Source organism: Jidongwangia harbinensis, assembly GCF_020216025.1.
GTDB lineage: Bacteria > Actinomycetota > Actinomycetes > Mycobacteriales > Micromonosporaceae > Actinoplanes > Actinoplanes harbinensis.
Map to the genome: position 1 here is coordinate 1 of NZ_JAIWNC010000002.1, position 115,343 is coordinate 115,343.

97 protein-coding genes and 1 pseudogene (1 of these 98 running past the window's edge) are annotated in these 115,343 nt (G+C 73.3%); 58 read left to right on the forward strand and 40 right to left on the reverse strand.

Annotation, left to right across the window (positions count from 1 at the left end):
• The first annotated feature begins 328 nt into the window (after nucleotides 1–328).
• A complete protein-coding gene (locus LDL48_RS02585) occupies nucleotides 329–1,267 on the forward strand; it encodes a phosphotransferase (protein WP_225253323.1) in 939 nt (312 codons plus the stop codon).
• Here LDL48_RS02585 and LDL48_RS02590 read toward each other — a convergent pair.
• The 3 genes from LDL48_RS02590 to LDL48_RS02600 all read right to left on the reverse strand — a co-directional run bounded on the left by LDL48_RS02590 (nucleotide 1,264) and on the right by LDL48_RS02600 (nucleotide 3,445).
• Nucleotides 1,264–1,701, reverse strand: a complete 438-nt coding sequence (locus tag LDL48_RS02590) for a hypothetical protein (RefSeq protein WP_225253324.1) — start codon at nucleotides 1,699–1,701, stop codon at nucleotides 1,264–1,266. The two genes, LDL48_RS02585 and LDL48_RS02590, sit on opposite strands and share 4 nt — an antisense overlap.
• A 121-nt stretch (nucleotides 1,702–1,822) precedes the next feature.
• The gene (locus LDL48_RS02595; RefSeq protein WP_225253325.1) at nucleotides 1,823–2,218 is read right to left on the reverse strand and encodes a nuclear transport factor 2 family protein; all 396 of its coding nucleotides are present in this window, start codon (nucleotides 2,216–2,218) and stop codon (nucleotides 1,823–1,825) included.
• A 9-nt stretch (nucleotides 2,219–2,227) separates the two neighbouring features.
• Nucleotides 2,228–3,445, reverse strand: coding sequence for an MFS transporter (locus tag LDL48_RS02600; protein WP_225253326.1), 1,218 nt, complete (start codon nucleotides 3,443–3,445; stop codon nucleotides 2,228–2,230).
• A 109-nt stretch (nucleotides 3,446–3,554) separates the two neighbouring features.
• Between LDL48_RS02600 and LDL48_RS02605 the strand changes: the two genes are divergently transcribed.
• The gene (locus tag LDL48_RS02605) at nucleotides 3,555–4,175 is read left to right on the forward strand and encodes a CGNR zinc finger domain-containing protein (protein ID WP_225253327.1); all 621 of its coding nucleotides are present in this window, start codon (nucleotides 3,555–3,557) and stop codon (nucleotides 4,173–4,175) included.
• Between the two features lie 19 nt (nucleotides 4,176–4,194).
• Here LDL48_RS02605 and LDL48_RS02610 read toward each other — a convergent pair whose 3' ends face one another.
• Both LDL48_RS02610 and LDL48_RS02615 read right to left on the reverse strand, forming a co-directional pair.
• A complete protein-coding gene (locus LDL48_RS02610) occupies nucleotides 4,195–4,716 on the reverse strand; it encodes a GNAT family N-acetyltransferase (RefSeq protein ID WP_225253328.1) in 522 nt (173 codons plus the stop codon).
• Between the two features lie 164 nt (nucleotides 4,717–4,880).
• Complete coding sequence (locus LDL48_RS02615) at nucleotides 4,881–5,933, reverse strand: NAD(P)H-dependent flavin oxidoreductase (protein ID WP_225253329.1); 1,053 nt, start codon at nucleotides 5,931–5,933, stop codon at nucleotides 4,881–4,883.
• Between the two features lie 89 nt (nucleotides 5,934–6,022).
• Here LDL48_RS02615 and LDL48_RS02620 point away from each other — a divergent pair, with 89 nt between their 5' ends.
• Nucleotides 6,023–6,376 carry a winged helix-turn-helix transcriptional regulator gene (locus tag LDL48_RS02620; protein WP_225253330.1) on the forward strand — a complete coding sequence of 118 codons (354 nt, stop codon included), beginning with the start codon at nucleotides 6,023–6,025 and terminating at the stop codon, nucleotides 6,374–6,376.
• A gap of 96 nt (nucleotides 6,377–6,472) precedes the next feature.
• Here LDL48_RS02620 and LDL48_RS02625 read toward each other — a convergent pair whose 3' ends face one another.
• The 4 genes from LDL48_RS02625 to LDL48_RS02640 form a co-directional block, all read right to left on the reverse strand.
• On the reverse strand, nucleotides 6,473–7,114 hold the full coding sequence (locus LDL48_RS02625) for an alpha/beta fold hydrolase (RefSeq protein ID WP_225253331.1): 642 nt from the start codon (nucleotides 7,112–7,114) through the stop codon (nucleotides 6,473–6,475).
• A 206-nt stretch (nucleotides 7,115–7,320) separates the two neighbouring features.
• Nucleotides 7,321–9,912 (reverse strand): ATP-binding protein, encoded by a 2,592-nt coding sequence (locus tag LDL48_RS02630; RefSeq protein WP_225253332.1) that lies wholly within the window; start codon nucleotides 9,910–9,912, stop codon nucleotides 7,321–7,323.
• A 92-nt stretch (nucleotides 9,913–10,004) separates the two neighbouring features.
• On the reverse strand, nucleotides 10,005–10,877 hold the full coding sequence (locus tag LDL48_RS02635; RefSeq protein ID WP_225253333.1) for a hypothetical protein: 873 nt from the start codon (nucleotides 10,875–10,877) through the stop codon (nucleotides 10,005–10,007).
• Nucleotides 10,874–11,686, reverse strand: coding sequence for a hypothetical protein (locus LDL48_RS02640; RefSeq protein WP_225253334.1), 813 nt, complete (start codon nucleotides 11,684–11,686; stop codon nucleotides 10,874–10,876). Before LDL48_RS02640 ends, LDL48_RS02635 begins: the two co-directional genes overlap by 4 nt.
• A gap of 157 nt (nucleotides 11,687–11,843) precedes the next feature.
• Between LDL48_RS02640 and mltG the strand changes: the two genes are divergently transcribed.
• The 4 genes from mltG to LDL48_RS44175 all read left to right on the forward strand — a co-directional run bounded on the left by mltG (nucleotide 11,844) and on the right by LDL48_RS44175 (nucleotide 16,971).
• Nucleotides 11,844–12,974: an endolytic transglycosylase MltG gene (gene mltG, locus LDL48_RS02645; protein WP_225253335.1), complete on the forward strand. Its 1,131-nt coding sequence runs from the start codon at nucleotides 11,844–11,846 to the stop codon at nucleotides 12,972–12,974.
• A 56-nt stretch (nucleotides 12,975–13,030) separates the two neighbouring features.
• Nucleotides 13,031–13,786 (forward strand): ZIP family metal transporter, encoded by a 756-nt coding sequence (locus LDL48_RS02650; protein WP_225253336.1) that lies wholly within the window; start codon nucleotides 13,031–13,033, stop codon nucleotides 13,784–13,786.
• A gap of 177 nt (nucleotides 13,787–13,963) precedes the next feature.
• A complete protein-coding gene (locus LDL48_RS02655) occupies nucleotides 13,964–15,583 on the forward strand; it encodes a serine/threonine protein kinase (RefSeq protein WP_225253337.1) in 1,620 nt (539 codons plus the stop codon).
• A 119-nt stretch (nucleotides 15,584–15,702) separates the two neighbouring features.
• A complete protein-coding gene (locus tag LDL48_RS44175) occupies nucleotides 15,703–16,971 on the forward strand; it encodes a prolyl oligopeptidase family serine peptidase (protein ID WP_272492993.1) in 1,269 nt (422 codons plus the stop codon).
• A gap of 24 nt (nucleotides 16,972–16,995) precedes the next feature.
• On the opposite strand, the gene LDL48_RS02665 is transcribed toward LDL48_RS44175, so the two are convergent.
• From LDL48_RS02665 to LDL48_RS02690, 6 genes are all read right to left on the reverse strand, one after another.
• Nucleotides 16,996–17,421, reverse strand: a complete 426-nt coding sequence (locus LDL48_RS02665; protein WP_225253338.1) for a response regulator — start codon at nucleotides 17,419–17,421, stop codon at nucleotides 16,996–16,998.
• Between the two features lie 47 nt (nucleotides 17,422–17,468).
• A complete protein-coding gene (locus tag LDL48_RS02670; protein WP_225253339.1) occupies nucleotides 17,469–20,459 on the reverse strand; it encodes a PAS domain S-box protein in 2,991 nt (996 codons plus the stop codon).
• A gap of 56 nt (nucleotides 20,460–20,515) precedes the next feature.
• Nucleotides 20,516–21,892, reverse strand: a complete 1,377-nt coding sequence (locus LDL48_RS02675) for a glycoside hydrolase family protein (RefSeq protein ID WP_225253340.1) — start codon at nucleotides 21,890–21,892, stop codon at nucleotides 20,516–20,518.
• 160 nt (nucleotides 21,893–22,052) lie between these two features.
• Nucleotides 22,053–22,829: an SDR family NAD(P)-dependent oxidoreductase gene (locus tag LDL48_RS02680; RefSeq protein WP_225253341.1), complete on the reverse strand. Its 777-nt coding sequence runs from the start codon at nucleotides 22,827–22,829 to the stop codon at nucleotides 22,053–22,055.
• Nucleotides 22,830–22,905: 76 nt separating this feature from the next.
• On the reverse strand, nucleotides 22,906–23,565 hold the full coding sequence (locus LDL48_RS02685) for a trimeric intracellular cation channel family protein (protein ID WP_225253342.1): 660 nt from the start codon (nucleotides 23,563–23,565) through the stop codon (nucleotides 22,906–22,908).
• A gap of 61 nt (nucleotides 23,566–23,626) precedes the next feature.
• Nucleotides 23,627–23,980, reverse strand: a complete 354-nt coding sequence (locus tag LDL48_RS02690) for a DUF1304 domain-containing protein (protein WP_225253343.1) — start codon at nucleotides 23,978–23,980, stop codon at nucleotides 23,627–23,629.
• A 221-nt stretch (nucleotides 23,981–24,201) separates the two neighbouring features.
• Between LDL48_RS02690 and LDL48_RS02695 the strand changes: the two genes are divergently transcribed.
• Nucleotides 24,202–25,983: a CotH kinase family protein gene (locus LDL48_RS02695; RefSeq protein WP_225253344.1), complete on the forward strand. Its 1,782-nt coding sequence runs from the start codon at nucleotides 24,202–24,204 to the stop codon at nucleotides 25,981–25,983.
• 12 nt (nucleotides 25,984–25,995) lie between these two features.
• On the opposite strand, the gene LDL48_RS02700 is transcribed toward LDL48_RS02695, so the two are convergent.
• The gene (locus LDL48_RS02700) at nucleotides 25,996–27,426 is read right to left on the reverse strand and encodes a COG1470 family protein (RefSeq protein WP_225253345.1); all 1,431 of its coding nucleotides are present in this window, start codon (nucleotides 27,424–27,426) and stop codon (nucleotides 25,996–25,998) included.
• Nucleotides 27,427–27,488: 62 nt separating this feature from the next.
• Between LDL48_RS02700 and LDL48_RS02705 the strand changes: the two genes are divergently transcribed.
• From LDL48_RS02705 to LDL48_RS02730, 6 genes are all read left to right on the forward strand, one after another.
• The gene (locus LDL48_RS02705; RefSeq protein ID WP_225253346.1) at nucleotides 27,489–28,703 is read left to right on the forward strand and encodes an MFS transporter; all 1,215 of its coding nucleotides are present in this window, start codon (nucleotides 27,489–27,491) and stop codon (nucleotides 28,701–28,703) included.
• 51 nt (nucleotides 28,704–28,754) lie between these two features.
• On the forward strand, nucleotides 28,755–31,736 hold the full coding sequence (locus LDL48_RS02710; RefSeq protein WP_225253347.1) for a glycoside hydrolase family 2 TIM barrel-domain containing protein: 2,982 nt from the start codon (nucleotides 28,755–28,757) through the stop codon (nucleotides 31,734–31,736).
• An 87-nt stretch (nucleotides 31,737–31,823) separates the two neighbouring features.
• On the forward strand, nucleotides 31,824–32,948 hold the full coding sequence (locus LDL48_RS02715) for a glycoside hydrolase family 53 protein (RefSeq protein ID WP_225253348.1): 1,125 nt from the start codon (nucleotides 31,824–31,826) through the stop codon (nucleotides 32,946–32,948).
• A 166-nt stretch (nucleotides 32,949–33,114) separates the two neighbouring features.
• Nucleotides 33,115–34,704, forward strand: coding sequence for a methyl-accepting chemotaxis protein (locus tag LDL48_RS02720; protein ID WP_225253349.1), 1,590 nt, complete (start codon nucleotides 33,115–33,117; stop codon nucleotides 34,702–34,704).
• 64 nt (nucleotides 34,705–34,768) lie between these two features.
• Nucleotides 34,769–35,167: a YkvA family protein gene (locus LDL48_RS02725; protein WP_225253350.1), complete on the forward strand. Its 399-nt coding sequence runs from the start codon at nucleotides 34,769–34,771 to the stop codon at nucleotides 35,165–35,167.
• Between the two features lie 64 nt (nucleotides 35,168–35,231).
• The gene (locus tag LDL48_RS02730; protein ID WP_225253351.1) at nucleotides 35,232–35,573 is read left to right on the forward strand and encodes a VOC family protein; all 342 of its coding nucleotides are present in this window, start codon (nucleotides 35,232–35,234) and stop codon (nucleotides 35,571–35,573) included.
• Nucleotides 35,574–35,576: 3 nt separating this feature from the next.
• Here the strand turns inward: LDL48_RS02730 and LDL48_RS02735 are convergent, their stop codons facing one another.
• The gene (locus LDL48_RS02735; RefSeq protein WP_225253352.1) at nucleotides 35,577–36,938 is read right to left on the reverse strand and encodes an MFS transporter; all 1,362 of its coding nucleotides are present in this window, start codon (nucleotides 36,936–36,938) and stop codon (nucleotides 35,577–35,579) included.
• A 108-nt stretch (nucleotides 36,939–37,046) separates the two neighbouring features.
• Between LDL48_RS02735 and LDL48_RS02740 the strand changes: the two genes are divergently transcribed.
• The 3 genes from LDL48_RS02740 to LDL48_RS02750 all read left to right on the forward strand — a co-directional run bounded on the left by LDL48_RS02740 (nucleotide 37,047) and on the right by LDL48_RS02750 (nucleotide 40,479).
• Nucleotides 37,047–37,733, forward strand: a complete 687-nt coding sequence (locus tag LDL48_RS02740; protein WP_225253353.1) for a TetR/AcrR family transcriptional regulator — start codon at nucleotides 37,047–37,049, stop codon at nucleotides 37,731–37,733.
• A gap of 76 nt (nucleotides 37,734–37,809) precedes the next feature.
• A complete protein-coding gene (locus LDL48_RS02745; RefSeq protein ID WP_225253354.1) occupies nucleotides 37,810–38,793 on the forward strand; it encodes an NAD(P)-dependent alcohol dehydrogenase in 984 nt (327 codons plus the stop codon).
• 66 nt (nucleotides 38,794–38,859) lie between these two features.
• Nucleotides 38,860–40,479 carry a methyl-accepting chemotaxis protein gene (locus LDL48_RS02750; RefSeq protein ID WP_225253355.1) on the forward strand — a complete coding sequence of 540 codons (1,620 nt, stop codon included), beginning with the start codon at nucleotides 38,860–38,862 and terminating at the stop codon, nucleotides 40,477–40,479.
• A gap of 35 nt (nucleotides 40,480–40,514) precedes the next feature.
• Here LDL48_RS02750 and thrS read toward each other — a convergent pair whose 3' ends face one another.
• The gene (gene thrS / locus LDL48_RS02755; RefSeq protein ID WP_225253356.1) at nucleotides 40,515–41,750 is read right to left on the reverse strand and encodes a threonine--tRNA ligase; all 1,236 of its coding nucleotides are present in this window, start codon (nucleotides 41,748–41,750) and stop codon (nucleotides 40,515–40,517) included.
• Between the two features lie 518 nt (nucleotides 41,751–42,268).
• Here thrS and LDL48_RS02760 point away from each other — a divergent pair.
• Complete coding sequence (locus LDL48_RS02760) at nucleotides 42,269–43,189, forward strand: sensor histidine kinase (protein ID WP_225253357.1); 921 nt, start codon at nucleotides 42,269–42,271, stop codon at nucleotides 43,187–43,189.
• Between the two features lie 3 nt (nucleotides 43,190–43,192).
• Here LDL48_RS02760 and LDL48_RS02765 read toward each other — a convergent pair whose 3' ends face one another.
• From LDL48_RS02765 to LDL48_RS45355, 5 genes are all read right to left on the reverse strand, one after another.
• Nucleotides 43,193–45,385, reverse strand: coding sequence for a xanthine dehydrogenase family protein molybdopterin-binding subunit (locus tag LDL48_RS02765; RefSeq protein ID WP_225253358.1), 2,193 nt, complete (start codon nucleotides 45,383–45,385; stop codon nucleotides 43,193–43,195).
• Nucleotides 45,378–46,358 (reverse strand): FAD binding domain-containing protein, encoded by a 981-nt coding sequence (locus LDL48_RS02770; protein ID WP_225253359.1) that lies wholly within the window; start codon nucleotides 46,356–46,358, stop codon nucleotides 45,378–45,380. Before LDL48_RS02770 ends, LDL48_RS02765 begins: the two co-directional genes overlap by 8 nt.
• On the reverse strand, nucleotides 46,358–46,813 hold the full coding sequence (locus LDL48_RS02775) for a (2Fe-2S)-binding protein (RefSeq protein ID WP_225253757.1): 456 nt from the start codon (nucleotides 46,811–46,813) through the stop codon (nucleotides 46,358–46,360). The genes LDL48_RS02770 and LDL48_RS02775 overlap by 1 nt, the downstream gene beginning before the upstream one ends.
• 449 nt (nucleotides 46,814–47,262) lie before the next feature.
• On the reverse strand, nucleotides 47,263–47,790 hold the full coding sequence (gene def / locus LDL48_RS02780; RefSeq protein WP_225253360.1) for a peptide deformylase: 528 nt from the start codon (nucleotides 47,788–47,790) through the stop codon (nucleotides 47,263–47,265).
• A gap of 9 nt (nucleotides 47,791–47,799) precedes the next feature.
• Nucleotides 47,800–48,231, reverse strand: coding sequence for a hypothetical protein (locus LDL48_RS45355; protein ID WP_255627209.1), 432 nt, complete (start codon nucleotides 48,229–48,231; stop codon nucleotides 47,800–47,802).
• A gap of 223 nt (nucleotides 48,232–48,454) precedes the next feature.
• Here LDL48_RS45355 and LDL48_RS02790 point away from each other — a divergent pair, with 223 nt between their 5' ends.
• Nucleotides 48,455–49,210, forward strand: coding sequence for an NADPH-dependent F420 reductase (locus LDL48_RS02790; protein WP_225253361.1), 756 nt, complete (start codon nucleotides 48,455–48,457; stop codon nucleotides 49,208–49,210).
• A 49-nt stretch (nucleotides 49,211–49,259) separates the two neighbouring features.
• On the opposite strand, the gene LDL48_RS02795 is transcribed toward LDL48_RS02790, so the two are convergent.
• Both LDL48_RS02795 and LDL48_RS02800 read right to left on the reverse strand, forming a co-directional pair.
• On the reverse strand, nucleotides 49,260–49,886 hold the full coding sequence (locus tag LDL48_RS02795; RefSeq protein WP_225253362.1) for a histidine phosphatase family protein: 627 nt from the start codon (nucleotides 49,884–49,886) through the stop codon (nucleotides 49,260–49,262).
• A gap of 22 nt (nucleotides 49,887–49,908) precedes the next feature.
• Nucleotides 49,909–51,786, reverse strand: a complete 1,878-nt coding sequence (locus LDL48_RS02800) for a Xaa-Pro dipeptidyl-peptidase (protein WP_225253363.1) — start codon at nucleotides 51,784–51,786, stop codon at nucleotides 49,909–49,911.
• Between the two features lie 213 nt (nucleotides 51,787–51,999).
• Here LDL48_RS02800 and LDL48_RS44380 point away from each other — a divergent pair, with 213 nt between their 5' ends.
• Entirely contained in the window at nucleotides 52,000–53,427 is a 1,428-nt protein-coding gene (locus LDL48_RS44380) for a sensor domain-containing diguanylate cyclase (protein WP_225253364.1), read from the forward strand.
• 31 nt (nucleotides 53,428–53,458) lie between these two features.
• Nucleotides 53,459–53,659: pseudogene (locus LDL48_RS44990) on the forward strand (hypothetical protein); the annotation flags it as partial.
• 362 nt (nucleotides 53,660–54,021) lie between these two features.
• Here LDL48_RS44990 and LDL48_RS02815 read toward each other — a convergent pair.
• Both LDL48_RS02815 and LDL48_RS02820 read right to left on the reverse strand, forming a co-directional pair.
• Nucleotides 54,022–55,659, reverse strand: coding sequence for a hypothetical protein (locus tag LDL48_RS02815; protein ID WP_225253365.1), 1,638 nt, complete (start codon nucleotides 55,657–55,659; stop codon nucleotides 54,022–54,024).
• A 260-nt stretch (nucleotides 55,660–55,919) separates the two neighbouring features.
• Entirely contained in the window at nucleotides 55,920–56,291 is a 372-nt protein-coding gene (locus tag LDL48_RS02820) for a hypothetical protein (RefSeq protein WP_225253366.1), read from the reverse strand.
• A 154-nt stretch (nucleotides 56,292–56,445) separates the two neighbouring features.
• On the opposite strand from LDL48_RS02820, the gene LDL48_RS02825 reads away from it, so the two are divergent.
• From LDL48_RS02825 to LDL48_RS02840, 4 genes are all read left to right on the forward strand, one after another.
• Entirely contained in the window at nucleotides 56,446–57,630 is a 1,185-nt protein-coding gene (locus tag LDL48_RS02825; protein ID WP_225253367.1) for a sensor histidine kinase, read from the forward strand.
• Entirely contained in the window at nucleotides 57,627–58,292 is a 666-nt protein-coding gene (locus tag LDL48_RS02830) for a response regulator (RefSeq protein ID WP_225253368.1), read from the forward strand. Before LDL48_RS02825 ends, LDL48_RS02830 begins: the two co-directional genes overlap by 4 nt.
• A 126-nt stretch (nucleotides 58,293–58,418) precedes the next feature.
• Nucleotides 58,419–59,189 carry an ABC transporter ATP-binding protein gene (locus LDL48_RS02835; protein ID WP_225253369.1) on the forward strand — a complete coding sequence of 257 codons (771 nt, stop codon included), beginning with the start codon at nucleotides 58,419–58,421 and terminating at the stop codon, nucleotides 59,187–59,189.
• Entirely contained in the window at nucleotides 59,186–61,672 is a 2,487-nt protein-coding gene (locus tag LDL48_RS02840; protein WP_225253370.1) for an FtsX-like permease family protein, read from the forward strand. Before LDL48_RS02835 ends, LDL48_RS02840 begins: the two co-directional genes overlap by 4 nt.
• Nucleotides 61,673–61,734: 62 nt before the next feature.
• Here LDL48_RS02840 and LDL48_RS02845 read toward each other — a convergent pair whose 3' ends face one another.
• The 3 genes from LDL48_RS02845 to LDL48_RS02855 form a co-directional block, all read right to left on the reverse strand.
• A complete protein-coding gene (locus LDL48_RS02845; RefSeq protein WP_225253371.1) occupies nucleotides 61,735–62,214 on the reverse strand; it encodes a hypothetical protein in 480 nt (159 codons plus the stop codon).
• Nucleotides 62,215–62,289: 75 nt separating this feature from the next.
• Nucleotides 62,290–62,934 (reverse strand): GNAT family N-acetyltransferase, encoded by a 645-nt coding sequence (locus tag LDL48_RS02850; RefSeq protein WP_225253372.1) that lies wholly within the window; start codon nucleotides 62,932–62,934, stop codon nucleotides 62,290–62,292.
• Between the two features lie 72 nt (nucleotides 62,935–63,006).
• Entirely contained in the window at nucleotides 63,007–64,053 is a 1,047-nt protein-coding gene (locus tag LDL48_RS02855) for a LacI family DNA-binding transcriptional regulator (RefSeq protein ID WP_225253373.1), read from the reverse strand.
• Nucleotides 64,054–64,334: 281 nt separating this feature from the next.
• Between LDL48_RS02855 and LDL48_RS02860 the strand changes: the two genes are divergently transcribed.
• Nucleotides 64,335–65,759 carry a cellulose binding domain-containing protein gene (locus LDL48_RS02860; protein WP_225253374.1) on the forward strand — a complete coding sequence of 475 codons (1,425 nt, stop codon included), beginning with the start codon at nucleotides 64,335–64,337 and terminating at the stop codon, nucleotides 65,757–65,759.
• 18 nt (nucleotides 65,760–65,777) lie between these two features.
• On the opposite strand, the gene LDL48_RS02865 is transcribed toward LDL48_RS02860, so the two are convergent.
• Nucleotides 65,778–68,696 carry a helix-turn-helix transcriptional regulator gene (locus tag LDL48_RS02865; RefSeq protein WP_225253375.1) on the reverse strand — a complete coding sequence of 973 codons (2,919 nt, stop codon included), beginning with the start codon at nucleotides 68,694–68,696 and terminating at the stop codon, nucleotides 65,778–65,780.
• A 159-nt stretch (nucleotides 68,697–68,855) separates the two neighbouring features.
• Between LDL48_RS02865 and LDL48_RS02870 the strand changes: the two genes are divergently transcribed.
• A complete protein-coding gene (locus LDL48_RS02870) occupies nucleotides 68,856–70,094 on the forward strand; it encodes an FAD-dependent oxidoreductase (protein WP_225253376.1) in 1,239 nt (412 codons plus the stop codon).
• Nucleotides 70,095–70,119: 25 nt separating this feature from the next.
• On the forward strand, nucleotides 70,120–70,380 hold the full coding sequence (locus tag LDL48_RS02875) for a hypothetical protein (RefSeq protein ID WP_225253377.1): 261 nt from the start codon (nucleotides 70,120–70,122) through the stop codon (nucleotides 70,378–70,380).
• Here LDL48_RS02875 and LDL48_RS02880 read toward each other — a convergent pair.
• From LDL48_RS02880 to fucP, 3 genes are all read right to left on the reverse strand, one after another.
• Nucleotides 70,352–71,416: a hypothetical protein gene (locus tag LDL48_RS02880; protein WP_225253378.1), complete on the reverse strand. Its 1,065-nt coding sequence runs from the start codon at nucleotides 71,414–71,416 to the stop codon at nucleotides 70,352–70,354. The genes LDL48_RS02875 and LDL48_RS02880 overlap by 29 nt on opposite strands.
• Before the next feature lie 197 nt (nucleotides 71,417–71,613).
• The gene (locus LDL48_RS02885; protein ID WP_225253379.1) at nucleotides 71,614–72,900 is read right to left on the reverse strand and encodes an ABC transporter substrate-binding protein; all 1,287 of its coding nucleotides are present in this window, start codon (nucleotides 72,898–72,900) and stop codon (nucleotides 71,614–71,616) included.
• Nucleotides 72,897–74,231 carry an L-fucose:H+ symporter permease gene (gene fucP, locus LDL48_RS02890; protein ID WP_225253380.1) on the reverse strand — a complete coding sequence of 445 codons (1,335 nt, stop codon included), beginning with the start codon at nucleotides 74,229–74,231 and terminating at the stop codon, nucleotides 72,897–72,899. Before fucP ends, LDL48_RS02885 begins: the two co-directional genes overlap by 4 nt.
• A gap of 231 nt (nucleotides 74,232–74,462) precedes the next feature.
• Between fucP and LDL48_RS02895 the strand changes: the two genes are divergently transcribed.
• Entirely contained in the window at nucleotides 74,463–75,365 is a 903-nt protein-coding gene (locus LDL48_RS02895; protein WP_225253381.1) for a sulfotransferase domain-containing protein, read from the forward strand.
• A gap of 3 nt (nucleotides 75,366–75,368) precedes the next feature.
• Here LDL48_RS02895 and LDL48_RS02900 read toward each other — a convergent pair whose 3' ends face one another.
• A complete protein-coding gene (locus LDL48_RS02900) occupies nucleotides 75,369–76,622 on the reverse strand; it encodes a chymotrypsin family serine protease (RefSeq protein ID WP_225253382.1) in 1,254 nt (417 codons plus the stop codon).
• 176 nt (nucleotides 76,623–76,798) lie between these two features.
• Here LDL48_RS02900 and LDL48_RS02905 point away from each other — a divergent pair, with 176 nt between their 5' ends.
• From LDL48_RS02905 to LDL48_RS02915, 3 genes are all read left to right on the forward strand, one after another.
• Nucleotides 76,799–77,623, forward strand: coding sequence for a polysaccharide deacetylase family protein (locus tag LDL48_RS02905; RefSeq protein ID WP_225253383.1), 825 nt, complete (start codon nucleotides 76,799–76,801; stop codon nucleotides 77,621–77,623).
• 61 nt (nucleotides 77,624–77,684) lie between these two features.
• Nucleotides 77,685–78,830, forward strand: a complete 1,146-nt coding sequence (locus tag LDL48_RS02910; RefSeq protein WP_225253384.1) for an AI-2E family transporter — start codon at nucleotides 77,685–77,687, stop codon at nucleotides 78,828–78,830.
• A 745-nt stretch (nucleotides 78,831–79,575) separates the two neighbouring features.
• Complete coding sequence (locus LDL48_RS02915; protein ID WP_225253386.1) at nucleotides 79,576–79,923, forward strand: hypothetical protein; 348 nt, start codon at nucleotides 79,576–79,578, stop codon at nucleotides 79,921–79,923.
• 170 nt (nucleotides 79,924–80,093) lie between these two features.
• Here the strand turns inward: LDL48_RS02915 and LDL48_RS02920 are convergent, their stop codons facing one another.
• The gene (locus LDL48_RS02920) at nucleotides 80,094–80,471 is read right to left on the reverse strand and encodes a site-specific integrase (protein WP_225253387.1); all 378 of its coding nucleotides are present in this window, start codon (nucleotides 80,469–80,471) and stop codon (nucleotides 80,094–80,096) included.
• A gap of 115 nt (nucleotides 80,472–80,586) precedes the next feature.
• Here LDL48_RS02920 and LDL48_RS02925 point away from each other — a divergent pair, with 115 nt between their 5' ends.
• The 11 genes from LDL48_RS02925 (at nucleotide 80,587) to LDL48_RS02975 (ending at nucleotide 93,461) form a co-directional block, all read left to right on the forward strand.
• Nucleotides 80,587–81,153, forward strand: coding sequence for a GNAT family N-acetyltransferase (locus LDL48_RS02925; protein ID WP_225253388.1), 567 nt, complete (start codon nucleotides 80,587–80,589; stop codon nucleotides 81,151–81,153).
• An 896-nt stretch (nucleotides 81,154–82,049) separates the two neighbouring features.
• Nucleotides 82,050–83,312, forward strand: a complete 1,263-nt coding sequence (locus LDL48_RS02930; RefSeq protein ID WP_225253389.1) for an aspartate aminotransferase family protein — start codon at nucleotides 82,050–82,052, stop codon at nucleotides 83,310–83,312.
• A complete protein-coding gene (locus LDL48_RS02935; RefSeq protein WP_225253390.1) occupies nucleotides 83,309–84,262 on the forward strand; it encodes an inositol monophosphatase family protein in 954 nt (317 codons plus the stop codon). Before LDL48_RS02930 ends, LDL48_RS02935 begins: the two co-directional genes overlap by 4 nt.
• Nucleotides 84,259–85,281 (forward strand): zinc-dependent alcohol dehydrogenase, encoded by a 1,023-nt coding sequence (locus LDL48_RS02940; RefSeq protein WP_225253391.1) that lies wholly within the window; start codon nucleotides 84,259–84,261, stop codon nucleotides 85,279–85,281. Before LDL48_RS02935 ends, LDL48_RS02940 begins: the two co-directional genes overlap by 4 nt.
• The gene (locus LDL48_RS02945) at nucleotides 85,278–87,230 is read left to right on the forward strand and encodes a beta-galactosidase (protein WP_225253392.1); all 1,953 of its coding nucleotides are present in this window, start codon (nucleotides 85,278–85,280) and stop codon (nucleotides 87,228–87,230) included. Before LDL48_RS02940 ends, LDL48_RS02945 begins: the two co-directional genes overlap by 4 nt.
• Nucleotides 87,221–88,120, forward strand: a complete 900-nt coding sequence (locus LDL48_RS02950) for a ScbA/BarX family gamma-butyrolactone biosynthesis protein (RefSeq protein ID WP_225253393.1) — start codon at nucleotides 87,221–87,223, stop codon at nucleotides 88,118–88,120. Before LDL48_RS02945 ends, LDL48_RS02950 begins: the two co-directional genes overlap by 10 nt.
• Nucleotides 88,117–89,487: an amidase gene (locus LDL48_RS02955; RefSeq protein WP_225253394.1), complete on the forward strand. Its 1,371-nt coding sequence runs from the start codon at nucleotides 88,117–88,119 to the stop codon at nucleotides 89,485–89,487. The genes LDL48_RS02950 and LDL48_RS02955 overlap by 4 nt, the downstream gene beginning before the upstream one ends.
• On the forward strand, nucleotides 89,481–90,668 hold the full coding sequence (locus LDL48_RS02960; RefSeq protein WP_225253395.1) for a cytochrome P450: 1,188 nt from the start codon (nucleotides 89,481–89,483) through the stop codon (nucleotides 90,666–90,668). Before LDL48_RS02955 ends, LDL48_RS02960 begins: the two co-directional genes overlap by 7 nt.
• Nucleotides 90,669–90,685: 17 nt before the next feature.
• Nucleotides 90,686–91,084, forward strand: coding sequence for a nuclear transport factor 2 family protein (locus LDL48_RS02965; protein ID WP_225253396.1), 399 nt, complete (start codon nucleotides 90,686–90,688; stop codon nucleotides 91,082–91,084).
• A gap of 190 nt (nucleotides 91,085–91,274) precedes the next feature.
• Nucleotides 91,275–92,036 (forward strand): helix-turn-helix domain-containing protein, encoded by a 762-nt coding sequence (locus tag LDL48_RS02970; RefSeq protein WP_225253397.1) that lies wholly within the window; start codon nucleotides 91,275–91,277, stop codon nucleotides 92,034–92,036.
• A gap of 24 nt (nucleotides 92,037–92,060) precedes the next feature.
• Complete coding sequence (locus LDL48_RS02975) at nucleotides 92,061–93,461, forward strand: NAD(P)/FAD-dependent oxidoreductase (RefSeq protein ID WP_225253398.1); 1,401 nt, start codon at nucleotides 92,061–92,063, stop codon at nucleotides 93,459–93,461.
• Nucleotides 93,462–93,574: 113 nt separating this feature from the next.
• Here LDL48_RS02975 and LDL48_RS02980 read toward each other — a convergent pair whose 3' ends face one another.
• The 3 genes from LDL48_RS02980 to LDL48_RS02990 form a co-directional block, all read right to left on the reverse strand.
• The gene (locus LDL48_RS02980; protein ID WP_225253399.1) at nucleotides 93,575–95,983 is read right to left on the reverse strand and encodes a glycoside hydrolase family 32 protein; all 2,409 of its coding nucleotides are present in this window, start codon (nucleotides 95,981–95,983) and stop codon (nucleotides 93,575–93,577) included.
• A 71-nt stretch (nucleotides 95,984–96,054) separates the two neighbouring features.
• Nucleotides 96,055–97,440 (reverse strand): metallopeptidase TldD-related protein, encoded by a 1,386-nt coding sequence (locus LDL48_RS02985; RefSeq protein WP_225253400.1) that lies wholly within the window; start codon nucleotides 97,438–97,440, stop codon nucleotides 96,055–96,057.
• Nucleotides 97,437–98,873 (reverse strand): TldD/PmbA family protein, encoded by a 1,437-nt coding sequence (locus LDL48_RS02990; protein WP_225253401.1) that lies wholly within the window; start codon nucleotides 98,871–98,873, stop codon nucleotides 97,437–97,439. The genes LDL48_RS02985 and LDL48_RS02990 overlap by 4 nt, the downstream gene beginning before the upstream one ends.
• Before the next feature lie 143 nt (nucleotides 98,874–99,016).
• Between LDL48_RS02990 and LDL48_RS02995 the strand changes: the two genes are divergently transcribed.
• Genes LDL48_RS02995 through LDL48_RS03010 form a run of 4 tightly spaced genes read left to right on the forward strand, consistent with a single transcriptional unit; the run spans nucleotide 99,017 to nucleotide 101,313 of the window.
• Nucleotides 99,017–99,400: a YbaB/EbfC family nucleoid-associated protein gene (locus LDL48_RS02995; protein WP_225253402.1), complete on the forward strand. Its 384-nt coding sequence runs from the start codon at nucleotides 99,017–99,019 to the stop codon at nucleotides 99,398–99,400.
• Nucleotides 99,397–99,711: a type VII secretion target gene (locus tag LDL48_RS03000; RefSeq protein ID WP_225253403.1), complete on the forward strand. Its 315-nt coding sequence runs from the start codon at nucleotides 99,397–99,399 to the stop codon at nucleotides 99,709–99,711. The genes LDL48_RS02995 and LDL48_RS03000 overlap by 4 nt, the downstream gene beginning before the upstream one ends.
• The gene (locus tag LDL48_RS03005) at nucleotides 99,708–100,709 is read left to right on the forward strand and encodes a hypothetical protein (protein ID WP_225253405.1); all 1,002 of its coding nucleotides are present in this window, start codon (nucleotides 99,708–99,710) and stop codon (nucleotides 100,707–100,709) included. Before LDL48_RS03000 ends, LDL48_RS03005 begins: the two co-directional genes overlap by 4 nt.
• A 13-nt stretch (nucleotides 100,710–100,722) precedes the next feature.
• The gene (locus LDL48_RS03010; protein WP_225253406.1) at nucleotides 100,723–101,313 is read left to right on the forward strand and encodes a DUF6346 domain-containing protein; all 591 of its coding nucleotides are present in this window, start codon (nucleotides 100,723–100,725) and stop codon (nucleotides 101,311–101,313) included.
• Between the two features lie 37 nt (nucleotides 101,314–101,350).
• Here the strand turns inward: LDL48_RS03010 and LDL48_RS03015 are convergent, their stop codons facing one another.
• Nucleotides 101,351–101,956, reverse strand: a complete 606-nt coding sequence (locus LDL48_RS03015; protein WP_225253407.1) for an SAM-dependent methyltransferase — start codon at nucleotides 101,954–101,956, stop codon at nucleotides 101,351–101,353.
• Nucleotides 101,957–102,440: 484 nt separating this feature from the next.
• Here LDL48_RS03015 and LDL48_RS03020 point away from each other — a divergent pair, with 484 nt between their 5' ends.
• From LDL48_RS03020 to LDL48_RS03070, 11 genes are all read left to right on the forward strand, one after another.
• Entirely contained in the window at nucleotides 102,441–103,127 is a 687-nt protein-coding gene (locus tag LDL48_RS03020; protein WP_225253408.1) for a sigma-70 family RNA polymerase sigma factor, read from the forward strand.
• Between the two features lie 89 nt (nucleotides 103,128–103,216).
• Nucleotides 103,217–105,007: a S8 family serine peptidase gene (locus LDL48_RS03025; protein ID WP_225253409.1), complete on the forward strand. Its 1,791-nt coding sequence runs from the start codon at nucleotides 103,217–103,219 to the stop codon at nucleotides 105,005–105,007.
• Between the two features lie 109 nt (nucleotides 105,008–105,116).
• Complete coding sequence (locus tag LDL48_RS03030; protein ID WP_225253410.1) at nucleotides 105,117–105,770, forward strand: DUF6668 family protein; 654 nt, start codon at nucleotides 105,117–105,119, stop codon at nucleotides 105,768–105,770.
• Between the two features lie 49 nt (nucleotides 105,771–105,819).
• Nucleotides 105,820–107,244 carry a glycoside hydrolase family 19 protein gene (locus LDL48_RS03035; RefSeq protein WP_225253411.1) on the forward strand — a complete coding sequence of 475 codons (1,425 nt, stop codon included), beginning with the start codon at nucleotides 105,820–105,822 and terminating at the stop codon, nucleotides 107,242–107,244.
• A 140-nt stretch (nucleotides 107,245–107,384) separates the two neighbouring features.
• Entirely contained in the window at nucleotides 107,385–108,173 is a 789-nt protein-coding gene (locus LDL48_RS03040; RefSeq protein ID WP_225253412.1) for a hypothetical protein, read from the forward strand.
• A 24-nt stretch (nucleotides 108,174–108,197) separates the two neighbouring features.
• Nucleotides 108,198–108,500 carry a hypothetical protein gene (locus LDL48_RS03045; RefSeq protein ID WP_225253413.1) on the forward strand — a complete coding sequence of 101 codons (303 nt, stop codon included), beginning with the start codon at nucleotides 108,198–108,200 and terminating at the stop codon, nucleotides 108,498–108,500.
• A 52-nt stretch (nucleotides 108,501–108,552) separates the two neighbouring features.
• Nucleotides 108,553–109,284: a DUF8175 domain-containg protein gene (locus LDL48_RS03050; protein ID WP_225253414.1), complete on the forward strand. Its 732-nt coding sequence runs from the start codon at nucleotides 108,553–108,555 to the stop codon at nucleotides 109,282–109,284.
• A 1-nt stretch (nucleotide 109,285) separates the two neighbouring features.
• Nucleotides 109,286–110,521 (forward strand): hypothetical protein, encoded by a 1,236-nt coding sequence (locus LDL48_RS03055; RefSeq protein ID WP_225253415.1) that lies wholly within the window; start codon nucleotides 109,286–109,288, stop codon nucleotides 110,519–110,521.
• A 27-nt stretch (nucleotides 110,522–110,548) separates the two neighbouring features.
• Complete coding sequence (locus LDL48_RS03060) at nucleotides 110,549–112,042, forward strand: SCO6880 family protein (protein ID WP_225253416.1); 1,494 nt, start codon at nucleotides 110,549–110,551, stop codon at nucleotides 112,040–112,042.
• On the forward strand, nucleotides 112,039–113,808 hold the full coding sequence (locus tag LDL48_RS03065) for a putative type IV secretion/conjugal transfer ATPase (RefSeq protein WP_225253417.1): 1,770 nt from the start codon (nucleotides 112,039–112,041) through the stop codon (nucleotides 113,806–113,808). The genes LDL48_RS03060 and LDL48_RS03065 overlap by 4 nt, the downstream gene beginning before the upstream one ends.
• Nucleotides 113,805–115,343: the 5' portion of a type IV secretory system conjugative DNA transfer family protein gene (locus LDL48_RS03070; RefSeq protein WP_225253418.1), read on the forward strand. 282 nt of this gene lie beyond the right edge of the window; 1,539 of the gene's 1,821 nt are visible here — the first part of the coding sequence; the start codon lies at nucleotides 113,805–113,807; its stop codon lies beyond the right edge, outside the window. The genes LDL48_RS03065 and LDL48_RS03070 overlap by 4 nt, the downstream gene beginning before the upstream one ends.

The following is a 115,343-nucleotide window of genomic DNA, read 5'->3' on the forward strand; positions in this document are numbered from 1 at the left end:
GGTCCCAGCGCCAGACTCAGAGACGGACTTCACTTCCAAGCACGCGTCGACGTCACGGGCACCCATCGAGGGTGGACACCCCCGACAAGCCCGATGGTGACGAGGCCGGCACGCCCGCACCAGCCCCGTCACCCGACCCAGCGACAACCGTGACCGGGCCGCCGGTTTCACGCCCAGCGTGATCAACCCGGGGGTTGTGAAGACTCAGTGGAACGCCATCGCGGCAGCACCAGCGCCGTGATGGGCGACGAGTGCGCTGGTGTACCACTGGAGCGCTCCACTGGACCTAACCGACGGGCCGGCCGCGTGGCACGGCATAGCATGCGGCGTGACGTTCACCGTGCGGGCACCGTGGGCCGACACGCCCGAACCGGTGCGTACGGCCGTCGCCGAGGCGCTCGGTGCCAGCATCGTCGGTCATGTGGACCTGCACGGTGGCATGTCGCCCGGCCCGGCCGCGGGACTGTGGCTGGGCGACGGACGGCAGGTCTTCGTCAAGGCGGTGTCCGCCGACGTGCGAGCACACAATCACGCCATGATCCGGCAGGAGTCCGCAATCCTGGACGTCCTGCCGGCCTCGGTGCCGGCGCCTCGGCGGCTCGCCACGGTGGTCCACGGTCCGTGGATCGCCATGGCGACCACCTGGGCCGACGGCGCCACCGCGGGGTCGTGGACCGACGCCTCGATCGCGGCCGTGGCCGGGGCGTGCCGGGCGGCGAGCGGCCACCGGGCGCCGGGCCTGCTGCCGCCGGTCGCCCAGCGCGTCTTCGACTTCGACGGTTGGGTGCGGGTGCAAGCGATCGGTGCGGGCGACGACTGGGAGGCGGCCCACGCGGGTCCCGCGGCCGAGGTGGTGGCCGGGTGGGAACGCTGGACGGCCGGCGACGCGCTGGTCCACCGCGACGTTCGCCTGGACAACACGGCGGTCGGCGCGGAGGGGCGCTCGGCGGTGCTGCTCGACTGGGCGTACGCGGCGGCCGGCGCCCGGTGGATCGACCTCGCCCAGTTGGCCGCGGACGTGGTGGCCACCGGGCATGTCCTCGGTCCACGGGTGGCGGCGGACCGCGCGTACCGGCTGTTACGGACGTTGCCGCCCGCGGCGTCGCGTTTCGTCGTCGGGCTGGCCGGGATGTGGTGCATCCGGGCCGCGACGGTCCGGCACGCCGTCATGCCGGAGATCGCCACCTGGCGCCGCGCCCGGACGGTCGCGTTGCGCCCGTTGGTGACCCGGCTGATCGCCGACCTCCGCGACCCGCCCGCCGGCTAGAAGGTGGTGTGGACGTTGGTGATCGCGGCGGTGCGCCGGCCGTCGGTCTCCGTCACCCGGACCAGGCTGTACGCCTCCGCGCGGGCGGCGGACCAGTCGTTTCTGGAGGTGACCCACGGGGAGGTGCAGACGAACTGCGCCCCCGGCCCGAGCCGAGCGGGCCCGCACACGGTCATGCCGTACTGCGGGAAGGAGATGAGTGCCTTCAGTTCGGTCACGTCGATGGCCTGGTCCGTGCCGTTCTGCACGGTCGACAGGCCCCGGCGCTGGTCGCCCTCCGCCTCGGCGCAGGTCACGATCAGGATGTCGGGTGTGCCCGCGCGCAGCGGCTCCTGCGCGCAGCGCAGCGTGCCGGCTCGGGCCGGGGCGGCGACGCCCAGGGCCGCGGCGCCGATTGCCGCCGCGACGACCATCAACCTGGCAAGGATCCGCATGTGGTACCTCCGAGCGAGACGGCGAGGGGGAGCCGGTGACCCGATGGTGGCTGAGCGCCTTCATCGATTCGGCATCGGCCCGTTCATCGCCCGCAGCCACGGTCCGCCGGGGGCCGGGACGTCATTCCGGACCGGGCGGGATCTCGGTGGCCTGGGACCGGACCACCCACCACTGCGCCCGGCCGGCGGTGGCCCGGTAGCAGTCGGTGTGCCAGCACGCCAGCCGGCCGGCTTCCTGTCCTCGGACGTGGATGTCGATCGCCGACCGGTACCGTAGAACCGCGAGCCCGCCATCGACGAGAACCTCGATCTCGGAGACCGCGTCGAACCGGCGGTAGTCGATCGTGCCGGTCACGACGCCGCCCAGGTACCGCGCCCTGGACCATTCGCCTCCGCCCGGATGGATCAGCACGAAGTCCGGCGCGTGCAGGGCATCCAGGGTGGCCTCGTCCGCGTCGACCAGCGCCCGGAGTCGCCTGCGCTCCAGATCTCTGAGGGCGGCGGCGACGGCGGGCATGCGGCGACCCTACCCGGCCTGCGCGGGGGTCCGACGGGTGCCCGGCAGGCACTCGGCGCGGTCCGGCCGGACCGGTGCGCCGGCGGGCGGTGCCGCGGCGACGGGACGGATCAGTCGTTCGCCGAGCGCGGCGGTGAGGGCGACGACGCTGAGCAGCGCGCCGATCAGGACCGTGCTGCGTACGCCGTGGTCGGTCAGCGCGAGGCTGCCGACGAAGGCGCCGCCGGTGATGCCGACGTTGACGGCGGCGGAGACGGCGGCGGCGGCGAGGTCGGAGCGCCCCGGCGCCACCTGCAGGACGAGCCCGCCGAGCGCCGCGGTGAACGCGGCGAACGCCAGCCCGGCCAGGGCGATCAGCCCAACGGCCGGCACGGCGTGGTGACCGAATGCGGACAACCCGAGCAGCGCCACCGTCTGCAGCGCGACGGTACCGATCAGGGCGAGCCACGGGTTGCGGTCCACCACCGCTCCCACGGCGAGGATGCCGAGCACGCTGGCCACGCCGCGGGCCAGCAGGATGGCGCCGACCGACGAGGCGGCGAACCCGCTGATCTCGGTGACGAAGAGGGCCACGTACGTGTAGGCGGCGATGGCACCGGCGGTCGCCAGCACGGCGGCCGCCACGAGCAGGCCGAAGCGCCGGGCATCGGGGGTGGCGCCCCGGGCGGCGTGCCCCTCTTCGGGCCGGGTGGACGGCAGCAGCGCGGCCACCACGACGAGGACGATCGCGCCGAAACCGGCCACCGCCAGGAATGACGCCCGCCAGCCGGCGCGCTCGCCGAGCCAGGTGCCGGCCGGCACGCCCAGCGCCAGGGCGGCGTTGCCGCCGGCGAACACCACCGCGACCACCCGCCCGCGAAGCCCGGGCCGGAACAGTTCGGCCGCGGCCGGGACCACGACCGCCCAGAACAACGCGTGGGTGAGCGCGGTCGCCATTCTGGCCGCCAGCACCAGCGCGAACGAGGTGGCGAGCACGGTGACCGCGGTGCTGACGACGAAGCCGGCCAGCAGTGCCGACAGCAGACGCCGGCGGGGGACGCGCCGGACCAGCGCGGTCAGCGGGACCGAGGCGAGCATCACCACGGCGCCGTACGCGGTGACGAGCATGCCCACCCGCGACGGTGGGACGGCCAGGTCCCCGGCCATCGGGAGCAGCAGCCCGATCGGCAGCGCCTCGGCCGCGGTGTAGAGGAAGGTCCCGCCGGCCAGGCCGATCAGCGCTCCCACCGCCCGTCGGTGACCCGTCCGACCAGCCATTGTTACCTCCTAAATTGTCTTTGGAGGTAACATGCTAGTGGTGGTTCTCGAGACGGGTCAACTGGTAAAGTGGGTTTTGGTGGAAACATTGGGAGATGTCACGCGACTGCGCCGGGTGGGTGGCAACCTCGCCCTGGACTTCGTCAACACCCGCACCGGGCCACCCGTGGGCGCGCCGGACGGCGACGTGCTCACGGCGTACCCCGGTCTGGTCGCCTGGGCCCGCTATGCGGACGTCCTCACCGAGGCGGAGGCGGCGGCGTTGCGCCGGCTGGCCCGCGACGATCCGAGCGGCACCCGGGTCGCCTTCGAGCGGTCCCTGCATGTCCGCGACTACCTGGACGAGATCTTCCGCCGGCTGGCCGCGGGCCGGGACCCCGACCCGACCGTCCTGGCCCGGCTGCGAGACGACGAGGCGGACGCGCTCGGCCATGCACAGCTGGATCGAGCCGGCGTGTACGCGTGGAGCTGGCGGGACGATCGCACGCCGGCCCGGCCGCTGCGGCCGGTGGTGCACGCCGCGGTGCAGCTCCTCACCAGCGGTGCGCTGGACCGGATCAAGGGATGCGAGGGCTGTCGCTTCCTGTTCCACGACGAGAGCAAGAACCGCAGTCGCCGCTGGTGCAGCATGGACGACTGTGGAACGGCCGAGAAGATGCGGCGCTACGTCGCGGCGCGGCGTACCCGCGCGGCGCGGTGACCGGGCGCCTACTCGCGGATCACCGGTCCAGGGTGATCCAGTAGCGCCGCACCGGACCGTGCTCCGTGTCGCGGATGCCCTCCAGGGCGCCGCCGTTGCGTTCGATCGTGCGGGCCGAGGCGACGTTGTCCGCGAGACACGGGATGAGGACGCGATTCAGGCCCAGGGCGGCTCGCGCCTCGCCGAGCATCTCGCCGAGCGCCCAGCCGGCCAGCCCGCGACGCCGCGCCGACGGGCGGATGCCGTAACCGATGTGACCGATGTCGTCGTCGAAGTAGTGCCGCAGCGCGATGCCCCCCAGCACCCGGCCGTCTTCGACGATCCAGCGCGGTGAGCCGTGCCGCTCCGGCGGGCACGGCCGGCCGGCCGGGTGGGTCAGCCGGACCCGCTGGTGCACCCAGGCGGCGAAGCCCTCCGGTGAGTCCACGTCGTCATCGGTGTCCAGGCCGAAGCCGTCCTCGTGGAGACCGGGACCCCAGTCGTCGCGGCAATCCAGAAAGGCGGCGTGCAGGCGGGTGGTCGGCAGGACCAGTTCGGGCATACGGCAACGGTAGTCCGCGCCGCCCGGGGGTGCGGCGGCTCGACGGCGTCGGCTCGCACAGCGCCGGCTCGACGGCGTCGGCTCGACGGCGTCGGCTCGCACAGCGCCGGCTCGACGGCGTCGGCTCGCACAGCGCCGGCCCTCCCGCCGTCGTCGGGAGGGCGTCAGCGGCCGGGGGTCGCCGCCGGCCCCGGCGATGTGGTGCCGGCCGGGCCCAGGATGCGGCGGGTGCGCTCGATGACGTCGGCGGCCTGGGCGGCGAGATCGCGGACGAGGGCGCCGGCCGGGCGGATGTCGTGGACGAGGTGGACGGACTGGCCGGCGTACAGGGCCATGGCGGCCAGGTCGCCGGTCATGCCGGGCAACGGAATCAGGTCCTCGTACCGTCGATGGGGTCGGCCCTGGCCGTCCACGGCCACGATGTCGTCTTCGCCGGGGCGGTCCGGCGCGGACGGGGATCCGGCCGATTCCCAGCGGCGCACCGTGGTGTTGCGCAGGGCACGGTGCGGCGCGTCGGGCCAGCCGCCGTCGAAGCAGCGGGTGTGTACGGTGTCGTCGGCCCCGGCCGCGACGAGGCGGTCCTGGTACGCCGGGTGTGCGCCGGCCTGCGTGGCGGCGAGGAAGCGGGTGCCCAGCCACGCGCCCTGCGCGCCCAGGACCAGCGCGGCGGCGACGCCCCGGCCGTCGCTGATGCCGCCGGCCGCCATGACCGGTACCGGGCCGACCGCGTCGACGACGGACGGCACCAGAACCATGGTCGTGGTGGTCCCGCGTACGTGGCCTCCGGCCTCCCAGCCCTGCGCCACGATCACGTCGACACCGCAGTCGGCGGCGTGCCGCGCTTCCGGCACGCTGCCGACGGTGTGCATGTGCAGCGCTCCGGCGTCGCGGATGCGGCGGCTGACGGGCGCGGGATCGCCCCAGAAGGTGGAGATGACCGGCACCGCCTCGCGCAGGCACACCGCCAGGATCTCGTCCACGTCGAAGTCCAGCACCAGGTTGGCCCCGAACGGCCGCTGGGTTCGCCGCCGCACCTGGTGGATGTGTTCGCGTGCCCGGTCGGGCCGGTGCCAGGTCAGGGCCAGCATGCCCAGCCCGCCGGCCGCGGACACCGCCGCGGCCAGCTCGGGTGCCGCGGCGGAACCGATCGGTGCCTGCACCACCGGCACGTCGATGCCGAGCCGTTCGCCGAGCGGGTGGTGCCAGCCGGCCGTCATGGACGCCTCCGTGCTTCGGAAAACGAATCACCTGACAGGGCGGTACTGTATCGGAAACCGAAGCGCAGGTGAAGGGTGGAGGAGAGCCGATGGCAGTGCCCAGGCCCGGAACGCCGGTACGCGGATCGCATACCGGACGCCCGCTGATGGCCGCGCTCGACCTGTTCGGCAGGCGGTGGAGTCTGCGCATCCTCTGGGAGCTGCAGCCCGGCCCGCTCGGTTTCCGTGCCCTGCAACAGCGGTGCGACAACATGTCGTCCAGCGTTCTGCGGCAGCGCCTCACCGAACTGCTCGACGCCCGCATCGTCGAACAGCGGCCTGACCTCGGGTACGCGCTCAGCCCGCTCGGACACGGCGCCTACCGCGCGCTGCGCCCACTCGTCCGCTGGTCCGACGGCTGGGCCGGTGCCCTCGCCGCGTCCGACGAGGAGGCGCCGGGGTGACCCGGCTGTCCGGTCCGCGCCGCCGCCACGACGGCCGGCCGCATCCGCGCCCGGACCGGCGGAACCGCCACGGTCCGCGCCGCGCCGTGACGCCCCTCAGGGCAGGTAGGCGACCAGCCGGTCGGCGAGCTGCCGGGGGTGGCTGAGCGCCACCGCGTGGCCGCCGTCGATCTCGTCGGGAACCACGCCGAGCCGCTCGGCGGCCACCCGGCGCTGGAAGTCCGCCGGGAAGAACCGGTCCTCCCGGGCGATGAGCACCCGGGTCGACACGGCCGGCCGGGCGGCGAGCGGCCACGGCTCGTTCCACTCCGCACTGACCTGGTCCCGGCCGTGCGCCTTGGCCTCGGCGACCACCTCGGCCGGCACGCCGTTGTAGAACTGCTCCTCCTCGCTCAGCCCCTCGGTGCCGCGGTAACCGGTGTTGTCCCACCAGTCCCCGGGCTTCTCGCCGGGCTCCGGGATCATCGGGGTGAGCAGGACGATCAGCCGCACCGGCAGCCGCTCGGCGACCAGCGGCGCGGTGAACGCGCCGTAGGAATGCCCGACCACCACCAGGTCGCTCCGGTCGCCGATCGCGGTGACCACCGTGTCGCGGAACTCGGTGAACCCGGCCGAGCTGTCTCCGATCGGCAGCTCCGGCACCACCACGTCGTGGCCGCGCCCGGCCAGCTCCGGGACCAGCAGATGCCAGTCCCACGCGCTGCCTCCGCCGCCGTGGATCAGAACGAACGTCGCCATGCCCGGAAGCATCACACAGGGGTACGACAATCCGCCGGCAGCGGGCGGCGGAGGCGGGCGTCCGGGATCGTCCGGAATTTTCTCCGCGCGCCCGGCGATGCCGGAGGATGACTGGTCATGGGGGGTGGACGGGGGCGCGGCCAGGCAACGGGGGAGGTTCCCGCCCGGGGTGGGATGGGACCTGCCCGGTCGTGCTCACGTCCTGGTCACCGATCTGGCCGGCCGATGTCCAGGCCGGCCAGATCGGTGCGGATCTGTTCGGCCTCCGGCATGCCGAGGTCGGTGTAGTGGGTCAGCGCCTGCTGGAGGTGGTCCCGGGCGAGCGGGAGGTCGCCGAGGGCGCGGTGGACGTGCCCGAGGCCGGCGTGGGCGCGGGCCTGCTCGGCGGGGACGCCGGTGTCGGCGGCGATGGTCCGGGCGGTGGCGTGGTGCCGGGCGGCGGCGGTGTGGTCTCCGGCGATGCGGGCGGCTTCACCGAGACCGTTGATCGCGGCCGCCTCGCCCGCCCGATAACCAGACCGGCGGCAGATCGCCAGGGCCTGCTGGAAGTACTCCTCCGCCTCGGCGGGACGGCCGAGCAGCGTGTGCAGCCGGCCGAGGCTCTCCAGAGTGTCCGCCTCGCCGAGGTGCTGGCCGAGTTCCCGGAACAGGTCCAGGCTCTCCCGCAGATGCTCGGCGGCCGGCCCGTACCGGCCCGACCGCATCTCGACCTCGCCGAGGCCGTTCAGCGTTCCGGCCTCGCCGTTGCGGTGGCCGATCTCGCGGACCAGGGGCAGCACCTGGGTGAAGGCCTCGGTGGCCGCCTCGTAATGGCCCAGCTGACCCTCGATCATGCCGAGGTTCCGGAGGGCGCCGGCCTCGCCGGTCCGGTTGCCCATCTGCCGGTGCAGGACCATGGCCTGGCGGTAGTGGGCGCCGGCGTCCGGGAAACTGCCGGACTGCTCCGCGGCCATGCCGAGATTGTTGTGCACCCGGGCCAGCCCGGTGACGTCCCCGGTCTGCCGGAACAGCTCGACGGCCTGTTCGAGATGCTCGATGGCGGCGTCGGTCCGGCCCAGTTGGATGTAGGCCACGCCGAGGTCGGTGAGGGCGTGCGCCGCCCCGTTCGGATCGTCGTTCTGGCGGGCGGCCTGATGGGCGTAGCCGTGCACGGTCACGGCGTCCGTGTGGTGGCCGCCGTCGAGGTAGCGGAACAGGACCCGGGACAGCTGGGTGGCCAGGGTGGCCCACCCGCTGGTGGCGGTGTGGGCGACGACGGCGATCAGGGTGATGCGCTCGGCGTCCAGCCACTCCCGGGCGTCCTTCGGGTCGGTGAGGTCCGGCATGGGCAGGCGGTGCTGGGAGATCTTGGGCCGGAGGTAGGCGTCGGCGGGATAGAGGGTGTCCATGGCGGCCGAGGCCGTCGCCAGGTAGTGGTCGAACAGCCGGGCCAGGGCGCTGCGGCGTTCCGCCGGCCGGTCCTCGTCGCCGGCCAGGTTGCCGGCGTACGCGCGCACCAGGTCGTGGAAGGTGAACCGCCCCGGAGTGGCCGGCTGCAGCAGATGGTCCTGGTGCAGGTGCCGCAGGACGTCGCGGGCGGCGTCCACCCCGGTGTCGGCCAGAGCCGCGGCGGCGTACCCGTCGAAATCCGGTCCCGGATGCAACGCCAGCAGCCGGAGCAGCCGCCCGTGCTCGGGCGGCAGCCGCTGGTAGGACAGGTCCAGGGCGAGTTCGACGCCGGTGTACAGGCGGCGGTCGCGGTGGCGTTCGTCCAGCCGGTCGGCGTGGTCGGTGAGATTCCACCCCGGCGCGCTGTGCATGCGCCCGGCGACCAGGCTCAGCGCCAGGGGCAGATAGCCGCAGCGCCGGGCGATCTGGTCCGCGGCGCCCGGATCCGGGCCGACCGGGACCTCGGGCACGGCCCGGGCCAGGAAGGCCGAGGCCTCGTCCGGAGTGAACACGTCCACCGCGAGGTGGGTGGCGCCGGGCAGGTCGAGGCTGCGGCGGCTGGTGACCAGCGTCAGACAGCCGGGTGTCGCGGGCAGCAGCGGGCGGACCTGCTCGGCGCTCGCGGCGTTGTCCAGCACTATCAGGGCGCGGGTGCCGGCCAGCCGCTGGTGGTACAGCGCGACGCGATCCGCCAGGTCGTGCGGCACCTGCGGGCCGGAGACCCCGAGCAGCCGCAGGAACCCGTCCAGGACGGCGGCCGGATCGGCCGGCGGCTGAGCCGGGTCGGGGTGGAAGCCACGCAGGTTGACGAACAGCACCCGCTCGAACGGCTGCTCCCGGTGCAGCAGGTGTCCGGTGTGGACGGCGAGCTGGGTCTTGCCGACCCCGGCCATGCCCTCGATCGCCGAGATCACCACCGCGTCGCCCCTCCGCCCGGCGCTCCGGAGCCGGTCGATCTCGCCGGCCCGGCCGGTGAATCCGGCCAGGTCCGGCGGCAGCCGGTCCTGCACGCGGACGTGCGCCGCCGCCTCGGCCTGCCCGCCGACGACCCGCAGGGCCTGCCGCCACCGGCCCACGTATCCGGTGTCGTCGTGCAGTGCCTGGACCACCGCGATCACCAGGTCGGTGTTGATCCGCCGGCGCCCGGGACGGAAGCAGTCGGCGATCGTCGTCCGGCGGGTGAGTTCGCCGGCCGGCCGGCCCTGGGCGGTCCAGGCGGTGTTGACCCGTTCCTTGATCGTTTCGTACGACGGGTCGCCGGCCCAGACCTTCAGCAGCCGGAGGCGCTCGACGAGGTCGTCGAGGCCCCCGGCCGGCGCGGGATCCGGTGGCACCGAGAACGTGCTCTCCGGTTCTCCAGACGTTGGCATCGACCACTCCGCAACGGGCTCGACATCGACGGGCGTCCGAGGTTAGCGCCGAAGTGCCCCGTCGCGTGGCCCGCCGGCCCGGCAACGTCCGATCAGGAGCGGAGTTCGGCGACGGCCGCCGTGAGGATGCCGTTCAGCGATCCCCGCACGACCGCGGCACGAAGTTCCGGATAGTGCGGGTAGTGGTCCAGCATCCGGCCGGGGCTGGCCGGATCGGGGAAGCCGGCGAAGGCTCCCCAGCGCCACAGCGCGTACTCGTGCCGCTGGAGAAGCGTTCCACCGTGGTGTTCGTTGCACACGAAGTAGCCCGGGATGTACAGCTCGGGGTAGACCTGCCAGACCGTCTCCTCGTCCGGGATCGGCAGGTAGAACCGGTCGAAGTACTCGTAGCAGCCCACCTGGAAGGTGGTCAGGATCTTGGTGAAGACCGGGATCAGGTACTGCTCGAGTTGCGCCGTCTGCAGGCGGGCCTGCGCCCGGGCGGCCAGCGCGACCGGTCCCAGCGTGGCGATGAGGACGCCGAGGTCACGCATCGCCGCGTAGTTGTGGTTCAGCGCGACCGCGTCGTAGCGGGCGTTGATGGCCGTGACGCAGGCGGTGGCGTCCTGCGCGAACCGTTGCTTGAGGCTCAGCGAGAACTCCGGGCTCTCCACGAACTCCAGCATGGCGTGCTCGGCGCAGCCCCGGACCTCGGCGACGGTCAGGGCGTCCATGTGGTTCTTGATCGCCTGCTCGGACCGGCGTACCTCGCTGATCATCATGGTGACCGCCAGGTCGAGCGTCAGCTCGCCGCTCCTCGAGTCGTTGTAGAGCGAGTACGCGGCGTACGCGTACTGCGCCACCTGGATGATGGTGGCCGGATCGACCGCCTGCGCGGGCCGGGGCGCGGCCGGTACCGCCGCCCCGGTGGCGGCCACCGTGGCGATCAGCCCGCGGATCGCGTACCTCTTCAGTCTGGCCTTCATGGTCGGATCCCTTCGTTCTCCATCCGCCGCAGGACGTCGCGGGCGATCGCCCAGCTGGTCCGGGCGCCGGCCGTGGTCCTGAGCGTCTCCGGGGTGTACGGCCCCTCCCGCCACACGCCGTCGACCTGGTAGTCCTGCAGGGTCACGGTCCCGTTGGGCGTGGTGCACTCGTACACCATGTGGTAGATCGACGGGTGGTAGTCCAGTTCGCCCTCCCGCGGCCCGGTGCACCGGGGCTCCAGCCGCCGGACGATCGCCTCCATCGCGGTCCGGTAGCTCGGCATGAACGTGGTGGACGTGTTCAGGTTGCCCCAGACCCGCGCCTCGAGCGCCACCGCGTAGAGCGCGTACACCGCGAAGCCGAGGTGGTCGGCCACCGCATCGGAGGAGACCGCGTCGAAGGTCGCCTTGGCCTGGCGGGCGTACAGCGTGACGTCCAGCGCGAACTCCTCCAGCGTGTCCTCGGTGAGGTCCGGCAGGGACGGCACCTCGAGGATCGCGTGCTCGGCCGCGCCGACCCAGGGTGCCGCGCCGACCTCGTCCAGATGCCTCAGCACGGCGTCCTCGGCCGCGCCGACCACGTCGACGAACCGCCGCACCGCCGCGTAGAGCTGTTCGTCGGTCAGCTCGCCCCGGCCGGCCGAGACGAACAGGCTGAGGGCCTCGTCGCCCATCTGCTTCACCTGGTCGAAGCCGGCTGCCCGGGCGGGTGCCGCGGCCGGCAACGCCACCGCGACCGCCAGCGCCGCCACCGCGGCGCCGCGCGACAGGCCGGCTCCCACCTTGCGTGCCCAGGATGTCCCGTCCACTTCACGCTCCTCGGTCCTCGGGCGTGCTCCTGCCGGTGAGTCTCGCCGACCGGATGCCACCCGGACATCGGTGAAATTACGCAACCCGTCGGGTACGCCTGAGCGCCGTTGGGACCGCCCGCGTACCCTGCGTCCCTGATCTCTAGGGAGGCGGCCTGTGGGTGGCGAGAAGTATCGATCCGTTCACCGGAAAAGCGGTGAACGCGTACGCATCGCCCTGACGAGCACGGTCCTGGTCGTGGTGCTGGTGGCGCTGGCGGGCGCCGGCGGGTATGTCGGGTGGGACCGGTGGAGCGTGCCCGACTATTCGGGTGCCGGCACGGGCAGCGTCCGGGTGGACGTCCGGGCCGACTCCACGCTGACCGACATCGGCGTCGCGCTCGTCGGCGCGGGCGTGGTCAAGAGCACCGAGGCGTTCCTCCGGGCCGCCCGGGACGACCCGCGGGCACAGCGCATCCAGGCCGGCTCGTTCAAGCTGCGCAAGGAGATGTCCGGCGAGGCGGCGGTCGCCCTCCTGCTGGACCCGGCGGCCCGGGTCCGGAGCGGCGTCACGATCAAGGAGGGCCGGACCGCCAAGGAGGTGTACGCGATCCTCGCCAAGGCCACCGGCGTCCCGGTCGGTGACTTCGCGAAGGCCGGCCGCGATCCGGTGGCGCTGGGCGTACCGAAGTCGTGGTTCAAGCGTGACGACGGGCAGAAGGCGGCCCGGTCGATCGAGGGGTTCCTGTTCCCGGACACCTACGAGTTCCGGCCGGGCGCCACCGCCCAGCAGATGCTCCGGGAGATGGTCAAGCGCTTCTTCGCGGTGGAGAAGAAACTGACATTCGCCACGCGGGTACGGGATCAGCTCGACATCAGCCCGTACGAGGCGCTGATCGTCGCGTCGCTCGCCGAGGCGGAGGCCGGTGTGCCCCAGGACATCGGCAAGATCGCCCGGGTCGCCTACAACCGGCTGTACGGCGATTTCCCGTGCCAGTGTCTCGAGTTCGACGTCGGGATCAACTACTACTACCAGCTCACCGGGCGGCCGACGAAGCCGTCCAAGAAGATGACCCGCGCGGAGCAGCGGGACCCGGAGAACCCGTACCGCCTGCACGGCAAGGCCGGCCTGACCCCGACGCCGATCAACAACCCGGGTGAGGGGGCGCTGCGCGGTGCGATGGACCCGCCGAAGGGGGACTGGGTGTTCTTCGTGGCGATCGACGCGGACGGGAACTCGGCCTTCGCCGTGACCGACGCGGAGCACGAGAAGAACAAGGAGATTGCCCGCAAAGCCGGGAAGATTTAGGGCAAATACCCCGCTGGCCTGCGTTTCGGCCGTGATCTCCCGGGCACCTGCAGCCCATGCCGGGATGGTTGCAGGCAGGCGGATGGGGACTGCTGGCGGGTTCGGCGTTGCTCCTGGGCGCCGCCGTGGGATACCTGGTCCGGATCCCGCGGAAGGCGGTCGCGTCGATCATGGCGTTCGGTGCCGGCGTGCTGCTGTCGGCGGTATCGTTCGAGCTGATCGCCGAGGCGTACGACCGGGCGGGGCTGCTGCCCACCGTGATCGGCGCGGTCGCCGGTGCGGCGGTGTACACCGGCTGCAACGTGCTGCTGGCCCGTCGCGGCGCCCGGCACCGGAAGCGGTCCGGTGATCAGCAGCCGTCCGAGGCGCAGGCGGGCGGTTCCGGCGCCGCGCTCGCGCTCGGCGCGCTGCTCGACGGCGTACCCGAATCCGTGGTCATCGGCACCGGCCTCCTCGGCGGCGGAGCGGTCAGCGCGGTGACCGTCGCCGCGGTGTTCATCAGCAACGTTCCGGAGGGCCTGTCCAGCGCGACCGGCATGCGCCGGGCCGGTCGCTCCGGTACCTACGTCTTCGGGCTGTGGGCCGGCATCGCGCTGGTCAGCGGCCTCGCCGCGGTGGCGGGCTACACCCTGCTCGGCGGAGTCGCCCCCGCCGTGCTGGCCGCGATCACCGCGGTGGCCGGCGGCGCGATCCTCACCATGGTGGCCGACACCATGATCCCCGAGGCGTTCGAGCAGACCCACCTCGCCATCGGCATCATCACGCTGCTCGGCTTCCTCACCGCGTTCGCGCTCTCCACCACCGACGGGTGACGTCTGTTCGGGCAGCGACCGCGCCTCGATCGGGCACATCGGCGGGCGCGCGCCCCGCCCCGCGTGACGGCAGAACCGGGTTGTCTACCCTGAGAGCCTCCATGGAGGACTGCCACTACCCGTGCGCGGGTCCGGCAGTCGCACGGAATTGGGGAGACGTTGGAATCGGCTTACCGGGTGAGTCCGCTGTCGGCCTCCGATCCCAGGAAGCTGGGGGAGTACCAGCTCGTCGGGCGCCTGGGCACCGGAGGCATGGGCGTGGTGTACCTCGCCGAGAGCGAGGACGGCCCGCACGCGGCGATCAAGCTGATCCATCCCGCGCTCGCGGCCGATCCGGAGTTCAGCGGGCGGTTCCGCAGCGAGGTGGAGCGGGCCCGCCAGGTGCCCTCGTTCTGCACCGCCGGATTCCTCGGCGCCGACCTGGAGCACGACCCGCCCTACCTGGTGGTGGAGTACGTCGACGGGCCGAGCCTGCTGGACGTGGTGCGGGAGCGCGGACCGCTGCTGGGCGGCGCGCTGTACTCGCTGGCAGTGGGGGTCGCCACGGCGCTGACCGGCATCCACGGCGCCGGGGTGATCCACCGCGACCTGAAGCCCGAGAACGTGCTGCTGCCGCCGGGCAGCCCAAAGGTGATCGACTTCGGGATCGCCCAGCCGTTCGTGGCCACCAGCCAGCACACCCGGGCGGACATGCTGGTCGGCACGGTGGCCTACATGGCGCCGGAGCGGTTCTCCGACGACGGGGACACGCCGCTCACGGCCGCGACCGACGTCTTCGCCTGGGGCTGCGTGGTCACCTACGCGGCGACCGGCCGGACGCCGTTCCAGGGCGACTCGTCGTCGGCGACCGCGGGCCGGATCCTCACGCAGCCGCCGCGCATCGACGGGCTGCCCGGAAAGCTGCGCGACATCGTGGCCCTGACGCTGTCCAAGGACCCGGCCGACCGGCCCACCGCGCCGGAACTGCTGGCCATGCTGGTGGGCGAGAAGGCGGTGCCCGCCGGGGCCGGCCCGGAGCCGGGCGTCCCGGGTCCGGTGCGGACGCCCGGGGGGACCGCGGACGGGGGGACCGCCGCCGGGCCGGCGCCGCGACCGGCCCGCTCGCGGCGGCGACTGCTGGTCGTGCCGGCCGTCCTGGCGCTGACCGGGCTGACGGCCGCCGGGCTGGCGGTCCGGGCGTCCGGTGACCCCAAGCCGGCTCCGCTGGCCGCGCCGTCGGTCCCGGCGGAGACCACGACGGCGACCGGCGGGCCGTCGCGCCGCGCCCCGGCGCCCGGGTCCAGCCGGCCGACGGCGGCGGAGGAGTCGCGCCGGCCCGCGACGGAGTCGACCGGTGTCCGGGAACGATTGTCCGCGACCGCGACTGCCACCTCCCGGAAACCGGTCAAGGACACGGTTCCGGCCAACCCGTCCGGCCGCAACCTGGCCCTCGGCCGGCCCGTCACCGCGTCCAGCACGGAGGGTTCGGCCTGGTCCGCCGCGCGGGCGGTGGACGGCGATCCGCAGAGCCGGTGGGGCAGCGCGTGGAGCGACGTCCAGTGGCTGCGGATCGATCTCGGCACCCGCCGGCAGATCACGGAGATCGTGCTGCGCTGGGAGCACGCCCACGCGGTGGCCTACCGGGTGGAGGTCTCCGCCGACGGTACGGATTGGACGTCGGTCTACCGGACGTCCACGGGCGAGGGCGGAGACGTGACCGTGCGTACCGACGGGGTGCCCGGCCGCTACGTGCGGATGTCCGCCACCGAGCGGTCCGGCAAGTACGGCTACTCGCTGTACGAGGTCGAGGTCCGCTGAGCCGTGGCCGTTGACCGGCCGCGCGGTGGTGTCCGGTGCGGACCCTGGCCAGGACGTCGGGCCTGTGATAGACCGAGGTCACTGCTCTGCCGGTAACCGGACCGAAACAGGGAGGCCGCATGGCCACGCCGATCAGCCGCCGTTCCGTTCTGGCCGCCGGGGCGGGCGCCGCCGCCGGGCTGACCCTGCCGGGCGCCGCGGCCCGGGCCGGCGGTTCCGCGGCCACCCGGGTCCGGTTCACCCTCAACGCCGAGACCCTGGACGGCGGCGAACAGGTCACCTCGATCACGCTCGCCACCGGCCGGCTCGGCCGGATCGACCGGGACAGCCTCACCACCGGCACGTTCTCCGTGCACGCCACGGCCACGAGTCCGATTCCGATCGTGCCCGGCGACCAGATCTTCAGCGAGTACGACCTGGACCGCGCGGTGACCGCGGTCCGGCTCGACCGCCACGGCGACATCGTGCTCGACCTCGCGCACGGCGAGGGCCGGCTCGGCGGCGGCACGCTCGGCTACATCGTGAGCCGGAGCCGTAATGTCCGGCTCGACCTGACCTACACGATCACCCAGAACACGCCCCTCGAGGTATGGGGCCGGCGCCCGGTCGTCATCACCGACTTCGTCCAGGGCCGGCTGGCCAATCCCGAGGTGGACGCGTTCGGCTACCGGATCTCCCGCTCGGGGATGAAGTACCGGCTCTACCAGCCGTCCCGGCGCGGCGCCGGGCGGGACCGCCGCCCCCTGGTCGTCTGGCTGCACGGCGGCGGGGAGGGCGCCTCGCTGCCGGACGGCTACTACGACAACGAGACCACGCTGCGGGCCAACCGGGGTGCGCTGGGCTTCGCCACCCCGGAGGCCCAGCGCGTCTTCTCCGGCGCCTACGTCGTGGCCCCGCAGAGCACGTCCTACTGGCTGGAGGACGGGGACCGCTTCGCACCGCTGATCCGGGAGATCGTCGGCGACCTCGCGCAGCGGTACCCGATCGACCGCGAGCGGATATACCTGGCCGGCGCCAGCAACGGCGGCTACATGACCCTGAAGATGACCACCGTCTACCCGGATCTGTTCGCGGCGTCGGTCCCGGTCTGCGCCGTGGTCCAGGCCCTGGAGCCGGGCGGGCCCACGATGATCACCGACGCCGAGCTGCGGAGCATCCGGACACCGACCTGGCTGGTCACCTCGCGCGACGACGACACGGTGCCGCCGGAGCCCAACACCGTCCACGCGCACGACCTGATCCCCGGCGCGCTGTTGTCGCTCTACGACCGGGTCGTCTGGGACGGCTACCAGTTCCCCGGTCACTGGTCGTGGATCTATCTGGCCCGCAACGACCCGAGCATCGCCGGCACCCGCATCTGGCAGTGGATGGCCCGGCAGCGGACCTGACCACCCGCGCCGGCCGGGCCCGGCTCAGCCGGGCAGGGCCCCGGTGCGCAGCGGGCACTCCGCGGACCCGGCCGTGTGGCTGTGCGGGCCGGCGTCGGCGAGGTGCTGCACCGCGCCCACCAGGACGTCTCGGGCGAACGGCTTCGGCACGACCGCGCAGAGGCCGGCCTCGGCCGCGCGGGGGTCGCCCGGGATCAGGGAACCGCTGACGATCGCCACCGGGGTCCGGTGCAGGTCGGCATGGCCACGGATCTCGCGGCACAGCTCCAGGCCGGTCATCCGCGGCATGTCCAGGTCGGTGAGGATCACGCCGGGTCGGTGCTGGACGGCGATCTCCAGCGCCGCCACCCCGTCGGACGCCGTCAGCACCGTGCATCCGGCCCTGAGGAAGATGCGTTCCAGGGTGAAGCTGACATCTGGATCGTCTTCCGCGATGAGGAGCAGAGTCACCGGAGGGAGATCCCTTCTGCGGACGGCTGGACGGCGGCCGGCAACGGTCAACTGGTGGTGTCGGCGGGCAGCGTGACGGTGAACGTGGTGCCGCCGCCCGGGGCGGGCTGGGCGGTGACGGTGCCGCCGTGGGCCTCGACGATGGCCTTGCTGATGGCGAGCCCGAGGCCGGTGCCCTTGATCCCCCGGGTGGTGGCGGTGCTGGCCCGGAAGAACCGGGTGAACAGCTGCGGGTACTGCTCGGCGGGGATGCCGATGCCGGTGTCGGCGACCGTGATGGTGATGCCGTCGGGGCTGTCCGCCGCACCGAGCGTGACCGTGCCGCCGGGCGGGGTGTACTTGATGGCGTTGGAGAGCAGGTTGTCCACGACCTGGCGCAGCCGCCGGGCGTCACCGAGCAGGATCCGGGTGCAGGTGATCCGGGCGGTGAGGGTGACCCGGTGGGCGTCGGCCGCCGGTTGCTGGGCGGCCGCCGCCTCGCGCAGCAACCGGCCGGGCGGCACCGGGCGCGGGTCGATGCTGGTGTGCCCGGCGTCCAGGCGGGCCAGTTCGAGCAGGTCGTCGACCAGGGTCTGCAGGTGTTTGCTGGTGCGGTCGAGGACGGCCAGTTCGCGGCGGCCGGCCAGCTCCGGGTCGTCCCGCAGCATCTCGGTGTACCCGGCGATCACGCCGATCGGGTTGCGCAGTTCGTGCACGACCACGGCGACGAACTCGTCCTTGAGCCGGTCGAGTTCCTGCAGCCGGCGTACCTGCTGCTTCTCCTGGGTGAGCAGTTGCTCGCGCTGCTCCGCCAGCTCGCGCCGGTCGGTGACGTTGGTGCAGATGCCGTCGACGAGCAGCCGGCCGTTCTCCCGGCGGGCGACGGCGCGGGTCCACACCCAGCGGGTGACGCCGTCGTCGCCGACGATCCGCACCTCGACGTCGGCCGGCTCGCCCGCGGAGACGGTGGCGTGGAAGTGCTGGAAGATCTCCCGGTCGCCGGGGTGGACCCGCTCGGCGAGCGCGGCACCCATGTCGGCGTCGGTGGGCAGTTCGGCGCCGAACACACCGGTGCCGTTGGGGCTGGCGTAGACCGAGTGCACCGTGCCGTCCGGCCGGATCTCGACGGTCCACAGGTAGTCGTTGACCTGCTCCACAACGCGGTCGAAGTCACGGCGGGCGGCGGCCAGGGCGAGGGTGAGGTCCTCGGCGCGGCGACGTTCCACGTACCGGCTGACGTGGGTGGCGATGCTGTCCAGCAGGCCGAGCACGTCGACGTCGGTGGGCAGGTCGGTGTCGGCGAAGAACGCCAGTACCCCGACCACCTGCTCGCCGCTGCGTACCGGCAGGCCGATCGCGGTGCGCAGCCCGGCGTCGACGGCGGCCTGATGGCGGCCGGCGACGGTGGTGTCGGCGGAGATGTCGCCGGTCCACACGTGGCTGCCGCGCTGCCACACCGTGCCGGCCAGGCCGACCCCGGCCGGGAACGACAGCGGCAGGTCGCCGGTGAAGTCGTGCAGCCGCCGGCCCGGCGCGGTCCAGGAACTGGCCCGGGTGACGTGCTGCCCGTCCTCGTCGACCTGCCAGTACTCCGCGCACGCCCAGCCCAGTTCGGCGGCCGCGGCGGCTGCGGCGGCCGCGGCCGCGTCGCGGCCGCTGGTCGCCTCCGAGAGGGCCTGGGCGACCGCGTAGCGGGTCCGGCGGTGCTGTTCGGCGCGGTGGGCGTCGGTGATGTCGTGCATCGCCACGACCGCGCCGAGCCGGCGGCCGTCGGTGGCGTCGATCGGGCGGCCGTTGGCCAGGAACCGGCGGATCTCCCCGCCCGGCCGGCGCACCACCAGGTGCTGGCCCCGCACCGTGTCACCGGCGTAGGCGCGGGCCAGCGGCACCTGGTCCGGCCGCAGCGGGGTACGCCCGTCCTCGGCGAGCAGCGCATAGGTGCCGGCCCAGTCCGTCGCGTCGAGGGGCTGCTCGTCGAGGCCGTGCAGCTCGCGCACGGCCTGGTTGAACAGGGCGAGCCGGCCGTCGCTGCCGCACGCCACCACGCCGGTGTCCAGGCTGTCCAGCAGCGTCTGCAGGAAGGTGCGCTCGTCGGCGAGGCGCCGCCGTTCGGCCTCCAGCAGCTGCTGGGCCTGCCGCCGCGGGGTGATGTCGTGCAGGAACGCGTGGAACGCCGGATCGCCGTGCTCCGCGCTGACCTGCAACGTCATCTCGACCGGGAACTCCCGGCCGGCCCGGTCGACCGCGGCCAGTTCCAGGCGCTGCCCGGCCAGCGTCGAGGGCTCGCCCCGCCGGACGCGAGCCAGGCCGGCCTCGTGGGCGTCGTGGAAGCGGGCCGGGATGAACAGCTCGGTCGCGGGGCGGCCCACCGCCTCGGCCGCGCTCCAGCCGAACAGCCGCTCGGCGGCGTCGTTCCACGCGCTCACCCGTCCCTCGGCGGTCATCGACACGAACGCGTCCTGCGCGCTGGCCAGCACCGCCTGCAGCCGCGCCGCGGCCTCGTCCGCGGCCTGCTCGCGGCGCTCGGCCTCGGCGGCCAGTTCGGCGTTGCGGCGGGCCTGCCGGCGCCGCTCGAACAGCGCCAGGATCATCGCGGCCAGATCCTTGAGCCGTTCGATCCGCTCACCGGTCAGTTCCCGCACCTCGGTGTCGAACACGCACAGCGTGCCGAGCGCGTGGCCCTGCGGGGTGACCAGCGGCGCCGAGGCGTAGAACCGGACGTTCGCCAGGATCCCGGTCACCCACGGATTCGCGCCGTAGGTGGGGTCCGCCGAGGCGTCCGGTACGTGCACGAACTCGCCGGTCTCGAACCGGATCGCACACATCGAGTCGGTGCGGGCCGAATCCGCGCCGTCGAACCCGACCGTGGTCAGCTGGCACTGCCGGTGCTCGTCGATCAGGTTCAGCGTCGCGGTCGGTACCCCGGCGACCAGCGCCGCGACCCGTACCGCGGCCTCCAGCTCGTCGTCGGCCGGGGCGTCGAGCAGCCGGTATTCGTGCAGGGCGGCCAGTCTCTGCTGCTCATGCTCGCTGGTGCGCGGTGGCAGGACAGACGTCACGTTCTTCCTGTCGGCAGGCCGCGCGGTTTGCTGACCTCCGCCCGGGTGGGCCGGATCTACGGCAGCGGATCGGGTCCCAGTGGGTTGGTGCGGGTCAGCGCGAGGACGAGCCAGGCCGTGGCGGCCACGTGTTTGGCGGGGTAGTAGCCGGACGGCAGGTATCCCACGTGCACCGGGCTGCTCGCGGCGGGGAGTCCGTGCCCGGCCGGGACCGGCGTGTCCGCGACGTGCGCGGCCGTACTCAGCTGGCTCTGGGCCCGGGCGAGGGCGCGCTGGGCGGTGTCGACCGCCAGGGCGCCGGCCGGGGAGTGCGCCAGGGCGGCGGCGTGCTGGGCGGTGCCCTCCAGCCAGACGGCGCGCGGGTCGGGTGCCGGAACGCCCGGCTCGATCGGCGTGTCCGGGTCCGCGGTGAGGCTTTCGGTGGAGACGGTGAGCCCGGTGACGCTGCCGGACCGCAGGCTGCTGTTCGGCGCGGTGGGCGTGTCGGTGACGGTGAGGCGCCGGCCGGCGGTGTCCAGGCAGCCGGAGTGGTCGCCGTCCCGCAGGGCCAGCCAGGAGTGCGTCTGGGCCTCCAGTACGAGCGGGCCGCGGTCGATCACCCGGCCGTCCGCGGAGCCGTGCCAGAACGCCTGGCGGGGGGCGTTCCACATCCGGCGGACCAGGGCGGTGGCGTGGTCCCGGTGGGCCAGCCACCGCTGGTCGCCGGTGACCAGGGCCAGGTGGGCGAAGAACGCCGCGAGGTCGGCGTTGCGGGTGGTGGAGACCCGGCGCAGCCGGACGCCGTCGCGGTCGAAGCCGTCGGCGAACCCGCCCAGCGACCGGGTGGAGCGGCAGGTGCCGGCCAGCCAGCGGCCGGCCGCCACGGCGGAGGCGAGGAACCGGCTGTCGCCGGTGCGCTGGTGCAGGGCGCACCAGGCGATGCCGGCCCACGCGTGTTCGCCGGCGCCCGAACCGACGAAGCCGAACGCACCGCCGATGTTGACCGTGCCGTCGTCGCGGACGAACCCGTCCGGTTGGACGGCGCCGTTCCGGGTGTACGGGCCGGCGTGGTACGCCTGGCGCAGGCGGCCGTCGTCGTACCGCGGGTCGTGCTGCTGGGCGTAGTGCAGCGACTCGCCGATCAGCGCCGCCCGGTCCAGCGACTCCGGCCGGTCGTCCACCAGGTAGGCGAGGGCGGCGAGCGCGGCGTCGTAGGTGAACGCCGTGGTGTACAGGCCCAGTTCGTCGGCGTACGACTGGGGCAGCCGCAGCGCTCCCGAGGCGGCATGCGCGTCGAGCGTCAGGTCCAGGAACCGCATCGCCCGCCGCCGCGCCCGCAGCAGTGCCGGGTCCGGTGCCACGGCCGCCGGCGCCGCCGGGGCGGTGCCGGCCAGCGTCGTCGCGGCCGCCACCCCCAGGCCCGCGGCGAGCACACTCCTCCGGGAAACCGCCACGTCAGCGCTCCTTTGCGTCGAATGGGCGGTTCGAATCTAGGACGTCCGAACGCACCCGCGCAGGCGTTTCGCCGGATTCCGCGGCACGGCCGTTCCCGTAGCGCGGCCGCGGTGGGGTGGCCGAGTTGGTGAAGACGGCCAGGGCCTCGCGCCGGGGCGGTCAGGCCGCGGTCGCCCCGCCGTCGACCGGTAGCACGGCGCCGTGCACATAGGCGGCCTCGTCCGCGGCCAGGAACGCGACCGCCGCCGCCACCTCCGCGGGTTCGCCGAGGCGGCGGGCCGGCAGCGCCGCGGCGACGGCGTCGAGACCGGCGCCGTAGCCGGTGCCCTCGGTGCGGACCGGTCCGGGGCTGACCGCGTTGACGCGTACCCCGGAGGGTCCGAACTCGGCCGCCCAGCTCTGCGTCAGCAGCAACAGCGCCGCCTTGCTGGAGCCGTAGAGCCCGGCCGCGACCGAACCGCGGTGCGCGGCCCCGGTCAGGATGTTGACCACCGCGCCGGAGCCGCGTTCGGCCATCGCCGGGACCAGCGCCTGGACCAGGAAGTACGGCGCCTTGACGTTGAGGTCGTAGACGGCGTCGAACCCGGCCGCGGTGGTGTCGGCCGTCGGCCCGAACGTGAAGACACCCGCGTTGTTGACGAGGACGTCGATCCGCCCGGTCACGCCGAGCGCGCGCTCCGCCAGGTCCGCGGTGCCGGTATCCGTGGTGAGGTCCGCGGCCAGGAAGTCGGCGTGGCCGCCGCGGGCCTGGATTCCGGTCACCGCGGCGTGTCCGCGGCCCGGGTCCCGGCCGGAGACGATGACGTGGGCGCCGCGCTCGGCGAGCAGGTCGGCCACGGCGTGGCCGATGCCGCTGGTCGAGCCGGTGACGAGCGCCGTGCGGCCGTCGAGGCGGGTGCGGACGGCGGACACCGGAGGGGTTGCTGGTTCGATCATGCGCCCCACCCTTCGCCACCCTCGGGTCGAGGCCCGAGGCGCTTTGCCAACTCGGCAAAGCGCGCCGGTCGCCGCCTCAGTCCTCCGATCCGGCGGGCCCGACGCGCTGCCGCCGCGGCACCCGGGCGTGCGGCGCGGTCCAGTGGCGCAGCATGGCGGCGATGCGGAACCCGAACACCAGCACCGCCGCGCCGGTGGCGACCACCGGCATGGGCAGGCCGGTGTGGTGCGCGCCGGCGACGATGACGGCGCCGACGGCCGCCGGGATCGCGTACAGTTCCGTGTCGGCCCGCAGCAGCGCGGGCGCCTCCCGCGCGGTGATGTCGCGCAGCACGCCGCCGCCGACCGCGGTGGTGATGCCGAGCAGCACGGCCTGCAGCGAACCGAGCCCGAAGTCGAGCGCCTTGAGCGTGCCGGTGACGCAGAACAGCGCCAGCCCGGCGGCGTCGAACACGAGCACCGTGCGGGTGAGCCGCCGCAGCACCGGGTGGGCGAAGAACGTCACCGCCGTGGCGACCAGCGGGACCACCAGATAGCTGAGTTCGGTGAACGCGGCCGGCGGGGTGTCCCCGATGACCAGGTCACGGAGGATGCCGCCGCCGAGCGCGGTGAGCATGGCGAGCACCAGAATTCCGACGACGTCGAAGCTCTTCTGGATGGCCATCAGCGCGCCGGACGTGGCGAACGCGTAGAGACCGACCAGCTCGAGAACCTTGATGACCGCACCTGCCGACATCCGCACAGTGTCGCCGGTCGGCCCCGGCTCCCCGGCGGACGTCGTCCGGTGCGTCGCCCGCTCAGCCGGCCAGCAGCACCGCGGCCAGGGCGAGCCCGCCCGGGATCACCTGGACGAACAGGATGCGGCGGTTGACCGTGACGGCACCGTAGATCCCGGCCACGACGACGCAGCCCAGGAAGAAGGTCTGGAACGTCCGGTCGTCGGTGAGCAGGCCGTAGAGCAGGCCGACGGCCAGGAAACCGTTGTACAGGCCCTGGTTGGCCGCCAGCGGGGCGCTCTCCCGGGCGAACTCCTCGCTGGTGCCGAACGTCGCCCGGCCGCGCGCCGTCTCCCACAGGAACATCTCCAGGACCAGGATGTACACGTGGATGGCGGCGACCAGCCCGACCAGGATCTGTGCGGCCAACTCCATGGATTACCTCCGACGTGGCCGGCCACCACGGCCGGGCCGAACATGATCATCGACACCCTAGCCCCGGCGCACCACGCCGCCGCGCCCGCTCCCGCACGCCGATGTCGCCCGGTGTTGACGTACCGTTCACCAAGAAATAGATTTGCATCAATATCTAACGGTGGACCGGGCTCTCCATCGGCGACGTCTGGTGTCGCGGCCAACAAAGAGGGGTGCCTCCTGTGCGCAGAACCACACTGATCGGCGTGTTCGCCGCCGTCACCCTGGTCATGACCGGCTGTGCGGTGCCCGTGGGCGAGACCCGCGCCGCGACCCGGGCCGCCACGGCGCTGGTCCGCGACGCCGCCGCCCAGCAGCGCGCGCTCGACGCGCTCGGCGCCTCCGGCACGGCCGGCGTCGACCCGGTCACGGCCGCCGTCCAGACCGCCCGGCAGCGCGCCGACCTCGCCGGGGACATTCAGTTCTCGGCACCGAGCGGCACCTTCCAGGGCCAGCAGCCGGTGCAGCTGAGCACGACGATCGCCAACGCGCAGATCCACTACACGGTGGACGGTTCCGCGCCGACCAGCGCCTCGCCGCTCTACTCGGCCGCGCTGACGCTGACCCGTACCACCCAGGTCCGGGCGCAGGCCTTCGTCAACGGTACGGCCTCCGGCGAGCCGGGCAGCTCGGTCTACATCGCCCGCGCCGTGGACGCCCAGCACGACCTCCCGCTGGTGGTGCTGGACGCCTACGGCGGCGGCAAGCCCGCCCGCGAGTACCGTGACGTGGCCGCTCTGATCGTGGACAAGCAGAACAACGTGGCCTCGCTCAGCACGGCGCCGGCGGTGGCCACCCGGGCCGGGTTCCACCTGCGCGGACAGTCGTCGAGCAACTTCCAGAAGGCGCCCTACCGGCTGGAGTTCCGCGACAACGAGGACAAGGGCGCGGAGTTCCCGGTGCTCGGCATGCCGGCCGACGAGGACTGGGTGCTGCGCGGCCCGTTCCCGGACAAGACCCTGATCCGCGACGCGTTCGCCTACACCATCGGCCGGGACATGGGCCTGCGGGCGCCCCGCTTCGCGTTCGTCGAGGTCTACCTCAACCTGGACGCCGACCCGATGGGCGCGGACGACTACCAGGGCGTGTACCTGCTGCAGGAGAACCTGAAGAACTCGCCGGAGCGGATGAACCTGGCGAAGCTCAAGGAGACCGACGTCACCGAACCCGCGGTCTCGGGCGGGTACATCATGCAGTTCAACGCGCTGGCCGCCGAGCCGCCGCTGCTGACCTGCACCCGCAAGCCGCCGTCGAACGCCTGCTGGAGTGACCTGGAGGTCAACGAGCCGAAGGAACTCGCGCCCCAGCAGCAGGCCTGGATCACCGACTACGTGCAGAAGTTCCACGACTCGCTGCGCAGCGCCAACCCCGCCGATCCGGTCACCGGCTACCCGGCGTACGCCGACGTGAACTCGTGGGTGGACCGGGTCGTGCACAACGAGCTGGCCCGCGAGCCGGACGCCTACATCCGCAGCACCTACTTCTTCAAGGACCGGGGCGGCAAGCTGGTCGCCGGGCCGCTGTGGGACTACGACATCGGTTACGGCGCCTACACCGGCTTCGGCGGTACCGGCGCGACCTACACGGGGTGGCAGTTCTCGGCCGGCTTCTTCGGCACCACGGACTGGTTCCAGCGGCTGATGGCCGATCCGAGCTTCCAGACCCTGGCGCAGAACCGGTGGACGGCCCTGCGGTCATCGATCATGTCCGACGCGCAGTTGCGGGCCCGGGTCGACACGCTGACCGCGCCGCTGGCCAACGCCGCCCAGCGCAACTTCACCAAGTGGCCGATCCTCAACCAGGCCAACGTCGGCGGGTTCCAGACACAGGTCAGCCAGACGTACGCCCAGCAGCTCGAGATCATGAAGACCTGGCTGGTCAACCGCGCGAAGTGGCTGGACACCTCGGGCTGGCGGCCGACCACCGGCACGCCGCCCGCGGCGCCGCCGCCGCATCTCAGGTGACCCCGGGGCCGGTCAGGCCAGCGGCGCGATGCTGAGCGAGGTCAGGGCGACCGGCGGGGTCGCGGCGCCGTCCTGGGACCGGGGCCGGACCTGCACCCAGTCCACGCCGCCGCGTTCCTTCGCCACCTCCGCGCTGACCTTCAGGGTGGGTTCGATGGAGCGTGACAGGTTGCCGTACGCCACCTCCATGGTCAGCACGTCCTTGGTCACCGGGCTGAGCGTCACCGCGCCCGCCGGGGTGCCCTGCAGGAAGTCGATCAGCACGCTGACGTTGTGGCAGTCCGCCGCGTTGTCCGGGGTGGACGAGGTGAGGAACCTGCGGTCCGCCTCGGTCACCACGGACACCGCGGTGGCGCCCTCGCAGCCGGGCACGGCCACCGCACGCGGGTCCGCGCTGACCAGGAAACCCTGGTCGCGGAAGGCGTCGCTGGCCAGCACGCCGTCGCCCGGCGCGGTCAGATCGATCACCCGGGCCTCGACGTCGCCTCCGCCCTCGGGCGGCGGTTGCTGCGTGGCGGCGGCGGAGGAGGCACCCCCGGCCTCCGGGGGCGGTGGCTGGTTCGCCGAGGCGCCCGGCTGGGCGGCGGGCGACGACGCCTCCGCGGTCGGCGCCGCCGCGCTGGGCGCGCCGCCCACCGCCGGTCCGGACACCGCGGGCGCGGCCACCGGGGCCGGATCCGGTTCGTCGTCGCCCCGGGCGGCCAGCAACGCGGGTACGGCCACCGCGGCGGCCAGCACCACGACCGCGGCGGCGATCCCGGCGACCTTGGCGAACTTCGACGCGAACCGGGGCCGCTGCACGAACGTCGCGGTGCCGGTCCCGGCCGCCGCACCGGGCAGGTCGGGCGTGGCGGTCAGGGTGAGCTGACGCTGCTGTTCCCGGTTCCACGGCAGCGGCGCCTGCACGGTCAGCAGCGACTGCGCCGACGTGCCCGGCGGCAGGTCCACACTGGGCGGTTCGAACGTGGTGGTGACCCGGCGTTCCGGGTCGGTGGCGGCCAGGTAGAGCCGCACCGGCGAGTTGCCGCCGTTGGCCACCTCGACGGTGTACCGGCCGGCCCGGCCGCCGGTGACCACCTCGGGCGTGGCCCGGACCGTGATCTCCTGCACCGAGGCCAGTTCGACCGGCACCTCGACGCACCGGGACACGTCCTGCCGGTACGGCGAGCGCACCAGCGCACCCACCACGTACGTCCCGGCCGGGGCCGGCGGCTGCACCGGCAGCTGCACCCGGACGGTCAACGTCGCGGACTCGGACGGGCGCAGCTTGGCCACCTCGGGCTCGGCGCGCACGGTGGCGCCGTTCGGCAGGCCGAGGAACTCCACACCGTAGTGCTCCACGATGTCACTGGCGTTCTTCACCGTGACGTCGAACGTGAGGGCGTCGCCGGGTGCCGCGTCCGCCCGCTCGGGGGCCACCGTCACCCGCAGGGGAAGGGTCATCGCGCGCCTCCCGGGCTGCACATCGCGTTCAGGGGTTCGGTGAGGAGGGTACGGCCTGGACCATGCTCGCAGACCGCGACACCGGTGAACAATCGCCTCGCCGTCGGAAAGAGGACAGCCACCCGGGGGTGCTGGCCCGGTACACCGCGGCCGCCGCGCTGGCCCGGCTCGCCGACGAGGGCAGCCGGGTGGCGTTGCTGTTGCTGGCGCTGGAGTCCGGGCACGGCCCGGCGTTCGGTGGCCTGCTCATCGCCGCGCTGATGGTGCCGCACGTGGTGGCCGCCCCGGTGGCCGGCGCGCTGGCCGACCGGGTGCGCCGGCGCCGCCCGCTGTACGTCGCCGGGCTGCTCGGCTTCGGGCTGGCGCTGACCGGGTCGGCGCTGACCGTGGCGGTGGCACCGGCCGCCGCGTTCGGCTGTGCGGTGCTGGCGGGCTGTTGCGCGCCACTGCTGATCGGCGGCCTGACCAGCCTGCTCGGCGAACTGGCCCCGGCGAACCTGCCCCGGGCGTACGGCCTGGACGCCAGCTCGTACAGCGTCGCCGGGATCGCCGGACCGGCGCTCGCCGCCGTCGTCGCCGGTACCGCGGGTGGCGTGGTGGCCGCCGCGGCGCTGGCCGGCGCCTGCGTGCTCAGCGCGGTCCTGGTGACCACGCTGCCGGTGCCGGACCGCGGGCCGGACCGGACCACCCGGCGCCGCGGCACCGGCCGCGCGGTGTCCGCGCTCTGGCGCCGCCCGGTGCTCGGCGCGGTGACCGCCGGGACGACGCTGAGCCACTGCGGCGTCGGCGCGCTGCCGCTGCTCACCGCGGCGCTCGCCACCCGATTCGGGGACACCGCGTTCACCGGCGTCGCGCTGTCCGTGGCGGCGGTCGGTGCGCTGATCAGCTCGCTGGCGTACGCCCGCTTCCCGATCCGCCGGTGGCGGCCGGAGCACGTGGTGCTGGCCGGGCTGACCGCGCTCGGCGTGCCGTTCGCCCTGCTGGTGTTCCTGCCCGGCCGGTGGCCGGCGCTGGTGCTGTTCGCCGTCGCCGGCCTGATCGAGGGACCGCTGTTCGCGTCGCTGCTGACCGTCCGGGACCGGGAGGCACCGCCGGAGGTACGCACCCAGGTGTTCACCATCGCCGCGGGCCTGAAGGTGACCGCCGCGGCGGCCGGTGCGGCGCTGGCCGGGCTGGCCACCGGTTTCGGTGCCACCGCGCTGCTGCTCGGGGTCGCGGCCAGCCAGTTCGTGGCCGGCGGCGTCACCGCGGGGCTGCTCCGCCTGCGGCCGCGCTAGGCCCTGTCTCGCACTTGGGCGGATGACCGAACAGGGCCTAGGCTCCGATCGGTGACCACGAGCTATCACCAGGATGTGACACCCGGCGCGGGGCTGCGGCCGCCGCGGGCCGCGTTCGCCACCGACGCGGCGGACCTGAGCCTGGACGGCGCCTGGCGGTTCCGGCTGCGGCCGGTCGCCGAGGCCGGCACCGACGGGTTCGAACAGCCCGGGTACGACGACACCGGCTGGGACCGGCTGCCGGTACCGTCGCACTGGCAGTTGCACGGCTACGGCAGTCCCGCGTACACCAATGTGCAGTTTCCGTTCCCGATCGATCCGCCGTTCGTCCCGGACGAGAACCCGACCGGCGACTACCGCCGGGAGTTCGACCTGCCGGACGGCTGGCCGGCCGGCCCGGCGGTGGTCCGCTTCGACGGCGTCGACTCGTGCTACCGGGTGTGGCTCAACGGCACCGAGCTGGGGCACGCCAAGGGCAGCCGGCTGCCCGCCGAGTTCGCGGTGGAGGCGGCGCTACGGCCGGGCCGCAACGTGCTGGCGGTGCGCGTGCACCAGTGGTCGGCCGGCAGCTACCTCGAGGATCAGGACATGTGGTGGCTGTCCGGCATCTTCCGCGGGGTACGGCTGCTGGCCCGCCCCGCGCAGGGGCTGGACGACGTGTTCGTGCACGCCGGCTACGACCACGTCACCGGCCGCGGCACGCTCCGCGTCGAGGTGCCCGGACCGGCCCGCCTGACCGTGGCCGAGCTGGGTCTGGTCGATGTGGACGCGGCCGGCCCGCACGTCCTGGACTCGGTCGAGCCGTGGTCGGCGGAGCACCCCCGTCTCTACGACGCCGAGGTGCGCACCGGGTCGGAGCGGGCGGTGCTGCGGATCGGGTTCCGCACGGTGGCGCTGACCGACGGCCGGTGGACGGTGAACGGCACCCCGATCCGGCTGCGCGGCGTCAACCGGCACGAGTGGGACCCGGACACCGGGCGGGCCGTCTCGCTCGACGTGATGCGGCGCGACCTGCTGCTGATGAAGCAGCACAACATCAACGCGGTACGCACCAGCCACTATCCGCCCGCGCCCGCCTTCCTGGACCTCTGCGACGAGCTGGGCCTGTGGGTGATCGACGAGTGTGACCTGGAGACGCACGGGTTCGTCCTGGTCAACTGGCGCGGCAACCCCAGCGACGACCCGCAGTGGGAACCGGCGTTCCTGGACCGCGCCCGCCGGATGGTGGAACGCGACAAGAACCACCCCAGCGTCATCGCCTGGTCGCTGGGGAACGAGGCGGGCGTGGGGCGCAACCTCGCGGCCATGGCCCGCTGGATCCGCGACCGCGACCCGGACCGGATGATCCACTACGAGGGCGACCGGAGTTCGGTGTACACCGACTGCTACAGCCGGATGTACGCGCCGGTGGACGAGGTCGCGGCGATCGGGGCCGGCACCGAACCGCCGCTTGGCGACCCGGACGCGGACGCGCACCGGCGGGCGCTGCCGTTCATCCTCTGCGAGTACGCGCACGCCATGGGCAACGGCCCCGGCGGCCTGACCGAGTACCAGGAACTGTTCGAGACCCACCCGCGGTGCCAGGGCGGATTCGTCTGGGAGTGGATCGACCAGTGCGTCCGGACCCCGCTGCCGGACGGCACCGGACACTATTTCGGGTACGGCGGTGACTTCGGCGAACCGGTCCACGACGCCAACTTCATCGCCGACGGCCTGGTGTTCCCGGACCGCCGGCCGTCTCCGGGCCTGATCGAGCTGGGCAAGGTCTTCGAGCCGGTCGGGATCACGGTGGACCCGGCGGCCGGCACGGTCACCGTGCACAGCCGGTACGACGTCCGGGACACCGCCCACCTGACGTTCGCGTGGTCGGTGGACGGCACCGGCGGGACGCTGGACGTACCGGTTGTGGCGGCCGGTGGCCGGGTCACCGTGGACCTGCCCGACCTGCCCGACGGCGGGCCGGACAGCTGGCTGACGGTCCGTGCGGTGCTGGCCCGGGACGAGCCGTGGGCGCCGGCCGGGCACGAGGTGGCGTGGGCGCAGGCGTCGCTCGGCGATCAGCCGCCCCCGCCGGTCTCCGCGGATGCTCCGGTCTCGGCGGATGCGCCGGCCACCGCGGAGGCTCCGGTCCCGGCGGCCTCCGTGGCGGCGCCGGGGGCCGGTCCCGCCTCGGCCGGGACACTGGTCGCGGCGCGGCCGGTCGAGGTCGGCGCCGGGCGGTTCGACCCGGTGACCGGCCTGCTGGTGCGGCTCGGCGACCTCGCGCTGGACGGCCCGCGGCTGGACCTGTGGCGGGCTCCCACCGACAACGACGCCCCGCCGCGCGACGTCCGGCACGCGGTCGGGCCGGGATGGCGCCGCGCCGGCCTGCACCGGCTGCAGCACCGGGTGGTCGAGTCCGGCTGGGACGGCGACACCTACGTGCTGCGGACCCGGGTCGCGCCGGCCACCACCGACATCGGCGTGCTGACCACCTACCGGTGGACACCCGACGGCGACGGGCTCCGGCTGGCGGTCGCCACCGAGCCGGTCGGGCCGTGGGGTGGCGTGCTGCCACGGGTCGGGCTGCGGATGGCCGGCCCGGCGGCATGGCAGTCGGTGGAGTGGTTCGGCGGCGGGCCGGGGGAGGCGTACCCGGACAGCCGGCGGGCCGCCCGCATCGGCCGGTGGACCCGGCGGATCGACGAGATGCAGACGCCGTACGTGTTCCCGCAGGAGAACGGCAACCGGACCGCGGTGCGGTGGGCCCGGATCACCGGCCCGGACGGCACCGGCCTGCGGGTGGACGGCGCACCCACGTTCGAACTCACCGTACGGCGGTGGACCAGCGAGGACCTGGACGCGGCGCGGCATTGGCACGACCTGCGGCCGCGGGACCGGGTGTACGTCAACCTGGACCTCGCCCAGAACGGCCTCGGCACGGCGTCCTGCGGCCCCGGCGTGCTGCCCGGGTACGAACTGCGCGCCGACCGGCCGTACACCTTCGCGTTGCGGCTCGCCGCTGTGAGCGCTCCCAGTGCGGAAGGGACCTGATAAACCGGCCTGCCCCGACTCCTTCCGGCAAGCATCGACGCTCATCTATTGTGAGCGCTCCCAGTGTTTGTCCGAAGGAGTTCGTCGATGTCTTTCTCCGGCCCCGGCCGGCGTGCGACCGCGTCCGGCGCGGTCCTCGCCGCCGTCCTCGGCGTCACCACGCTCACCGTGCCGGCCGCGCCCGCCGGCGCGGCCAGCACGCTGACCATGCGCGGCGCCGACGTCTCGACGCTGCAGCGCGCGGTGGAACTGGGTGCGAAGTACTACACCGCCGACGGTACGCAGGCCGACCCGCTGGACATCCTCCGGTCGGCCGGGGTCGACTACCTCCGCCTGCGGGTCTGGAACAACCCGCGCAGCGGCTACAACAACGCGGCCAAGGTGCTGGCGTACGCCCGGACCGTGAAGGCGAAGGGCTTCCGGCTGCTCGTCGACTTCCACTACTCCGACACCTGGGCCGACCCCGGCGTGCAGACCAAGCCGGCGGCCTGGGCGAGCCACGGCATCGCCGCGCTGACCACCGACGTCTACGACTACACGTACGCGCTGTGCCGGGATCTGAAGGCGCAGGGCACCACCCCGGACAGCGTGCAGATCGGCAACGAGATCAACGTCGGCATGCTGTGGAACGACGGCAAGGTCGTCAACAACGACTTCCGCAACCTCGCCGCGCTGCTGAAGGCCGGCTACCAGGCCACCAAGGCGTGCCACAGCGATACCCAGGTCATGATCCACACCGCGAACGCGGACAGCCAGGCGCACGCCCGCTGGTTCTACGACGGCATCCGCGCGGCCGGAGTGACCTGGGACGCGACCGCGCTGTCGTACTACTGCAACTGGCACGGCACGCTGGCCAACCTGACCTCGGTGATCGCCGACGTGCGGACCCGGTACGGCCGTCCGGTCGTCCTGGCCGAGACCGCCGCCCCGTTCACCACCGCGAACGCCGACCACACCGGGAACAGCATCAGCACCGCCTGCCCCGGATATCCGGCGACCTGGGACGGCCAGGGCGCCGCGTTCACCGCCGTCCAGCAGGCCGCCAAGGCGGGCGGCGCGATCGGCGTCTTCTACTGGGAGCCGACCTGGTACGCGGTGCCCGGCAACGGCTGGGACCCGAACGACATCGCCAACTCCGGTGACGGCTGGGACAACATGGCCGTCTTCAACTGGACCGGCGTGCTGAACCCGGCGGTGCGCTGGATCAGCTGAGCCGCCGGGCACCCCGAGGGGCGGCGCCGCCGGCCACGCGGCCGGGAATTGTCGCACGGAACACCCCCGGACAGGCGGATTTCACGTTTTCGCTGTGCGCGCCGGTGCGGCCGTAGACAGTGGGGGCGGTGAGCCTGCTGCGCAGTCGGGGGAAGGCATGAATCGGATGAGATTGACGGTCGGGCGTCGGCTCGGGCTGGGCTTCCTGGCGGTGGTGCTGAGCATGGTGGCGCTGGTCGTCGCCGGGGTGACCCAGGTGGCCTCGATCGATCAGAAGCTGACCGTCATCAATGACATCAATGCGGTCAAACAGCGGTACGCGATCAACTTCCGCGGGAGCGTGCACGACCGGGCCATCGCGGTCCGGGACATCGTCCTGGCGAAGACGGACAGTGAGGTGCAGACCGAGGTCGACCTCATCGAGCAGCTGACGGTGAAGTACGACGACTCGGCCACCAAGATGGACGAGATCTTCGCCGACGGGTCCAAGGCCGACGACAAGGAGCGGGCGGCGCTGGCGGACATCAAGAGTGTCCAGGCCACCACGCTACCGATGATCGACCAGATCGTCAGCCGCCGGCAGGCCGGGGACAACGCCGGTGCGCTCACCGTGCTGACCTCGCAGGCGCGTGCGTCGTTCGTGGAGTGGCTGCGGGTCATCAACGTCTTCATCGACCTCGAGGAGTCGATGAACCAGGCCGAGACCGGCTTCGCCCGCTCCACCGCCCAGCGGTTCCTGACGCTGATGCTGGTGCTGTGCGCGATCGCGGTGGCGCTGGCGGTGGGCATCGCCTGGTGGACCACGCGCAGCATCACCCGGCCGCTGGACCAGGCCGGCACGGTCCTGCGCGCGGTCGCCGACGGTGATCTGACCCGGCGGCTGGCGTTCCGGCGGGACGACGAGGTGGGCCGGATGGGCCGATCGCTGAACAGCGCGCTGGAGTCGATCGGCCAGGCGATGGCGAAGATCTCCGCCGGCGCGGAGCGGCTGGCCTCGGCGAGCACCCGGATCAACGGGCTGTCCGGCACCATCGCGGCCGGCGCGGAGGAGTCGTCCGCCCAGGCCGGGGTGGTGTCCGCGGCCGCCGCGGAGGTGTCCCGCAGCGTGCAGACCGTCGCCGCCGGTTCGGAGGAGATGGGCGCGTCGATCCGGGAGATCTCGCACAGCGCCACGGAGGCCGCGACGGTCGGCGCCAACGCGGTGACCGCGGTGGAGACGACCGCGGACACGATCTCGCGGCTCGGTCAGTCCAGTGAGCAGATCGGCGACGTGGTGCGGTCGATCACCGCGATCGCCGAGCAGACCAACCTGCTGGCCCTCAACGCCACCATCGAGGCGGCCCGGGCGGGCGAGTCCGGCAAGGGCTTCGCCGTGGTCGCCGGGGAGGTCAAGGAGCTGTCCCAGGAGACCGCCCGGGCGACCGAGGACATCTCCCGCCGGGTCGCGGCCATCCAGTCCGACACGGCCAGCGCGATCACCGCGATCCAGGACGTGGCCCGGGTGATCGCCCGGATCAACGAGTACCAGACCACCATCGCGTCCGCGGTCGAGGAACAGACCGCCACCAGCAACGAGATGAACCGCAGCGTGGGCGAGGCGGCGTCCGGTTCCGGCCAGATCGCGGCGAACATCGACAGCGTCGCCTCCGTGGCGCGCTCCACGAGTACGTCGGTCGCCGAGTCGCGTCAGGCGGCCGGGGAACTCGCGCAGGTGTCCGACGAACTCCAGTCCCTAGTGTCCGGCTTCCGGTTCTAGACGGTGGCGGGGGCCGCGCGGCGGGCCGCTGCCGCCGTACCCTCGTCGGGGTGATGGCGGTGTGATGCGTGAGTGGGCGATCGGCCTGGGTGCCGCGCTCGCCGGCCTGGTCGCCGGCTGGCTGCTGTTGATCGTGCTGGCCCGCCGCCTGCCGCCGGGCCTGTTGCGCGACCTCGCCGCGTTCATCCCGGACTGCGTGACCACGGTCCGCCGCCTGCGCGCGGATCCGCGGGTGCCGCGCCGCGCGAAGGTGGTGGTGCTGCTGGCCGGGCTCTGGGTGGCCAGCCCGATCGACCTGATCCCGGAGTTCATCCCGGTGATCGGCCCGCTGGACGACATCGTGGTGGTGGCGCTCGCGTTGCGCTACGCCGGCCGGCACGTGCCGCGGGACGTGCTGCTCGCCGCCTGGCCGGGCGAACCCCGTCTGGTGGAACGCCTGCTCGGCCCGGCACGCCGCGGTTAGCCGGGCACACCTGGACCTCGCCTCGCTCCGGCCCCCACTCCGAAACACGCCCTAGGATGGCGCCATGGCTGTCGATCTTTTCGCGGGCATCTCCGTCTCCGACTACCCGACCGCGCTGACCTGGTACGAGACGCTGTTCGGTGGCCCGCCGACGTTCTGCCCCAACGACATCGAGGCGGTCTGGGAGGTCGCCGAGCACCGCTATGTCTACATCGAGCAGCGGCCCGCCCACGCCGGCCACGGCCTGACCACGGTGTTCGTCGACGACCTCGAGGCGCGGGTGGGCGCGATCGCCGACCGGGGGCTGGAACCGGCCGAGCGGGAGACGTACACGAACGGGGTCCGGAAGGTCACCTACCGCGATCCGGACGGCAACGAGATCGGCCTGGGCGGCGCACCGCTCTGACGGTCACACCGCCGTCGAGGTCGCCTCGGCCGGCCCGGGCACGGCGGGCCCGTCGGCGTAGCGCCTGCTCAACCGCCGGTACGGCCGGCTGCGCAGCGCCACCGTCGTGGCCACCAGGCCGACCACGCCGGTCAGCACGAACACCAGGGCCAGCCCGCGGTCGGCTCCGGTGCCGAACCAGGTGCCGATGGTGCGCGCCCCGGCGCCGTCGGTCATGAACGGGATGAACACGAACTGCGCGACCGGCGAGATCAGGAACGCGGTGAGCGGCGACGCGGCCTGCTCGACGCTCTGCGCGAACCCGAACACCCGGCCCTGCCGCTCGTACGGCACCACCTTCTGCAGGATGGTCTGCTCGGCGGCCTCCGCGTACGGCACCAGCAGCATGTAGACGTACAGGCCGGCGGCGAGCAGCAGCACCGACGAGCGCATCGGGAACAGCAGCGTCACCGCCCACAGCACCAGGTTGACGGCGAGCAGCGACCGGACCGGGTTACCGCCCAGGCCGGTCCGGGCGATCAGCAGCCCGCCGATGATGAAGCCGGTGCTCAGCACGCCCCACAGCAGGCCCCACGCCTGCACCGACACCAGCGACAGCCCGTAGGCGTCCAGCAGCGCCATGAACACGCCACCCAGCAGATTGTTGAACGCGGAGAAGAGGATCAGCGCGGACAGCCCGGGTACCTCGCCGATCACCCGTACCGTGCCGCGGAGGTCCACCCGCCGGGAGCCCGCTTCGGATGTCTCCGCGGCGGCCGGCCGCTCCGGCACGGGCACGAGCGCCAGGTGCAGCACCGCGACGGTGAGCACGCCGAGCGCCAGGATCAGCACCCAGAACATGCCGTCGAGACCTACCAGGACGCCGCTGATCACGGACGTCACCAGGAACGACGTGCCGGACGTGGTGCCGACCAGCCCGTTGGCCCGATCCCGGCTGTCCTCGGCGATCAACGCGGTGACCAGCGTCGGCAGGGCGATGGTGCGGATGTTACCGGCGATCACGCCGAGCATCAGCAGCACGATCAGCGCCCACAGCGCGAGGCTGCCGGGGTCGGTGAAGGACCCGTCCGGGACCAGCTGGTAGACCGCGAAGGCGGCCGCGTACAGCACCGTCGACACGATCGCCGACACCTGCATCATGGTCTTCTTCGACCGGTGGTCGACCAGGCTGCCGAACCAGATGCCGGTGAGCGCGGTGAACACCAGGAACACCGCGGAGACCACGCCGGTGGCGAAGACCGACCGGGTCTGCAGGTACACGTAGAAGGTCAGCGCGAACCAGACCGTGTAGTTGATCACGGAGACCAGCAGCGTGTTCACGAGCAGATGGAAGAACGCGCGGCGATTCCCCTGGATGGCGACCATGACCATGACGGTAGGACCTCGAGCCGGGTTCATGTCCACCCGGGGCGCCGCCGCACACGGTCGCCGGGGCGGACCCGTAAAATCGGCTGCTCAGGAGGCTGACACCGAGTGACCACCGAGACCGGCCCCGTGCCGCGCACGCCGCTGACCCGCGACCGGGTGCTCCGGGCCGCCATCGCGATCGCCGACGGCGGCGGCCTCGGCGCGCTGACCATGCGCCGGCTCGCCGAGCACCTCGGCGCCGAGGCGATGTCGCTGTACTACCACGTGGCCGGCAAGGAAGAGCTGCTGGACGGCGTGGTCGACGTGCTGGTCGGGGAGATCAACGAGGTGACCGGCCGGATCGGCCGGCCGGCCGGCGGCTGGCAGCCCGCGGTCCGCGCGACCGTGCTGGCCGCCCGCGAGGTGCTGCTCCGCCATCCCTGGGCGCCACGGGTGCTGGAGTCGCGGACCCGGACCAGTCCGGAGGTCCTCCGCTACTACGACGCCCTGCTGGGCATGATGCGGGCCGGCGGGTTCTCCTACGATCTGGCCCATCACGCACTGCACGCCCTGGGCAGCCGCGCGCTCGGCTTCTCGCAGGAGCTGTTCGACCCGGCCGCCGGTGCCGATCAGCCGCCGGACGCGGCGCTGGCCGACCTGGCCGCGGAGTTGCCGCACCTGACCGGCATGGTGCGGGAGATCGCGCACGACGACCCCGGCTCGACCCTCGGCTGGTGCGACGACCAGGCCGAGTTCGCGTTCGCGCTGGACCTGATCCTGGACGGCCTGGACCGCCTCCGCGCGGCCGCCTGACGCCTTTCCGGCACAGCCTGGCGCTTCCTTGCGCCGCTACCTTACGCTGTAAGTCTTACAACGTAAGGGAGGCTCCATGAGGGCATACGTCCAGACCGGGTACGGCTCGGCGGACCGGCTGCGGGTCCACGAGCTGGACCGTCCGGAACCCACCGGCGACGAGGTGCTGGTGCGGGTGCGGGCCACGTCGGTCAACCCGTACGACTGGCACCACCTGCGGGGCGAGCCGGTCGTCGCGCGCCTGCTGCCGGACGGCCCCGGGCTGCGCGGCCCGCGGTTCCCCGTGCTCGGCTGTGACGTCGCCGGGCAGGTCGAGGCGGTGGGCCCGGCGGTGACCGGGTTCCGCCCCGGCGACGACGTCTTCGGGCTGCTCGACGGCGGCGGGTTCGGCGAGTACGTCAGCGCCCGGGCCGGCCGGTTCGCCCGGATGCCGCGGAACCTGTCCTACCCGCGGGCCGCCGCGGTCCCGATGGCGGCGGTCACCGCCCTGCTCGCGCTGCGCGCCGCCGGGACATCCGGGCCGGGCCGGGTGCTGATCAACGGTGCGTCCGGCGGCGTCGGCACGTTCGCGGTGCAGATCGCCCGGGCGTACGGCGCCACGGTCACCGCGGTCGTCGGCGCCCACAACGCCGCCCTGGCGACGTCGCTGGGCGCCGCCGACGTGATCGACTACCGGACCACCGACTTCACCCGCAGCGGGCGGCGCTGGGACGTGGTGCTGGACGTGGCCGGCAACCACCCGGGGCGGGCGTACCGGCGGGTGCTCGCCCCGGGCGGCGTCGTGGTCCTGGTGGGCGGGCCGGCCGGCCGGTGGGTGCAGCCCGCCGGTCACGTCTTCGCGACGCTCGCGGCCGGCGCGTTCGCGCCGGGCCGCCTGCGGCTGGCGGACGCGGTCCGGTGCCCGGACAAGCGGGCCTGCCTCGACGAGATCACCGCTCTGATCGAGGACGGGCGGGTGTCCCCGGTGATCGACCGGGAGTTCCCGTTCGACCAGCTCGCGGCCGCGGTCGACTACCAGGAACAGGGCCACGCCGCCGGCAAGGTCGTGGTCAGCCGGTGACCTCGGTACGGCGGCTTTCCCGATCCCGGCGGATGCGGCGGCATCGTTCCGCTAGCGTTACTCGGTGTGATCGAAGCGATGCGACGGTGGCGCATCTCGGCCCGGATCGTGGTGATCGCCGGTCTCGGTGTCCTGGTGGCCGGCGCTCTGGTGGGCATCGCGGTGTCCGGCTTTCAGGCGCAACTGGACGCCAGTGGCCGGACCCGCGAGGCCACCCGGCTCGTCGGGCAGGTGATGGAGGCCAAGTTCCGCACCGCGGACGTGGCCGGCTGGCAGACCGGGTACGCGTTCGACTTCACCCGCGGAGTGCCGAACGCGCTGTCCGACACCGTCGGCCAGCGCCAGCAGTTCCTCGCGTCCGCCGCGGCCCTGCGGGCCGAGTACGACGCGGTCGGCCGCGCCGAACTGGACGACGGCGAGCGGGCGCTGCTGACCCGGGCCCGTGAGTCGTTCGAGACGTTCCTGGAGATCGACGGGCGGATCGTGGAGAACTACCGGGCCGGTACCCCGGAATCCATCCGGATCGCCAACGATCTGGCGTCCGGGGAGTCCCTGGACGCCTTCGGTCAGGCGTCGGCCGCCACCAGCGAGCTGGCCACGCAGATCACGGCGGCGGGTCTGCGGGCCGCCGACGAGGCCGCCGCGACGGCCCGGCGCGGACGGCAGACGCTGATCGCCACCGGCGTGGCCGGGCTGCTGTTGTCGGTCTTCGTCGCACTGATCGTGGCGCGCAGCATCGCCGCGCCGCTGACCGCGCTCCGCCTGCGGATGGCGGACATCGCCGAGGGCGAGGGCGACCTCCGGGCCCGGCTCACCGAGTCCGGCCGCGACGAGCTGACCAGCGTCGCCCGGTCCTTCAACACCTTCGTGGCAGACATCGCCGAGGCCATGCGGGCGGTGGACGAGCGGTCGCACCGCCTGGCCGACAAGTCCCGCGACCTCACCACGGTGTCCGGTGAGCTGGCCATGTCCGCGGACCAGACCAGCAGCCGGGCCGTCGCCGCCAGCGGCGCCGCCGAGCAGATCTCGGCGAACGTGCAGGCGGTCGCGGCCGGGGCCGAGGAGATGGGTGCCTCGATCGGCGAGATCTCCCGCAGCGCCGGCGAAGCCGCCGGCGTGGCGTCGGCCGCGGCCGGGGTGTCCACCGTGGTGACTGCCACGGTCGGCAAGCTCGGCGACTCCAGCCGGCAGATCGGCGAGATCGCCAAGGTGATCACCGCCATCGCCGAGCAGACCAACCTGCTCGCGCTCAACGCCACCATCGAGGCCGCCCGCGCCGGTGAACAGGGCAAGGGGTTCGCCGTCGTGGCCGGCGAGGTCAAGGACCTGGCGTCCGAGACCGGCCGGGCGACCGCCGACATCGACGCCCGGATCACCGCCATCCAGACCGACACCGCCGAGGCGGTGGAGGCCATCGGGCGGATCACCGAGGTGATCGACCGGATCAACACGCTGCAGACCACCATCGCCTCGGCGATCGAGGAGCAGACCGCGACCACCGAGGAGATGAGCCGCAGCATCGGCGATGTCGCGGCCGGTTCGACCGAGATCAGCGCGGACGTCACCGCGGTCGCCACGACGGCCGGGACGACCACCGCGGGGGTGGCCGCCATCCGGGCCGCCGCGGACGACCTCGCCGAGGTGTCCGCCGACCTGCAATCGGTGGTCGGCCGCTTCCAGATCTGAGGGCGGACGCCGGTCCGTCCGGTTCCCGCCGTGCGCTAAACCACGTCCGGCACAAGCCCGGGAATGCGCGCCGCGGCCACCGCGCGGACCAGCGCGACCGCCTCGGCACCCGGCATCGCCGGGAGTTGCCGGCCGTCCCGCAGCCGCAGCACCACCCGCCCGTCCGGTGCCTCCCGGGGCCCGATGACCGCCACGTACGGGATCTTCCGCCCGGCCGCCGCCCGGATTCGCGCCCCGACCGACCCGTCGTGGTCCACCTCCGCGCGCAGCCCGGCGGCGACCGCTTCCCGGACGAACGCCTCGGCGGCGGCCTGCTGCCCGGCGGCCACCGGCACGGCGACGATCTGCACGGGGGAGTACCACACCGGGAAGGCGCCGGCGTGCACCTCGATCAGGTGCGCGAACAACCGTTCCAGCGAGCCCACCAGGCTGCGGTGCACCAGCACCGGCCGGGCCGGGCGGCCGGAGGAGTCGGCATAGGACAGTCCGAACCGCTCCGGCTGGTGGAAATCCACCTGGATGGTCGACAGGGACGACTCGCGGCCGGCCGGGTCGGCGATCTGCACGTCGATCTTCGGGCCGTAGAACGCGGCCTCGCCGGGCGCCGCCTCGTACGGCACGCCGGCCGCGTCCAGTGCCTCCCGCAGCAGTCGTTCCGCCTCGGCCCAGCCGGCGTCGTCGCCGGCGTACTTGCCGCCGCCGCCGCGCAGCGACAGCCGGAACGACGCGGCCCGCAGGCCGAGCGCGGCGTGTGCCTGCCGGACCAGCGCCAGGGCGCCGGCGACCTCCGCGCCGATCTGCGCCGGGGCGCAGAAGACGTGCGCGTCGTTGAGCCAGATGGACCGCACCCGGTGCAGGCCGCCCAGCACGCCGGAGCGCTCGGCACGGTACATCGCGCCCAGCTCGGCGATGCGCAACGGCAGGTCCCGGTACGACCGCGGGCGGGACCGGAACACCAGCGCGTGGTGCGGGCACAGGCTGGGCCTCAGCACCAGCGCGTCGCCGTCCGCGCCGTCGTCGCCCAGGGGCGGAAACATGTCGTCGGCGAAGTTCGCCCAGTGGCCGGAGAGTTCGTACATCTGGCGTTTGCCCAGGGCGGGCGAGTACACGTGCTGGTAGCCGGCGCGGCGTTCCAGCTCGCGCACGTACGACTCCACCTCGTGCCGCGCCGCGGCGCCGGCCGGCAACCAGAACGGCAGGCCGGCGCCGATCAGCGGATCGGAGTCGAACAGGTCGAGCGCGCGGCCGAGCCGGCGGTGGTCCACGGACATCGGTGTCTCCTCGGGTCATGGCCGGCGGGACCCCGGAGGCACACACGAGAGCGGCCCCGGGCATCTCGCCCGGGGCCGTGTCGTCGCTGGGTTCGGATCAGCGCGAACGTACGCCGGGACGTCCCGGCGTCGTCGTCATCGCTGCGCTGATCACACCGGCGACGGTACGGCGTGCCGCCGCGACGGGCCAGCGGATTACCGCCCGGTCCGGACCGGGCGGTCCCGGAGACGTCCCCGAGGCGTTTTGTCTGTTATAGGGTTTCCGTATCAGTCCTCGAGCCCTCCCCAGCCTGGGCCTGCTCGGCTCCGGACCGCGCGTCGCCGCCCGGCAGGCGGCGGCGCTGTTCGTCCTTGCCGGTGTCCTCGCGATCGTCGGCCTGCCCACGGCCCCCGGCCGCGGCGCCGACCTGCTCACCATCGCCGCCGCCGACCTGCTGATCGCCGCGGTCGCCGGACAGCTGCCCTGGGACCGGTGGCACCCGCACGCTCCGGCCCTTCTCGCCCTGCCCGGCTTCGTCGTGCTCGGCTTCTCCACCTGGGCGTTCGGCGGCGTCGCGGCCGGCACCGGGCCGTTTCTGGTGCTGCTCTACACCTGGGCGGCCCTGCATTTCTCCCGCGCCCTGGTGTGCGCCCTGGTGGTGCCGGCCACGCTGGCCTACCTGGTGCCGCTGATCGTCACGGGCCAGCCGCCCGCGGTCCTCGGCAGCGGGTTCATCCTGCTGCCGGTCGCGCTCGGCATCGCGCTGCTGGTCCAGGCCCAGGCCCAGCACCTGCGCGCCGAGCGGGAGCGCCTGGCCCGCCTGGAACAGTGGCGCGGCTCGCTGATCAGCACGCTGGCGCACGACGTCCGGTCACCGCTGGCGACGGTGCAGATGACGCTCGAGGAGCTGAAGAACACCAGCGCCGCGGAGGTGCGGCCGATGCTGGACGCCGCGATCCGGCAGACCGGCCGGATCGCCCGGCTCGCCACCGGGCTGCTCGACCTGAGCCGGATCGAGGCCACCGGCACCCTGCGCCTGAACCGGCAGTGGCTCCCGGCCGGCGACCTGGTGCGCGAGGCGCTGTCCTACGTGCGGCCGGACGGGGTCACGGTGGACATCGACGCCGGACTGACGATCTGGGTGGACCCGGAGCGGTTCGAACAGATCGTGGTGAACCTGGTCGCCAACGCCCTGCGGTACGGGCAGCCGCCGGTGACGGTCCGCGCCGCGGCGGACGGGCCGGTGGTCCGCATCGAGGTGCGGGACCACGGACCGGGTGTGCCCGAGGAACTCCGGCCGCGGCTGTTCACCCGGTTCGGCGTGGGCGGGCCGGACGGCACCGGGCTCGGCCTGTGGATCGTGCGGCAGCTCGCCGAGGCGCACGGCGGCGCGGCCCACTACGAGCCGGCCGGCCCGGGCGCGCGGTTCGTCATCACCGTCACCGCCGGCCCCCGGTGACCGTCAGAGCAGCTTCTCCACGGTGATCGGCAGGTCCCGGACCCGGCGGCCGGTCGCGTTGAAGACGGCGTTCGCGATGGCCGCCGCGACGCCCACGGTGCCGATCTCGCCGACGCCGCGTACGCCGGCCGGGTTGAAGACGGTGTCCGGGTGGTCCAGGAAGTGCACGTCCATCGGCGGGACGTCGGCGTTGACCGGGATCAGGTAGTCGGCGAGGTTGGCGTTGGCGATGCGGCCGTTCGGCTCCACCTGGGCTCCCTCGAACAGGGCCTGGCCGACACCGAAGAGCATGCCGCCCTCGATCTGGTTGCGGGCGGTCTTCGGATTGACGATGGTACCGGCGTCCACCACCGTGGTGATCCGGGACAGCCGCAGCTCGGCGGTCCACCGGTTGACCCGTACCTCGCAGAAGTGCGCGCCGAAGGAGTGGAACGCGTACTCCGCGGGCGGGCCACCGGGGCCGCCGCTCGCGGTGGCTTCGACCGCCGGGTGGCCGGTCGCGGTCAGCAGCGCGCCGAACGTGACACTGCGGCCACCGGCGTGCAGCGCACCCGCCCGGTACTCCACCCCGGCCGGGTCGGCGCCGTGCAGCACCGAACGCTCGTCCGACACGGCGATCTCGGTCAGGGACCGGACGGCGGCCGCGGCGGCGTCCCGCAGCGCCGGAGCCACGCCGGCGGTCGAGGCGGACCCGAACGCGCCGAAGTTGGCCGGCAGGGCCGAGTCGCCCAGCTCGGGCCTGACCCGGTCCATGGCGATGCCCAGCCGGTCCGCGCCGAGCTGGGCCAGGACGGTCCACATCCCGGTTCCGAGGTCCGCGGACGCGGTGGACACCGCGGCGGTGCCGTCCGCGAGCAGCCGCACCCGGACCGAGGTAGGGAACCGGTTGGCCGGGTAGACCGCGGTGGCCATCCCCATGCCGACCCACCAGTCGCCCTCGGCGACCGCGGACGGCGTGGCCCGGCGCCGGGCCCAGCCGAACCGGGACGCACCGACCCGGTAGCACTCGTCGAGGTGCTTGCTGGACCACGGCACGTTCCGGCCGGGCAGCACCGTCGCGTAGTTCTTCAGCCGCAGCGCCACCGGGTCCATCCGCAGCGCGGTGGCCAGTTCGTCCATCGCGCACTCCAGCGCGAACGAACCGGACTCCTCGCCGGGTGCGCGCATGAACGTGGACGGCGGCACGTCCAGCGTCACCACCTTCTGCCCGACGTGCAGGTTCGCGGTCCGGTAGAGCATGCGCGAGGTGGTGCCGGGCGCGGATTCGAACACCGAGCCGGAGCCGGACAGGCTGGACCAGGCGTCATGCTTCAGCGCGATCAGCGTTCCGTCGTGGTCCGCGCCGAGCGCGATGGCCTGGGCCACCGCGGACCGGTGCCCGGTGACGGTGAACGTCTGCGGCCGGGTCAGCACGGTCTTGACCGGGCGGCCGACCGCCCGCGCCGCCGCGGCCGTCACCACCGCGTCGGCCCAGGTGGTCGCCTTGTTGCCGAACCCGCCGCCGACGTACGGGCTGAGCACCCGCACCTGGGCCGGGTCCAGCCGCAACGCCGCGGCGATCGACCGGGCGTGCCCGGCGGGTGCCTGCGTCCCGCCGTGCACGACGAGCCCGCCGTCCCGCCAGTCGGCGACCGTCGCGTGTGGCTCCATCGCGTTGTGGTGCTTGCTCGGCTGGGAGTAGTTGCCCGAGACCACGACCGGGCTGGCCGCCAGCGCCTCGTCGATCGACGTCACGCCGTCGGCCAGGATGTCCACCACCGGCGGCTCCCAGCCGCCGGTGGGCACGGTGGCGGTGGGGATACCGGCGGCGAACGAGGCGGCCGGCGGTGTCTCGTCGTAGTCCGTCCGGACCAGGGCGGCGGCGTCCCGGGCCTGCTCGAACGTGTCGGCCACGACGATCCCGATCACCTGGCCGTGGTACCGGACGAGGGTGTCCTGCAGCGGCACCCAGTTCTGGCCGGCGCCGGCGGCCAGCGCGAGCGGCTCGAACGGGGTGAAGACGGCGAGCACGCCGGGTGCGGACCGCGCCGCCGCGGTGTCCATGCTCCGGATGGTGCCGTGGCCCACGTCGCTGACCAGGAGATGCCCGTGCACCATCCGGTCCGGGTGCTGGTCGGCGGCGTAGGCCGCCGTGCCGGTGACCTTCCGGCGGCCGTCGACCCGGTTGACCGGCCGGCCGAGCGGGGAGTCAGCCACGGCCGTCCACCAGGCTCAGCACGGCCCGGGTGATGGTGCGCTGCAGCAGGAGCACCTTGAACCGGTTCTGGCTCAGTGGCCGCGCCCCGTCCACCGCGTGCGCCGCCGCCGCGGCCACCACGTCCGGCCGTGGCGCCCGCCCGGTCAGCGCGTCCTCCACCGCGGGCAGCCGCCACGGCCGGGTGCCGACGCCGCCGGCCGCGACGCGTACCTCGCGCACCACCCGGCCCCGCATCCGCAGCGCCACCGCGGCCGAGCAGAGCGCGAACTCGTAGGACTGCCGGTCGCGGATCTTCAGGTACGTGGACCGGGTGCCGGCGGGCAGCGCCGGCACGGTGACCTCGGTGATCAGCTCGCCGGGCCGCAGGGCGGTCTCCTGGTCCGGGGTGCTGCCGGGCAGCAGGTACAGGTCCGCGATCGGCAGGGCGCGGCGGCCCCCGGCGCCGTGCACCAGCACCGTGGCGTCCAGCGCCACCAGCGCCACCGCGAGATCGCTGGGATGGGTGGCCACGCACGTGTCGCTGGTGCCGAGCACGGCGTGCGTACGGTTCTCGCCCTCGATCGCCGGGCACCCGCTGCCGGGCACCCGTTTGTTGCAGCCGGTCCGGACGTCCCGGAAGTAGCCGCACCGGGTCCGCTGCAGCAGGTTGCCGCCGATGCTGGCCATGTTGCGCACCTGCGGTGAGGCGCTGTGCCGCAGCGCCTCGGCGAGCAGCGGGTAGCCGGACGTCACCGCCGGGTGGCCGGCCACGGCGGACATCCGCTCCAGGGCGCCGATCCGCAGCCCGGGACCGTCCGACCGGATTCCGCGCAGCGGCAGCCGGTTGATGTCGAGCACCGCGGCCGGGTTGGCGACCTCCAGCTTCATCAGGTCGACCAGCGTGGTGCCGCCGGCCAGGTACGCCAGGCCGGGCGCCGGCCGGTGCACGGCGTCCTCGACGCTGCGCGCCACGTCGAACCGGAACGGCCGCATCACCGGCTCCGCGGGCCGGGACGCACCGACCTGATCGCCTGCACGATGTTGTTGTACGCGCCGCACCGGCACAGGTTCCCGGACATGTACTCGCGGATCTCGCCGTCGGAGCGGGTGTGCCCCTCGCGCAGCAGCGCGACCGCCGACATCACCTGGCCGGGGGTGCAGAATCCGCACTGCAGGCCGTCGCAGTCCACGAACGCCTGCTGCACCGGATGCAGGGTGTCGCCGTCGGCGAGCCCTTCGACCGTGGTGACCGACCGGTGCTGCACGGTGCCGACGAGGGTGAGGCAGGACAGCACCCGTTCGCCGTCGACGTGCACCGTGCACGCGCCGCACTGCCCCTGGTCGCACCCCTTCTTGGTGCCGGTCAACGCGAGCCGGTCGCGGAGTGCGTCGAGCAGCGTGACCCGCGGGTCCACCCGGATCCGCTCCGGCCGCCGGTTCACGGTCATCGCCACCTCGATGGTGGCCTCGCTGCCGGCCGCGCCGGCGGCTGCGGCTGCGCCGGCGGCCGGGCGGCCCGCGGCCAGCGCGGCACCGGGCACCACGGTCGCCGAGGCGGCGCCCGCAGCCGCGACGGCGGTCCGGCCCAGAAGGTCGCGCCGGGACACCCCGTCGCCGTCTGCCTGCCCTGTCATCACATGGCCTCCACGCGGTCGCGGTGGGTCCGGCGGAGCCCGGAACTTCCGAAGAAGACAGTGATGAACGTTAATGTCCGAGAGCCGGGAGCACAATGGGTGTGCAGGTGTGCGTGGAGGGAGCGGCGATGCCGGCCAGGAGACCACAGGGGTGGTGGCGCAACTCCCGGCACCGGTGCGAGGCGCGGTGGCGACGGCTGTCCGGCCAGGTGACCGGACCGTTGATCCGGATCGACCTGGAGCCGGCACCGAGGTAGCCCCGGTCAGTGCGGGGAGAGCTTGACGGTGGCGTCGAACCAGGACGCCTCGCGCAGCGTGGCCAGCAGCCGCTGCCGCCGGGCGGCGTCCTGCCGGTCGATGAAGAGCACGCCGTCCAGGTGGTCCGTCTCGTGCTGGATGCAGCGCGACAACATCCCGTCGCCCACCACCTGCACCGGGTCGCCGTGCGCGGTGAACCCGGTGGCCACCACGTTGAGCCGGCGCCGGGTGTCCAGGTAGACGCCGGGGATGGACAGGCAGCCCTCGGGGCCGTCCTGCTCGTCGTCGTCCGGGAAGGACAGCACCGGGTTGACCAGGTGGTCCACGCCGCCGTCCACCAGCTGCGGCGCGATCACGAAGACGCGCAGGCCGACGCCGAGCTGCGGGGCGGCGAGGCCGGCGCCCTGGCGGTCGGCCAGGGTCTCCCGCAGATCGGCCACGAGGGTACGCAGCTCCGCGTCGAAATCGGTCACCTGCTGGGCGGGCCGGCGGAGGGCGGGGTCCCCGACGAGCCGGATCGGGAGTACGGTCACGGCGCCATGCTAGGACCGTGGTGCACGGACCAGTTCCGGCGGCACCGTGAGGTCCTCCGTGGCGTACAGCCCGGCCACCGCGGCGGGATCGTCGACGGCGCACACCGTGGCGATCCGGTCCATCAGCGCGTCATAGCCGGCGCCGGTCTCGCCCCGGTACGACGCCGCCATCCGTCCCCACTCGTGTGGTCCAGGCCCTTGCCGGGCTGGAAGTAGGTGGCGAACCCGCACCGGGCACGCGCCGGGATGCCGCGGTGCCGCAGCAGCGCGCAGGCGAGCACGGCGAAATGCCGGCAGGTGCTCGTCGGGGTGGACGACCAGATGGCGGACCAGGTCGCAGATCGGCACCGGCTCGTCCGGCAGGCGGTCGAGGGCGACCGGCGGGACGTCGCTCAGGTCGGTGAACGCGGCGGGCCGGGCGTAATCGGTGAGGTCCGTCATGCCGCGCAGGGTAGGCGCGGGGTGAGACATCGACGTGGGAGTGGTCACAAAGACCGTCGTCGCCAGCGGCTTGAAAGTTCAAGTCGCTCCTGACACGCTCGACTTGAACGTTCAACATCGACGTGGTGGCTGCTTCACCCGCATCCACCCATGGCCCTCGTCCACCTCGCCGGCCTGCGATCAGGCGGGAGGGGCCAGGGAAATCCGACCGGAGGAAACCGTCATGACCATAACCCTCGGACTGATCGGCGCCGGCATGATCGGCACCACGGTGGCCCGCCTGGCCGTTGCCGCCGGCCTGGACGTCGTCCTGAGCAACTCCCGCGGCCCCGGCGCCCTCGCCGACCTCGTCGCCGATCTCGGCGAGCACGCCCATGCCGGCACCCCCGCCGACGCCGCGAGGCAGGGCGACCTCGTGGTGGCCGCCATCCCGCTCAGCGGTTACCGCCTGCTTCCGGCGGCGGCGCTGGCCGGCAAGACCGTGATCGACACGCTGAACTACTACCCACAACGCGACGGCCGCCTGGCGGAGCTGGACTCGAACGAGCTGACCTCGAGCCAGCTGGTACAGCGGCACCTGGCCGACTCCGTCGTGGTCAAGGCGTTCAACAACATCACCTACATCAGCCTCGGCAACCGTGCACGGCCCGCGGGCCATCCCGACCGCAGCGCCCTGCCCGTCGCCGGCGACGACACCGCCGCCAAGGCGCGGGTGGTCGCACTGCTGGACACCCTGGGCTACGACGCCGTGGACATCGGCACCCTCGCCGACAGCTGGCGCAGCGAACCCAACAACCCGGTCTACGTCCGGCCCTACCTCGCCGGAGAGCCGCCCAAGGACCTCGATCCGGAGCGCGGCCACCGCTGGCACGTCACCAACCCCGGCGTCCCGGTTCCCGCCGACCAGATCAGGAAGCTCACCGAGTCCGCCGTACGCGGCAAGGCCGGCGGATACCTGCCCGGCCTGAAGAGCACCTGAGTGGCGGGTGGCCGATCGACCCACTCCACCGAGTGCCGTTGCGGTCCGGCTAGGGCGCGTCGCCGAAGCGGTGGAGCGTCCACCGCGCGGGCGGCCACCCGGCCGGATCGTCCCCGGTGACCCACTCGGTGACCGACGCCGGCGCGACCTTGAGGTCGAACGCCCGGTACAGCGGCTGGTCGGCCAGGACGTGGAACGAACTCTCCACCGTCTCGCCGTGGCCGACCAGCACCACGGTGCCGCCCCGGTGCCGGCCGGCGATGTCCAGGATCGCCCGGCCGGTGCGCACGACCAGCTCGGCCCAGGTCTCGTTGCCGGCCTCGAACGGGCGGAACACCCCGCCGCCCGGCACCGCGTGGTCGGCCTGGAAGCGGGCGACGGGCATCCCGTCCGCGTACGGCGGCGTGTGCCAGGTGCACAGCCCGCAGTCCGCCGCCGCGGTCACGCCCAGCGCGGCGGCGATCGGCTGCGCGGTCTCGGCGGCCCGCCGCAGCACCGACGAGTACACCGCGACCGGGCCGGCCGTACCGATCTCCCCGGCCAGCCGGTCGGCCAGGCGGCGGGCCTGGGCGCGGCCGGTGTCGGTCAGGCCCCGGCAGGACTCCGGGCCGCCGACCACGCCGTCGGCCGCGTGCACCGATTCGCCGTGCCGGACGAAGAGAAGCCGCGTCTGCATCCCGGCATGATCCCAGCCGTCCTCACCGGACGAGCGGCAGCACCACCTTGGACACGCCGAGCCGGACGCCGACCTCGGTGCCCGCCGGGTAGCGCAGCGTGTGCTCCCGGTCGGTGGAGATCAGCACCACGCCGATCCGGTGACCCGGTGCGAAGACGTGGTCGTCGGTCTGCAGATCCCAGGAGAAGGAGTACGGCCGGCCGGGTTCGATCGGCACGCTCCGGGCCGGCGACACCCGGTTGCGTACGTCGATCCAGCCCCGGGTGACCACCTCGTACGGCGTCTCCTCGGTGGCGTACCCGGTCCGCCAGAAGCATCCCGGGTCGGTCGGCGTCCCGGGGCCGATGCAGTCCTGGCCGGGCAGCCCCTGGAAGCCGGTGAAGCGCTCGGCGGTGCCGTAGTCGACCAGCAGCGCGGTCAGGTACGGCGACTTCCCGTCCAGATCCGCCCGGACGGTGATCCGTGGCGTCCCGGACAGGCGGACCGGCTGCTCCAGCGGTTCGCTCAGGTACGCGAGCCGGTGCGGGTCGGCGGACAGCTCGTCGGCGGCCAGTTCCTCGGCGGACCGTTCGGGGTCGTCGACGAACGCCTGCCGTCCGCCGGCGGCCTCCGGTCCCGGCTGCAGCGTCCCGGGCCGTCCGTCCGCGGACGGCCCGTCCAGCGTCAGCGCGGTCGGCTCGGCGCCCGGCACCGGCCAGGTGTCCGAGGTCTGCCAGGTGTTCGGCGCGACCTCGACGTCCGCCATCGGTTCACCCATCACGCCGTTGTCGATCCGGTAGAGCCAGTGGTCGAACCACTTGTGCAGGGTGTCCAGCCATTCCGCCCGCCGGAGGTTGAACGGGTCGGAGTGCGCGCCCTGATGCCACCAGATCTTGCGGGGTACGCCCCGCTCGGTCAGCGCGTCCCACCACTGGCCGGCCTGCAGGGTGCGGACGTTCTCGTCGTGCAGGCCGTGTACCAGGAACACGCTGGCCCGGACCCGGTCGGCGTCGTTGAGGTAGTTCCGCTCGTTCCAGAAGCGGCCGTAGTCACCGGTGACCCGGTCCTGCTCGCGCCCCAGCTCGGCGAGCACGTCCGCGCAGGCCGCGGGGCTCCGCCGGGTCAGCACGAACTCGGCCAGCACGTCGGCGTCCTCGCCGAGGAAGCCGCCCGGTGCCACCACGCCGCCGTTGGCCCGGTAGTAGTCGTACCAGTTGGAGATCGACGCGATCGGGACGATCGTCTCCAGCCCGCGCACCCCGGTGGCGGCGACCGCGTTGGGCAGCGTGCCGTTGTAGGACACCCCGATCATTCCGGTACGCCCGGTGGACCAGTCGGCGTACACCGGTGCGCCGACCCGGTCGTAGGCCGGTGCGCGTCCGTTCAGCCAGTCCACGACGGCCTTCATGCCGAGCGTCTCGCTCCGCCCGCCGGACGTCGGGCAGCCGTCCGAGCCGCCGGAACCGAGGCTGTCCGCCTCCACGTAGGCGTAGCCGCGGGGCACGAAGTAGTTGTCCAGGTAGCTGCTGAACACGACGCTGTCGGCCCGGGTGGAGCGGGTGCCGCCGCGGCGCCCGGTGCGGTCGCCCTCGCCGGTGCGATCGATGTCGTCGTGGTTCAGCACGTCCCGGACCCCGCCGAAGTACGGGCTGCCCTGGAAGATGACCGGCACCTTGAGGCCCTTGGCCGAGTCACGCGGGCGGATGATCCGGACCTCGACCCGGTCCGGCCGGCCGTCGGCGTCGCTGTCCACGCTGGTCTGCACCCAGATCCGTTCGCGGATCGCCTCGGCGTAGTCGTGCACCGGCTGGGTGGCCGGCTGGCCGGGTGCCGCGGTCGCCGGGCCCGCCCCGGCCAGCGCGGTGACGACGGCGGTGGCGACGGCGGCGCCCGCGCGGACGGCAGCCTCGATGGAACGCATGCTGAGCCCCCGTTGTGATGAGTGGATGACCGCATTATATCGTCAGGCATCGATGTTCAGCCGCCATCCGACGACATTCCCACCGGCGCGGTCCCGCCCGCGCCGGATCGGGCGGGCCGTCCCGCGGAGTCGCCACATCCGCCTCACCGATCCCGGACCGACCGGCGCCGCCGATGCCCTCAGCTCACGCCCCGCCCCGCCGAACAGACGATCGTGAGGATCCGCGGGAACACCACGCTGGCCCTGAGCACGGTTTCGGCGCTGGTCCTGATCGGCCTGGTCGCGTGCTATCTGGTCTATACCGACCGGGCGGCCGGCGACCGGCTGCGGGACGAGTTCGCCCAGCGCGCGGCGGTGGCCGGCGAACTGACCAGCGGCGCGTTCACCGCCAGCCACGCGCAGAACAAGGCCACCGCCGAGCAGCTGTTCGGCGGCGACTCCCGCTCGGTGCAGGCGGCGCTCGAGGCCGACGCCACGATGACGTTCAGCACCGTGTTGACGGCCGACGGCACGATCGTGGCGGGTCGGCCGGAAATGCTGCGCCGTGCGTCCGGCCAGGCGCTGGTGGCGACGGTCTTCAAGCTGGCCCTGGACCGGTCGACCATGGTCTTCGACAACCTCCGGAACGGGCCGAACGGTCAGATGCTTCTCTTCGGCGTGCCGTACCAGGCCGCCGGCGGAACCCGGGTCTGGATCGGCTCGGTGCCGCTGGAGACGATCAACGCGTTCGCCGCGAGTTACCTGTCCAGTTCCCTCGGACTGCGCGAGGGCCACGCCTACATCGTCGACGCCAACGGGTTGCTGATCGCCCGCACCGGTGCGGAGAAGATCGGCGCGCCGCTGCCGGAGGACCGCCTCGCCGCCGCGGTGCGCAACGCCGACGCCGGCAGGGTCGGCGAGGACTACTATGCGGCGGCCGGCGTCCCCGGCACCGGCTGGCGGGTGATCTTCGTGGCGCCGGAGCGGGTCCTGCTGGAACCCATCCAGCCCACCCGGCGGCTCGCCTGGCAGATCTTCGGCGCGTTCGTCCTGGCCATGGTGTGCATGATGGTCTTCGGCGTCACGGCGCTCACCCGGTCCGCGCGGCTGGCGTACGAGCGGCAGCACGACGCCCTGACCGGCCTGCCGAACCGGATGCTGTTCATCGAGCGCGTCGACCGGGCCCTGACCGAGCGGCGCCCGGCCGAGGAGAAGGTCGCGGTCCTCTTCATCGACCTGGACGGCTTCAAGCCGATCAACGACGCCTACGGCCACGCGGCCGGCGACGCCCTGCTGACCGCGGTGGCGAACCGCCTGGCCGACAGCGCCCGCCGCGGCGACGTGGTCTGCCGGTTCGGCGGCGACGAGTTCCTGGTGCTGTGCGCCGGCCTGACCGACGACCAGCAGGCGGTGGCGATCGCCGACCGGCTCCGCATCAAGATCGCCGACCCCTACCAGATCGAAGGCCACACGGTACGGGTGGGAAGCTCGATCGGCGTCGCCCTGCAGGACCGGAACACCGACGGCACCACCGCGCTCATCCACCACGCCGACCTCGCCATGTACCAGGCGAAGAAGGCCGGCGGCGAGCGCGTCGAGGTGTTCCGGACCGCCCCGGCGCCGGCCCCGATCGACGTGGACGCCCTGCTCCACCGCGGCTGACAACGGACCGGTGCCGTGACATGGTCCGGTGATGCGCCGGTCGGTGGATGCAGCGGCACCGTGGGGCCGCGTCGCCCTGGTGGCGGGTGCGACGCGAGGCGCCGGACGCGGCATCGCCGTTCAGGTCGACCACCTGGAGCCGGATCAGGTCCGGGCGCTGGCCGAGCGCCTCCGCACCGAGCACGGCGGCCTCGACGTGCTGGTGAATGACATCTGGGGCGCCGAACTCCTGAAGGGCGGCCCGGAGGCGTCACCCCGGTTCGTCGGACGGGCGGTGGCGGCGATCGCCGGGCACGCTGGAACCAGCGGTCGGTCAGCTCCGCGGAACTCTCCCGGGAGTACGGTTTCACCGACCTCGACGGCTCCCGGCCGGACAGCTGGAGCGCCCTCTAGAGGGTTCCCCTGGCGACCGGTGACTACCGGTTACCGGCCCGGGGTGAGCTGCGTGCGGCGCTCGTCGCCTGGCGCGACGCGCGCCGTACGGTCGGCCGCGCCGTCACTCCGGAGTCATGATCCGCGGCGGCGGACGTGGCGGCACCCCGGTGCCGGTGCGGCGACGGCGCCCGGCCGGGCCGGCGGGTGGCCGATCCGACCTCATCCGGGCAGGACGGCGGCCGACCGGCCGAGCGCGGCCAGGCGGTCGGCGGCCAGTGGCGTGCCCGCGTGCATCTCGGCATGCAGCGCGTCGAGATCGCCGTCGCGGGTCAGCCCGTCGATTAGGTGGCGGGCTGCACCGGGGCGGCCGGCGTCGGAGCGCTCGCGCAGTTCGGCCCAGTGTCTGCCGGCCGCCAGCAGCGCGTTGACCTGTTCGTCGGCGTCGCCGACGCCGTCGCGGATCACGGCGCTGACCATGGTGCGGTGGCACTCCCGGTCGAGGTAGTGGCGCAGCCGTTCCGCGGGCGGGACCCGGCCGCGCAGCAGCCGCGCGATGTCCGGCCGGCCCCGGCGGACGGCGCTGTCCGCCAGATCGAACGTGTCGTCCGGATGACGGTCGACGAGCGCCTGCCACGCCGCGTCCGGCAGCGGCTCGGTGCGCCGCCGGAGCCGGGCGTGCTGGTGCAGGTAGTCGGCGGTCCGGTAGCCGGCGGTGACGGCCATGCCGGCGCCCATCGGGGTGAGGCAGGCGGCCGCGCCGTGCAGGCGGGTGGTGGCGTAGTCGAGGGCGCGGTCGAGCCAGTCCGGCGGGGCGGCCGCTCGTTGCGCGGCGGTCAGATAGGCGGGCGCGGCGGCGGCCAGGTAGTCGCGCGTCACCGGGGTACGCGCCCCGACGCGCCGGGCGTCCAGCGCGGCCGTGACGATCGCCCGGCCGGCGTACTGTCGCGGGTCGGTGTTGTCGGCGTTCGCCCAGCGCCGGACCAGTTCGGGCCCGGCGGCGAGCACCTGGGTCACCCCGGCGTCGGTGCTGTCCAGGGCGATCCGCAGTCGCCGGTCGCCGGCCGCGAGGATCTCGGCGAGTCGGCGCTCGGCCGGGGAGAACTCATCGGGTACGTCGATGACCTGCGCCAGGCCGAGCAGTTCACGCTCCGCGGCGTACGGGTCGGGGTGGCCGGGGGTGCGCGGGGCGGTCCGGCAGTTGTACTCGTCCGGCCACAGCGTCGCGACCACGATCGCCCCGGTCGCCAGCACCGAGCGCATCCGGCCGGGCGGCACCGGGCACCGCTGCAGCTCGTCGAGCCACAGCACGGTCCGCGGCCCGGGCTCGCCGTCGCCGTCGCGGTCGCCGTGCAACAGCCACCACTCCGGCAGCGCCTCCCGCACCGCCTCGAACAGCGCCCGCGTCTTCCCGGTCGACGAACCGCCCCGCAACAGCACGAACGCGCCCGGCCGGAGCATCCGCCGCAGCTCGGCATCGAAGTCCCTGGGCACGTAGTCGGGCAGCGCGTCGGCGCCGGCCGACGTCTGGATCGACGGGTGTACGCCGAGCCGCCGGGCCACCGCCGTACGCACCCGGACCGCCCCCGCCGGACGGCCCGGACGAGCCGCCGCGGTCCGGTCCTGCGCCGCCAGCCAGGGCCGCTGCGCCGGCTGGTCGAGGCCGCACGCGGTGAGGAATGCGGTGACCGTCTCCCGGGTCGGCGTGGACCTCCCGGTGAGGAGGTCGCCCAGCGTGCTCTGCCGCAGCGCCGGGTGCGCCCGGACGAGCGCCTTGTAGGACCGCTTCCCGCGCAGCGCGTTCAGCGCCGCCACGAACTGGTCGGGAGTGCGCACGTGGTCGGGGTCCGGAGCGAGCACCGGACCACGGTAGGCGCGGGCCCGCCCAGGCTGGAACACCAGATAGCCGGATTCACCGGTCCGGGCGGGTCCGGACCGGTGGCCGGACCCCCCGAACGACCGCGAACCTGATGCCACCCACCACCGTGAAGGGAATCCGGATGCACGACTACCTCCAGCTCACCGGCGACGTCCTGTCGGTCGCCGCCAGCCTGCTGTCGCTGGCCCTGGCCGGCCGGGCCGGCGAAGCAGGAACCAACCACCGAGTGGATGCCGCGGGGTCAACCGCTGTCGCCGGCGTAGCGTGCGCTCACCATCCAGACTTCGAGCATCGCGACCCCGGCGAGCACGTAGGTCAGGGTGCCGTCCTCCAGCGCGACCACCACCAGCGCGCCCGCCGCGAACGAGAGCATGGCGGTGAGGACCACTGACCACAAGGTCGGCATCGTCGACGCGCCCGCGGCCGGCACCGGAAGCGCGGAATAGTAGATCACCACGAAGATCAGCAGGCCGTTGACGACGGGTGACAGCCAGGACGGGAACGTGTCCCAGTCGCCGACGATCATGGCGGCGACGGCCGTCACGGTTGTCGACCGGCCGAGCCGGGTCATGAACCGACGACGTTCCCGGTGCGCGATGGTCGTCTCCGCCATACCGTCATGGTCGGCCGCGGACCCCCGATGTCGTCCGTACTGTCACCCTTGTGACCCCGTCGGAGCGCCCGGCGCGGCGGATCGGCGGGGGGTGCCGAACTCCGACTGTGGTCGGATGGCAGGTCGTACCGGAGTGTTTACCCTGGTGGGCGTCATGCATACTCCCGAACGCCCCACGCTGCTCCAGGATGCCGGGCTCGCCGTGGGTGTGGCGGCGGTGAGCCTGTTCTTCGCGTACCCGAGACCGGGGATCATGGCCGTCGTGCTCGCCATGTGCGCTCCGCTGGTGATCCGCCGGGCGTACCCCAGGGTCGCGCTCGCGACGCTGACCGTCGCGGCGCTCGTCCACGTTGTCACGCAGGACAGCCCGACCGTGTCGGTGGTGGCCGTGCCGATCCTGGTGCACAGCCTGGCCCGCTGGTCGACGACGGCCGACGCGCGGGCCGGGCTGGTGATCGCGCTGGCCGGCGCCGTGCTGGGGCCGGCCCGCTGGCTGACCGACCGGCCGGAGGAGGCGACCGTCGCGGGCTGGGCGACGTCCGTCACGGCGACCGCCGGGATGGTCCTCACCGTGTTCGTCGCCGGCCGGCGTGGCCGTGACCGTGACGAGCGGGAGGCACAGCGGGAGCGGGAACGGGCCGAGCGGCGACGGCTGGAACTCGCCGAGCACGAGCGGGCCCTCGAGGCCGCGGCGGCCCAGGCACGCACCGCGGTGGCCCGGGAGGTCCACGACATCATCGCGCACTCGCTGTCGGTCATCGCGGTGCACGCCGAGGGCGGACGGGCGCTCACCGCGCGGCATCCGCAGCGTGCCCCGGAGGTTCTGGAGACGATCGCCGAGACGGCCCGGGAGTCCCTCGACGATCTGCGGGAACTGGTCGCCATGCTGCGCGGCGGTGGACCGGCGGCGGCCGGCCGGGCGGGTGCCAGTTACCGGCCGGCGCCCGGGATCGGCGACCTCGACGAGCTGGTGTCCCGGCTCGACGGCCGGGTCCGGCTGCAGGTCCACGGCAACCGGCGGCAGGTCGGTCCGGTGGCCGGGATGACGCTGTACCGGGTGGTCCAGGAAAGCCTGACCAACGTGCTCCGGCACGCCGGACCGGGCGCCGCGGCGGACGTCCGGCTGGACATCGGGGAGCGGGCGATCGATCTCGTGGTCCGGGACGACGGGTACGGCGCGGCCTCGGCCACCGACGGCCGGGGCACCGGCCTGGCGGCGATGCGGGAGCGGGTCCAGCTGCACGACGGCACCCTGACCGCCGGGCCGCGCGAGGGCGGCGGGTTCGAGGTGCACGCGGTCCTGCCGGCGCACCGCGCGACGGCGGGACCGGGCAGGTGACGGTCGGCATTTTCCTCGTCGACGACCAGCGGCTGGTCCGCGACGGGCTGCGGATGATGATCGAGGCGCAGGACGACCTGACCGTGGTGGGCGAGGCCGGCGACGGCCGGGAGGCCGTCGCGAAGCTGCGCGGGGCCAGCGCCGACGTGGTGTTGATGGACGTCCGGATGCCGGTCATGGACGGCGTCGAGGCGACCAGGCGGCTGTCCCGGCTCGGGCACCCGGCGCGGGTGCTCATCCTGACCACGTTCGATCTGGACGAGTACGTCTTCGCGGCCCTGCGCGTCGGCGCGGCCGGGTTCCTGCTCAAGGACGCCCGGCAGGAGGACCTGCTGGCGGCGGTACGCGGCGTCGCGGCCGGCGGCTCGGTCGTCGCGCCGTCCGCGACCCGGCGGCTGATCGCCCACTTCGTCGACCGGCTGCCGGGCGGGCCCGCCCCCGACGACGAACGCCTCGGGCTGATCACGCCCCGGGAGGCCGAGGTGCTCGACGCGATCGCGTCCGGCGCCACCAACGCCGAGATCGCGGCCCGGCTGCACATGGCGGAGGGCACGGTGAAGACCCACATCGGCAACCTGTTGTCGAAACTGCAGTGCCGCGACCGGGTCGCCCTGGTGCTGTTCGCGTTCGAGGCCGGTCTGGCCACACCGGACCGGCGGTAGCCCCGGCCGCGTCTGCCACTACGGTCGCAGGCGCGGTGCCGAGGACCGGACCGTGGGCCGATCTGGTTCCACCCGTGGCTGCATACGTTGGGGCACAACGCATCCGCAGCGACAGACGGGGAAATCATGACCGCGCACAGCTCCGCCGTGGACCACCCACGGCGGCCGGACACGGCAGCCGCGGCCGCCGCCCGGGACCTCACCAAGACGTACGGCACCGGCGACACGGCCGTACCCGCGCTGCGTGGTGTCACGGCCGCCTTCGGGCGCGGGACGTTCACCGCGGTGATGGGCCCGTCCGGCTCCGGCAAGTCCACGTTCATGCACTGCCTCGCCGGGCTGGACCGGCCCACCGGCGGCCACGCGTACATCGGTGATCAGGACCTGTCCGCCCTCGACGACCGCCAACTGACCCGGGTCCGGCGGGACCGCGTCGGGTTCGTGTTCCAGTCGTTCAACCTGCTTCCGACGTTGACGGCGGCGCAGAACATCCTGCTGCCGCTGGATCTGGCGGGCCGCCCGGCGGATCCCGCCCGGCTCGCGAGCGTGGTGGACTCGCTGGGTCTCGGTGACCGCCTGGACCACCGCCCCGCCGAGTTGTCGGGTGGGCAGCAGCAGCGGGTGGCGATCGCGCGGGCCCTGGTGACCGGGCCGGAGGTGGTCTTCGCCGACGAGCCGACCGGCGCCCTCGACTCCCGGACCGCGGCGACGCTGCTGGACTTCCTGCGCCGCTCCTGCCGCGACCTGGGCCAGACGATCGTGATGGTGACGCACGACCCGATCGCCGCGTCGTACGCCGACCGGGCGTTGCTGCTCGGCGACGGTCTGATCGTGGACGAGCTGCACGATCCGACCGCGGACCTGGTCCTGGGTGCGATGCGGAGGCTCGCCGCATGACCACCGGCCGCCGGACCCGCTTCCCGATGGCCCGTAACGCATTCGCCGAGTTGCGCCGCAACCCGCGCCGGGTGATCGCCGTGGTCGTCGCGATCATGATCAGCGTCGGTTACCTGACCGCGTCCGTGACCGTCCTGGCGGGGGAAACGGCGGCGTTCGAGCGGAGCGTCATCGCCCGGACCGCCGAGACCGACGTCGTGGTCACCGTGGGCACCGGCGACCCGGCCCGGCACGCGGACCTGGTCGCCCGGATCACCGACGTGGCCGGGGTCGCCTCGGCCGACCTCAGCTTCCTGTCCCACGGGCGGGTGACCGGCTCCTCCGAGTGGGTGCAGCAACAGTCGCTCCCGGCCAACCCGGAGCTGCGCTGGACCGACCTCACCGAGGGGCGCTGGCCCGGGTCGCCCGACGAGATCGTCCTGACCACCGCCACCGCGCGGCAGCTCAACCTGGACGTCGGCGACCGGATCACGATCAACGACGGCAACTCCTCGGCGACGCTGACCGTCACCGGCCTCACCCACGAGGGCAACCAGCTGCTCTCCGGGCTGGTGCAGTTTTCCTTCGTCGCACCGTCGTACTACTCCGCCGCCACCTCGATCCGCACGTCGCGGCAGACCGAGATCCTCGTCGTCGGCGACGGCACGGTTCCGCCGGACCGGCTCGCCGAACGGGTCACGGCGGTGACCGGCGGCAACCGGGTGGACGTGGAGACGTCCGCGGCGTTCATCCAGCGCAAGATGGCGGAGAAGACCCAGGGCGTGGTCATCTTCCAGCTTCTGCTGCTGGTGTTCGGCACGGTCGCGCTGCTGGTCGGCGGCATCATGATCGTCAATACCTTCCTGATCCTGGTCGCGCAGCGGCGCCGGCAGATCGGGCTGCTCCGGGCGGTCGGCGGTCAGCGCGTCCAGATCCGGCGTGCATTGCTGGCCGAGGCGACCGCGATCGGCGTCCTCGGGTCGCTGCTCGGCGTCGGGCTCGGTGTGGCGCTGTCGGCCGTGGTCGCGGTCGTGTCGGGCGGGCCGCTCAGCGTGCCGGCCGGGCAGGTGACCGCCGTCGCCGTGGTGGGGGTCGCGATCGCCGTGGGGTCGGTGCTGGTGCCGGCGCGGCGGGCGGCCACGATCGCACCGCTGGACGCGCTGCGCACCGTCCCCGACCAGGCGGCCGGGCGGCGCACCTCGCTCGTCCGCCGTACCGGGTCCCTGGTCCTGGTCGTCGGAGGGCTGACTGCGATCGGCGTGGGCCTCACCGGCCCCGCCTTCGCGCTGCTGTACTACCTCGCCGGGTCGTTGGCCTGCGCCGTCGGGCTGCTCTCCGCCGCCGGGTGGTACCTGCCGGCGCTGCTCCGTGGCCTGGGTGCGCCGCTGCGCCGTACCGGCCCGACGGCGCGGCTGGCCGCTGACAACGCGGTACGCAATCCCGGCCGTGCGGCCGCGACCGGTGCCGCGCTGATCCTCGCCGTCGGGCTGGTCGTCGCCCTGCAGGTCGGCGCCGCCAGCATGAAGGCGACGGCGGACCGCAACCTGGACGTCCGCTTCCCGGTCGACGTCACCGTGTCGATGTTCGACGGACCGCTGCCGGCCCGCACCGTCGACGACGTCGCCGCGGTCGCCGGGATCGCCGCCGCCGAAGGGGTACGGTCCACCCGGGTCACCGTCCGGGGCGGCGGGAAACCGATGTCCGTGCGGGCGCTCGGTCCCGGCGCCGAGGCGATGGCCATGGTGTCGGTGCCGCGCCGGCCGATCACCGCCGGGGTGGTTCTCGCCGACCCGTACCTGCTGTCCGACGCCGGCATCCGGAACGGCGGCCGGGTCACCGTCACCGGCCGGTCCGGGTCGGTCACGCTGCCGATCCGGTCCGACCACCTGGCTCCGGCCGACGCGCTGATCGTCGCACCCCGGGTGCTCGCGGCCCTCGACGGCGGTGCACCGGTCGGCACGGTGTGGGCGCGGGCGCGACCGGGTGCCGACATCACCGAACTGCGGTCGCAGCTGCGTACCGTCGCGGAGCCGCTCACCGGCGCGGAGGTCGGCGGCGGGCTGTCCGCGAAGGCCGTCTACCACACGGTCCTGGACCGGTTGCTGGCGCTGACCACCATGCTGCTCGCGGTGGCGGTCCTGATCGCGCTCGTCGGCGTCGGTAACACCCTCGGCCTGTCGGTGCTCGAACGTACCCGCGAGTCCGCGCTGCTGCGTGCCCTGGGGCTGCAACGCCGGCAGCTGCGCCGGATGCTCGCCGTCGAGGCGGCCGTGCTCAGCCTGGTCGGCGCGGTCGTCGGCATCGCCGCCGGAGCGTTCTTCGGCTGGGTGGGCACCCACGCGGTCAGCGGGGAACTGAACTTCGAGCCGGTCCGGTTCGCCATGTCGGCGCCGCAGACCCTGGGGGTCGCCGTCGTGGCCGTGGTCGCCGGCGTCGCCGCTTCGGTGCTGCCCGCCCGGCGGGCGGTCCGGGCGACGCCGGTGGACGCGCTCGCCGAGACCTGAGCGGGTCGGGCGCCGCTCCCGGCGATGAACGGGCGTCCCGCCGCCGGGTCAGGGCTGCCGGCTCAGCGCAGGCGGGTCCCGGCCGCGGCCAGGAAGAGGGCGAACGCGGTCCAGGTGAGGACGGCGCGGACCCAGTTGAGCGCGAAGTAGCGGCGCCGGACGTCGGTCCAGTTCGCCGGGACGGCCTGCGGGTCCCAGCCGAGGATCACGTCGTAGGTGGGTTCGGAGAGGAACCGGGAGATCAGCAGCGGGCCGGCGACGGTCAGGGCGAGCCCGGCGCCGGTCAGGGCGAAGGCCGCGTCGCCCCGTTCGTCCCACAGTCCGGCGACGGCGACCGCGGGCGCCACCACGAGTCCGACCACCAGGACGTAGTTGGTCGGGGACCGGCGGGCCACGGGCAGGAAGCGGCGGAGGTCGGCGGCGAAGCCGGCGCCGTCCCGGGTGGCGAACATGGGGTGCAGGATGGTGGTGAGCGTGAGCAGCAGACCGGACCAGAGGCCGGCGAAGACGATCGACAGGCCGAGCCAGAGTTCAGGTTGCACCGCGGTACCCCCGGATAGACGGGTGTCAGTGTACGGCCGGCCGGGCCGCGTGGCGTCCGGCGGCGTGCCGGAGCCTCACCGGCCGAGTACCGGCCGGCACTCCGCGACGCCGGACAGCTCGATGTCGGCGCGCCGCCGGGGTGCCCATTCGTCCCGGGTCAGCCGCCAGCGCAGCAGGGGCCCGGCCACGCCGCGGCGGGTGGCCCAGGCGGTGCCGTTGCGGGTGTACCCGAGTGCCTCGGACACCCGGTTCGACGCGTGGTTGTCGGCGAACGCCTCGCTGGCCGCCTCGCGTGCGTCGAGGCCGTCGAACGCGAGCTGGAGGATCGCGGCGCGGGCCTCCCGGCCCACGCCGCGGCCGCGGGCCTCCGGAGCCACCCAGGAGAACGACGTCACGGTCCCGACCGCGGCGAAGTCGACGCCGATCAGGTCCTGCATGCCGACCGGCTCGCCGTCGACGCAGATCACGAAGTACAACCGCCAGAACGAGGCATCGACCCGGGACCGGCCCGCCCAGATGGCCCGCATCCAGCGCCACTCCCGGTCGGGACTGTCGGCGTAGAGCGACATCGGGTCGTCGAACGGCGCCGGCTCGCCGTCGGTGACCACGCCGGCCCGGACCACCGGCACGAGGCGCTCCAGAAGGTCGTCGGTGGCCGCGGCGAGGGTCAGTCGCGGGGTACGGACGGCCAGGTTCAGCGGGGGATACGTGGACGGCACGGCCGCACCGTACCCGCGGCCGGCCGGCGTGCGCAGCGAATTAGCCGGCGGCGGACCGGGCCGCCGGTGGTGTCACCGCCGCGGCGCGGGTGCGGCCGTGCTCTCCCGGATCACCAGGGAGGTGGACAGCTCGATCCGGTCCTGTTCCGGGCGGCGGCCGTCCGCCAGGCACAGCACGAGGTCCGCGGCGGTCATCCCCATCTTCCGCAACGGCTGCCGGACCGTGGTCAGCTGCGGGCCCACCCACTGCCCGAGCGGCAGGTCGTCGAAGCCGACCACGCTCAGATCCTCGGGCACGCGCAGGCCGGCGCCGCGGGCCGCCTCGTACGCCCCCAGCGCCTGCAGGTCGTTCGCGGTGAAGATCGCGGTGGGTGGGTCGGGGAGCGCCAGCAGGGCCGCGGCCTCGGCGAGACCGTGGTGCATGTAGAGCGGCGCGGTGCGGATCAGGTCCGGGTCCGGTGCGATACCCGCCGCGTCCAGGGCGGCGCGGTATCCGTCCAGCCGGGCCCGGCAGCACAGCAGCTCGGCCGGCCCGTTGATCATGCCGATGCGCCGGTGGCCCAGGTCGATCAGGTGCCGGCCGGCGACCAGGCCGCCGTTCCAGTTGGTGGCACCGACCGACGGCGTGTCGTGGGTCGGCTCGCCGGACGGATCGAGCACCACCAGGGGGATCGCCCGGCTGGCCAGTTGCCCGGTCTGCTGCCGGGTCAGGTTGGCGGAGACCGCGACGACGCCGGTGGGCCGGCGGGCCAGCACGTCGCGCGTCCACGCCTCGTCGGGGACGAGTTGTCCGTGCATCTCGCTGACCGCGACGGCGAGTCCGCGCGACCGCGCCACCTGGGAGATGCCGTGAATGATCTCCAGGGCCCACGGGCTGTCCAGCACCTGGAACACCACCTCGATGACCGGCGTCGCCGGCTCGGTCTGCTCCTGGCGCTGGTATCCGTGTTCCTGGATGACGTGTTCGATCCGTTGTCGCGTCGCGGCGGCGACCCCGGCCCGTCCGTTGAGCACCTTCGAGACGGTGGGGGGTGAGACGCCGGCCAGGTGGGCGATCCGGGCCACGGTCAGTCCACCCTGACGGTTCACTTCCGGGGTCCGGGAATCGGTGGTCGTCACGATCGCAGCTTATGTGACCTTCGTCGATGGACTCACCGGGCGCCGTCCGCGCATGTTTCTTTCGAACGAACGACTATTGACGAGTATCAATCGGTAACCCATGATGCAAGGGAACTCTTCAGCTGCAGGAATGCCTGTTCGGACATCGAAAACGATCGAAGCCACGTCGCTCACCCTCGCCGATCCCGTCAGCTGGACACGACGCGATCGTTCGACTTTCCGAAACGTTGCGGCCACGGCTGCGGGTCGGCACACCCACCTCGTCCAGACCGGGAGACAGTATGAGTCGCCGATGGAAAACCAGCCGGTGCATGATCGCCGCCGCCACCCTGCTGCTCGGCGCGGTCGTGGTCGGCACCGCGTCCTCCTCGTCCGCCGCCGCCGCGGACCCGTCGACGAAGTATCTGGGGATCTTCCGCGAGAGCAGCCCGACCGACGTCCCCGCCGGCACGGCCGGCCGCTACGGCGTGACGCCGGCGAGCGTCCAGTGGTTCGACAGCTGGGCCACCGGCAACGCCTTCAACTCGGCCGCGGCCCGGACGTTGTGGAGCCAGGGCATCGTCCCGCACTTCACCTGGGAACCGTGGAACACGGCGCTGAGCGTCAGCGACCCCAACCAGATCCACCTCCAGGACATCGTCGGGGGCCGGTGGGACAGCTACATCCGGGCCCGCGGCGCCGAGTTCGCCGCGGTCGGCGGTCCGCTCATGGTGCGCTGGGGCCACGAGTTCAACGGCAACTGGTACCCGTGGGGCATCGTCAACAACAACAGCGACCCGTCCCTGTACGTCCGCGCCTACCGGCACGTCCACGACCTCGTCGTCGCGGCGGGCGCGACCAACGTGCAGTGGATCTGGTGCTTCAACAACGGCTCCACCCCGGACGCGCCCTACAACGACCCCGCCCGGTCCTATCCGGGCGACGGGTACGTCGACTGGGTCGCCATCGACGGCTACAACTGGGGTGTGGCCCCGTCCTGGGACCCGGCCGGCAATTACTGGACCAGCTTCGACACCATGTTCGCGGGCGCCTACCAGAAGGCCCGTGCCATCGCGCCGCGCCGCCCGGTGATGATCGCCGAGACCGCCTCCAGCGAGGACGGCGGAAACAAGGCACAGTGGATCAGCGACACGTCCGCCAGCCTGCAGTCGGGCCGGTACCCGGATCTGAAGAGCGTCCTCTACTTCGATCAGGACAAGGAGGAGCGTTGGTCCGGCACGTCGTCGTCCACCGCACAGGCCGCCTTTCGGACCTGGGTCAACCAGCCGTTCATGCGGGGGACCGGGACCGACATGGCGCAGGTGGCGGCGCAGTACCGGGAGGGCACGCCGCCCACTTCCGAGCCACCCGCTTCCCAGCCGCCCACCTCTGCGCCGCCCCCCTCTGAGCCGCCCGCTCCGGAGCCGCCGGCCGGGGCCTGCTCGGCGACCTACCGGACCGTCAACTCCTGGTCCGGAGGCTTCGAGGGCCAGGTGACCGTCACCGCCGGCCCGGCCGCGATCAGTGGCTGGACGGCGCGCTGGGCGCTGCCCGGCGGTCACCGGATCGGCCAGGTGTGGAACGGCACGCTCGTAGCCGGCGAATCCACCGCAGCCGTACGGAACGTCGGCTGGAACGGTTCGCTCGGTCCGCGCGGCTCGACGACGTTCGGCTTCATCGCCACCGGCTCGCCGTCGGCACCGGCCGTCGCCTGTACCAGTCCCTGACCCCCGGGACGGACGGGATCAGGCCCCCGGGCGGTCGTGGCGCTCGATCGCCCGGGCGATCTCCACCCTGGAGTTGACGGCCAGTTTGTGGAACACGCTCCGGATGTGCGCCTCCACCGTCTTGGTGCTCAGGTACAGCTCCGCGGCGATCTCCGCGTTGGTGCGCCGATCCGTCACCAGCCGCGCGACCTGCCGCTCCCGCTCGGTCAGGGCGGCCAGACCGGTACGGCTACCGTCCCCGCGTGCGGTCCGGTGGTGGACCCGCCGGTGACCGAGCCGGCGGAGCCGGCGTTCGGCCTCGGCGAGGCGCCGCGGGGCTCCGCACCGGTCGTACACCGCACAGACCTGCTGCAGCTGCCGGACCGCCTGCTCCGGATCGCCGGCCTCGGCGAGCGCACGCGCGGCGAGCTGCCGGGCGCCCGCGGCTTCCAGGACGGCGCCGATGGCCTCGGCCGTCCGCGCGGCGGCCAGCGCCAGCTCGGCGGCGTCCCGGGGACGCGCCGTGTGCAGGGCGACCGCGGCCGCGGCGCGGTCGGCCACCACCCGGGCGGCGACCGACCCGGAGTCCTGCGCGTACGCCCGGGCCCGCGCGGCCGCGTCCGCCGCGTCGGGCACCCGGCCCAGGGCGATCCGGCAGCGGGTCAGCAGCTCGAAGGCGGCGGGCCGGGTCGGACCGGGGACCAGCGGCAACCCGTCGCCGCCCAGCTCGGTGACCAGGAGCTGCTCGGCCGGCGCCGGATCGCCCGCCGCCACCAGGGCGGCGGCGAGCGCGACCCGGGCCCACACGGCCGGCAGCGCGGTCGGCGTGCCCAGAGCCTCGACGCAGGCCTCCGCCGCGCCGCGGGCGGTGGCGTCGTCGCCGCGGGCCGCCGCCAGGGTGGAGCGGGCGAGCAGGGCCCAGCCCGCCATGGACGGGTTCCCGTGGATGCGGGCGACGTCCACGGCCTCGTCGACCACGGTGGCGGCGTCGGACAGCCGGCCCAGCGCGGTCCAGACCGTGCCGGCCCAGTAGAGCACGGGCACGTGGTGCGGGGAGCCGAGGTTCTGCGCGACGCCCATGGCCCGGTCGGCGTGGCGGCCGGCGGCCCGGAGCTGACCGGCGAACAGCTCACCGGCGGCGAGCCGGGCGGCCATCGGGATCGGCGAGTGCCCGATCTCGTCGTCGCTCAGGGCGTCGATCAGCGCGGCGGCAGCGGTGCACGCCGGCGCCGCGTCGGCCTGAGCCCCGGTGAGCGCAGCGCCCAGGGCGAGCCCCGCGGCGGCCTCCGCGAGCATGCGGCGGTCGCCCAGGCGTTCGGCGGCGGCACCGGCCCGCCGTGACCACTCGACCGCCGGCCCGTACTCGAGGCGGAACACGTGATCCTGGGCGATCGCGTTCATCAGCCGCACCGACACGGCCGGATCGGCCTCGCCGGCCCGGTCGAGCGCCTCCCGGAGCCGCCGATGTGCGGCGTCGTAGTGGCCGAGAGCATGCTCGATGCGCGCGCAGTCGGCGATCACCGGAACCTCCGCGGGCCGGATCTCGATGGCCCGCACCAGCGCCGAACGGGCCTCGGCGAGGTGGCCGGCCGCCCCCAGCGCGCGACCCAGCGCGGTCCACAGCGCGGCGGCGTCGGGCCGCGGCCCGACGCCGCCGGCCGGGACGGACCCGCTGCCGTCATCGGGCAGCAGATCCACCGCGGCGCGGTACCAGCGGGCCGCCTCGCCGGGCGCCCGCCGGACCACCGCGTCACCCGCCTCCCGCAGCAGCGCGATCGCGGCCGGATCGCCCCGGCGGGCACTCTGCGCGACGTGGTAGGCGCGCCCGGCCGGCGGGACACCGCCGGCCGCCAGTGCCCCGGCGACGCGCTCGTGCGCACCGACCCGCCAGGCCCGGGGTGCCGCGTCGTGGACGGCGCGGCGCACCAGCGGATGCCGGAACCGGAAACGGCGCGGCGCCTCGGTCGGCCGGACCAGATCCCGGGACTGCAGCAGGTCGAGCGCCTCGGCCACGGCCGCCTCGGACAGCTCGGCGGCCGCGACGACCGACTCGAGGACGAACGGATCGCCGGCCACCGCGGCGCCCTCCAGGACGCGGCGGGTGTCCCGGTCGAGCAGCGCGAGTTCGTCCGACATCGCGGTCGTCACCGTCGGCGGCACCTCGTCGCCGGGTGGCCGGGCCGCGGCGGCCGCCGCCGGATCGCGCCGGGTCCGGGCCAGCTGTCCCAGGTAGAACGGGTTGCCGCCGCTCTCCGCGTGCAGCGCCGCGGCGTCCGCGCCGTCCACGTCGGCACCCAGCAGCCGGTGCGCCTCCGGCAGGCTCAACGGGCCGAGCTCCAACCGGGTCACCAGGCCCGCGGCCCGTGCCCGCTCCAGCCCGGCGGCCAGCCGGCCTCCGGTCTGCCGAGGGCGCGTGGCCAGCCCGATCAGCACCGGGGCCACCGGCGGCCGGCGCAGCAGCGCGCAGATCAGCTCCGCCGAGCCGGAGTCCGCCCAGTGCAGATCGTCCAGCAGCAGCGTCACGGGGCCGGCGGCGGCGAGCACCTCCAGCAGCCGGCGCACGGCCCGATGGGTCCGGTACCGCGGATCGCCGCGCGCCGGTGCGGTGCCGGGCGCCGCCGGCCAGGACGGCAGCACCTCGGCGAGGTCGGCGCCGAGGTCGTCGTCCAGGCCGGCCAGGCGGTCCGGACCGGCCGCGCGGAGGTACTCGTCGAGCGCGTCGACGAACAACCAGAACGGCAGGTCCTGCTCGAACTCGGAGGCGCTCGCGCGGAGCACGAGCAGGCCGCTCGCGGCGGCTCGCGCGCCCAGCTCGGCCAGCAGCCGGCTCTTGCCGATGCCCGGCTCGCCGGCCAGCAGCACGACGGCCGGCCGGCCGGACGCGAGCGCGCTCAGCGCCGTGTCGAACGTGTCCAGTTCGGCGCCCCGCCCGACCAGGCTGCGACCGTGCTCCGCCACCGGTAAGCCCCCTCCCCGCAGAGCATGCCCTCCGGCGGGCCCGCGGACCAGGGTACGGCTGAGGGTCGCACCCCGATGTCGGCCGGCCCGGGCGCCGCCAGGCTCGTCGATGGGCCCCAGGTACCGCCCATCCGCCGCCGACCCGACCGGGAGAACACCGTGACGACCGACCAGATCCGACCCCCCGCCCCGCCGAGCCGGACCGACGTGGTGATCGTCGGCGCCGGGCCGACCGGGCTGACGCTGGCCTGCGCGCTGGCCGCCCGGGGCATCGACCACGTGCTCATCGACGCCACCGGCCAGGGCGGCAACACCTCCCGGGCCGCCGTCATCCACGCCCGTACCCTCGAGGTTCTCGACGACCTCGGGGTGACCGGCGAACTGTGCCGGCGTGGTGTCGTCGTACCCCGGTTCACCATCCGCGACCGCGACCGGACCCTGTTGCACGTGCCGTTCGACGGTCTGCCCACCCGGTTCCCGTACACCCTGATGCTGCCGCAGAACATCACCGAGCAGATCCTCGGCGAACGCCTCACCGCCGACGGCGGGACGGTGCACCGGCGGCACCGGCTGACCGGCATCGAGAACGACGACGACGGCGTCGTCGCGACCGTCGCCGGGCCCGGTGGCACCACGCACCGGGTCCACGCCCGGTACGTGGCCGGCTGCGACGGCATGCACAGCGCGGTACGGGACCGGACCGGCATCGGCTTCACCGGCGACCGCTACGGGCAGTCGTTCGTGCTGGCCGACGTGCGGATGGCCTGGTCGCTTCCGCGCGACACGGTGAGCCTGTTCTTCTCGCCGGCCGGCCTCGTCGTGGTGGCACCCCTGCCCGGGGACCGGTACCGCGTCGTGGCCACCCTCGACGACGCACCCGAGCAGCCGGGCCTCGCCGACCTGCAGAACCTGCTGGACGCCCGGGGCCCGCGCCGGGCTCCCGCCACGGTGACCGAGGTGCTCTGGAGTTCCCGGTTCCGGGTCCACCACCGGCTGGCCGACCGCTACCGGCGCGGATCGGTGTTCCTCGCCGGAGACGCGGCACACGTGCACAGCCCGGCCGGCGGCCAGGGCATGAACACCGGGATCCAGGACGCCATGGTGCTGGCCCGGCTGCTGGCCGACGCGGTCACGGCGCCGCCCGGAACGGTGGACCTGGACGCGTACCAGGCTCGGCGGCGGCCGGTGGCGGCCGGCGTCGTCGCCATGACGGACCGGCTCACCCGTGCGGCCACCGTCCGCAATCCGGTGGCCCGCCGGCTCCGCAACGCGGCGCTCAGCCTGGCCGGCCGGTCCGCGACCGTGCGGCACCGGCTCGCCCTGAACCTCTCGGAACTCTCCGTCGACGCCGGTGCGACCCGTCCGGCTCCCCGCTCGGCCGCGGACCTCAGCACCTGAGCGCCTCAGCACCGGGAGGACACCCATGTCCCGCTTCCGCGCCTTCGTCCGTACCCGTCGCCTGCTCGCCTTCTTCGCCCTCGCCTGCGTCCTGACCTGGGCGCCCGTGCCGTGGAGAAGCTATTTCCCCACCGGGGCCCTGATCGCCGCGCTGGCCGTCGCCGACGCCGCCCGCGCGGCGGTCCTGAACCTGGTGCTGTGGTGCGCCTTCGCGGTCATCCTGCTGGTGGCGTACCGCAGGTTCTGGACCTCGCCGGTCACTTCCAGGTGTATCCGGCAAGGCTGACCGGAAGCTCGGCGGCACCGGGCAGACCGCGCACGACGATGCCGGCGTACCGTCCGTTGCCGCCGGTGCGCACGCAGAGCTGATCTCCCTTCGCCAGCTCCCGGAAGGACACCCGCTCGCGCCATGCCGTGACCCGCTGGCACTTCCGTTCCGACAGGCCGGAGTGCGCGTCCACCACGGCCAGGTCCGCGCCGTTGCGCGCGGCGAGGCCGTCGGTGTCGCGCCACAGGTCCGAACGGGAGTCACGGACCCGCCATTCCTCCATGTACGCCGACCGGGGCTCGTCGCCACCCGCCGGCCCGCTCAGGAGCATGCCCCCGTGGCAGGAGTACACCGTCGGCTCGGCGGTCGGGCAGACCACCCTGGCGTACTCCGGGGGCGGCGGTGTGGTGGTCGCGGGCGCCGTCGGGACGGGCGTGCGCTCGGGCGGCGGGGAGAGGGTGCCCTGGCGCCGGCGCGGCCCGTCGTCCGCAACGAAGCGGTTGCCGTTCCCCGATCCCGGCCCCCGGTACTCCGGTGGCGTCGTCACCTGAGTGCGGGCCCGGGCGCTGGTGGACGGGGTGGGCGGGGAGGAGGACGGCGGGGTGGACGCGGAAGGTGCCGGGACCGGTGTCTCGCCGGCCTTCGATGAAGAGGTCCAGATGGCGAAGGCCACGGTGCCGGCGACCATTCCGATGAGGACGATCGCCACGATCGCGACCACCCCGGCGCGGGACTCGGTCCCGCCGATTCGGCTGAACGGGTACGCCACGGTGCCCGACGAGCCGTGCCGGCCGGTGCCGCCCGGTTCGGTTGCCTCGCGCGCGGTGTCGTTCTCGGCCACGGCGTGCCCCCGGGCAGGAAGAAGAAGCGGGACGAGCAGGGCGGCCAGCGCGATCACGGCACCGATCGCGCTGCCCAGCTTGTCGGCCCGGTCCGCACCGACGTGGAAGAAGTAGGCCGCCAGGCCCAGGACGGCGACTCCGGCGACAGCGGCGGCCGCCCGGCCCGGCGGCGACCGCCGGCGCACCGGCGCGGACGGTCCGTCGTCACTCATCGAGCCGGTCTCGTCATCGCCGTCCCGCGACAGACGTTCGGGAGGTGCCGACTCATGCCTACCTCGCATCCTCGACGGTGACGCCACCAGCGCATGGACAACGCCGGTCGCGGCGACCCGGTTACGGGCCTCGCCCGTCCGGGTCACCGCGCGGCCGGCCGAGGGTGCGCGGGCGCTCCGCTCCGCCGGGAGGACGGTCAGCGGGGCGGGATCTTCTCCCGGGAGACGGCCTCCACCAGGTTGTCGGCGAAGGCGTCGGGATCACGGGTACGCACGTATGTCGCGACCGCGTCGTAGAAGCCCTCCTGGAAGCGCGGGCTCATCGCCTCGCCGTGGGCCACCGACAGCAGCACCGGGGACGCCCAGAAGCTGGCCGAGGCGTTGCGCTGGTACGGCGGCAGCGTACTGACGTCGACGTTGCGCCAGACCGGCACCGAGCCCTTCGCCTGGTTGAACGCCAGCTGGGTGGCCGGGTCGCCGATGTCGCCGAGGAACGTCAGCGCGTTGCGGGCGTTGCCGGCCCTGGTGGCGGCGACGAAGACGTCGACGACCGCGAGGAAACCGTCCTGGGTGCCCGGGAACGGCACGGCTCCGAAGCCGGTGCCCTCGGTGGCGCCACCGGCGATCAGCTCGCCGTACACCGAGTCGTTCATGGACAGGTACCCGCATCCGCCGGTGGCCAGCCGTTTCGCGGCCGCGTCCCAGGTCTGCCCGCCCGCCTCCGGGTCGGCGTAGGTGAGTACCGTGCCGAACGTGGCGAGCGCGGTGTCCACCGGCCGGCCGCGCCAGTCCAGCTCGTCCGCGACCATCCGCTGCCAGCCGTCGGTGCCGAGCGAGCCGAGCAGGATGTTCTCGAACAGTTCGACGGTGGTGAACGGGTCCCTGCCGCCGAGGCAGAGGGCGGTGGCGCCGGACGCCTTCACCTTCGCCAGGTCGGCCAGGAAGGTGGCGAGCGGGTAGCCGGCCGCGGGCGGGGTGACGCCGGCCCTGCGGAGCACCTCGGTGTTGAACCACAGCACGTTGCTGCGGTGGGCGCCGGTCGGTACCCCGTACGGCTTGCCGTCGCGCTGCAGGGACGCCAGGACGGTGGGGTGCATCGTCGCGCGCAGGTTGCGGCCGTCGAAGACCGAGGTGAGGTCCCGGACGGCGCCGCGTTCGGCGTACCCCTGGACGGATTTGCCGTTGAAGGTCTGCCAGACGTCGGGTGGGTCGCCGTTCTGCAGGCGACGGGCGAGTTCCACCACGGCCTGCGATCCGGCGCCGCCGGTGACCGCGCCGTTGACCACCTCGGCGTCGGGGGCGGTGCGGCGGAACGCGGCGAGCAGCGTCTCCAGCGCGGCCGCCTCGGAGCCGGACGTCCACCAGGACACCACCTCCAGCTGCCTGGTCTCGGTCGCCGTGCTGGTGGGTTCCGCGGAACCGCAGGCGCCGGCGGCCAGCGTCAGGACCGCGGTGGCCGCGGCGGCGAGGCGCCGGGCGGTCATGCCGGGCTCCCGGCGGGCGTGCCGGACCCGGCCCGGAGGTCGTACAGCGCGTAGAGCCCGACGACGGCGAAGCAGACCGCCGGGACGATGAACGAGATGGCCGCGCTCGTGGCGTCCACCAGCGCGCCCTGCACCAGCGGCAGGATCGCGCCGCCCACGATCGCCATGACCAGGCCCGCGGCGCCGAACTTCGTCGCCGGGCCCAGGCCCTTGAGCGCCACGCCGTAGATCGTCGGGAACATCAGCGACAGACAGAACGAGAGGGCGACCACCGCGATGACTCCGGCCAGGTTGGGGCTCACCATCGCGAAGACGCAGAGCCCGACGGCGAGGAAGGCGAGGATGGCGAGGACCGTGGTGGCGCGCACGCGCCCGATCACCCAGGTCATCAGGAAGCGCGAGCCGAGGAAGACCAGCAGGCTGAGCTGGAGGTAGAAGCCGCCCTTCTCCAGGCTGCCGCCGAGCGCCTGCTGCACGTACTGGATCAGGAAGGTCCACGCGCACACCTGCGCCGCGACGTTGAAGAACTGGGCGATCACCCCGTAGCGGTACCGCTTGGTGTGCCACAGCACCCGGAACAGCCCGGCGGTGCCGCCGGCGTGCGGACCGGCGTCGGGGAACTCCTCGACGATCGGCGGCGCCTTCTGGCTGGCGATGGCGATCGCGATGAAAATCAACAGGAACGCCAGACCGAGGTACGGGCCCATGACGGCGCCGAGTTCGCCGGCCCGGATCGTCTGCAGCTGCGCCGGGGACAGCGTTGCGATGTCCACCGGATCGGACAGCTTGGGCAGGATCAGGGTGGAGGCGAGCAGCACGCCGATGTTCGTACCGACGGGGTTGAACGCCTGGGCGAAGTTGAGCCGCCGGGTCGCGGTCTGTTCCGGGCCGAGCGAGAGGACGTACGGATTGGCGGAGGTCTCCAGGATCGAGCAGCCGGCCGCGATCGCGAACAGCGCCAGCAGGAACGCCTCGTACGTCATGATCTTGCTGGCCGGGTAGAACGCGAACGCGCCGGCCGCGGCCAGCAGCAGTCCGGTGAGGATGCCGGTCTTGTAGCCGAAGCGCTGGTTGAGGAACGCGGCCGGCAGGGCCAGCAGGAAGTACGCGCCGAAGTACGCCAGCTGCACCAGCGACGCCTGGAAGGTGCTCATGTCGAAGATGCGCTGGAAGCCCGCCACCATCGGGGTGGTCAGGTCCTGCGCGATGCCCCAGGCGGTGAAGCAGCTGATCAGGGCGATGAAGAGCAGGAGCCGTCCGCGGGCCAGGAGCGGCGGGCTCTTGCCGGGCTGTGTCTCGGCGGTGACCGAGACCGGTGCGGCGCTGGCCATCTGCGCTCCTCGGGGAGTTGCACGCGGGCGTTCATCGCGCCTTATCGATGAATTCGGAAGGTAACCCATCCACTACACAGAGCCAAGTGGAGGGCGGGGCCGCCGCGGCGAACCCGCGCCTTCTGAAAAAACGTCGTCCCGGGGTGCGTCTGCCACCAAGTTGACTGACCAGGTGGCAATTCCGTCCTACCCTCGGCCCATCGAGTTCCGCCGATCAGCGGAGGGGATGGCGTGAGGCAGCCGACGGCGCGCTACCAGAACCTGCTCATGGACAGCGCCCGCTGGAGGGAGGTGGAGTTCCGCGACGGCGACATCGTGATCTCCACGCCACCCAAGTGCGGCACCACCTGGACGCAGATGATCTGTGCGCTCCTGATCTTCCAGTCCGTGGACTTCCCCGCCCCGCTGGACCAGATGTCGCTCTGGCCGGACATGCTGACCCGGCGCCAGGACGACATTCTGGGCGCTCTGCGGCGGCAGCGGCACCGGCGGTTCATCAAGACCCACACCCCGCTCGACGGCCTGCCGTTCGACGAGCGGGTCACCTACCTCTGCGTGGGCCGGGACCCGCGCGACGCCGCCATCTCCTGGGACCACCACACCGCCAACGCGGACATGGACAAGGTGATGGCCATGCGTGCCGAGGCGGTCGGCCCGGTGCCGCCGGGCGGGGACCTGCCGGCGGCACCGGAGTCGCTGCGCGACCGGTTCTGGGCCTGGGTCGACGACGACGACGTCCTCATCGGCCTGGCCCCGATGCTCCGGCACCTGTCGCAGTTCTGGGCCGAGCGGCACCGGGCCAACGTGGTGCTGCTGCACTACGACGACCTGCGCACCGACCTGCCCGGGCAGATGCGTGCGCTCGCCGCGCGCCTGCACATCGAGGTGGCGGAGGAGCGGTGGCCCGAACTGGTCCGGGCCGCCACCTTCGACTACATGCGCGGCCGGGCCCGGCAGTACGCACCGGACCTGGCCATCTGGCGCGACCCGGACCGCTTCTTCCACCGCGGCTCCACCGGACAGTGGCGGGACCTGCTGGACGCCGACGACCTGCGGCGGTATCAGAAGCGGGTGGCCGAGCTGGCGGAGGCCGACCTGGCCGCCTGGGTGCACCGCGGGCTGACGGCCGACTGAGCCCTACCGGGTCGCCGGCGTGACGCCGAAGTCCCGCCACGCCGTGCCGAAGTCCTGGAAGCCGAGCCGGGCACCGGCGACGCGGGTGGTGGTGCCCTTGGCGATCAGCCGCCCACTGCCGGAGACGGCGTAGACCGGTCCGCCGCTGTCGCCGGGCCGGGCCGCGGTCTGGCCGTTGGTCTGCTCGGCCTCGACGAGGTCCTCCCGGTCGGCGTAGAAGAACAGCACCTTGAGGTTGCAGACCGGCCCGCCGACCTGCCGGGAACTGGTGACGCCGGACTGGCAGAGATACTCGCCGACGAACGTCCACCCCCAGCCCTCCACCGCCGTCATGGCGTTGTCGGCCGGGCCGCCCACGTAGACCAGTCCGTCGACGCCGGTGGTGGGTACGAGTGCCACGTCGTGGTCCTGGTGGCGCGGTCCCACGGTGCCGATGAACTCGCCGCGGGCGTCCTGGATCCGGTGGCCGGACTGTCCGCAGTGCGCCGCGGTCAGCAGGTAGCTGGTGCCGCCCGAGCGCACCCCGAAGCCCGCGGTGCAGGCGGTCGACTGGTTCGTGTTCACGATCGTCGCGCCGCCCTTCCACGGTGCCTGGTCGTCGTCCCGGCTGACCGGCCGCAGGGGTTCCTCGGCCACCACCCGGACCGGCACCCCGGCGTCGGCGAGGGCGGTGACGGCCGGCGTCCGGCCGTCCGGCCGGACGCCGGCGACCAGGCCGCTGCCGTCCGGGCCCAGCTTGATGCTGTGCACCGCGGTGCCGCCGCGCCCGCTCCGAATCCGCGCGGCGGCGGCCCGGAGTTCGGCGAGGGTGTGTGCGGCCGGCCGCAGGCGGATCGGCGCGATGCCGGACGCCCGGGCCACCACGGTGGCCATCGCGGCGGGGACCGGGCCCTTCCACCACAGTGCCACGTGACCGTCGGCGAGCGTGATGCCCGCGTACCCGGGGTGCCGGTGGCGTTCGATCTCCCAGCGGAGCTGGGTGGCCGCCGCCACGAGCGGTCGCTGCCGGTGCATCCGGGCCTGGTCGGCGGCGGACAGCCCGGCCCGGTCGAGCGGACCGGCGGCGGGGACGGCGGCCCGGTCGAACCGGCCGGGTTCGGGGACGGCGGCCCGGTCGAACCGGCCGGGTTCGGGGACGGCGGCCCGGTCGAACCGGCCGGGTTCGGGGACGGCGGCCCGGACGGGACTGCCGGAGAGGGGCGCGCCCAGGGTGAGGGCGACGGCGGTGACGAGGACGGTGCGGACGGGTCGTGACAACGATGTCAGCACATCGATCAACTCCTTCGGTCAGTCGGGGGATCCTGGGGGAGGCGATTGACGAAAATCGATGTACCGAGCAGGTTACCTCTTATAAAACAAAGTTTCCAGATAGCTCCTCGTGGACGTATCCGCACCCTCTGTCGGTGTTGCGCGCCCTGCCTACCGTGCGCCGAATGATCTTGACGCCGTTGCGCCGAACCCTGGTCGCCGTCGCCGCCGTCTGCGTGCTGCCGGTGGGTGCCTGTCACACCGACCGGACGACCGCCGCCCCGGTGCCGCCCCCCGGCCGGTCCGCCGCGGCGTCCCACGCCCCGGCCACCACCCCGCCGGTGGCCGTGCGCCCGGTCGGCTGGTCGCTCGACGACGTACCGCGTTTCCCGCCCGCGCCCGCACCCGAGCCGATCAGCCTGCCCGCCGGCCGGACCGTGCCCTACCTGTCCCGGCTGCCGGTGCAGCAGCCGGTCGCGTTCCTGACCATCGACGACGGGCACATCAAGTCGCCGGAAGCGGTGAAACTGCTGGCCGCCGCGCGGGTGCCGGTCACCCTGTTCCTCACCGTCGACGCCATCAGCGACGACGTCCCGTACTTCGCCCGCCTGCAGAAACACGGTGCCGTGGTGGAGGCGCACACGATCACCCACACCGAGTTGCGGGGGAAGTCCTACCAGCGGCAGCGGCACGAGATCTGCGGCTCGGCGGACCGGCTCGCCCAGTGGTACGGGCGCCGGCCGGTGCTGTTCCGTCCGCCGTACGGCACCAAGGACGCCACCACCCTGCGCGCCGCCAAGGACTGCGGCATGCGTGCCGCCTTCATGTGGAAGCAGACCGTGCACAAGGGCAAAGTGCGCTACCAGGAGGGGCACCGTGTCCAGCGTGGGGACATCATCCTGATGCACTTCCGGAAGGACTTCGTGAAGGACTTCCTCGGCGCGCTGAAGGCGATCAAGAAGGCCGGCCTCACCCCGGCCCTGCTCGAGGACTACGTCCCGACACCGTGACACGCGCCCCGCGGGCCCGTTCGCGATGCGGTCCGGGCAGTGGGATCTCTAAGGTGAGCGCATGCCTGCTGCCACGCTGAGTTCCAGAAAGACCCGGGCCGCCCTGCGCGCCTCGGCGCTGATCTCGTTCCAGATGCTGCTGGTGCTGCTGCTGGCCTGGGTGATGCTCTGGATCCTGGGCCGGATGTGGTCGGTGATCTGGCCGCTCGTGGTGGCCTTGCTGCTCACCACGCTCACCTGGCCGGCCGCCCGGTTCCTGCGCCGGCACGGCTGGCGTCCCGCCCTGGCCGCGTCCGTGGTCACCCTGACGTTCCTGCTGATCGCGGCCGGCACCGTGGTGCTGATCGCGGTGCCGGTGGCGTCGCAGTCCGGCGAACTCGCCACCGGCGTGGTCGAGGGCATCCAGCAGCTGCGGGAATGGGCCTCCGGGCCGCCGCTGAACATCGGCGACGACCAGGTGACCAGTGCGTTCGACGCCGGCATCGCCCGGGTCCAGGACAGCGTGGGTACGATCCTCACCGCCACCGTGACCGGGGTGGGCACCGTGGTCAACGGCCTGGTCACCACCGTACTCGCGCTGTTTCTGATGTTCTTCTTCCTGAAGGACGGCCCGCGGTTCCTCCCGTGGTTCGCCCGCCAGCTCCCCGGCCGCCTCGCCGTGGACGTGCCCACCGTGGCGGAGCGCGGCTGGGACACCCTCGGCGCGTTCGTCCGGTCCCAGGCCCTCGTCGGCCTGCTCGACGCCCTGTTCATCGGCCTCGGCCTGTGGATCGTCGGCGTGCCCCTGGTGCTCCCGCTGGCCGTGCTGACGTTCGTGTCCGCGTTCGTGCCGATCATCGGCGCGCTGTTCGCCGGATTCGTCGCGGTGCTGATCGCGCTGGTGTCGAACGGCTGGACGGACGCGCTGATCGTGCTGGCCATCATCGTCGTGGTCCAACAGCTCGAGGGCAACGTGTTCCAGCCCATCGTGCAGAGCCGCGGCCTCGGCCTGCACGCGGCGGTGGTCCTGCTCGCGGTCACGCTGGGCGGCAGCCTGGCCGGGATCGTCGGCAGCCTGCTGGCGGTGCCGGTCGCGGCGCTGATCGCGGTGATCTGGAACTACCTGCGCGAGCAGCTCAGCGACGTTACGGAGGAGCCGGCACCCGACGAGCCGGACCCGGTGGAGCCGGACGCCGGCCCGGTCGTGACCACGGAGCAGCCGGCCTGACCTGCCGGCCGGCCGGCCTGACTTCGCGCCGTCACCGGCACGGGCGACGGACGCCGGCTGCCGCGGGGGGCGTTCCAGCGGTACACCAACGTCGTTACAAGCACGGCGGTTTCAAGGGGTGGTTGCGTCGCGGGGTGTTTGCGCTGGTGGTTGAGTAGTGCAGTGAGTGCTTCGGCTGGGTGCGGACGTCGAGGGTGGCTCCGGTGCGGCGTCGGTACGCCCCACCGAGGCGGCGCAGGCCCCGCTCTGCCCGGGCGCCAAGCAGAACCTGCAGCCCACCGCTAGCGACGCCCGCACCCTCGGCGTCGGGCTAAAGCCCCGAACCCTCGGCATTTCGCTAGCGCCGGTAACGGTGCCGGTAGCCGCGGCCGCGAATGTGGAACACCCTACGGTGGCCGACGCGGAGTCGTTTGCTCCGTGGGTTCAGTGGGATGGCTGCTACCTGCACTCCGCGCATACGTGTGCGCAGCGCCGGACGTTCATCTCGCAGACGTACGACATCCCGATCAGGTACCTTCGGTGCGACACGGTCCAGTATGGAATTCCGCCATGCACGACAACCCGGTGGATGCTGATGGTCGACGCCGGCAGGCCGGGTCCGAGGGTAGCCCCTGCCGCGGTGTCGACGCGATCCGCCGAGGCGCAGCTATGCTGAATCGTGTTTCCGAATCGTATTTCAACGGCTGGTGATCCTCCCTGGTTGCCCCTCGTCGTGGACGAGGGGCAACCAGGCAGGGCTGGGGGTGTGCTGTTGCGGATCGGACAACGTACGGTGCTGGTCGCCGACGACGGTTCGGTTGTCACATCCAACGGCACTCCGGTTTCCGCAACACTTGCGGTGCCTCTGGCCGGCTCTCGACTCCACCAGGAAACTCTCCATGGTCGACGTGTGACCGTGTCAGGCGAATTGAAGAATCGCCTATTGGTTGTGGACGCGATCGAACTGCTCGACACCTCCTCCGAGAGAATCGTTCCGGGCGTCGGCATGAACGATGAGAATTTCGCGGCAGGCTACGATTCCCCAACGGTAGCTGAGCTGCGAATTCCCGCCGAGCGTGACTTACTTGAGAGCGGGATACTGATCGATGCATAATCTTCAATTGCAGGCGGTCATAACCCTGTTGCATCTACCGACCGCCCTGGCGCGCGCTCTTGCTCGGTTCCCAGCCGAGGCGGTGAGTATCCGGGCGCTCATCGCGCCGGTCTGATCAGGCCGGACGGTCGTCGCCTGAACGTGGCGCCGATGAGGGCCCTCCTTCGTCTCTATCGCCGTCGGCACCTCATCGCGCGAGCCGGATGTCGCGTTCCGGCAGAGTGGTGCAGGCCCTCATCCAACCCGGCGGCCCGCCGAGCCAGCACGAACGCCTCACTGATCGAGCGCGGCGACAGCTGCCCGACCCGTTCGCTCACCCACAACGCCGGGTGCCGACCCGGCGAGAAATGCCGGCTGACCTTACGGTTGCGCCGCAGATCCACCAGGTCCACCTTCGACGGCTCCGCGCGCCGGGTGCCGAACGCGTAGACCGTCTTGAGTACCGCCGCGTCCTGCAGCGCCGTCAGAGCACCCTTGCGGCCCTGACCCCGGACCTTCCCCGGCCGCGCGTCGGCAGCAATGAACTGCTGAACCTCGTCGTAGGACAACGGCCGGCGACGCGGATCGCCGCCCGTTGATCGGCCACCTGCTCCACAGCCCGGTCGTGTGAAGCAGCTGAATTTCATTGGTGCGCGGTGGATCGGATCACTACGGTTCGCCGGCATGGACCTGCGTGCGGAGAGCGTCGACGACCGGGAGGCGGTGCTGGACGTGCACCGGCGTGCGTTCGGCGACCACGGCGCCACGGTGGCCGCGCTGGTCGGCGCGCTCCGTGCGGACGATCCCGCCGCGCTGTCCGTGGTGGCGGCGGACGGCGGCCGGGTCGTCGGGCACGTGCTGTTCACCCGGAGCCTGCTGGACGCACCCCGGCGGCTGGTCGACGTGCAGGTACTCAGCCCGCTCGCGGTCCTTCCCGACCGGCAGCGGCGGGGCGTCGGGGCGGCGCTGGTCCGGCACGGCCTTGAGCTGCTCGAGGCGCGTGGTGTTCCGCTGGTGTTCCTCGAGGGCGACCCGGGCTACTACGGCCGTCTCGGGTTCACGGCCGCTGCCGGGTGCGGCTTCCGCAAGCCCTCGTTGCGGATTCCGGACGCCGCGTTCCAGGTGGTGCGGCTGTCCGCGTACCGGCCGTGGATGACCGGCACGTTCGTCTACTCGGCACCGTTCTGGGTGCACGACTGCGTGGGCCTGCGGGAACCTGCGGACGATGGGCTCGGCGGGCTTGACGGCTGAGCGGTGGTCTTAACCCTCCGCCTCCGATGGAGTGCCCCGTTGGCCCCTTTGGCACCGCCCTAGGCGTGGTGTGCTGAGGTGCGCACCGCAACGCCTCACGGCCCCCGCCGCCCCGGCTGGCGTGTGTAGAAGTGGCGCGCTCCGCACCCGAAAACCACACGCGCTCACGGCTAGCCGCACCACGCCCGCCCCGAGCGGATTGCGCCGGCCCACGGTGTGCGGAACTGCGGTCGGTTGCGTGCCGTGATTCCGCACGGCCAGCGGTCCCGGGCGTGGTGTGCTGAGGTGCGGTTCGGTGCGCACCGCAGCGCCACACAGCCCTCGCCGCCCCGGCTGGCGTGTGTAGAAGTGGCGCGCTCCGCACCCGAAAACCACACGCACTCACCGCCAGCCACACCACGCCCGCCCCGAGCGGAGTGCGCCGCCCCGAGCGAAGTGCGCTGCCCCGAGCGGAGTGCGCTGCCCCGAGCGGAGTGCGCTGCCCCGCGCGGAGTGCGCTGCCCCGCGCGGAGTGCGCTGCCCCGTGCGGAGTGCGCCGCCCCGCGCGGAGTGCGCCGCCCCGCACCGAAATCCCGAACAACGCCGCCGCCGGTCCGGCATGTCGGCGCCACGCGCGCCACTCCGCCGTCCCGGGCTTCCAAGATCTGCCGCCGGGCAACCGCACCGCGGGTGGTGGGGCGCTGCCGGTGCGATGCCGAATTGGCCGCGGGCGGGACCCGCGCGGGACTGATTAGGTGGACTTCTCCGTACCGTGACTCTCCGTAGATCATTTCGCATTGCGGAACGATTTTCGCGCGGGCGGGACGCCGCGTTGCGAATGGCGGGAAATGTTGACCCTGGGTACCGGGCTAACCACGATCGAGGCATCAGTCGACCGACGTCGATAAGAGGTGCTGATGCGAGCCCCGGTAGCCGACATGACCTATTACCCGGTCAGCGACACCAGAATGGTACGCGGCGAAGGAATATACCTGTACGACGACGCGGGAAACACCTACCTCGACTGCGCCTCGGCCACGTTCAACCTGAGCCTCGGGTATTCCCACCCGGCGGTCGTCGAGGCCGTGCAGAAGCAGGCCGAGTCGCTGGTCCACCTGACCTCGTCGTTCCGCAGTGAACCGGTCGACGACCTGATCCGCGGGCTGGTCGCGTGCTCCCCGGAGAACCTGACGAAGGTGCACCTCAAGGTGGGCGGCGGATCGGAGGCCAACGAGGGCGCGATCAAGATGGCCCAGGTCGCCACCGGGCGGCGCGAGGTGATCACGTTGTTCCGCAGTCATCTGGGCCAGACCATGATGATGACGTCGATGTCCGGGAACGCATTCCGGAAAGCGCCCTTTCCCATTCTTTTTCCGGGCTCGGTGCAGGTTCCCGACCCGTACTGTTTCCGGTGTTTCTACGGCCAGCACCGGGACACCTGTGCGCTGATGTGCGTGGACCGGCTGGACGACTTCCTGGAATACGCGAGTGGTGGTCAGGTCGCCGCCGTGGTGCTGGAGCCGATTTCCGGAAACGGCGGCAACATCGTCGCGCCGGACGGCTATCTGAACCGGATGCGGGAATTCTGCGACCGGCACGGGATCGCCCTGATCCTGGACGAGATCCAGACCGGGATCGGCCGCACCGGGCGGATGTTCGCCGCCGACCACTTCGGCGTCCGGCCGGACGCGATCACCGTCGGCAAGGGCCTCGGGGGCAGCGGCGCCCAGGTCGCGGCGATCCTCACCAACGACCGCCTGGCCGGGCTGCCGGCGCATCACCATTCGTTCACCTACGGCGCCAACCTGCTGGCCGCGGCCGCCGCCAACGCCACCCTGGACATCGTCGGCCGGCCGGAGTTCCTGGCCAACGTGCGGACCACCGGCCGGCACATCCTGGACCGGCTCGCCGACCTGCAGCGCAGGCACGACTGCATCGGTGACGTCCGGGGCGTCGGGCTGATGATCGGGGTCGAGATCGTCGACGCCGCCGGTGCGCCCGCCGTGGCGCTGACCAACGAGATCGCCCGCCGCGGCCTGGACCACGGCCTGATCCTGCGGACCTCCCGGTACGGCCACGGCAACGTGGTCAAGATCCGGCCGCCGCTGATCCTGACGCTGGACCAGGCGGACGAGATCTGCGACCGGCTGGACGCGGTGCTGGCGGCGGTGACCCGGTGAGGGACCTGCTGCTGGGCGCCGCGCAGGCGGTCCGGGACGTGGTCGTGCGGCACCGCCTGGCCGGCGCCGAGCGGTCGGTGCACGGCGACTCGCCGGGCGGGGACGCCCAGTTCGACGTGGACCGGGTGGCCGAGCGGGCGCTCTGGGACCACCTCACCGCGCACGCCGGTACGCCGGTCGCCGTCTACACCGAGGACCACGGCCTGCGGACCACCGGCCCGGACCCGCGGACGGTGCTGGTGGTGGACCCGATCGACGGCACCCGGCCCACCTCCGCGGGGTTCGAGATGGGCACGGTGTCGATCGCCGCCGCACCGTTCGGCGGCGCCCCGCCCACGGTCGGGGACGTGACCGCGGCGCACGTGCTGGAGCTGTACAGCGGCGCCTGGATGTACGCCGACGACACCCTGCCCGAGCCGGTCCGGTACCACGGCTATCCGGGACGGCTGCCCCGGCTGAGCGGCAACCGCGACCTGACCCGGATGTTCTGGTCCCTCGAACTCAACGGGCATCCGATGCGGCTGATGACCGACGCCTACGGGCACCTGGTCGACGCGTCCGCCAACACCGGCGGGGTGTTCGTGTTCAGCAGCGCCTCGTTCTCGATCACCCGGATCGTCACCGGCCAGCTCGACGCGTACGTCGACATCGGCAACCGCATCCTGCGCGACCACCCCGGCACCGAGGCGGACTTCCGCCGCGCCGGGCGCGGCAACATCCTGCACCTGTTCCCGTACGACATCGCGGCGAGCGTCTACCTGGCCCGCCGCGCCGGGGTGACGGTCACCGACGCGTACGGCGCGTCGCTCGACCCGATGCCCCTGCTGGCGGTCGATCCGGCCAGCCAGCGCTCCTGCATCGCCGCGTCCACGCCGGAACTGCACGAGGCGCTGCTGGACGCCATCCGCTGGGACCTCACGCACCAGCCGACAACCGGAGGAGACCGATGAAAGCTCTCGTACTGGGCGGTGATCGCACCCTGCAGCTGGTCGACCGTCCCCGCCCGGCCTGTTCCGCGCCGGACGACGTGGTGCTGCGGGTGGAGCAGACCGGCATCTGCGGCACCGACCGCGGCGTGCTGCTGGGCAAGTTCCCGGCCGAACCGGGCGTCGTCATGGGGCACGAGGCGGTGGGGGAGGTGGTGGAGACCGGTGCCGGGGTGAGCACCGTGAAACCGGGCGACCGGGTGATCGTCAACCCGACCCTCTACTGCGGACTGTGCGACCCGTGCCGCAACGGCACGCTGAACTTCTGCGTGAACAAGGCCGGCACCGAGATCGGCATCGACCGGGACGGCGCGTTCGCCGAGTACATGCGCCTGGAGGAGCGGTTCCTGCACCGGATGCCGGACGACATGCCGTACGACCGTGCCGTGCTCGCCGAGCCGCTGGCCTGCGTGATGAACAACCTGGAGGCGGCCGGCCTGCGGCCCGGTGACCGGGTCGCGGTCCTCGGCGGCGGCCCGATCGGCACGCTGGTCGCGCTGCTCGCCGACCACTACGGCGCGCCGGTCCGGCTGCTGGAGACCGATCCGTTCCGGCGCGACGCCGCCGAGGCGTTCCTGCACGGCGTGCCGGGGTGCGCGGTGGCCGTCGGGGAACCGGGCGACGCCGCCCCGCGCAGCGCCGACGTGGTCGTCGACACGGTCGGTTCGCTGCTCGCCGAGGGCTGCGCGCTGGCCGCCGACCTCGGCCGGGTGGTGGTGATGGGCTTCGACGAGCGGGCCACCGCCACGGTACGCCCGCTGGAACTGCTCCAGCGCGGCCTGCGGATCGTCGGTGCGGGCGACTACAACAGCCTGCTGTTCGCCCGCGCCGTGCGGACCGCCCACCGGCTGCCCCTGGAGGGACTGGTGTCGCACCACTTCGGCCTGGACCGGATCGACGCGGCGCTGACCGCGCTGGGCGTCGGGTCCGGCGCCGCGTACGCCGGGATGAAGGTCGTCGTCAAGCCGGGGGCCGCCGCATGAGCCGCACCCCGTTCCCGTTCGGCCTGGACCGGCCCGTCGTGTACGGCGAGTACCCGTACTACCGGGCGCTGCCCGAGCACTGGGACGCCAACCTGGCCGCGCTGGCCCGCGCCGGTGTCGACGTGGTCACCTGCTACGTACCGTGGCGCTTCCACGAGACCGGCGACGGCTACGACTTCGCCGGTGCCACCGACCCGCAGCGCGACCTGCTGCGACTGCTCTGGCTGATCGCCGGGCACGGACTGCGGGCGGTCCTCAAGCCGGGTCCGTTCGTGCACGGTGAGGTGCAGCTCGGCGGGCTGCCGGACCGGGTCAGCCCGAGCGTCGACCCGGCCCTGCCCGCGGTCCTGGACGTGGCCGGGCGACCGGTCACCTCGCAGGCGCTCGCCCTGCCCAGCACGTTCGGCGCGGGGTACGCCGGACAGGTGCGCCGCTGGCTGCGGGCGGTCGACGAGCAGGTGCTGATGCCGAACCTGGCACCGCGCGGGCCGGTGGTCGCCGTGCAACTGGGCAACGAGGGCGTCTACAGCGACGCCAACCAGCCGTGCACCGCCCACGACTTCTCGGCCCCGGCGGTCCGGGCCTTCACCGAGGCGCTGCGCCGCACCGAACCGGCGCTCGCCGAGGCCGCCCGCACCGCACCGCGGCAGTGGCCGATCGCGGTCCGCGCGGCGTGGGCCCGGCACGGCGGCGCGGTGCTGCGCGAGCAGTACCGGGACCTGGCCGACGCACTGTCCCCGGCGACCCGGGCGATCGCCACGGTCAACCTGCCGCTGCCCGACCTCACCGCGTCCGGCGGCGCCGCCTCCTGGCTGCTGCGCACCGCCGGCCTCGCCGGGCTCGGACTGGACGAGGGCTACACCAGCTGGGTGGGCAACGCGGCCCGGTCGGAGTCCGCGTTCGCCGCGCACTGGTTCGGCGTACGGGCCCGGCGGTCCAGCAACGTCGAGGACAACTGGGGGTTCACCTGGACCGACGAGTCGTTCGCCCGGCCCACCACCGCGTTGTTCCACGCCCTGCTCGCGCTCGGTCTGGGTTCCCGCTCGTGCAGCGTCTACACCGCCTGCGCGACCGCGCACTGGGGCCCGGAGATCGACCTCGACCCGGCCGGGCTGCGCTCGGAGGGGCGCGATCCGGCGGACTACGGGCCGCCGTACTGCCCGGGAGCGCCGCTGCACGAGAACGGCCGCACCGGCGCCAACCTGCTTGCCCTGCACGCGCTGCGGGACCTGGTCCGGCAGCCGTCGGTGCCGCACGGTGCCCGGTTCGGCGCGGACCTCGCGCTGCTGGTGCCGGACGTGCTGGCCGGCACGGCCGCGTGGACCGAGGCGGACGGCCCGGCCGCCGCGGTCCTGCAGGCCGGGATCGACGCCGCGGTGGCGCTGATGACCGGTCACCAGTACCGCGTCGACGTGCTGACCGAGCAGTCCGCGGAGCATCACCACGCGGCCGACGTGTGGCTGGTGCCGCTGGGCGCGCAGGAACCGGACGCCGCCCTGCTCGCACTGCTGCGCCGGCACCGGGACGGCGGCGGGACGGTGCTCGTGCTCGCCGAACGGGCCCGGCCCGGCTGGTCCGAGATCGGCGACGTGCTGGTGCCCACCACCGTGGTGCAGAAGACGCTGCCCCGGCTGCTGCCGCCACCGCGGTACGCGCACCCGGACAGCGACCCGGGCGTGGTCTTCGTGCACGAGGACGCGGACGGCGTACCCATGGGACTGTTCGCCTTCAACCCGGCCGACCGGAGCGTGACCGTCCGGCGCACCGTGTCCGGCCGCACCGTCGCCGTGGAACTCGCCCCGGCCGGGGCCGCCTATCTCTGTGCCCCGTCGGCGGGCGCCGCCTTCGAGGTCGCCGCGGCCACCACCGACGTCGAGCTTCCGCCGTTCCCGCCGACCAGCGCCGCCGTCGCCCTGTCCGCTCTCACCGAGGAGACGTCATGGAACTGACGCAGCCCAGCACCGCCGCCGAGATCAGGTTCGACAGGCTCGTACCCCGGGCCCTGGTCGACCGCGGCGACACCACCACGGTCCTGATCACCGACTGGCACGCGGACGGCTCCGAGCTGACCGCCGGCGCCGCCTGGTCCCGCCTCGGCGGCTTCTACACGCTGCTCGACCACGACCTGCACGACCCGCTGCTGGTGCTGGAGACGTTCCGGCAGGCGGCGCTGCTGATCGCGCACGTGGTGGACGACGTCCCGCTCGCCACCATGCAGATCATGCGCTCGGTCGAGTTCACCGTGGCCCGCTCCGGGCTGAAGGTGACCGCGGACCCCACCGAGGTGACCGCGGTCCTCACCACCGCACGGCAGGAACCCGGCCGGCAGAGCATCATGCAGACCACGCTCGGCCTGCGGCTGTACCGCGGCGGCGACCTGATCGCCGAGGGCTCCGGGCGGGCCGTCGTGCCGCCCGGCGACCGGTACCTCAAGGTCCGCGGCCGCGATCCGGAGGAGGTCGCGCCGTCCCGCGCGGACCTGCCGCCCAGCCTGGAGCCGGTCCGGGCCGGGCGCGCCCTGGAGCGGGACGTGGTCATCGCCCCGGGCACCGGGCCGGGGCTCTACCGGGTACGCATCGACCCGGAACACCCCAACTTCTTCGACAACCCGACCGACCACGCGCCCGGCATGCTGCTCACCGAGGCGATGCGGCAGGCCGTGGTGGCCGAGTCGGGCGACCCGCACCACCTGCCGCTGGCCCTGTCGTTGCAGTTCTTCCGGTTCGTCGAGCTGGACGCCCCGGTGTACGTGTCGGCGCACCGCCGCGCGGACGGCTTCCACACCGAGGTGCGGCAGTTCGACAAGCTGGCCGCCCGGGCGAGCTGGCCGACGGCATGACCGGGCTGACCGGCCTGTCCGCCCGCGACCTGGTCGGCGTCCTGGCCCGCGGCGGCGCCACCGCCCGGGACGCGCTGGACGCGGCGGGCGACCGGATGCGGCGGGTGGAACCGGACGTCAACGCAGTGACCACGGTCGCGCTGGACCGGGCCCGCGAGGCGCTCGGCCGGCGTACCCCGGCCGGGCCGCTCGCCGGGCTGCCGATCACCGTCAAGGACGTCGTGGACGTGGCCGGGCTGCCCACCACCCACGGTTCGGCGCCGTACCGCGACGCCGTGGCGCGCCGCTCCGATCCGCTGGTGCGGCGCCTCGAGCGGGCCGGTGCGCTGGTGGTCGGCAAGACCAACGTGCCGGAGTTGCTGGCCGGCGCGGACACCGCGAACACCCTGTTCGGGCGGACCCGCAACCCGTGGGACCCGGCGGTCTCGTGCGGCGCGTCCAGCGGGGGAGCGGCCGTCTCGGTGGCCACCGGCACCGCGTGGTGCGCGCACGGCGAGGACACCGCCGGTTCGATCCGGATCCCGGCGGCGTTCTGCGGCGTGGTCGGCCTGCGCCCGACGCCCGGGCTGGTCCCGGCCGGCGATCCGCCGGCCGGGGATCCGGTGCCCGGCCTGACCGTGCACGGTCCGATCGCCCGCGACGTGGCCGACGCGGAACTGCTGCTGCGGGCCATGCGGCCCGCCGGGCAGGCGCCCTCCGGCCCGCCGGCACCGCTGCGGCGGGTGGCGTTCAGCACCGACCTGGGCGGTGCCGTGCCGACCGATCCGGAGATCGCGGCGATCTGCACCCGCGCGGTGCAGCGGCTGGCCGGGCTGGGCTACCGGATCGAGGGGTACGCGCCGCCGGTGGCCGACGCGCACCGGGCCTGCCTGACGTTGCTGGCGCATCGTGCCGCGGTCCGGCACGGTCCCCGGGTCGACCGGCACGGCGACCGGCTCGGTCCGGCGGTGCGCGCCGAGGTGGCGGCCGGGCGGGCCGTCACCGCGGACGAGGTGGCGCGGGCCGAGCGGGTCCGGGCCGGCTTCGCCGCCCGGATCGGGACCATGTTCACCGGGTACGACGTGCTGATCCTGCCGACCTTCGGCTGCCCGCCGTGGCCGGTGCCGGAGCGGCCGGACCCGTTCCCCGGAGCCGACCTGCTGCCCGGCATCGCCGCGATGTGGCCGCTGACCACGCTGGCCACCATGGCCGGCTGCCCGGCGCTGACCGTGCCGTGCGGCCGGACCGCGGCCGGGCACCCGGTCGGGCTGCAACTGGTCGGGCCGCCCGGCAGCGACGTCGCGCTGCTGCGTACCGGCCGGGACGTCGAACTGACCCGGGACGCGATGCCGGCCGGGCCGGTCGACCCGCCGGTGGTGCCGTGTTGAGGCCGTATCCGGCGGCCCGCGCCGAACCGCTGCACCCGCCGCCGGAGTACGCCCGGTGGCGCGCCGAGGCCCCGGCCACCCGGATCGTGCTGCCGAGCGGCTGCCCCGCGTGGCTGGTCACCCGGTACGACGACGTCCGCCGGCTGCTCCGCGATCCGCGGCTGAGTTCGGACTCCACCCGGGACGGTTATCCGCGGTTCGGCGCCGCGGTGGAGACGCCGCCACTGAACCGGACGTTCATCGGGCTGGACGACCCGGAACACGGCCGGCTGCGGCGGCTGCTCGCGGCGGAGTTCGCGCCCGCCGCGGTCCGGCGGCTGGGCCCGGCCGTCGACGCCATCGCCGACGAGTGCGCCACCGCGCTCGGCCGCGGCCGAGCACCGGCGGATCTGGTCAGCGGGTACGCCCTGCCGGTGTCGTCCCGGGTGATCTGCCGGGTGCTCGGCGTCCCGTACCGGCTGCACGACGAGTTCGAGCACCTCACCGAGGTGCTCACCGACGGCGCCCGGCCGGAGCCGGCGAAGCGGGCGGCCGGCACCGCGATCGCGTCGTTGCTGCACGGCCTGGTCCGGGAGCGCGCCGCCCGGCCGCGGGACGACCTGATCAGCCGGCTGATGTCCGGGCCGGTGGCGGCCGGGGAACTGTCCGAGCCGGACGCCGTGTACAACCTGGCGCTGCTGCTCGGCGCCGGGCACGACACCACGGCGAGTCAGCTGGCGCTGAGCGCGTACAGCCTGCTGGGCGACGAGGCGGAACGGGCCCGGCTGGCGGCCGGCGGCACCCTGGACCGCACCGCCGTGGACGAGCTGCTGCGATTTCACAGCATCATCCAGCTCGGCGTGGCGCGGGTCGCCACGGCCGACGTGACCGTCGGCGGTCAGGTCGTCCGGGCCGGCGAGGGGCTGGTGCTGAGCCTGCCCGCGGCCAACCGCGATCCCGGCCGGTTCGACCGTCCCGACCGGCTCGACCTGCGCCGCGCCGACGCCGGCCGGCACGTCGCGTTCGGCTTCGGCGCGCATCAGTGCATCGGTCACCTGCTGGCCCGGGTGACGCTGGAGTCGGCGTTGTCGCGGCTGTTCCACCGGCTCCCCGGACTGCGCCTGACCACGGTTCCGGGAGAGCCGCAGATCAAGGAGTCCATGGATTTCCACGGCCTCCGGCAACTGCCGGTGACGTGGTGACCGAAAGGAGAACCCCGATGACCGCCACCGATTCCGCAACCGACCGCGCGACCCGCAACAAGGAGATTATCCTGCGCTGCTACGAACAGTTCTTCACGCACCGTGACCTGACCGGACTGGCGGAGGTCGTCGGCGAGGACTTCGTCCAGCACAGTCCGGGCGCGCCGTCCGGCCGGCGGGCCTACCTGGATCACCTGGCGGAGGCCGCGTTCTTCGGCGGCACCTCGCACATCAAGCTCGTCCTCGCGGACGGCGACCACGTTGCCGTGCACCACCACATGACGCTGGCCGCGGACGACGGGCCGGGCCTGGCGGTGGTCGACCTGTGGCGGCTGGAAAACGGCAGAATCGTCGAGCACTGGGATGTCGAGCAGCCGGTTCCCGAGCCGTCGAGCGTACCCAACGGAATGTTCTAGGAATCGTTACCTGCGGTGATGATCACGAGATGTCCGAAAGGCTGGCACGACGCGCATTGGTAGCGCTACTGTCATCGACAACTTTCTTTACCTAAAGTGCAGGAAGGAATTGCGCCCCGGCATGCCGGAATGGCACAGGAAAGGTGTGCCGGGGCGGCCCGATCGAATTCTCGACGACGGGGAGAAAAGCGTGACGATCGTAGCCCACTCCGCCCGTACCGCCAATGATCGCGCCTTCCTGCTGCTCGACGCGCTGGCCGCACTGGGACCGGGGCCGCACCGCCTGCGCGACGTCGCCGCGCAGGCCGGGCTGGAGCCGTCCACGGCACACCGGATCCTCCAGTCGGCGATCCGCGTCGGCACCGTGTCGAAGACCGACCGCGGCCGCTACTCCCTGGTCAGCCGCGCCGGGGAAGCGGCTACCGCCGAACCGCCGGCACCGACGCTGCCGGTGCAGAAGGGCGCGGGATCGATGCTGGCGCTGTCCCGGCGTACCCGGCTGCTGCTCGCCGCCCTGCAGAAGGCGACCGGGCAGACCGTGCTGCTGTACGTCCCGCTGATGCTGGACACCCCGATGCGGTACTGCCTCGCCTACTTCGCCCCCAAGCACGACGAACTGCTCGGCGACGCGGAACGCCAGCTCACCTCCGACATCCTGTTCTGCGCGCCGCTGTCGGTCGACGCACCCGGGCGGGTCATGCTGGCCGGCCTCGTCGACGCCCGCACCGCCGACCCGGCCGTCGCCACCATCCGGGCGAACGGCTACTGCTTCGGCCCGTCCCCGGTCGCCGGCTGGCAGACCGTGACCGTGCCGCTGCGCCGGTACCGCCACCTGGCCGGCGCCGTGTGCCTCACCGCGCCCGCGCCGTGGATGGAGGCCCACTCCGGCGAGGCGTTGCGCGAACTGCTGCGGATCTCCGCGGAACTCGCCGAGAAGATCGAACCGCTCTGACCCCGCACCGCGGAGGGAGACCCCATGCACCGCGTCAACCAGGCCGTCGTCCTCGGCGGGGGACTGGCGGGCATGCTCGCCGCCGCCGCCCTCGCCACCCACCCCGAGATCGGCGGCGTCACCGTCGTCGAACGGGACGACCTGCCCGCCGGGCCGGCGGACCGCCGCGGCCTGCCCCAGGGCCACCACGCCCACGTGCTGATGTCCAGCGGAGCCCGGATCGTCGAGTCGCTGCTGCCCGGCACCACGGCGGCCTGGCAGGCCGCCGGCGCACACCGCCTCGGCCTGCCGGACGGCTACGTGATGCTGCTCCCGCAGGGCTGGCTCCGGCGGTGGGAGACCGGAGAGTACGTGATCAGCTGCAGCCGGGCCCTGCTGGACCACGTGGTCCGGGAACGGGTCCGCGCCCTGCCGAACGTGCACCTGCTCGACGGCACCCGGGCCACCGGCCTGACCGGGGACGCCGGCCACGTCACGGGCGTGCGGACCAGCCGGGACGGCGCCGACGACGTACGCCCCGCCGACCTGGTCGTCGACGCCACCGGCCGCGGCTCCCGGATGCCGCACTGGCTGGCCGAACTCGGTGCCGCGCCGGTACCGCAGGACGACGTGGACTCCGGGCTGCGCTACGCCACCCGGGTGTTCCGGGCCCCGCCGGGGGCGGCGCGGGACTTCCCGATCGTCAACGTCCAGGCCGACCCGTCCCGTCCCGGACCCGGGCAGACCGCGGCGCTCATGCCGATCGAGGGCGGCCGGTGGCTGGTCACGCTGTCCGGCACCCGCGGCGGCGAACCACCGGCCGGACAGGAGCGGTTCGTCGCGTTCGCCCGCGGCATGCGCCACCCCGTCGTGGGCGACCTGATCGCGGACGCCGAACCCCTCGGCGGCGTGCGCGTCACGAACAGCACCGCGAACCGCCGCCGCCGCTTCGACCGTGCCGCCCGGTGGCCGCGCGGCCTGATCGTGCTCGGCGACGCGGTGGCCGCCTACAACCCGGTGTACGGCCACGGCATGTCCGTCGCCGCCAAGCAGGCCGCCGTGCTGCGCCGCGAACTCGACCGGCACGGCCTCGGCCCCGGCCTGGCGGCCACCGTGCAGCGGGCCGTGTGCGCCGCCGCCGACGAGGGCTGGAACCACGCCGCCGGCTCCGACGTCCGCTTCCCCGACGTCCGCGGCGCGACTCCGTCGCCCGCCGACCGGATCCTCTGGCGCTACCAGAACCGCCTGTTCCGGACCGCGCTGGACCGCCCGTCGGTCGCCGCCGAACTCGTCCGGGTGTTCAGCCTGTCCGCGCCGGCCGGCCGCCTGCTCAGCCCCCGGATGCTGCTGGCCACGGCGCGCGGCCCGCGGGCCGAACCGCCCGCCGAGCCGCCGTTCACGACGGGGGAGCTTGCGTCGGCGGGCCGTCCGGGGCGGTCGTGGTAGGTCCTGGTGGACGCCCCGCGGCCGGAACAGGCGACCCGCCAGTCCAGGCGCCCGGCACCGCGCGCCCGCCCGCTTCCCGTCCGTCGATCATGGACAGCAGCGACGTTCCGGGGTCATTGGACCGTCACGTTCTGGAAGGTCGCCGTGCCGGCGTAGGCGTTCAGGCCGAACAACCCGCTCGGGTACGCATCGTCGGTCGCCCGGATCACCTCGGCGCCGTCCAGGTGCACCCGGAGGTCCGGGCCCCGCGCCACCACCTGCAGGCGGTACGGGCGGCCGGGCACGATCGGCGTCGGGTACGTGGCGATGTCGCGCCCCGGCCGCCACAGTTTGACCACGCCGGTGGTGTCGATGTTCGCGGTGTAGTGCCGGGTCGCGTCCGCGTTCGCCCGGAACGTCAGTGCCGCCGCGACGCCGTTGAGCGCGGTCACGTCGCCGGCGTAGGTGAAGTCGGTGCCGCTGGTGGTGCTCAGATAGAAGGTGTCGCCGGGCCCCCGGGCGTGCACGCCGGTGCCCGGTGCGGTCCAGGTGCCGCCGACCGGTCGCCACGGCCCGGCCAGGTTCGTGGTGAGGCCGGTCGCGTTCACGGTCAGGTTGTCGATCACCGCCGTGCCGTGGAAGACGTTGGCGCCGAAGCGGCCGGAGGCGTACGTGGTGTCGGTCGCGTCGATGACGGGGGTGGTCGCGTGGTCGAGGTACACCCGCAGCCGGCTGCCCTCGGCGCGCACCTCGAGGTGGTGGGTGTGGCCGGGGGTGATCGGGGTGGCGTGGCTGGCGATGACCCGGCCGGGGCGCCACAGTTTGACCACGCCGCCGGTGTCCAGCGTGGCGGTGTAGTGCCGGCTGCCGTCCGCGCTGGCCCGGAACGTGAGCCCGGCCGCATCGCCGCGGTCGATCCGGAGGTCGCCGGAGTAGGTGAAGGAGGCGCCGGTGGCCGAGTTGAGGTAGAACGCGTCGCCGGTGGCCTGGCCCTGCTTGCCGTCGGTGACGTCGGTCCAGGCGCCGCCGGCGTCGGTGAACGTGCCGCCGAGGTTGGTGTCGAGGGTGGGCTCACCGGTGCCCCACGCGGTCCGCAGCCGGTCGAGCCGGAGCGAGACGAGGCGTACCGATCCGCCCTCGGCGAACACCTCGATGCCCTGGCTGCCGGGCGACGAGTCGAAGGCCACGTTGTCGCTGACCGACAGCTTGCCGTCGGCGCCGAACACCTCCAGCTGGCCACGATCGACCAGCACCCGCATCCGGACCCGGCCGTCGACCGGGGGGAGCGGTGCACCGTACAGCGTGTGGGCCGCCGTGTCGTAGGTGACCGCGCGGTCGTACGTACCGTCGGCTCTGGTGTGCAGTTTGAGGCCGAACCGCGCCGCGGTGGCCGTGGTGGTGTCGAATTCGGCGGTGATCTGGTAGGTGTCGCCGGTGCCCGGGCGCAGCGGGTCGGACGGGCTGACGGTGCGGTTCGCGAACGTGGCGCCGGCGCCGTAGAGCGAGGAGATCTCGGCGACCGGGTTGCGGGTGAGCCGGACTCCTTCGGCGAACGTGCGGAGCCCGAGTTCGGCCGGGAACGTCAGGTTGCCGGTCCAGGTGGTGCCGCGGTTGCCGGGCTGCCAGGCGGTCTGCACCACCCGTCCGTGCGGGTCGCCGAGGAACGTCTGCGCGGCGTAGAACGTGCCGCCGGGATGGTTCGCGCCGTGGTCCGTCCGGTGCACGGCCGAGCGCGGGGTGAACGTGGCGCCGTCGAAGTCGCCGAGCACGTACTCGCCGCCGGCGTCGGTCAGCACCCAGGTGCGCCGGGCGGGGTCGCCGTCGACCGGCAGCTCGAACATGTCGGGACACTCGAAGAACCAGTCGGCCGCGAACCGGCTGCGGTGGGTCCAGGTCAGCAGGTCCGGGGAGGTGTAGAAGTCGGCGCCGTTGCCGCCGCCGTCGGACCACAGCACCATGACCCAGCGCCGGGTCGGTGCGTGCCAGAACACCTTCGGGTCGCGGCTGGTGCCGGCGGGCACGGCGACCTTGCGGCCGCCGGCGTAGCTGCGGAAGGTCCGGGCGCCGTCCGTGCTGTAGTGCACGGTGGCGCCGTTGGTGCCGGAGAAGACCAGGATCGGGTCGTCCGCGCCGGTCTTGAGCCCGGAGACGTTGGCGGTGTCGACCACGCCGTTGCCGGACCACAGGTCGCCGGCGTGCACCCCGGGCTCCAGCGCGACCGGCTTCTGGGTCCAGTGCACCAGGTCGGTGCTGGTGGCGTGTCCCCAGTGCATGGTGTCCCAGGCCAGCCCGTGCGGGTTGTGCTGGTAGAAGAGGTGGTAGACGCCGCGGTACCAGAAGGAGCCGTTGGGGTCGTTGAGCCAGCCGGCCCGCGAGCTGAAGTGGAACTGGCCGCGGTGCGGCTCGTCGTAGCCGGTCGGCGGGTAGGGGAACTCGGGGTAGCCGGCCGGGGTTCCGGCGCCGGCGGCACGCCCGGTCACCGCGACGACCACGGCGGACAGCAGCAGGATCAGGACCGTGGCGACGCGCGGATGTTTCGTCATGTCCACCTCGAACGCTCGATGATGGTGACCTGGAACACAGGCTTCCATAGTCGAACATCAATGGACAAGCGTCACCCGTCGGAGCCGCCGGTGTAGTTCCACTCGGCCAGGTGCAGGGCCGGTGCGCGCACCACCGCGGTCAGGCCGGCCGGTACGTCCACCGCGTGCCGGCCGACACCGAGCACCGCGCCGGGCGCCAGCGCCCGCAGGTAGGACTGGGTGAATCGGAGGTTGCGGACCGGCGCGGTGACCCGGCCGCCCTCGATCCGCCACAGGCCGTTGCGGGTCAGCCCGGTGACCACGACGGCGCGCGGATCGAGCGCTCTGGTGTAGAAGTGGTCGGTCACCAGCAGGCCGTCGGTGACCGCGCCGACCAGGTCGGCGACCGCGGCGTCGGCGGCCGGCCCGTCCACCTCGGGTACGGCGGCGCACCGCGGGCCGGCCGGCAGCAGGTGCAGGTGTGCCGTGGCGACGCCGCCGCTGAGCGGGATGTCGGTGTCGGCGTGCCCGGTGGCGTCCGCGCCCGCGCTGCGGGCGGTGCGCCGGTTGTGCACCACGCCCCGGGTCACCCCGGCGGTGACCAGGTCGAGCCGGCGCCGCCCGGTGCCTTCGACGTCGAACGGAAGGCCGAGCGAGTCCGGGCCGACCGGGTCGTCGACGATGGTGATCGCCGGGTCGAACTGGCGGGCACCCGGCTCGGCGAACGAGGAACCCCGGGTGTAGGCCCGCCCGTCGAAGCCGAAGTAGCCGAGCAGCCACAGCACGTCGGCCACCGCGGTCGGCTCCAGCACCACCTGGTATCGGCCGGGGGCCAGGTCGACCGGGTCGGTGCCGGCCCGCGCCTTGGCCGCGGCCCGGGCGCCGAGCCGCGCGCCGTCCAGGCCGGCCAGACTGGACGACGACGCGCGGGCCACCCCCTCGGCCGTGCCGCAGCGGGCGACGCCGTCCAGCGTGGCCTGGGTGTCGGTGCCGGCCACGAACCGGCCGGCGGTGTTCGCGTACGCCGCGGTGTGGTGCCGGGTGCTGCAGAAGCCGGCGCCGGGCAGTCCGTCCAGCGCGGCGACGAACGCGCGGACCTGCCCGGCGCGCGCCACCGGGTCGTCGTCCTCGGCGGACCGCCGGGCGGTGCGGCCGCCGGACGGCGGGCCCGGCCGGGCCAGACCCGGCCAGGTGGCGTCGACCGGGGCCGCGGCGGCGGTGGCGACCGCGTCGTCGACCAGCGCCCGCAGCCCGGCGGCGCCGGTCGCGGTGCCCTGCACGATCGTGGTGCGGCCGCCGAGATGCAGTTGCAGGCGGACCGTGGTGGTGTCGTCGGCGACGTTCTGGTGCACGGCCGACGCGGCGAACCGGGTCAGCGCGGTCCGCCGGCGGTCCACCGCGACCTCGGCCTCGGCCGCCGGTCCGGCCGCGGCGCGGACCAGGTCGAGGGTGCGGGCGGCGACGTCGGCCGGCCTCATCCGCGCACTCCGACCCGGACGTTGCGGAACCGGGCCGGCGCGGCCGGGTGGCCCGGCCGGGCGAGCTGGAGCGGCTGGCCCTTGCCGCAGATCGGCAGACCGTACGGGACGATCTCGGAGGACAGCATGTCCATCGACGCCCAGAACCGCGGTGAGATGCCGGTGTACGTGGGGTTGCGCAGCATCCGGCCCAGCCGGCCGTTCTTCACCTCGTATCCGATCTCCGTGCCGAACTGGAAGTTCAGCCGCCGGTCGTCGATCGAGTACGACCGGTTCGTCTCCATCAGGATCCCGTCGTCGGTCGCCGCGATGATCTCCTCCAGCGTGTGCGGGCCGGGCTCCAGGCCCACGTTGCTCATCCGGACCATCGGCAGCCGGGCGAAGCCGTCCGCCCGCACGTTGCCGGCGTAGTCCAGGCCGGCCGCCCGCGCGGAGTCGCGTCCGGCGAGCACACCCACCCAGATGCCGTCGCGCACCGCGTCCCGGGCGATGGCCGGCGACCCCTCGTCGTCGTAGCCGAACGAGCCGACCGCACCGGGGATGGTCGGGTCGATGGTGATGTTCATCAGCGGCGCGCCGAAGCGCAGCGACCCCAGCCGGCCCAGCTCCAGCCAGGACGTGCCGGCGAACGCGGCCTCCCAGCCCAGGATCCGGTCCAGCTCGATGGCGTGCCCGACCGACTCGTGGATCTGCAGGGACATCTGTTCCCCGCCGAGGATGAGCGTGGTCTCGCCGGCCGGGCAGAGCGGCGCGGTGAGCAGCGCACGGGCCTCCTCGGCGATCCGTTCCGCGTGGGCCGGCAGGTCGAGCTCGGTGACGAGGTCCCAGCCGCGGGTGCCGTACCGCCCGAACGCGGACGGGTAGGACCGGCGCTGGGTCTGGGAGTCACCGACCGCGGTGGCCGACATGCCCGCGCCGCACTCGCGGATGTGCTGGTCGATGCGGTGGCCCTCGGAGGAGACGAACCAGCTCCGGGTGTCCCAGGTCTGATAGGTCGCCTCGGCCACGTCCGCGCCGCCGGCCCGGGACGCCGCGGTGACGCCGGCCAGCAGGTCGCCCTTGGTGGACAGCGGCACGGTCGCCGGGTCGACCGCGCAGCCGCTGGCCCACGAGCCGACCCGGGGCGGCGTGGTGATCAGGTCGACCGGCGGGCCGCCGAGGGTCGCGGACGCCCGGGCGATGGCCGCCGCCGCGCTCCCGGCCCGGCGGGCGGCCGCGGTGGACAGCTCGCCGACGGCCTGGAACCCCCAGCCGGAGCCGACCAGCGCGCGGACCCCGACACCGGCGCTCTCGCCGCGCTCCAGCCGCTCGACGTCGCCGTCGCGGGCCTGCATCGACTCGGTGCGCCGGTGCAGCACCCGGGCGTCGGCATAGCGGGCGCCGGCCGCGAGGGCGGCCTCGACCGCGGCCTGTGCCTCGTCGAAGTGGGACATGTCCGGGGCCCTCCCTCCTCCTCGGCCGGGCTGTCGACGCAGATTAACCGAGATCGACACGGTCGGGCGTTCCCCTGTGGACAACGGGCCCTCGGGCGGAATCGATGTCGTCTACACTCGGCGGCCGAGCCGAGGGGGAGGCCGTGCCGCTGGATCCGGAAGAGCTGATCACCGACTGGGAACGCCGCGTCGGGCAGCAGACCGCGCTGACCACGGAGCTGAGCCGCCGGATGCAGGAGACGACGGCGACGGCCGAGTCGCCCGGCGGCGAGGCGGCGGTGACCGTCGACCACTCGGGCGGGCTGTCCGGCCTGCGCCTCGGCGAACGGGCCATGCGGCTGCCGCCCGGCGAACTGGCGGAGATCATCGTGGCGACCAGCCGCCGCGCGCAGGCGGTCATGGCGCAACGGATGGCCGAGCTGGTCGGCGGCCTGTACGGTGCCGACTCCGACACCGCGGTGTTCATCGCGGGCGCCTACGCCGAGCAGTTCCCCGAGCCCCCGGACGACGAGCGGAGCCCGCGATGACCCAGCCGGACGTCCGGATCGACACCCAGGCGCTGCGCGGCCACGCCCGGATGGTGGACGACGCCGCCGCGATGTGCGGTGAGGCCGCGTCCGCCGCCGGCTACCTCGACCTGCACGACGAGGTGTATGGCGAATGGTGCGGCCGGCTGTTCGTACCCCTGATCAATCCGGCCCAGGACTGGGCCCTGCGGGAGCTGCGCCAGGGTGCCGACGCCACCGCCCACCTGGCCGACCTGCTCCGCGCGGTCGCGGCGGACGCCGACACCACCGACCGGGCAGCGGCGTTGCAGATCCGCCAGGCCGGCTCGTGACCAGCGACGCGTTCGTCGGCCGGCCCGGCCTGATCGCGCCGGAGAGCGCCACCAAGGGGTACGAAGGCGCCGGCATCTTCGAGTCCGCGAGCGGCCTGGTGGACAGTATGGCGCACCGGGACTGGCTGGGCGCCGGGGGCAACGCGGTGGCCACCGGCCTGTCGTTGATCGGCGCCGTGATGGATCCGCTGCAGGCGGTGTTCGCGGCCGGCGTCGGCTGGTTGATGGAACACGTCAGCTTCCTGCGCGAGCCGCTCGACAAGCTGATGGGTGACCCCAAGGCGATCGAGGGCCACGCGAAGACCTGGTACAACATCGAGCAGCGGATCTACGACGCCACGGACTTCTTCGCCGACGAGGTCAACCGCAGCACCGCCGCGTGGGCCGCGCAGTCCGCCGAGGCGTACCGGCGGCGGGCCCGCGGACACGCGGAGTCGGTGCAGGCCCTCGGCAAGATCGCCGACGGCATGGCCAAGGCGACCACGATCGTCGGCGCGATGGTCGGCGTCGTGCGCAACACGATCCGCGACATCGTCGCCGAGGTCGTCGGCGCCTGCATCTCGAAGGCGCTGCAGGCCCTCACCGTGGTGCTCATCCCGAAGGTGGCCGCCGAGGTGGCGATCCTGGTCGCCAAGACCAGCACCAAGATCCTCGGCATCCTCAAGCGGTTGTTCGCGGCGATCCGGGAGATGGGCGTGTTCACCCGGCAGATGGGTGGCCTGCTGGAGCAGATCGGCCAGGCCAACCGCAACGTGCTGCGGCTGGAGGCGTTCCGGTTGGAGGCCGCGGGACCGGCCCGCTCCGGCCTGACCGGCTTCCGGGAGGCGTACGGCGTGCTGGGCCAGGGGCACGTCTCGGTGTACGGCCCGGTCGACAAGGTCGTGGTGGAAACCGCGCGGAGTGCCAGCCAGACCAACGGCGCGCAGAACAGCGGATCGACAGGCTCTACGCTGTCCGGTGACAACCCGTCGCCGAGTCCCATCGACCTTCCGCTCTGACGGAGACGCCACCATGGAACCGCACGAGGACCGGATCGCCCGGCGCCGCGAGGAGATCCGGGCCGAGGAAGCCGCGCTGGACCGGGAGTCCGCGGAGCGCGCCGCCGAGGCCGCCGATCCGGCCGCGGCCGTGGTCGAGCGCCGCTCCGGCGGTGCGCTCCGGTCGGCGGCCTTCCTGATCGCCGTACTGCTGCTCGCCGCCGTGCTGTTCGGCACGGCCGTCACGCTGCGCCGGCTCGCCGGTGACGACTTCGCCGACGCGGAACGCACCGGTCAGGCGCGGGTCACCGGGTGCGAGCGGCACGGGCCGGTCTCCAACCGGGGGTTCGGGTACTGGGACAGCTGCACCGCCACGATCGTCTGGGACGACGGGGCCACCGACCGGGTCACCGTCGGGGCGGTGTTCACGTCGGCCGACGTCGGCACCGACGTCCGGGTCGGTGACCTGGGCACCTACCGCACCGACAGGGAGCTCGCCCGGGCCGGTGCGGCGCACCGGCCGTGGCTGGCCTGGATCGGGTACGCCGCCGGTTTCCTCGGTGTCCTGCCCGCGCTGGTCGGCGTGCTCATCGTGCGCGAACTGCTGCGCTTCCGGCGACGGTAATCGCTATTCGCGAATCGGTTTCGCCGGAGGGCGGCGGTCACCGGACCCGGCGGAGGATGTCGAGGACGAACCATTCGTCCTCGTGGTGGACATGCCGTTCCAGGTCGGCCCGCTCGACCAGCGCGGCGTGCGCATTGAATCCGTCGTAGTTTCCGCCGTGCCGGCGGTCCCGGAAGTGCACGGCCGCGATGTCGCCGTCCGGTTCCAGCCGTTCCACCAGTCCGTCGAGCGATGCGGCCAGATCGTCGGCGGAAAGATAATAGAGCAGATCACCCACCACGATGAGGTCGTACCGGGCGTCGGGCAGGTCGGCGGGTAGCGTCGCCAGTTCGACCCGCACGTGGGGAAACTCCCGGACGGCGTCCCGGGCCTGGTCGACGGCCGCGTCGACGCAGTCGACCGCGAGGATCTCGTCGCACCGGGGCGCCAGCATGGCGGTCAGCAGGCCGATCGAGCAGCCGGGCTCGTAGCACGAGCGGTACCGCTCCCGCGGCAGGCTGGCCACGGTCACCGCGTACTTGCGCTGGTCGTGCCACTTGGTGGCGAGGTCCCACGGGTCGTCCTTGGCGAGGTACAGCCCGGTGAAGTACTCGGTGGAGACCGACGCCTCCGGAGGGCCGGCGTCGCCTGGTGTTCGGGTCACGACGGAATTCTGCCTGACGCCGGTTCCGGCGCGGCGGGTGGTTCACCGTTCGGCCCAACCGCGCCCCAAAAGGTCAACTCTGTGCCCCGACCGCTCAGCCCTGCGCCGGATGATCTGGCGGCGGCGCGCTCCGGGCCCTACCGTTATCAGCACATCGATCCCGTCCGTGTCCCGCCGGTTTCCCGTTTGTTCGCGCGTTTCTGCGCGTCCGCCCGGCAACCCCGGATCGACGAGCACCGACGCCGCCGCGGCCGGTACCGCCGCCGCGAAGATCGAATTGCCGCCGGGCAAGCGAACGTACCGATCGAAGGTGCGTTCGGGCCGAACCCGGTCTCTCGCCGAGCGCCGATGCATCGAGCGGTGCAACGATTCGCCGTGCCGCAAAACGCTGCTATTCGTCCCTGGAGGAGGGACGTTCGGCACTCTGGCTGGCCTGGTCCTTGTTGCGGTGGCCCGGTGTTCGTTCGGACGGATGGACCGACAGATGTTCAGTGACTTCCCGCGGCAGGGCGGGGTGGAGCCGCACGCGCCCGACGGGCGGGCGGGCACGGCGCGGCCGGCGGTGGCAGAGCCGGAACCCGCCGGTGCCGAGCCCCGGCCGGCCGGATCCGGCGAGACTCCCGACGCCGCGTTGCGGCACCTGCAGAACGTGCACCGTCCGGTGCTGCTCGCCTACATCACCCGGCTGACCAAGGGCGACGTGCACTGGGCCGAGGACATCCTGCAGGAGACGCTGCTGCGCGCCTGGCGGAACCCGGAGGCCCGCAACGCCGAGGGACGGTGGAACCGGGCCTGGCTGTTCACGGTCGCCCGGCGGATCACCATCGACCAGGTACGCGCCGCGCAGGCCCGCCCGCCGGAGTACTTCGACGAGCGCATCGAGGCCCACGGCGACGCCCAGGACGACATCGACCGTCTGCTGGACAACCGCGAGGTACGCGCGGCGCTGTCCAGCCTTCCGGAGCGGCTGCGCACGGTGCTGGTGGAGATGTACTTCCGGGAACGCTCGGTGCCGGAGGCGGCGGAGATCCTCAACGTGCCGGCCGGGACCGTGAAGTCCCGCACCTTCTACGCCCTGCGCGCGCTCCGGGCCGCCCTGGAGGAGCGCGGATTCCTGGCCGAAGGGGCCATCCGCGAGGGCAATTCGGGCACCAGCTCGTCCCCGTCGTGAACCGTGACGGTGTCCAAGCCGTCGTCCGCCCGGATGTACGGAACGGCGTCGGGTGTTCATCCGCACGCGACTACCTGGAGGGAATACCGATGCCTCGACTCGGCCGGAGCGCATTCGGGGCGCTGCTCGCCCTGGCCGCGGGACTGGCGACGCTCGGCCTGTCGCCGGCGTCCGCGTCGGCTGCCGAGGAGTATGTCAAGTACTACACCGTGACCTCCGGGTACGCCGGCAAGCCGGAGAACCTCACCGAGATCGCGACCCGCTTCCTCGGCAGCGGCGCCCGCTCGGTGGAGGTCTACAACCTGAACACCGGCCGGAAGCAGCCGGACAACAAGGTGCTGACCGATCCGGGCCGGCTGCGGCCCGGCTGGATGCTGGTGATGCCGTGGGACGCGGTCGGCGGCGGTATCCAGTACGGCGTGCTGCCGGACAAGGCGCCGGGCAAGCCGAAGGGTAAGAAGCCGGCCAAGAAGGGCAGCAAGCCGAACTCCGGTAAGCCGGACACGGTCCGCCCGCCCACCAGCGGGTCGCCGCAGGCGGCACCGTACATCCCGGGAGCGCCGGCGCCCGGTCTGGCACCCAGCCTGCGTCCGGGCGTGCTGCCCAGCGCGGCGCCGAAGGGGAGCGCGGCGCCGGGCGCGGGCTGCGCGTCCCGGGCCGGGTCGAGCACCAAGACGGACTGGGCGCGGCTGCGCGTCGCCGCCGACCACGCCTGGAAGGAGAGCCGGGGCAAGGGCCAGCTGGTGGCGGTCGTCGACTCCGGCGTGAACGCCAGCCTGCCGCAGTTGACCGGGCACGTCTCGGTCGGCCTGAACGTGGTGGACGGCACGTCCCGCGGCGACACCGACTGCCTGGGCACCGGAACCACGATGGCCGGCATCATCGCCGCCCAGCAGGTGAAGGGCGCCGGGCCGATGGGCGTCGCCCCGGACGCCAACGTCATGCCGGTCCGGGTGGTGACCGCGCAGCCGCAGGCCACCCCCGAGGTCCAGGTGCGGGCCATCGAGGGCGCGGTCGCCGCCGGTGCCACCGTGCTGGCGCTCGGCGGGTACGTGAACACCGCGGACGCCCGGGTGGCCAAGGCCGTCTCCGCGGCGGTCGCCCGCAACGTGGTGGTGGTCCTGGCCGCACCGCCGGCGTCCGCGCCGGCCAGCCCGGAGACCGCGTTCGGTGAGGGCGTGCTGCGGGTCGCCGGCATCGGTGTGGACGACCGGCCCGCCGCCCCGTACCGCAGCGGCGCGGTCGACGTGGTCGCGCCCGCCGTGAACGTGGCGGGGCTCAGCCCCACCGGGACCGGCACGGTCAACGGCACCGGCACCCACTACGCCGTGGCGTTCGTGGCGGCCCAGGCGGCACTGGTGAAGTCGGCGTACCCGGACCTGACCGCCCAGCAGGTGACCCACCGGATCAAGGTGACGGCGGAGAAGATGGGCGACGGCGAGCCGCCGAACGCGCAGTTCGGCTACGGGTTCATCGACCCGGCCACCTCGGTCACCAAGGTGCTGGCCGAGGAGGACGAGGCGCCGCCGCCCGCCGCGGAGGAGGAGAAGGAGACCGCCGACCAGGCCGCGACCGAACGGGTGCCGACGTCGGGGGAGACGACGCAGTCGGGGTCCCGGACGACCATCCTGGTGGTCACCGCGGTGCTGATGATCGCCGCCGGCATCCTGCTGGCGGTCCGGATCCGCCGGATGCTGAGTCCTGGCGAGGAACCCGCCGACCTGGACGACAGCGAGGTCGGGCTGATCGATTCGCGGCTGGAGGTGCCCACCCCGGCCTTCACCGGTGCGCCGCCGCCCGGGCCGAGCAGCGGCACGGGCGGCGGCGGCGGCGATCCGTGGGACGACGACGGCGGGCATTGGACGGACGACGGACGCTGACCCCCCGGCGGTGAACCGGCGCCGCCCGGCGTCCGTTGTGGCGGGCTGACAGCACGCCGAAAGCTGCGACTCAGGAAAGGGACGGGGAACGCGCATGCAAGCCACCTCGGTGCCATCCTCCGAACCGTGGCCGGGCACGGACACCGCGGACGAAGCGACCGCCGTCCGGCAGGTCGCGGCGCCCGGAGGGCACGCCGGCCCGGTCCCGGCGCCGGCCCCCGCGGGCGCGCCGGCGATGCCGCAGCCGGCCGGACCGGGTGGGCCCGGCGACGAGCCGCAGTGGCAGCCGCACCAGCCGCGCCAGCGGCGGGCCGCGCCGGTCGAGGGGCTGTCCGCCGGTGGAGTCTGCTGGGTGGCGGCGCACGGCGGGGCGGGGACCACCACCCTCGCCGCCGTGCTGGGCGGTGTGGACCTGGGCTGCCGGTGGCCGGACCCGGCCCGGGACGAGCCGGCCTCGATCATTCTGGTGGCGCGCACCCACGCACAGGGGTTGCGTGCCGCCTCCCGGGCGCTGAACGCCATCCGGGAGGGCCGCCATCCGGCCGGCATGCGGCTGGCGGCGCTGGTGCTGGTGGCGGACGCCCCCGGCCGGCTGCCCCGGCCGCTGGTGAGCCGGCTCCGGATGCTGCGGGCGGTCGCGCCGGTGTACCGGATCCCGTGGGTTCCGCAGTGGCGGCTCGGCAAGAAGGTGGACCGCCCGCCCCGCCAGGTCGTCAAGCTGGGACAGCTGGCCCGCGCCGTCCAGCAGGGCGCCGTCCGATGACCCGCCGGATCCGGCGCGCCGCGGGGCGGGCGTACCCGCTGCCGCGGCCGTGAGCAAGCTCCGGGCGGCCGCGGGCGCGGCACGCGGAGCCAAACAGGCCAACCAGGCCGCGCGGGACCGCAACCCGATGCAGATCGCGATGGTCGTGGTCGGCGCCATCGGGTTCTTCCCGGCGATGGCGCTGGCCCTGATCTGCCTGCTCGGCATGATGCTGCTGACCAACGGGAGCGCCGGGAGCCCGGCCGGGATCGACCCGTCCGGGAACCTGGTCTCCGGTGACCCGGGCGACCTGGTGAACAACCTGATGGGCGGCGACGGCAAGGGTTACCTGGCCCACGACGAGGTGGCCGAACAGAAGGTGGCGTACGCCATCGAGGACGCGGCCAAGGAGTGTGACCTGATCACCCCGGCGGTCCTGGCCGCGCAGATCGAGGTGGAGTCCGGGTTCGACGCCACCAAGGTCGGCCCGGACGGCCGGGAGGGCATCTCCCAGCTGCCTCCGGAGGTGTTCCAGAAGCACGGCAAGGACGACGACGAGAACGGCAAGGTGTCGGCGCTCGACGTCGAGGACTCGATCTTCGCCCAGTCCCGGCACCTCTGCGCGCTGTCCAAGGACGTCAAGGCGTTGCGGGACGGCGGGAAGATCGTCGGCGACCTGCTGACCCTGACGCTGTTCGCGTACAACATCGGCCTGGACGCGCTGGAGGAACTCGGCGGCATGCCGCTGCCGGCCATCGGCACCTATCCGTATCAGGTACGCAGCGTCATGGCCAAGTACGCGACGGACAAGCCGCCGCCGCCCCGGTCGTCGTCGTCCGCGTCGCCGTCCGCGTCCAGTTCCGGACCGCAGCCCGGTTCGGCGACGCTGAGCGAGGCGCAGTTCGAGCAGATGTTCCCGGGCCGGCATTCGCTGTACACGTACGCCGGCCTGACCGAGGCGATGACGAAGTTCCCCGGCTTCGGCACCACCGGCGACGAGTCCACCCGGAAGCGGGAGATCGCCGCGTTCCTGGGCAACGTGGCGCAGGAGTCCGGCAAGCTGCAGTACGTCGAGGAGATCGACCAGAGCGTGTGGGGCAACTACTGCGACCCCGCGCAGTCCTACGGATGCCCGGCCGGGCAGACCGCGTACCACGGCCGCGGCCCGATCCAGCTCAGCTGGAACTACAACTACAAGGCGGCCGGTGACGCGCTCGGCATCGATCTGCTGAACGAACCGGACAAGGTGATGACCGACTCGTCGGTGGCCTGGCAGACCGCCTTCTGGTTCTGGATGACGCAGACCGGGGCGGGCACCATGACGCCGCACGACGCCATCACCACCGGCGCCGGCTTCGGCGAGACGATCCGCTCCATCAACGGCGGCCTCGAGTGCAACGGCGCCGGCGCGGAGAAGGTGCAGAAACGGGTCGGCTTCTACCGGGAGTTCACCGGGGTGCTGGCGGTCGAACCGGGCGACAAGCTGACCTGCTGAGCGCGCCCGGATGTCGGTTCGGGCAAACCGCCGGAACGCACCGGGAAAGTTGTGAACCGCGATGCCCGGCCACCCGTTGGTCGGTGGTCGGGACAGGTGCGGCCGGTCCCTTGGAGAGCTTGAGACGGAAGGAGCAGGACGTGACCCAGATCGTGCCGGGCCGGCGTTCGTACCGGGTCGCCGCAGTCGTCCTCGGTGTGCTGGCGCTGCTGGGCGTGGGCCTCGCCGCTCCGGCCTCCGCCGCGGTGAGTTCTCCGCCGCTGGCCGCGCCGGTTCCGGGTTGCGCGCGGAGCGGCGACGGCTGGACGGCGCAGTGCCCCGCGGGCCGGAAGACCCTGAAGTTCCACAACAAGGGTGGATTCGACATGGAGATCTGCCTGAAGAGCGGATCGACGTTGTTCGAGAACTCGCAGGGTGGGGATCAACGGCACTGCTCGGGCCGGAAGAACACGGCGCAGGAATGGGAGTTGACCGTCCCGGTGCAGGGCGACGACGACCAGATCCTGATCGACTACGAGATCTTCGGAAAGCTCGGCCAGAGCACGTGGACCGACGCCGATCAGACCGGAAAAGATGGGCCCTGCACCGTGACCGGGGTCACCGAAGGGTTCAAGATCGACTGCGGCAAGAGCAACAAAGAGATCCGTATCTCCAAGCCGACGCTGACCGCGTACCAGCCGGCGATGGGCAGCAGCGAGGATCCACTGAAGTACCTGCTGAACATCCTTGCCTGGGCGGTTACCGCGGCCTCGGTGGCCGGTCTGATCATCACCGGCATCAACATGGCCCTGCAGCTCCGGCGCGGTGAACCCGGCGAGTTCAGCGAGCACTGGCGCGGACTGGTCTATGTGGGCTCGGCATGCATGTTGGGACTCACCGCCGGACCACTCGTCCAGTTCCTTGAGATCTGGGAATTCCTCGGCAATTAGGCCCTTCGGTACAGGGAGAATCAAATGTTGAATCTGCTCGGCCTCTACACGTACGTCGCGACCCGGCTGCCCGCCGGGGTGCCGCAGCCGGACAAGGGTGGCAAGGCGCCGCCGGAGCTGGAGAAGGCGGTCGTCCTCGGGCTCAGCCTGATCGGCTGGGCCGGCACCGCGGCCGGTGTGTGCGGCGTTCTGGTGACCGGCACGATGATGGCCGTCTCGCACAAGCGCGGCGAAAGCTCGGAACACATGAGCCGTCTCGGCATGGTGCTGGGCGGCTGCATCCTGGTGGCCACCGCCGGTCCGATCATCAGATTCGTCTTCGCCTGAGCCCGATGTCAGCCGGCCGGCCAGATCCCCTGTCGAGTGAGGACCGCAGCTCGTGAAGTTCGTACGCATGGAGTCCGGCGACGTCGACGACCAGCCGTACTGGCAGCAACGCGGATGGCTGCTGTCGGCGGCGTTCGTCACGGTGCTGTTCTGTGTCGGGGGAGTTTTCGCGGTCGCCGCCAGCTGGGGGGACGACGGCGAGCGGCGGGCCGCGCCGGCCGCGGTCATCGGCGCGGCGAAGCAGGACGGCGCCCGCCCCGACGGCTGCCGCACCGATGACACCGACCGCAGCATCCCGGTGCGGCCGCCGGCCGACATCACCTGGCGGCCGCTGAACGGCGCGAAGGTTCCGCTGTCCGCGTCGGCCGGCCCGTTGAAGACGAGCGGGCCGCTGATGTGGTGCTTCGCGCACACCCCGATGGGCGCGGTCATGGCGGCCCACGTCATTCCGCGACACATGAGCGGCCCGGACTGGCGCGAGGTGGCCGAGCAGCAGCTGATGCCGGGTGCCGGCCGGGAGGTGTTCGTGGCGATGCGGTCGTCCCTCCCGGACGAACCGGCGGCGTCCAGCGAAACCTCCCTGGCCGGGTTCAGCATGGTGTCGTACCAACTGGACAAGGCCACCGTCCGGCTCCTGCTGAAGCAGGGGAAGCTGTACGCCGCAACGGATTACACGGTGGCGTGGGACGGCGCCGACTGGAAGGTGCAGCCGATGTCCAGCGGCGACCTGCACACGCCCCTGGCGCTGGTCGGCACCGGCGGCTTCGTGATGTGGGAGGCCTGAGGTGGCGAGCTGTTCCACCGGTGACGCCATCTACGGAGGGGCGTTCGGCGGACTGGCGAAGTTCCTCGACGGCGGCATCGAGGGCATGCTCAACGACATCGCGTCCGCCATCATGAAGGCCGCGGTCAGCCTCTTCGCCGACCTGGCCGGCAAGATCCCGTCCTTTCCGACGAACAGCTCCGGAAAGTACGACGCCAGCCTGCTCGGCGACATCGGCCTGCAGATCAACTGGCTGGTGGTCGCCATCGCGGTGGCCTCCATCCTGGTCGCCGCCGCGCGGATGGCCCTGGAACGCCGTGGGCAGGCCGGCACCACGGCACTCAAGGGCATGCTGAAGGTCATCCTGGTGTCCAGCGGCTTCTCCTACGTGATCATCAAGCTGGCCGAACTCGCCGACCACTACAGCACCCACCTGTACAAGGCCGGGCTCGAGGAACAGCTCAAGACGATCGCCTCCTGCGGGACCGACTCGCTCACCGCCTTCCTCCTGATCATCATCGGGCTGCTGCTGATCCTGGCCGGCATCATCCACATCCTGCTGCTGTACATCCGGCTCGGCCTGATGGTGCTGCTCGCCGGAACCCTGCCGCTGGCCGCCGCGGCGTCGATGACCGAGTGGGGCGGCTCGTGGTGGAAGCGGCACATCGCCTGGATGGTCGCCTGGCTCGCCTTCAAACCCGCGACCGGCCTGGTGATGTACTCCGGCGCCGTGATGCTCAACTCGCAGGCGGGCGCCGAGGCCGTACACATGAAGATCGCCGGCTGTGGCGTGCTGCTGCTGTCCGCGGTGGCGTTGCCGGCTCTGCTCCGGCTCGTCGTCCCGGCGCTCAGTGAGCTGGGTTCGTCCAACCCCACCGGTGCGATGGCCGGTGCCGCGGCCGGCGGCGCGGCGAAGGCCACCGGCGCCGTCGCGTCGGGCGCCCTCGGCTACGCCTCCCGGGGTTCCTCCGGCGGCGGTGGTGGCGGCAGCCGGAGCGGCGGCGGTGCCTCCGGCGCGGCGTCGACCGGTGGCGGCAGCGGTGGCGGTGGCGGCGGCGGTGGTGGCGGGCCGTCCGGCGGTGGCGGCAGCGGCCGGTCCGTGGGCCGGACCCTGGTGTCCGGCGCGGCACGTGGTGCGGCCGGCGTCGCCGGGGTCGCCGCCTGGGGCGCGGCGGCCGTGGGGTCGGCGGCGGCCCAGCACGGCGTGAACGCGGTGTCCAGCGCCCTGCCCGGCCAGGGCGACAGCCAACAGCGTTAGCCAGCACGAACGAGAGGTACGACGATCATGACCACGGAAGCGATCCGGACCCGGACGTACGGCAACTGGCGCCGCCCGCGCAAGGCCGGACTGGGTTCGTTCGGCCTGATCGGCACGGTGGGGATCTTCGGTGGACTCGTCGTCGTCCTGCTCGCCTCGTTGATGTCGCTGCAGGCGGCGCTGGTGGTCGGCACCCCGATCGTCATCGCGGTGGGACCGCTGGCGTTCCGGACCCAGGACGGGCGCAACGTCTACAACCTGCTCGCCCTGCGGGTGGGCTGGTTCCGGCGCAAGACCGCCGGGCAGCACGTGTACGTGTCCGGTCCGCTGTCCGCCCGCCCGGGCGGCCGGTTCCGCCCGCCCGGGATGCTCAGCAAGGTCACCATGCTGGAGGGGCGCGACCCGTACGACCGCGCGTTCGGCGTGCTGTACCACCGGTACCGCCAGCTCTACACCGTGGTGATCAGCTGTGAGCCGGACGGCGGTTCCCTGGTGGACGCGGAACAGACCGACATCTGGGTGGCGATGTGGGGCGAGTGGCTGTCCCGGCTCGCCCACGAGCCGGGTCTGCGCGGCGCCGCGGTGATCGTGGAGACCGCGCCGGACCCGGGTACCCGGCTGGCCACCGAGATCCTGCCCCGGATCGCGCCGGACGCGCCCGCCGCGGCCCGCGCCGTGATGGAGGAGGTGGTGGCCCGGTATCCCGCCGCGTCGTCGGAGATGAACACCTACATCACGCTCACCTACGGCACGCCGGGCGGCCAGCGCGGCAAGCACGACGAGATCCTGGCCGACCTGGCGCTGCGCATCCAGGGTCTGCTGGACGGCCTGATCGAGGCCGGCGGCGGATCGGCGGAACCGCTGTCGGCGGAGCGGATCGCCGACGTGGTCCGGGTGGCGTACGACCCGGCGGTCGCGGCGGACGTGCTCGACGTGCGGGCCCAGCACGGCGGCACCGGCCTGTCCTGGGCCGACGCCGGCCCGGCCGCGACCCGGGAGACGGTGAACGCGTACCAGCACGACTCCGGCGTGTCCCGGAGCTGGCTGCTGACCCTGGCGCCGCGCGGCACGGTCCGCTCGAACGTGCTGCGGAGCCTGCTCGACCCGGCGCCGAGCATCCGCCGGAAGCGCGTGGCGATCTTCTACCGTCCGATCGATCCGGCCACCTCGGCGCGCATCGTGGAGTCGGACCGCCGCAGTGCCCAGTTCATGGCCACCTCCACCCGCGGCATGGTGCGCGCCCGGGCGGCGTCCGAGGTGGCCGCGGCCGAGCAGACCGCGTCCGAGGAGGCGGCGGGCGCCGGCCTGGTGGAGTTCTCCATGGTGGTGACGATCACCGTGGACAGCATGGAGGCGATCGCCGACGCCAACGTGACCATCCGCAACCTGCTGGGCGCCACCCGGCTCGCGATGCGCCCGGCCGACCGGATGCAGGCCGCCGCGTTCTCCTGCGCGCTGCCGGTCGGCATCCTGCCGTGGGAACAGACCATGGTCCCGCACGACATTCAGGAGGCACTGTGACCCGCGGCGGCACCCGGCTGCGCGTACTGGACCTGGGCGCGCACTACCAGCGCGGGGCGGCCGGCCCGGCGAACGCCCTCAACGGCGTGGTCGTGCCGCCGCCGGAACTGCAGGACCGCGAGCCCGACGAGGTCGGCGACCGGAGCCCGCGGGCGATCAAGAAGGAGAACAAGCGGCGCGCCCGGGCCGAACTGATGGAGAAGCGGCGCCGGGAACGCGCGGCCAAATTGAACCGGGCGGACGCCGTCCCGCACCGCGGAGCCCCGATGCCGGGCGGTGGGCGGGTCGCCCCGATGGACCCGCCGGCGCTGTGGCGCGCCACCACGGTGCAGGCGTGCGGGCTGTGGCCGTTCGCGTCCGGTTCCGGCGCCCCGATGGTCGGCGTGCCGCTGGGCCAGCACATCGGCACCGGCGCCACGGTGTGCGGCGACCCGCTGTCCTGGTTCACCCGGGCCCGCTACATCTCCAACCCGTCGCTGTTCATGCTCGGCATGCCGGGTCTGGGCAAGTCCACCCTGATCAACCGGATGCTCATCGGGCTCTCCGCCCAGGGCGTCATCCCGCTGGTCCTCGGCGACCTGAAGCCGGACTACGCCGACACCGTGCGGGCGCTGGGCGGGCAGGTCATCTCCATCGCCCGGGGAATGGGCGGCCTGAACGTCCTGGATCCCGGCGCGATGGGCGCCGCCGCGGCCCGGATCGGCGGCGAGGCCGGCCGGCTGCTCTCGGCCGAGACCCACGGCCGGGTGCTGAACATGGTCGCCGCGCTGCTCACCATCGTGCGGGGCGCGCCGATCAGCGACCACGAGCAGTCGGTGCTCTCCGCGTGCCTGCGGCACCTGCGGGACCGCACCCCGGTCGGCCAGAGTTTCCTGTTGCCGGACCTGCTGCGGGTCCTGGAGGAAGGGCCGCCGGCGGTCCGGCAGATCACCCTCGACCGTGGCCAGGAGTCCCGCTACCGGGACCAGGTGGACCCGCTGCACCGCTCGTTGCTCGGCATCCTGGACGGGCCGCTGGGCGACACCTTCGCCTCGCAGACGTCGACCCACATCGACCCGAACGCCAGCGCCGTGTGCATCGACATCTCCCGGATCGGCGAGTCGGACAGCCAGCTGACCGCCGCCGCGATGCTGGCGGCCTGGTCGGACGGCCTCGGTACGGTCGCCGCCTCGCACGCCCTCGCCGACGCCGGTCTGGCACCGCGGCGCTGGTTCTTCACCGTGCTCGACGAACTCTGGCGGCCGCTGCGGGCCGCCTCCGGCATCGTCGACCGGATCGACGCCCTGACCCGCCTCAACCGGTCCCTGGGCCTCGGCGACGCCAAGATCACACACACCCTGAAGGACGCCGAGGCGCTCGGCACCGAGGCGGACAAGGCGAAGGCCCGCGGCTTCGTGGAGCGGGCCGGCATGGTGGCCTGCGCCGGGCTGCCCCGGGCCGAGATGGAGGACCTGGGCAAGGTCGTCGGCCTCTCCCGGCGCGAGATCGAACTCGTCTCGTCCTGGTCCTCGCCGCCCGGCTGGGCGCAGAGCGGGGACCACGAGGAGCCGCCCGGCCGCGGCCGGTTCCTGATCAAGGTCGGCGGTCGCCCCGGCATCCCGATCCGGGTGTCCATCACCGACACCGAACGCCATCTGCACGACACCAACACCCGCTGGGTGCAGAACGGCTACGCGGAGGAGCAGGCGGCCGCCCGGGCCGCCGAGGAGGCGGCGATCGCGGCCGGAGACATCCGGTTCGCCCAGCCGGGAACGGGGATCGGATGAACGCGAAGAGCGCCGGCAGCGGCGAGGTCGTGCCCTGGCTGATCCCGGGACTGGCCGCGGTCAACCTCGTGGTGTTCGCCGTGCTGTGGTTCGGCGGCACGCTCGGCGCCGGAGTGAGCGGGCACGGCTGGGAGCTGCCACCGTTCTCCGCCGGCACCTACTTCGCGGTCGCCACCGGGGACACCGGCTCGGTGTGGCCGGGCGCCTCGCCGTACGCGGTCTACGGCGGTACCGTCGTGATGCTGCTGATCGTCGCGCTCCCGCTGGTGCAGGTCGCCCGGAAGGTGTTCCGGACGATCACCAACGCGAAGCGGACGAAGGGGCTCGCCAAGGTCCGGGAACTGGAGAGCATGGCCCCGAAGGGCATCGCGGAACGGGCCCGCAGCCTGCGACCGACGCTCAAGGGCGTCAAGCACCTCCACCCGGACGACACCGGGAATCTGCTCGGCGACCTCGAACCCTCCGGGCCCGAGCTGCGCTCCTCCTTCGAGGACGTGGAACTGGACCTGATGGCGCCCCGGGCCGGCAAGTCCACCGGCATCGCCATCCCGCGCATCCTGCGCGCCCGCGGGCCGGTGCTGCTCACCTCGAACAAGTCGGACGTCTTCACCGTCACCCGCCTGGCGCGCACCAAGGTCGGCCGGGTCTGGACCTTCGACCCGCAGGGCATCGCCCACTCGCCCCGCGAGATGTGGTGGGACATGCTGGCCGACTGCGACACCATCGAGGGCGCCCGCCGCCTCGCCGGCCACTTCGTCAGCTCGGTCAACGACGACTCCTCCAAGAAGGACTTCTGGATCTCGGCCGCGCAGAACACGCTCACCGCGCTGTTCCTCGCCGCCGCCCGCAGCGGCGCGAGCGTCACGGACCTGCTGGGATGGCTCGCCGACCCGGCCGACCGGACGCCGGTCGACGTGCTCCGCGAGGTCGGCATGCCGGCGATGGCGGAACAGCTGCAAGGCACCGTACGCGGCGCGGTGGAGACCCGCGACGGCATCTACGAGACCGCCCGCCAGTGTGTCGCCTGCCTGCTGGACCCGGAGATCGTCGCCTGGGTCAGCCCCGACCCGAACCTGCCGGAGTTCCGGCCCGACGAGCACGCCCTCAGCCGGGACACCCTGTATCTGCTGTCGAAGGACGGCGGCGGTTCCGCGGCCGGGGTGATCGCCGGCCTGGCCGACGCCACCATGCGCGCGGGCGTGGTCGCGGCCGAACGGATGGGTGGGCGCCTGGACCCGCCGATGACCGCGGTGCTGGACGAGGCGGCGAACGTCTGCCGCATCTCCGACCTGCCCGACCTGTACAGCCACTTCGGGTCGCGCGGCATCAACGTGGTGACGCTGCTGCAGAGCTACCGGCAGGGCGTGCGGGTCTGGGGCGAACCGGGCATGGACGCCATGTGGAGCGCCGCGACCGTCAAGCTGCTGGGCGCCGGCCTGGACGACGCCGACTTCGTCGACAAGATCGCCCGCCTGGTCGGCCAGCACGACACCAAGACGCCGAGCTGGTCCCGCAGCCGGGACGGGTCGTCGCGG

Excerpts from the sequence above, each read along its gene's own strand:
- LDL48_RS02590 (WP_225253324.1), bottom strand. The coding sequence starts at position 1,701 with ATGCGGATCCTTGCCAGGTTGATGGTCGTCGCGGCGGCAATCGGCGCC.
- LDL48_RS02595 (WP_225253325.1), bottom strand. The coding sequence starts at position 2,218 with ATGCCCGCCGTCGCCGCCGCCCTCAGAGATCTGGAGCGCAGGCGACTC.
- LDL48_RS02610 (WP_225253328.1), bottom strand. The coding sequence starts at position 4,716 with ATGCCCGAACTGGTCCTGCCGACCACCCGCCTGCACGCCGCCTTTCTG.
- LDL48_RS02615 (WP_225253329.1), bottom strand. The coding sequence starts at position 5,933 with ATGACGGCCGGCTGGCACCACCCGCTCGGCGAACGGCTCGGCATCGAC.
- LDL48_RS02620 (WP_225253330.1), top strand. The coding sequence starts at position 6,023 with ATGGCAGTGCCCAGGCCCGGAACGCCGGTACGCGGATCGCATACCGGA.
- LDL48_RS02625 (WP_225253331.1), bottom strand. The coding sequence starts at position 7,114 with ATGGCGACGTTCGTTCTGATCCACGGCGGCGGAGGCAGCGCGTGGGAC.
- LDL48_RS02630 (WP_225253332.1), bottom strand. The coding sequence starts at position 9,912 with ATGCCAACGTCTGGAGAACCGGAGAGCACGTTCTCGGTGCCACCGGAT.
- LDL48_RS02635 (WP_225253333.1), bottom strand. The coding sequence starts at position 10,877 with ATGAAGGCCAGACTGAAGAGGTACGCGATCCGCGGGCTGATCGCCACG.
- LDL48_RS02650 (WP_225253336.1), top strand. The coding sequence starts at position 13,031 with ATGCCGGGATGGTTGCAGGCAGGCGGATGGGGACTGCTGGCGGGTTCG.
- LDL48_RS44175 (WP_272492993.1), top strand. The coding sequence starts at position 15,703 with ATGGCCACGCCGATCAGCCGCCGTTCCGTTCTGGCCGCCGGGGCGGGC.
- LDL48_RS02680 (WP_225253341.1), bottom strand. The coding sequence starts at position 22,829 with ATGATCGAACCAGCAACCCCTCCGGTGTCCGCCGTCCGCACCCGCCTC.
- LDL48_RS02685 (WP_225253342.1), bottom strand. The coding sequence starts at position 23,565 with ATGTCGGCAGGTGCGGTCATCAAGGTTCTCGAGCTGGTCGGTCTCTAC.
- LDL48_RS02690 (WP_225253343.1), bottom strand. The coding sequence starts at position 23,980 with ATGGAGTTGGCCGCACAGATCCTGGTCGGGCTGGTCGCCGCCATCCAC.
- LDL48_RS02700 (WP_225253345.1), bottom strand. The coding sequence starts at position 27,426 with ATGACCCTTCCCCTGCGGGTGACGGTGGCCCCCGAGCGGGCGGACGCG.
- LDL48_RS02705 (WP_225253346.1), top strand. The coding sequence starts at position 27,489 with ATGCTCGCAGACCGCGACACCGGTGAACAATCGCCTCGCCGTCGGAAA.
- LDL48_RS02715 (WP_225253348.1), top strand. The coding sequence starts at position 31,824 with ATGTCTTTCTCCGGCCCCGGCCGGCGTGCGACCGCGTCCGGCGCGGTC.
- LDL48_RS02720 (WP_225253349.1), top strand. The coding sequence starts at position 33,115 with ATGAGATTGACGGTCGGGCGTCGGCTCGGGCTGGGCTTCCTGGCGGTG.
- LDL48_RS02725 (WP_225253350.1), top strand. The coding sequence starts at position 34,769 with ATGCGTGAGTGGGCGATCGGCCTGGGTGCCGCGCTCGCCGGCCTGGTC.
- LDL48_RS02730 (WP_225253351.1), top strand. The coding sequence starts at position 35,232 with ATGGCTGTCGATCTTTTCGCGGGCATCTCCGTCTCCGACTACCCGACC.
- LDL48_RS02735 (WP_225253352.1), bottom strand. The coding sequence starts at position 36,938 with ATGGTCGCCATCCAGGGGAATCGCCGCGCGTTCTTCCATCTGCTCGTG.
- LDL48_RS02745 (WP_225253354.1), top strand. The coding sequence starts at position 37,810 with ATGAGGGCATACGTCCAGACCGGGTACGGCTCGGCGGACCGGCTGCGG.
- thrS (WP_225253356.1), bottom strand. The coding sequence starts at position 41,750 with ATGTCCGTGGACCACCGCCGGCTCGGCCGCGCGCTCGACCTGTTCGAC.
- LDL48_RS02770 (WP_225253359.1), bottom strand. The coding sequence starts at position 46,358 with ATGCGGCCGTTCCGGTTCGACGTGGCGCGCAGCGTCGAGGACGCCGTG.
- LDL48_RS02775 (WP_225253757.1), bottom strand. The coding sequence starts at position 46,813 with ATGACCGTGAACCGGCGGCCGGAGCGGATCCGGGTGGACCCGCGGGTC.
- LDL48_RS45355 (WP_255627209.1), bottom strand. The coding sequence starts at position 48,231 with ATGACGGACCTCACCGATTACGCCCGGCCCGCCGCGTTCACCGACCTG.
- LDL48_RS02790 (WP_225253361.1), top strand. The coding sequence starts at position 48,455 with ATGACCATAACCCTCGGACTGATCGGCGCCGGCATGATCGGCACCACG.
- LDL48_RS02795 (WP_225253362.1), bottom strand. The coding sequence starts at position 49,886 with ATGCAGACGCGGCTTCTCTTCGTCCGGCACGGCGAATCGGTGCACGCG.
- LDL48_RS02800 (WP_225253363.1), bottom strand. The coding sequence starts at position 51,786 with ATGCGTTCCATCGAGGCTGCCGTCCGCGCGGGCGCCGCCGTCGCCACC.
- LDL48_RS02820 (WP_225253366.1), bottom strand. The coding sequence starts at position 56,291 with ATGGCGGAGACGACCATCGCGCACCGGGAACGTCGTCGGTTCATGACC.
- LDL48_RS02825 (WP_225253367.1), top strand. The coding sequence starts at position 56,446 with ATGCATACTCCCGAACGCCCCACGCTGCTCCAGGATGCCGGGCTCGCC.
- LDL48_RS02835 (WP_225253369.1), top strand. The coding sequence starts at position 58,419 with ATGACCGCGCACAGCTCCGCCGTGGACCACCCACGGCGGCCGGACACG.
- LDL48_RS02840 (WP_225253370.1), top strand. The coding sequence starts at position 59,186 with ATGACCACCGGCCGCCGGACCCGCTTCCCGATGGCCCGTAACGCATTC.
- LDL48_RS02860 (WP_225253374.1), top strand. The coding sequence starts at position 64,335 with ATGAGTCGCCGATGGAAAACCAGCCGGTGCATGATCGCCGCCGCCACC.
- LDL48_RS02875 (WP_225253377.1), top strand. The coding sequence starts at position 70,120 with ATGTCCCGCTTCCGCGCCTTCGTCCGTACCCGTCGCCTGCTCGCCTTC.
- LDL48_RS02880 (WP_225253378.1), bottom strand. The coding sequence starts at position 71,416 with ATGAGTGACGACGGACCGTCCGCGCCGGTGCGCCGGCGGTCGCCGCCG.
- LDL48_RS02885 (WP_225253379.1), bottom strand. The coding sequence starts at position 72,900 with ATGACCGCCCGGCGCCTCGCCGCCGCGGCCACCGCGGTCCTGACGCTG.
- fucP (WP_225253380.1), bottom strand. The coding sequence starts at position 74,231 with ATGGCCAGCGCCGCACCGGTCTCGGTCACCGCCGAGACACAGCCCGGC.
- LDL48_RS02905 (WP_225253383.1), top strand. The coding sequence starts at position 76,799 with ATGATCTTGACGCCGTTGCGCCGAACCCTGGTCGCCGTCGCCGCCGTC.
- LDL48_RS02910 (WP_225253384.1), top strand. The coding sequence starts at position 77,685 with ATGCCTGCTGCCACGCTGAGTTCCAGAAAGACCCGGGCCGCCCTGCGC.
- LDL48_RS02925 (WP_225253388.1), top strand. The coding sequence starts at position 80,587 with ATGGACCTGCGTGCGGAGAGCGTCGACGACCGGGAGGCGGTGCTGGAC.
- LDL48_RS02930 (WP_225253389.1), top strand. The coding sequence starts at position 82,050 with ATGCGAGCCCCGGTAGCCGACATGACCTATTACCCGGTCAGCGACACC.
- LDL48_RS02940 (WP_225253391.1), top strand. The coding sequence starts at position 84,259 with ATGAAAGCTCTCGTACTGGGCGGTGATCGCACCCTGCAGCTGGTCGAC.
- LDL48_RS02945 (WP_225253392.1), top strand. The coding sequence starts at position 85,278 with ATGAGCCGCACCCCGTTCCCGTTCGGCCTGGACCGGCCCGTCGTGTAC.
- LDL48_RS02950 (WP_225253393.1), top strand. The coding sequence starts at position 87,221 with ATGGAACTGACGCAGCCCAGCACCGCCGCCGAGATCAGGTTCGACAGG.
- LDL48_RS02955 (WP_225253394.1), top strand. The coding sequence starts at position 88,117 with ATGACCGGGCTGACCGGCCTGTCCGCCCGCGACCTGGTCGGCGTCCTG.
- LDL48_RS02965 (WP_225253396.1), top strand. The coding sequence starts at position 90,686 with ATGACCGCCACCGATTCCGCAACCGACCGCGCGACCCGCAACAAGGAG.
- LDL48_RS02975 (WP_225253398.1), top strand. The coding sequence starts at position 92,061 with ATGCACCGCGTCAACCAGGCCGTCGTCCTCGGCGGGGGACTGGCGGGC.
- LDL48_RS02980 (WP_225253399.1), bottom strand. The coding sequence starts at position 95,983 with ATGACGAAACATCCGCGCGTCGCCACGGTCCTGATCCTGCTGCTGTCC.
- LDL48_RS02985 (WP_225253400.1), bottom strand. The coding sequence starts at position 97,440 with ATGAGGCCGGCCGACGTCGCCGCCCGCACCCTCGACCTGGTCCGCGCC.
- LDL48_RS02990 (WP_225253401.1), bottom strand. The coding sequence starts at position 98,873 with ATGTCCCACTTCGACGAGGCACAGGCCGCGGTCGAGGCCGCCCTCGCG.
- LDL48_RS03000 (WP_225253403.1), top strand. The coding sequence starts at position 99,397 with ATGACCCAGCCGGACGTCCGGATCGACACCCAGGCGCTGCGCGGCCAC.
- LDL48_RS03010 (WP_225253406.1), top strand. The coding sequence starts at position 100,723 with ATGGAACCGCACGAGGACCGGATCGCCCGGCGCCGCGAGGAGATCCGG.
- LDL48_RS03020 (WP_225253408.1), top strand. The coding sequence starts at position 102,441 with ATGTTCAGTGACTTCCCGCGGCAGGGCGGGGTGGAGCCGCACGCGCCC.
- LDL48_RS03025 (WP_225253409.1), top strand. The coding sequence starts at position 103,217 with ATGCCTCGACTCGGCCGGAGCGCATTCGGGGCGCTGCTCGCCCTGGCC.
- LDL48_RS03045 (WP_225253413.1), top strand. The coding sequence starts at position 108,198 with ATGTTGAATCTGCTCGGCCTCTACACGTACGTCGCGACCCGGCTGCCC.
- LDL48_RS03060 (WP_225253416.1), top strand. The coding sequence starts at position 110,549 with ATGACCACGGAAGCGATCCGGACCCGGACGTACGGCAACTGGCGCCGC.